The sequence below is a fragment of the Collimonas sp. GW821-FHT07E08 genome (assembly GCF_059418905.1).
In genome coordinates this window covers 114,598-229,940 of the sequence record NZ_JBWKQR010000006.1, presented here as the reverse complement: position 1 = coordinate 229,940, position 115,343 = coordinate 114,598, and the positions used below count along the sequence as shown (strand labels likewise).

The 115,343-nt window shown below is 58.7% G+C and carries 100 protein-coding genes and 1 pseudogene (2 of these 101 only partly in view); 36 read left to right on the top strand and 65 right to left on the bottom strand.

Translation table 11 applies throughout. The features are described from left to right. Positions 1 to 7 carry the 5' end (the start) of a zinc-binding metallopeptidase family protein gene (locus AC07RZ_RS10080; protein WP_494667853.1) on the bottom strand. Its footprint begins 1,580 nt before the window's first position, so only the first 7 of its 1,587 coding nucleotides appear in the window; it begins with the start codon at positions 5 to 7; the stop codon falls past the left edge of the window. Between the two features lie 113 nt (positions 8 to 120). Between AC07RZ_RS10080 and AC07RZ_RS10075 the strand changes: the two genes are divergently transcribed. Next, positions 121 to 1,011: a LysR family transcriptional regulator gene (locus tag AC07RZ_RS10075; protein ID WP_494667852.1), complete on the top strand. Its 891-nt coding sequence runs from the start codon at positions 121 to 123 to the stop codon at positions 1,009 to 1,011. Positions 1,012 to 1,057: 46 nt separating this feature from the next. On the opposite strand, the gene AC07RZ_RS10070 is transcribed toward AC07RZ_RS10075, so the two are convergent. Beyond that, the gene (locus tag AC07RZ_RS10070; RefSeq protein ID WP_494667851.1) at positions 1,058 to 1,912 is read right to left on the bottom strand and encodes a helix-turn-helix domain-containing protein; all 855 of its coding nucleotides are present in this window, start codon (positions 1,910 to 1,912) and stop codon (positions 1,058 to 1,060) included. Between the two features lie 138 nt (positions 1,913 to 2,050). Here AC07RZ_RS10070 and AC07RZ_RS10065 point away from each other — a divergent pair, with 138 nt between their 5' ends. Next, positions 2,051 to 3,007, top strand: coding sequence for a phytanoyl-CoA dioxygenase family protein (locus AC07RZ_RS10065; protein WP_494667850.1), 957 nt, complete (start codon positions 2,051 to 2,053; stop codon positions 3,005 to 3,007). Between the two features lie 15 nt (positions 3,008 to 3,022). Here AC07RZ_RS10065 and AC07RZ_RS10060 read toward each other — a convergent pair whose 3' ends face one another. The 7 genes from AC07RZ_RS10060 to gabT all read right to left on the bottom strand — a co-directional run bounded on the left by AC07RZ_RS10060 (position 3,023) and on the right by gabT (position 11,838). Further along, positions 3,023 to 4,192, bottom strand: a complete 1,170-nt coding sequence (locus tag AC07RZ_RS10060; RefSeq protein WP_144742553.1) for an MFS transporter — start codon at positions 4,190 to 4,192, stop codon at positions 3,023 to 3,025. 243 nt (positions 4,193 to 4,435) lie between these two features. Next, positions 4,436 to 5,890 (bottom strand): NADP-dependent succinate-semialdehyde dehydrogenase, encoded by a 1,455-nt coding sequence (gabD, locus tag AC07RZ_RS10055; protein ID WP_494667849.1) that lies wholly within the window; start codon positions 5,888 to 5,890, stop codon positions 4,436 to 4,438. Positions 5,891 to 5,968: 78 nt separating this feature from the next. Continuing rightward, positions 5,969 to 6,802, bottom strand: a complete 834-nt coding sequence (locus tag AC07RZ_RS10050; protein WP_494667848.1) for an ABC transporter permease — start codon at positions 6,800 to 6,802, stop codon at positions 5,969 to 5,971. Positions 6,803 to 6,806: 4 nt separating this feature from the next. Then, the gene (locus tag AC07RZ_RS10045; protein WP_494667847.1) at positions 6,807 to 8,096 is read right to left on the bottom strand and encodes an ABC transporter permease; all 1,290 of its coding nucleotides are present in this window, start codon (positions 8,094 to 8,096) and stop codon (positions 6,807 to 6,809) included. Between the two features lie 82 nt (positions 8,097 to 8,178). Beyond that, the gene (locus AC07RZ_RS10040; protein ID WP_092395787.1) at positions 8,179 to 9,219 is read right to left on the bottom strand and encodes an ABC transporter substrate-binding protein; all 1,041 of its coding nucleotides are present in this window, start codon (positions 9,217 to 9,219) and stop codon (positions 8,179 to 8,181) included. A gap of 52 nt (positions 9,220 to 9,271) precedes the next feature. Beyond that, positions 9,272 to 10,405 carry an ABC transporter ATP-binding protein gene (locus AC07RZ_RS10035; protein ID WP_494667874.1) on the bottom strand — a complete coding sequence of 378 codons (1,134 nt, stop codon included), beginning with the start codon at positions 10,403 to 10,405 and terminating at the stop codon, positions 9,272 to 9,274. A gap of 110 nt (positions 10,406 to 10,515) precedes the next feature. Continuing rightward, on the bottom strand, positions 10,516 to 11,838 hold the full coding sequence (gene gabT, locus AC07RZ_RS10030; protein WP_494667846.1) for a 4-aminobutyrate--2-oxoglutarate transaminase: 1,323 nt from the start codon (positions 11,836 to 11,838) through the stop codon (positions 10,516 to 10,518). A 107-nt stretch (positions 11,839 to 11,945) separates the two neighbouring features. Here gabT and pdxR point away from each other — a divergent pair, with 107 nt between their 5' ends. Together pdxR and AC07RZ_RS10020 are read left to right on the top strand one after the other, a co-directional pair. Beyond that, on the top strand, positions 11,946 to 13,454 hold the full coding sequence (gene pdxR / locus AC07RZ_RS10025; RefSeq protein ID WP_494667845.1) for a MocR-like pyridoxine biosynthesis transcription factor PdxR: 1,509 nt from the start codon (positions 11,946 to 11,948) through the stop codon (positions 13,452 to 13,454). A 20-nt stretch (positions 13,455 to 13,474) separates the two neighbouring features. Continuing rightward, positions 13,475 to 14,248, top strand: coding sequence for a transporter substrate-binding domain-containing protein (locus AC07RZ_RS10020; RefSeq protein ID WP_144742527.1), 774 nt, complete (start codon positions 13,475 to 13,477; stop codon positions 14,246 to 14,248). 21 nt (positions 14,249 to 14,269) lie between these two features. On the opposite strand, the gene AC07RZ_RS10015 is transcribed toward AC07RZ_RS10020, so the two are convergent. The 26 genes from AC07RZ_RS10015 to AC07RZ_RS09890 form a co-directional block, all read right to left on the bottom strand. Beyond that, positions 14,270 to 15,085, bottom strand: a complete 816-nt coding sequence (locus AC07RZ_RS10015) for an SGNH/GDSL hydrolase family protein (RefSeq protein ID WP_494667844.1) — start codon at positions 15,083 to 15,085, stop codon at positions 14,270 to 14,272. Positions 15,086 to 15,181: 96 nt separating this feature from the next. After that, positions 15,182 to 15,988 carry a PPK2 family polyphosphate kinase gene (locus tag AC07RZ_RS10010; RefSeq protein WP_494667843.1) on the bottom strand — a complete coding sequence of 269 codons (807 nt, stop codon included), beginning with the start codon at positions 15,986 to 15,988 and terminating at the stop codon, positions 15,182 to 15,184. Between the two features lie 45 nt (positions 15,989 to 16,033). Beyond that, complete coding sequence (locus AC07RZ_RS10005; RefSeq protein WP_494667842.1) at positions 16,034 to 16,474, bottom strand: CoA-binding protein; 441 nt, start codon at positions 16,472 to 16,474, stop codon at positions 16,034 to 16,036. Between the two features lie 131 nt (positions 16,475 to 16,605). Continuing rightward, complete coding sequence (locus tag AC07RZ_RS10000) at positions 16,606 to 17,376, bottom strand: basic amino acid ABC transporter substrate-binding protein (protein WP_494667841.1); 771 nt, start codon at positions 17,374 to 17,376, stop codon at positions 16,606 to 16,608. 181 nt (positions 17,377 to 17,557) lie between these two features. Then, entirely contained in the window at positions 17,558 to 17,983 is a 426-nt protein-coding gene (locus tag AC07RZ_RS09995) for a F0F1 ATP synthase subunit epsilon (protein WP_041743818.1), read from the bottom strand. An 80-nt stretch (positions 17,984 to 18,063) separates the two neighbouring features. Further along, positions 18,064 to 19,464, bottom strand: a complete 1,401-nt coding sequence (gene atpD / locus AC07RZ_RS09990) for a F0F1 ATP synthase subunit beta (RefSeq protein ID WP_092354792.1) — start codon at positions 19,462 to 19,464, stop codon at positions 18,064 to 18,066. Between the two features lie 49 nt (positions 19,465 to 19,513). Then, complete coding sequence (gene atpG / locus AC07RZ_RS09985; protein ID WP_092395801.1) at positions 19,514 to 20,386, bottom strand: F0F1 ATP synthase subunit gamma; 873 nt, start codon at positions 20,384 to 20,386, stop codon at positions 19,514 to 19,516. Between the two features lie 17 nt (positions 20,387 to 20,403). Beyond that, on the bottom strand, positions 20,404 to 21,945 hold the full coding sequence (atpA, locus tag AC07RZ_RS09980; RefSeq protein WP_144742531.1) for a F0F1 ATP synthase subunit alpha: 1,542 nt from the start codon (positions 21,943 to 21,945) through the stop codon (positions 20,404 to 20,406). A 52-nt stretch (positions 21,946 to 21,997) separates the two neighbouring features. Then, the gene (locus AC07RZ_RS09975; protein WP_494667840.1) at positions 21,998 to 22,537 is read right to left on the bottom strand and encodes a F0F1 ATP synthase subunit delta; all 540 of its coding nucleotides are present in this window, start codon (positions 22,535 to 22,537) and stop codon (positions 21,998 to 22,000) included. 2 nt (positions 22,538 to 22,539) lie between these two features. After that, complete coding sequence (locus tag AC07RZ_RS09970) at positions 22,540 to 23,010, bottom strand: F0F1 ATP synthase subunit B (protein ID WP_494667839.1); 471 nt, start codon at positions 23,008 to 23,010, stop codon at positions 22,540 to 22,542. A 66-nt stretch (positions 23,011 to 23,076) separates the two neighbouring features. After that, entirely contained in the window at positions 23,077 to 23,322 is a 246-nt protein-coding gene (atpE, locus tag AC07RZ_RS09965) for a F0F1 ATP synthase subunit C (protein WP_011872763.1), read from the bottom strand. A 91-nt stretch (positions 23,323 to 23,413) separates the two neighbouring features. Continuing rightward, positions 23,414 to 24,238, bottom strand: coding sequence for a F0F1 ATP synthase subunit A (atpB, locus tag AC07RZ_RS09960; protein WP_494667838.1), 825 nt, complete (start codon positions 24,236 to 24,238; stop codon positions 23,414 to 23,416). Beyond that, positions 24,235 to 24,579 carry an ATP synthase subunit I gene (locus tag AC07RZ_RS09955; RefSeq protein WP_092395811.1) on the bottom strand — a complete coding sequence of 115 codons (345 nt, stop codon included), beginning with the start codon at positions 24,577 to 24,579 and terminating at the stop codon, positions 24,235 to 24,237. Before AC07RZ_RS09955 ends, atpB begins: the two co-directional genes overlap by 4 nt. A 292-nt stretch (positions 24,580 to 24,871) precedes the next feature. Next, on the bottom strand, positions 24,872 to 25,768 hold the full coding sequence (locus AC07RZ_RS09950; protein WP_494667837.1) for a ParB/RepB/Spo0J family partition protein: 897 nt from the start codon (positions 25,766 to 25,768) through the stop codon (positions 24,872 to 24,874). A 123-nt stretch (positions 25,769 to 25,891) separates the two neighbouring features. After that, on the bottom strand, positions 25,892 to 26,662 hold the full coding sequence (locus tag AC07RZ_RS09945; RefSeq protein ID WP_092395815.1) for a ParA family protein: 771 nt from the start codon (positions 26,660 to 26,662) through the stop codon (positions 25,892 to 25,894). Positions 26,663 to 26,683: 21 nt separating this feature from the next. Next, the gene (leuE, locus tag AC07RZ_RS09940) at positions 26,684 to 27,319 is read right to left on the bottom strand and encodes a leucine efflux protein LeuE (protein ID WP_494667836.1); all 636 of its coding nucleotides are present in this window, start codon (positions 27,317 to 27,319) and stop codon (positions 26,684 to 26,686) included. A 19-nt stretch (positions 27,320 to 27,338) separates the two neighbouring features. Next, positions 27,339 to 28,010, bottom strand: a complete 672-nt coding sequence (gene rsmG / locus AC07RZ_RS09935) for a 16S rRNA (guanine(527)-N(7))-methyltransferase RsmG (RefSeq protein WP_494667835.1) — start codon at positions 28,008 to 28,010, stop codon at positions 27,339 to 27,341. 69 nt (positions 28,011 to 28,079) lie between these two features. After that, positions 28,080 to 30,005 carry a tRNA uridine-5-carboxymethylaminomethyl(34) synthesis enzyme MnmG gene (gene mnmG / locus AC07RZ_RS09930; RefSeq protein WP_342829845.1) on the bottom strand — a complete coding sequence of 642 codons (1,926 nt, stop codon included), beginning with the start codon at positions 30,003 to 30,005 and terminating at the stop codon, positions 28,080 to 28,082. A 200-nt stretch (positions 30,006 to 30,205) separates the two neighbouring features. Further along, the gene (locus tag AC07RZ_RS09925) at positions 30,206 to 30,979 is read right to left on the bottom strand and encodes a sulfite exporter TauE/SafE family protein (RefSeq protein ID WP_494667873.1); all 774 of its coding nucleotides are present in this window, start codon (positions 30,977 to 30,979) and stop codon (positions 30,206 to 30,208) included. A 258-nt stretch (positions 30,980 to 31,237) separates the two neighbouring features. Continuing rightward, positions 31,238 to 32,209, bottom strand: coding sequence for a branched-chain amino acid ABC transporter permease (locus tag AC07RZ_RS09920; RefSeq protein ID WP_494667834.1), 972 nt, complete (start codon positions 32,207 to 32,209; stop codon positions 31,238 to 31,240). Between the two features lie 17 nt (positions 32,210 to 32,226). Next, positions 32,227 to 33,111 carry an ABC transporter permease subunit gene (locus tag AC07RZ_RS09915; RefSeq protein ID WP_144742540.1) on the bottom strand — a complete coding sequence of 295 codons (885 nt, stop codon included), beginning with the start codon at positions 33,109 to 33,111 and terminating at the stop codon, positions 32,227 to 32,229. Between the two features lie 147 nt (positions 33,112 to 33,258). Then, positions 33,259 to 34,467: an ABC transporter substrate-binding protein gene (locus AC07RZ_RS09910; RefSeq protein ID WP_494667872.1), complete on the bottom strand. Its 1,209-nt coding sequence runs from the start codon at positions 34,465 to 34,467 to the stop codon at positions 33,259 to 33,261. 79 nt (positions 34,468 to 34,546) lie between these two features. Continuing rightward, positions 34,547 to 35,296: an ABC transporter ATP-binding protein gene (locus tag AC07RZ_RS09905; protein WP_494667833.1), complete on the bottom strand. Its 750-nt coding sequence runs from the start codon at positions 35,294 to 35,296 to the stop codon at positions 34,547 to 34,549. After that, positions 35,296 to 36,066 (bottom strand): ABC transporter ATP-binding protein, encoded by a 771-nt coding sequence (locus tag AC07RZ_RS09900; RefSeq protein WP_092395827.1) that lies wholly within the window; start codon positions 36,064 to 36,066, stop codon positions 35,296 to 35,298. Before AC07RZ_RS09900 ends, AC07RZ_RS09905 begins: the two co-directional genes overlap by 1 nt. A 201-nt stretch (positions 36,067 to 36,267) precedes the next feature. Continuing rightward, entirely contained in the window at positions 36,268 to 37,896 is a 1,629-nt protein-coding gene (locus AC07RZ_RS09895) for a GMC family oxidoreductase (protein WP_494667832.1), read from the bottom strand. A gap of 159 nt (positions 37,897 to 38,055) precedes the next feature. Further along, positions 38,056 to 39,594: a CoA-acylating methylmalonate-semialdehyde dehydrogenase gene (locus AC07RZ_RS09890; RefSeq protein WP_494667831.1), complete on the bottom strand. Its 1,539-nt coding sequence runs from the start codon at positions 39,592 to 39,594 to the stop codon at positions 38,056 to 38,058. 140 nt (positions 39,595 to 39,734) lie between these two features. On the opposite strand from AC07RZ_RS09890, the gene AC07RZ_RS09885 reads away from it, so the two are divergent. Both AC07RZ_RS09885 and AC07RZ_RS09880 read left to right on the top strand, forming a co-directional pair. Then, a complete protein-coding gene (locus tag AC07RZ_RS09885; protein ID WP_494667830.1) occupies positions 39,735 to 40,622 on the top strand; it encodes a LysR family transcriptional regulator in 888 nt (295 codons plus the stop codon). 823 nt (positions 40,623 to 41,445) lie between these two features. Further along, entirely contained in the window at positions 41,446 to 42,747 is a 1,302-nt protein-coding gene (locus AC07RZ_RS09880; RefSeq protein ID WP_494667829.1) for an aspartate carbamoyltransferase, read from the top strand. 110 nt (positions 42,748 to 42,857) lie between these two features. On the opposite strand, the gene AC07RZ_RS09875 is transcribed toward AC07RZ_RS09880, so the two are convergent. Then, entirely contained in the window at positions 42,858 to 44,897 is a 2,040-nt protein-coding gene (locus AC07RZ_RS09875) for an AsmA family protein (protein WP_494667828.1), read from the bottom strand. 247 nt (positions 44,898 to 45,144) lie between these two features. On the opposite strand from AC07RZ_RS09875, the gene AC07RZ_RS09870 reads away from it, so the two are divergent. Beyond that, positions 45,145 to 47,151, top strand: a complete 2,007-nt coding sequence (locus tag AC07RZ_RS09870; protein WP_494667827.1) for a DUF3300 domain-containing protein — start codon at positions 45,145 to 45,147, stop codon at positions 47,149 to 47,151. Positions 47,152 to 47,276: 125 nt separating this feature from the next. Here AC07RZ_RS09870 and putA read toward each other — a convergent pair whose 3' ends face one another. Then, positions 47,277 to 50,957 carry a trifunctional transcriptional regulator/proline dehydrogenase/L-glutamate gamma-semialdehyde dehydrogenase gene (gene putA, locus AC07RZ_RS09865; RefSeq protein ID WP_494667871.1) on the bottom strand — a complete coding sequence of 1,227 codons (3,681 nt, stop codon included), beginning with the start codon at positions 50,955 to 50,957 and terminating at the stop codon, positions 47,277 to 47,279. A 244-nt stretch (positions 50,958 to 51,201) separates the two neighbouring features. Between putA and AC07RZ_RS09860 the strand changes: the two genes are divergently transcribed. Together AC07RZ_RS09860 and AC07RZ_RS09855 are read left to right on the top strand one after the other, a co-directional pair. After that, positions 51,202 to 51,660: an Lrp/AsnC ligand binding domain-containing protein gene (locus tag AC07RZ_RS09860; RefSeq protein WP_014008389.1), complete on the top strand. Its 459-nt coding sequence runs from the start codon at positions 51,202 to 51,204 to the stop codon at positions 51,658 to 51,660. Between the two features lie 287 nt (positions 51,661 to 51,947). After that, a complete protein-coding gene (locus tag AC07RZ_RS09855; protein WP_494667826.1) occupies positions 51,948 to 53,669 on the top strand; it encodes an alkaline phosphatase family protein in 1,722 nt (573 codons plus the stop codon). A 19-nt stretch (positions 53,670 to 53,688) separates the two neighbouring features. Here AC07RZ_RS09855 and gntR read toward each other — a convergent pair whose 3' ends face one another. Further along, the gene (gene gntR, locus AC07RZ_RS09850) at positions 53,689 to 54,723 is read right to left on the bottom strand and encodes an HTH-type transcriptional regulator GntR (protein ID WP_092395845.1); all 1,035 of its coding nucleotides are present in this window, start codon (positions 54,721 to 54,723) and stop codon (positions 53,689 to 53,691) included. Between the two features lie 363 nt (positions 54,724 to 55,086). Between gntR and gntK the strand changes: the two genes are divergently transcribed. Next, positions 55,087 to 56,640, top strand: coding sequence for a gluconokinase (gene gntK, locus AC07RZ_RS09845; protein WP_494667825.1), 1,554 nt, complete (start codon positions 55,087 to 55,089; stop codon positions 56,638 to 56,640). Here the strand turns inward: gntK and AC07RZ_RS09840 are convergent, their stop codons facing one another. After that, on the bottom strand, positions 56,641 to 57,606 hold the full coding sequence (locus AC07RZ_RS09840; protein ID WP_092395849.1) for a LysR family transcriptional regulator: 966 nt from the start codon (positions 57,604 to 57,606) through the stop codon (positions 56,641 to 56,643). A 390-nt stretch (positions 57,607 to 57,996) separates the two neighbouring features. Here AC07RZ_RS09840 and AC07RZ_RS09835 point away from each other — a divergent pair, with 390 nt between their 5' ends. Then, the gene (locus tag AC07RZ_RS09835; RefSeq protein WP_494667824.1) at positions 57,997 to 58,314 is read left to right on the top strand and encodes a hypothetical protein; all 318 of its coding nucleotides are present in this window, start codon (positions 57,997 to 57,999) and stop codon (positions 58,312 to 58,314) included. Positions 58,315 to 58,615: 301 nt separating this feature from the next. Here the strand turns inward: AC07RZ_RS09835 and AC07RZ_RS09830 are convergent, their stop codons facing one another. Further along, the gene (locus tag AC07RZ_RS09830) at positions 58,616 to 60,475 is read right to left on the bottom strand and encodes a phosphoenolpyruvate carboxykinase (GTP) (RefSeq protein WP_494667823.1); all 1,860 of its coding nucleotides are present in this window, start codon (positions 60,473 to 60,475) and stop codon (positions 58,616 to 58,618) included. Here AC07RZ_RS09830 and AC07RZ_RS09825 point away from each other — a divergent pair. After that, positions 60,474 to 60,770: a hypothetical protein gene (locus AC07RZ_RS09825; protein ID WP_494667822.1), complete on the top strand. Its 297-nt coding sequence runs from the start codon at positions 60,474 to 60,476 to the stop codon at positions 60,768 to 60,770. The two genes, AC07RZ_RS09830 and AC07RZ_RS09825, sit on opposite strands and share 2 nt — an antisense overlap. A 124-nt stretch (positions 60,771 to 60,894) precedes the next feature. Next, positions 60,895 to 61,887, top strand: coding sequence for a D-2-hydroxyacid dehydrogenase family protein (locus tag AC07RZ_RS09820; protein ID WP_494667821.1), 993 nt, complete (start codon positions 60,895 to 60,897; stop codon positions 61,885 to 61,887). A 4-nt stretch (positions 61,888 to 61,891) separates the two neighbouring features. On the opposite strand, the gene AC07RZ_RS09815 is transcribed toward AC07RZ_RS09820, so the two are convergent. Beyond that, on the bottom strand, positions 61,892 to 62,647 hold the full coding sequence (locus AC07RZ_RS09815) for an L-asparaginase (protein ID WP_494667820.1): 756 nt from the start codon (positions 62,645 to 62,647) through the stop codon (positions 61,892 to 61,894). Positions 62,648 to 62,801: 154 nt separating this feature from the next. Between AC07RZ_RS09815 and AC07RZ_RS09810 the strand changes: the two genes are divergently transcribed. Genes AC07RZ_RS09810 through AC07RZ_RS09795 form a run of 4 tightly spaced genes read left to right on the top strand, consistent with a single transcriptional unit; the run spans position 62,802 to position 66,993 of the window. Continuing rightward, on the top strand, positions 62,802 to 63,416 hold the full coding sequence (locus tag AC07RZ_RS09810) for a sorbitol dehydrogenase family protein (protein ID WP_494667819.1): 615 nt from the start codon (positions 62,802 to 62,804) through the stop codon (positions 63,414 to 63,416). A gap of 2 nt (positions 63,417 to 63,418) precedes the next feature. Continuing rightward, the gene (locus AC07RZ_RS09805; RefSeq protein ID WP_092395859.1) at positions 63,419 to 65,020 is read left to right on the top strand and encodes a GMC family oxidoreductase; all 1,602 of its coding nucleotides are present in this window, start codon (positions 63,419 to 63,421) and stop codon (positions 65,018 to 65,020) included. Beyond that, positions 65,017 to 66,495 (top strand): c-type cytochrome, encoded by a 1,479-nt coding sequence (locus AC07RZ_RS09800; RefSeq protein WP_494667818.1) that lies wholly within the window; start codon positions 65,017 to 65,019, stop codon positions 66,493 to 66,495. The genes AC07RZ_RS09805 and AC07RZ_RS09800 overlap by 4 nt, the downstream gene beginning before the upstream one ends. Positions 66,496 to 66,507: 12 nt before the next feature. Next, a complete protein-coding gene (locus AC07RZ_RS09795; protein ID WP_092395861.1) occupies positions 66,508 to 66,993 on the top strand; it encodes an asparaginase domain-containing protein in 486 nt (161 codons plus the stop codon). Positions 66,994 to 67,059: 66 nt separating this feature from the next. Here AC07RZ_RS09795 and AC07RZ_RS09790 read toward each other — a convergent pair whose 3' ends face one another. From AC07RZ_RS09790 to AC07RZ_RS09765, 6 genes are all read right to left on the bottom strand, one after another. Continuing rightward, positions 67,060 to 69,264 carry a M3 family metallopeptidase gene (locus AC07RZ_RS09790; protein ID WP_494667817.1) on the bottom strand — a complete coding sequence of 735 codons (2,205 nt, stop codon included), beginning with the start codon at positions 69,262 to 69,264 and terminating at the stop codon, positions 67,060 to 67,062. Between the two features lie 199 nt (positions 69,265 to 69,463). Beyond that, the gene (locus AC07RZ_RS09785) at positions 69,464 to 70,540 is read right to left on the bottom strand and encodes a porin (RefSeq protein WP_342829823.1); all 1,077 of its coding nucleotides are present in this window, start codon (positions 70,538 to 70,540) and stop codon (positions 69,464 to 69,466) included. 119 nt (positions 70,541 to 70,659) lie between these two features. After that, the gene (locus AC07RZ_RS09780) at positions 70,660 to 71,751 is read right to left on the bottom strand and encodes an ABC transporter ATP-binding protein (RefSeq protein ID WP_342829822.1); all 1,092 of its coding nucleotides are present in this window, start codon (positions 71,749 to 71,751) and stop codon (positions 70,660 to 70,662) included. Between the two features lie 27 nt (positions 71,752 to 71,778). After that, complete coding sequence (locus AC07RZ_RS09775; RefSeq protein WP_494667816.1) at positions 71,779 to 73,584, bottom strand: ABC transporter permease; 1,806 nt, start codon at positions 73,582 to 73,584, stop codon at positions 71,779 to 71,781. A gap of 87 nt (positions 73,585 to 73,671) precedes the next feature. After that, on the bottom strand, positions 73,672 to 74,772 hold the full coding sequence (locus tag AC07RZ_RS09770; protein ID WP_144740707.1) for an ABC transporter substrate-binding protein: 1,101 nt from the start codon (positions 74,770 to 74,772) through the stop codon (positions 73,672 to 73,674). 133 nt (positions 74,773 to 74,905) lie between these two features. Beyond that, positions 74,906 to 75,874: a Bug family tripartite tricarboxylate transporter substrate binding protein gene (locus tag AC07RZ_RS09765; protein ID WP_494667815.1), complete on the bottom strand. Its 969-nt coding sequence runs from the start codon at positions 75,872 to 75,874 to the stop codon at positions 74,906 to 74,908. 198 nt (positions 75,875 to 76,072) lie between these two features. Between AC07RZ_RS09765 and AC07RZ_RS09760 the strand changes: the two genes are divergently transcribed. The 6 genes from AC07RZ_RS09760 to AC07RZ_RS09735 all read left to right on the top strand — a co-directional run bounded on the left by AC07RZ_RS09760 (position 76,073) and on the right by AC07RZ_RS09735 (position 81,639). Next, positions 76,073 to 76,756, top strand: a complete 684-nt coding sequence (locus AC07RZ_RS09760) for a response regulator (RefSeq protein WP_092395873.1) — start codon at positions 76,073 to 76,075, stop codon at positions 76,754 to 76,756. Then, on the top strand, positions 76,753 to 78,255 hold the full coding sequence (locus AC07RZ_RS09755; RefSeq protein WP_494667814.1) for a sensor histidine kinase: 1,503 nt from the start codon (positions 76,753 to 76,755) through the stop codon (positions 78,253 to 78,255). Before AC07RZ_RS09760 ends, AC07RZ_RS09755 begins: the two co-directional genes overlap by 4 nt. 78 nt (positions 78,256 to 78,333) lie before the next feature. Continuing rightward, a complete protein-coding gene (locus tag AC07RZ_RS09750; protein ID WP_144740716.1) occupies positions 78,334 to 78,645 on the top strand; it encodes a metal-sensing transcriptional repressor in 312 nt (103 codons plus the stop codon). Positions 78,646 to 78,744: 99 nt separating this feature from the next. Next, entirely contained in the window at positions 78,745 to 79,287 is a 543-nt protein-coding gene (gene pilV, locus AC07RZ_RS09745) for a type IV pilus modification protein PilV (protein WP_494667813.1), read from the top strand. After that, complete coding sequence (locus AC07RZ_RS09740) at positions 79,284 to 79,799, top strand: pilus assembly PilX family protein (protein WP_494667812.1); 516 nt, start codon at positions 79,284 to 79,286, stop codon at positions 79,797 to 79,799. Before pilV ends, AC07RZ_RS09740 begins: the two co-directional genes overlap by 4 nt. Positions 79,800 to 79,809: 10 nt before the next feature. Next, on the top strand, positions 79,810 to 81,639 hold the full coding sequence (locus tag AC07RZ_RS09735; protein ID WP_494667811.1) for a pilus assembly protein: 1,830 nt from the start codon (positions 79,810 to 79,812) through the stop codon (positions 81,637 to 81,639). A gap of 37 nt (positions 81,640 to 81,676) precedes the next feature. On the opposite strand, the gene AC07RZ_RS09730 is transcribed toward AC07RZ_RS09735, so the two are convergent. From AC07RZ_RS09730 to AC07RZ_RS09700, 7 genes are all read right to left on the bottom strand, one after another. Further along, positions 81,677 to 81,994, bottom strand: coding sequence for a hypothetical protein (locus AC07RZ_RS09730; RefSeq protein ID WP_144740728.1), 318 nt, complete (start codon positions 81,992 to 81,994; stop codon positions 81,677 to 81,679). Positions 81,995 to 82,212: 218 nt separating this feature from the next. After that, a complete protein-coding gene (locus tag AC07RZ_RS09725; RefSeq protein WP_494667810.1) occupies positions 82,213 to 83,235 on the bottom strand; it encodes a hypothetical protein in 1,023 nt (340 codons plus the stop codon). Positions 83,236 to 83,265: 30 nt separating this feature from the next. After that, positions 83,266 to 83,757, bottom strand: a complete 492-nt coding sequence (locus tag AC07RZ_RS09720) for a hypothetical protein (RefSeq protein ID WP_342829811.1) — start codon at positions 83,755 to 83,757, stop codon at positions 83,266 to 83,268. Positions 83,758 to 83,786: 29 nt separating this feature from the next. Next, a complete protein-coding gene (locus tag AC07RZ_RS09715; protein ID WP_494667809.1) occupies positions 83,787 to 84,449 on the bottom strand; it encodes a hypothetical protein in 663 nt (220 codons plus the stop codon). 2 nt (positions 84,450 to 84,451) lie between these two features. Then, on the bottom strand, positions 84,452 to 85,069 hold the full coding sequence (locus AC07RZ_RS09710; protein ID WP_494667808.1) for a DUF4150 domain-containing protein: 618 nt from the start codon (positions 85,067 to 85,069) through the stop codon (positions 84,452 to 84,454). Further along, positions 85,062 to 86,540, bottom strand: a complete 1,479-nt coding sequence (locus AC07RZ_RS09705; RefSeq protein WP_494667807.1) for a DUF2169 family type VI secretion system accessory protein — start codon at positions 86,538 to 86,540, stop codon at positions 85,062 to 85,064. The genes AC07RZ_RS09710 and AC07RZ_RS09705 overlap by 8 nt, the downstream gene beginning before the upstream one ends. A gap of 13 nt (positions 86,541 to 86,553) precedes the next feature. Then, positions 86,554 to 88,668, bottom strand: coding sequence for a type VI secretion system Vgr family protein (locus AC07RZ_RS09700; RefSeq protein WP_342829808.1), 2,115 nt, complete (start codon positions 88,666 to 88,668; stop codon positions 86,554 to 86,556). A gap of 236 nt (positions 88,669 to 88,904) precedes the next feature. Here AC07RZ_RS09700 and AC07RZ_RS09695 point away from each other — a divergent pair, with 236 nt between their 5' ends. The 3 genes from AC07RZ_RS09695 to AC07RZ_RS09685 all read left to right on the top strand — a co-directional run bounded on the left by AC07RZ_RS09695 (position 88,905) and on the right by AC07RZ_RS09685 (position 90,728). Then, positions 88,905 to 89,774, top strand: coding sequence for a hypothetical protein (locus tag AC07RZ_RS09695; RefSeq protein WP_494667806.1), 870 nt, complete (start codon positions 88,905 to 88,907; stop codon positions 89,772 to 89,774). A gap of 11 nt (positions 89,775 to 89,785) precedes the next feature. Beyond that, positions 89,786 to 90,166 carry a hypothetical protein gene (locus AC07RZ_RS09690; RefSeq protein WP_494667805.1) on the top strand — a complete coding sequence of 127 codons (381 nt, stop codon included), beginning with the start codon at positions 89,786 to 89,788 and terminating at the stop codon, positions 90,164 to 90,166. Positions 90,167 to 90,290: 124 nt separating this feature from the next. Continuing rightward, complete coding sequence (locus AC07RZ_RS09685) at positions 90,291 to 90,728, top strand: pilin (protein WP_494667804.1); 438 nt, start codon at positions 90,291 to 90,293, stop codon at positions 90,726 to 90,728. Between the two features lie 189 nt (positions 90,729 to 90,917). Here AC07RZ_RS09685 and AC07RZ_RS09680 read toward each other — a convergent pair whose 3' ends face one another. The 4 genes from AC07RZ_RS09680 to AC07RZ_RS09665 all read right to left on the bottom strand — a co-directional run bounded on the left by AC07RZ_RS09680 (position 90,918) and on the right by AC07RZ_RS09665 (position 92,600). Further along, positions 90,918 to 91,238, bottom strand: a complete 321-nt coding sequence (locus AC07RZ_RS09680; RefSeq protein WP_494667803.1) for a hypothetical protein — start codon at positions 91,236 to 91,238, stop codon at positions 90,918 to 90,920. Positions 91,239 to 91,306: 68 nt separating this feature from the next. After that, the gene (locus AC07RZ_RS09675) at positions 91,307 to 91,534 is read right to left on the bottom strand and encodes a hypothetical protein (protein WP_494667802.1); all 228 of its coding nucleotides are present in this window, start codon (positions 91,532 to 91,534) and stop codon (positions 91,307 to 91,309) included. A gap of 214 nt (positions 91,535 to 91,748) precedes the next feature. Beyond that, the gene (locus AC07RZ_RS09670) at positions 91,749 to 91,886 is read right to left on the bottom strand and encodes a hypothetical protein (protein ID WP_186450603.1); all 138 of its coding nucleotides are present in this window, start codon (positions 91,884 to 91,886) and stop codon (positions 91,749 to 91,751) included. Between the two features lie 45 nt (positions 91,887 to 91,931). Then, complete coding sequence (locus AC07RZ_RS09665; protein ID WP_494667801.1) at positions 91,932 to 92,600, bottom strand: DUF2076 domain-containing protein; 669 nt, start codon at positions 92,598 to 92,600, stop codon at positions 91,932 to 91,934. Positions 92,601 to 92,880: 280 nt separating this feature from the next. Here AC07RZ_RS09665 and AC07RZ_RS09660 point away from each other — a divergent pair, with 280 nt between their 5' ends. Beyond that, entirely contained in the window at positions 92,881 to 93,087 is a 207-nt protein-coding gene (locus AC07RZ_RS09660; protein WP_144740739.1) for a hypothetical protein, read from the top strand. Between the two features lie 134 nt (positions 93,088 to 93,221). Here AC07RZ_RS09660 and AC07RZ_RS09655 read toward each other — a convergent pair whose 3' ends face one another. Then, positions 93,222 to 93,419, bottom strand: coding sequence for a hypothetical protein (locus tag AC07RZ_RS09655; protein ID WP_144740742.1), 198 nt, complete (start codon positions 93,417 to 93,419; stop codon positions 93,222 to 93,224). A gap of 322 nt (positions 93,420 to 93,741) precedes the next feature. Here AC07RZ_RS09655 and AC07RZ_RS09650 point away from each other — a divergent pair, with 322 nt between their 5' ends. Beyond that, on the top strand, positions 93,742 to 95,100 hold the full coding sequence (locus tag AC07RZ_RS09650; protein ID WP_494667800.1) for a hypothetical protein: 1,359 nt from the start codon (positions 93,742 to 93,744) through the stop codon (positions 95,098 to 95,100). 402 nt (positions 95,101 to 95,502) lie between these two features. Here the strand turns inward: AC07RZ_RS09650 and mnmE are convergent, their stop codons facing one another. The 5 genes from mnmE to rpmH form a co-directional block, all read right to left on the bottom strand. Further along, positions 95,503 to 96,900, bottom strand: coding sequence for a tRNA uridine-5-carboxymethylaminomethyl(34) synthesis GTPase MnmE (gene mnmE / locus AC07RZ_RS09645; RefSeq protein ID WP_494667799.1), 1,398 nt, complete (start codon positions 96,898 to 96,900; stop codon positions 95,503 to 95,505). Positions 96,901 to 97,015: 115 nt separating this feature from the next. Next, entirely contained in the window at positions 97,016 to 98,695 is a 1,680-nt protein-coding gene (gene yidC / locus AC07RZ_RS09640) for a membrane protein insertase YidC (protein ID WP_494667798.1), read from the bottom strand. 19 nt (positions 98,696 to 98,714) lie between these two features. Further along, positions 98,715 to 98,999, bottom strand: coding sequence for a membrane protein insertion efficiency factor YidD (gene yidD, locus AC07RZ_RS09635; RefSeq protein WP_494667797.1), 285 nt, complete (start codon positions 98,997 to 98,999; stop codon positions 98,715 to 98,717). Between the two features lie 97 nt (positions 99,000 to 99,096). Further along, on the bottom strand, positions 99,097 to 99,498 hold the full coding sequence (locus AC07RZ_RS09630) for a ribonuclease P protein component (RefSeq protein WP_494667796.1): 402 nt from the start codon (positions 99,496 to 99,498) through the stop codon (positions 99,097 to 99,099). A 28-nt stretch (positions 99,499 to 99,526) separates the two neighbouring features. After that, positions 99,527 to 99,661 (bottom strand): 50S ribosomal protein L34, encoded by a 135-nt coding sequence (gene rpmH / locus AC07RZ_RS09625; RefSeq protein ID WP_061535510.1) that lies wholly within the window; start codon positions 99,659 to 99,661, stop codon positions 99,527 to 99,529. Positions 99,662 to 100,108: 447 nt separating this feature from the next. Here rpmH and dnaA point away from each other — a divergent pair, with 447 nt between their 5' ends. From dnaA to AC07RZ_RS09585, 8 genes are all read left to right on the top strand, one after another. Beyond that, a complete protein-coding gene (gene dnaA, locus AC07RZ_RS09620) occupies positions 100,109 to 101,548 on the top strand; it encodes a chromosomal replication initiator protein DnaA (RefSeq protein WP_342829793.1) in 1,440 nt (479 codons plus the stop codon). Between the two features lie 293 nt (positions 101,549 to 101,841). Continuing rightward, on the top strand, positions 101,842 to 102,948 hold the full coding sequence (dnaN, locus tag AC07RZ_RS09615; RefSeq protein WP_092395924.1) for a DNA polymerase III subunit beta: 1,107 nt from the start codon (positions 101,842 to 101,844) through the stop codon (positions 102,946 to 102,948). 113 nt (positions 102,949 to 103,061) lie between these two features. Continuing rightward, positions 103,062 to 105,545 carry a DNA topoisomerase (ATP-hydrolyzing) subunit B gene (gene gyrB, locus AC07RZ_RS09610; RefSeq protein ID WP_144740757.1) on the top strand — a complete coding sequence of 828 codons (2,484 nt, stop codon included), beginning with the start codon at positions 103,062 to 103,064 and terminating at the stop codon, positions 105,543 to 105,545. 396 nt (positions 105,546 to 105,941) lie between these two features. Beyond that, the gene (locus AC07RZ_RS09605) at positions 105,942 to 108,275 is read left to right on the top strand and encodes a type I restriction-modification system subunit M (protein ID WP_494667795.1); all 2,334 of its coding nucleotides are present in this window, start codon (positions 105,942 to 105,944) and stop codon (positions 108,273 to 108,275) included. Further along, entirely contained in the window at positions 108,272 to 109,306 is a 1,035-nt protein-coding gene (locus tag AC07RZ_RS09600; RefSeq protein WP_494667794.1) for a PDDEXK nuclease domain-containing protein, read from the top strand. The genes AC07RZ_RS09605 and AC07RZ_RS09600 overlap by 4 nt, the downstream gene beginning before the upstream one ends. Continuing rightward, complete coding sequence (locus AC07RZ_RS09595) at positions 109,293 to 110,696, top strand: restriction endonuclease subunit S (protein ID WP_494667793.1); 1,404 nt, start codon at positions 109,293 to 109,295, stop codon at positions 110,694 to 110,696. Before AC07RZ_RS09600 ends, AC07RZ_RS09595 begins: the two co-directional genes overlap by 14 nt. A gap of 58 nt (positions 110,697 to 110,754) precedes the next feature. Further along, positions 110,755 to 114,006, top strand: a complete 3,252-nt coding sequence (locus AC07RZ_RS09590; RefSeq protein WP_494667792.1) for a type I restriction endonuclease subunit R — start codon at positions 110,755 to 110,757, stop codon at positions 114,004 to 114,006. A 37-nt stretch (positions 114,007 to 114,043) separates the two neighbouring features. Continuing rightward, positions 114,044 to 114,964, top strand: a complete 921-nt coding sequence (locus AC07RZ_RS09585) for a DUF5655 domain-containing protein (protein WP_494667791.1) — start codon at positions 114,044 to 114,046, stop codon at positions 114,962 to 114,964. Positions 114,965 to 115,313: 349 nt separating this feature from the next. On the opposite strand, the pseudogene AC07RZ_RS09580 reads toward AC07RZ_RS09585, so the two are convergent. Further along, positions 115,314 to 115,343: pseudogene (locus tag AC07RZ_RS09580) on the bottom strand (helix-turn-helix domain-containing protein); its annotated part runs 99 nt beyond the window's last position; the annotation flags it as partial.

Here is a 115,343-nt window from a genome sequence, read left to right as displayed (position 1 = left end):
TAATCATGCCCGTCTCCTGAGTAGTTGCATGGCTGCCGATGCATACTAATCACGATGTGCCCCATGCCATAATTAACGGTCATCTGTTTTGTCGATAACGCCCTGCTTCGCGCCTTCCCTATGACCCTGGAAAACCTGCTGGTATTCGCCACCATCGCCGATTGCGGCAGCCTGTCGGCGGCCGCGCGCCGCCTGGGCAAGGCGCAGTCGACGGTCAGCACCGCGCTGTCCAATCTCGAAGTGGACATGGGCACGCGCCTGTTCGAGCGCGACCTGCACCACCTGGCCCTGACTGCGGACGGCGCGGTCCTGCTGGGTTTCGCCCGTTCGACGCTGACTGCGGCCGGCAACCTGGAACGCAAGGCGCACAGCCTGAGCGCCGGCCATGGCCACCGCTTGCGGCTGGGCATCGACCAGGCTTTGCCGCTGGCCCGCAGCCATGCCTTGTGCGCGGAGCTGGAACGGCGTTTCCCGCAGCTGCAGCTGGAATTGTTCCGCCCTACCAGCATCGACGCCACCGACTTGATGCGGCGCGGTTTGCTGGATATTGCCATTGCGGTCACGGTCGATCCCATGCCCAGCGACTTCAACGCCTGCTCGCTGGGCCAGCTGCAATTCGTGCCGGTGGCGGCGGCCGGCCATGCGCTGAGCCGCCTGCCGCAAGTGCATAACAGCGACCTGGCGCAGCACCGGCAATTGCTGGCTTCCAGCCGCGACGGCGGCGATGCATCCATCTTCGGCCGCTACAGCGAAATCATGTGGCGCATCGAAAGCCCGGAATTGCTGCTGGACCTGCTCAGGCGCGGCATGGGCTGGGCCTTCCTGCCGCAGCACGCAATGCAGGAAAATGGCGTGCGCGAGGGCTTGAAAATCCTGGCGCATGAATACCAGGAACCGGCGTTCCTGAAAAGCGTCGACCTGATCTGGAGCAAGCAGGACCAGCAAAGCGAAGCCGCACGCTGGCTCAGCAGCGATCTCGAATGGGCTCGCTCAGCGCTACCCGCCATCTAGATTCACCAACATGAAGTAAGTGCCTGCACTCCGCCATAGTTCGATGCTATCTGTATCTTTGCTTGAATTCGCGCGGGCTGACCCCCTTGGCCGCGCGGAACTGGCGGTTGAAATGGGCCAGGTTGCGGTAGCCCGCTTCCTGCGCAATCACCCCTATCGCCTTGTCGGTCTGGATCAGTTGCTGGCAGGCGCTGCCTATCCGCAGCTGGGCCAGGTAAGCGGTTACCGTCAGCTGCGTGTGGCGCTTGAAGAAGCGGTGGAAAGCCCCTACCGACAACGCCGCGCGCTCGGCCAGCAGCTCTGCCGGCAGCGCCGCCTGGAAATGGGCGTGCATATAGTCCAGCACCCGTCCCATGCGCTGGCGCTGCGTGTCCACCGCGATCGAGGTCGAAGCCACCGAAGCCAGCGGCTGCGCCTGTTCGTCTTGCGCCAGCAGCAACAGCAGTTCCAGCAATATCGGCAGGCGTTGCGCCGGCGCCAATTTTTCCATGCGCAGCATGAGCGGCCTGGCGCGAGCCGCGGTTGCGGCGGAAAACTGCAATCCCCTGTCGGCCCGCTTGCCGAGCTGTAGCAGGCCGGCGAGTTCCGGCAAGCTGGTTTGCAGCTGGACCAGCCAGTCGCGCGAAAACCAGACCACCACCGCCAGCATCTGCTGCGCGGGCGCGATCCGCTCGCTGGCCGACCAGGTGTGCGGCAGGTTCGGCCCCAGCAATATCAGGTCGCCATCGCCGAAATCGGCCAGATGGTCGCCTACGTAACGCTGGCCGCGCGCGTTCAAGGTCAGGGTCAGCTCGAACTCTGGATGGTAATGCCAGAGAAACGGCAACTCGGGCAATTCGCGCCACAGCAACTGCCAGGAATGGCCGGGAGACAAGGTGAGGTGCTCATATTGCGGTCGCATTCTGACCTTCCGATGGATGATTACATCAGGATAGTATCAATAAGCGGCAGTTGCAGCGAAATCGGCTGGCGCCCGGCGGCAGAGAATCGAGCTGCAATCAAACCAGGCCCTGCCGACAACACCAACCCGGAGACCTTCATGAACCAGCCTTACGCTGCCGCCAAGCAACCTCTCAGCAATCCATCCGTGCTCTACCCTGACCAGGAGCAGTTGCGCGACATACGGAAAACCCTGCCGCTGCGGGTATTGTCGGCCGCCGATTTCCAGCACTGGCAAACCTATGGCTACGTCATCGTCAAGCAGGCGGTCAGCACCGAACAGGTACAGCGCACGGCCGATTTTTTGTGGGAGTTCCAGGAGCTGGACCGCAACGCACCCGACACCTGGAACCGCGCGCAACTGCGCGACCATGAAATGAAAGAGCTGAACGGCTCCGGCATGGTCGAGGCTTATCACCACCAGACGTTCTGGGACAACCGCCAGACGCCGCGCATGGTCGACGCCTTCGTCGACATCTGGGACCGCGAAGACCTGTGGGTAACCATAGACCGCGCCAACCTGAACACGCCGAACCAGGGCGCGCGGCGTTTCGGCGGCTTCATCCACTGGGATGCCGACACCTCGCTGGAGCCGCTGCCGGTGAATGTGCAGGGAGTGCTGGCGTTATCGGATACGACGCCGGAAAGCGGCGGGTTCCAATGCATTCCTGAACTGTTCAAACATTTCGCCGAGTGGCGCAAGACTGCGCCCAAGGATCGCAACCCGTGGCGCCCGGATGTGGAATCGCTGCCTTGGCAAGTGCAGTTCGTACCGATGCAGGCGGGCGACCTGCTGATTTTCAACAGCCTGCTGGCGCACGGCATCCGCCCCAATACCTCGGCCGACCAGGTGCGGCTGGCGCAATACATCGCGTTTACGCCGGCGCGCGAGGAAGAAGCAGAATTGAGAAATTGGCGGATAGCAAGCTGGGCGCAGCGGACGCCGCCGGACAGCTACGCCTTTCCCGGCGACCCGCGCGAATGGGAGAAGACCCGCTATCCCTTGGCGCAGCTGAGCGAGCTGGGCGAGAAGATCCTGGGCAAGAAACCCTGGTAGGAACAGGACCGGCGCTTATTCGCTAGGGGTCATCGCCAGGCCGTTGCTGCGCTCGATCGAAGCCGACCACAAGGTCAAGCCCAGCGCCGCGACCACGACCACCACGCCGACGTAAGGCAAGGTGGTCAGCTGGAAGCCGGCGCTGATCGCCATGCCGCCAAACCAGGCGCCGCTCGCATTGCCGAGGTTGAAAGCGCCCTGGTTCAGGGTCGAAGCCAGGTTGGGCGCGGCGCTGGCGCGTTCCACCACCAGCATCTGCAGCGGCGGCACAATTGCAAACGCCAGCACGCCCCAGATGAAGATCGTGATCACCGCCGGCAGCGGCGTGCGCATGGTCAGGGTGAATACCGTCAAGACGATCGCCAGCGCCACCAGGAACCCGATCAGCGACTGCATCAGGCGCCAGTCGGCCAGCTTGCCGCCAAGCGCGCTGCCCACTGTCAGGCCCAGGCCGAACACCAGCAGCACCAGCGTCACGGCATGCGGCGTCAGTCCGGTGACGTCTTCCAGGATAGGCGTGATGTAGGTGAATACCGAAAACAGGCTGGCCGACGCCAGTGCGCTGATCGCCAGCACCATCAGTACCTGCTTGTCCTTGAGCACCGCGAATTCCTGCAGCAGGCTGGTCTTTTGCATCTCGATTTTCTTCGGCAGCCACAGCGCCAGCGCAATCGCCGCCAGCACCCCGATCACGGTCACCGCCCAGAACGTCGAGCGCCAGCCCAGCTGTTGCCCGAGGGCAGTGCCGAACGGCACGCCCAGCACATTGGCCAGGGTCAAGCCGGCAAACATCAGGGCGATCGCCTGCGCGCGCCGGTTCGGCGCCACCAGTCCGGCCGCCACCACCGAGCCGATGCCGAAAAATGCGCCGTGGCAAAACGCTGTCACCACCCGCGCCAGCATCAGCACCACATAATTCGGCGACAAGGCGCACAGCACATTGCCGATGATGAACAGGCCGATCAGGCTCAGCAGCGCCGTCCGGCGCGGCATGTTGGCGGTGGCGATGGCCACGATCGGCGCACCTATCGTCACGCCCAGCGCATAACCGGTCACCAGCATGCCCGCCGCCGGGATCGTCACCCCCAGGTCGCGCGCGACATCGGGCAGCAAGCCCATGATGACGAACTCCGTCGTACCGATGCCAAAAGCGGCAACAGCGAGGGCAAATAGGGGCAAAGACAGCATGATGATCGTCCGGAAATGGAACCGCCGAACAGCAGGAAAGCGCGGCGGTCAAAGGCGCGCACCGGGGCCATGGTGCGAAGCAACATTATATCAACGGCGATTTATTTGTGTTAGCGCTACCAGGTTTCGGCCTCAAAACGTGGTTGCCGGTTGGGAAAGTGTTGGATTTTTGCGAAACGCCGTGCCTGGGAGGCACGGCTTGCTGGGCGCAAATGCATGCAAGGCGGCGCGCCGGAAACGTCAGATCCCGCCCATGCACAGGTACTTGATTACCTGGTAATCTTCGATCCCGTATTTCGACCCCTCACGCCCCAGGCCCGATTGCTTGACGCCGCCGAACGGCGCCACCTCATTCGAGATCAAGCCGGTGTTGATGCCGACCATGCCGCTTTCCAGGCCCTCGGCGACACGCCAGATGCGGCCGATATCGCGCGAATAGAAATAGCTGGCAAGGCCGAATTCGGTGTCGTTGGCCAGCGCCAGCACTTCGTCGTCGGTCTTGAAGCGGAACAGCGGCGCCATCGGACCGAAAGTCTCTTCGCGCGCCACCATCATGTCGGAAGTCACATCGGCCAGCACGGTCGGTTCGAAGAAACTCTGGCCGAGCGCATGGCGCTTGCCGCCGGCCAGGATGCGCGCGCCTTTCGCCACCGCATCGGCGATATGCTGTTCGACCTTGGCGACCGCCTTCTGGTCGATCAGAGGACCTTGCGTGACGCCCTCTTGCTGGCCGTCGCCGACCTTCAGCTTAGCCACCGCGGCCACCAGTTTTTCGGCGAACGCATCGTAGATGCCATCCTGCACATACAAGCGGTTGGCGCAGACGCAGGTCTGGCCGGCGTTCCGGTATTTGGAGGCCATCGCGCCTTCGACGGCAGCATCCAGGTCGGCGTCGTCGAACACAATGAACGGCGCATTGCCGCCCAGCTCCAGCGACAGTTTCTTGATAGTGGCCGCGCATTGTTCCATCAGCAAACGGCCGACGCCGGTAGAACCGGTAAACGTGAGCTTGCGCACCACCGGGTTGCTGGTCATTTCGGCGCCGATCTCGCGGGCAGAGCCGGTCACCACGCTGAACACGCCGGCCGGGACGCCGGCGCGCTCGGCCAGCACCGCCAGCGCCAGCGCCGAGAACGGCGTCGATTCGGCCGGCTTGAGCACCATGGTGCAGCCGGCGGCCAGCGCCGGACCGGCTTTGCGCGTGATCATCGCGGCCGGGAAATTCCATGGCGTGATCGCCGCGCAAACGCCGATCGGCTCTTTCACCACCACGATCCGCGAACTCGGCGACGGCGATGGAATGGTGTCGCCGCCGGCGCGCTTGCCCTCTTCCGCAAACCATTCGATGAACGATGCGGCGTAGGCGATTTCACCTTTGGCTTCGGCCAGCGGCTTGCCTTGCTCGACCGTCATGATCAGCGCCAGGTCGTCCAGGTTGGCCAGCATCAGGTCGTTCCATTTGCGCAGCACGATGCTGCGTTCCTTGGCGGTCTTGCGCCGCCACAGGCGCCAGGCTTCGTTGGCTGCGGCGATCGCGCGTCTGGTTTCGGCGGCGCCCATCAGCGGCACGCTGCCTATGGTTTCGCCGGTGGCCGGATTGGTCACCGAATGAGCGGCGCCGCTGTCGGCGCCGCACCACTCGCCATTGACATAGGCTTGCTGACGGAACAATGAGGGATCTTTTAATTGCATCATGGGGTGACTCCTATGAACATTGAAGACACGCATACCAGGTTGCGATATGCGTGCCGAGAAGCAGTGCTCTGCAAGCGGCTAGAATTTGGCGAGCGCCTTGTTGCGTCCGCGTATCCACTCCAGCACCAGCAGCAGGCAGGTGGAAAACACGATCAGGATGGTGGCCAGCGCTGCGATGGTCGGGCTGATGTTTTCCTTGATGCCGGTAAACATCTGGCGTGGCAAGGTGGCTTGGCCGGGGCCGGCTACGAACAAGGTTACCACTACATCGTCGAACGAGGTGGCGAAGGCGAACAAGGCGCCGGAAATCAGGCCCGGTGCAATCACCGGCAAGGTAATCCGGAAAAACGTGGAGAGCGGATTGGCGCCCAGGCTGAGGCTGGCGCGCACCAGGTTCTGGTTGAAGCCTTGCAGCGTCGCCAGCACCGTGGTCACCACGAACGGCGCGCCGAGCGCCGCATGCGCCAGGATCAGGCCGGTGTAGCTGTCGGACAAGCCGATCTGCGCAAAGAACAGATAAACGCCGACGCCGACCACCACCACCGGCACCACCATCGGCGAGATCAGCACCGCCATCAGCAAACCCTTGCCGTGGAAATCCGCCTTGTTCAGGCCGACCGCCGCCAGGGTGCCGAGTATGGTCGCCAGCACGGTCGCCAACGGCGCCACGATGAAGCTGTTTTTAGCGGCGCTGACCCATTCTTCCGAATGCACCAGGTTCTGGTACCAGCGCATCGAAAAACCGTGGATCGGATACACCAGGAAAGTGCTGTCGCTGAACGACAGCGGAATGATCACCAGGATCGGCAGCAGCAGGAACAGCAGCACCAGCAGGTTGAAGCCGCGCGAAAAGAAAAACCAGACGCGTTCGGCCAACGAGACGTAAGGGGGGAATTGTGGAAACAGTTTCATTTTCTTATCCCATGGCCACGTCGTTTTTGGTGAAGCGGCGATACACGCCGTACAGCACCAGCGTCGCGGCAAACAGCAGGGCGCCCAGCGCGCAAGCCATGCCCCAGTTGATGGTGACATTGGTGAAATAAGCGATGTAATAGCTCACCATCTGCTCATTCGGCCCGCCCAGCAGCGCCGGCGTGATGTAGTAGCCGACCGACAGGATGAACACCAGCAAGGCGCCGGCGCCGATGCCAGGATAGGTTTGCGGCACATACACGCGCCAGAACGCGGCGAACGGATGGCTGCCGAGCGACACCGCGGCGCGCAGGTAGGTCGGCGGTATGGCCTTCATCACGCTATACAGCGGCAGGATCATGAACGGCAGCAGGATGTGGGTCATGGCGATATACACGCCGATGCGGTTGAACAGCAGTTCCAGCGGCGCCTGGGTCAGGCCGGCCGCCATCAGCGCCTTGTTGACCAGGCCTTCCGACTGCAGCAATACGATCCAGGCCGCGACCCGCACCAGGATCGAGGTCCAGAACGGGATCAGCACCAGGATCATGAACAGGTTGGCGCGCCGCTCCGACATGGTCGACAGCCAGTACGCCAGCGGATAACCGAGCACCAGGCAAGCCAGGGTGGCGACCAGTCCCATCCAGAACGTGCGGCCGAAAATCTTCTGGTATACCGATGCGCTTGGATCGGCTTTTTCGATATGGCCGAACGCGTCCTGCTTCAGGTCCAGCGCCGCCAGCAGGTAGTACGGCGAATACGGCGCGCCGTTCTTGGCGATCGCCTGCCAGTACGGCAGCTGGCTCCATTGCTCATCGATGTCGATCAGCGCCTGCTTGATTTGCGTCGGCGCCAGCAGTTTGCCGTCGGCATCCAGCAAAGGCAAGGCGCGCGCGGTTTTCATGATGATGGAACGGGCGCCCGAGATTTCCGAATTGAGGCGGCGCGCCAGCGAACCGGCTGAACTGTCTTCCCTGGCGCGCAGCAGGTCGCTGGCGAGGCCGGCGTAGGCGGCGTCCGGCGGCGCGCTCTTGCGGTCCCAGTTGCTCAGCGCGGCCACGGTATGCGGCAGCGTGGCGGCGATTTCCGGATTTTCCACAGCGCGCTTGAGCAGCATCGCGATCGGCACCAGGAAAGTCAGCAGCAGGAAAATCGCCAGCGGCGCGATCAGCGCCAGCGCGGCGGCGCGCTTGCGGAACTGGGCCTGGCGCAACTCACGCTTGAGCCGGGAATTCTGCGGTGATGCGGGCGGCGTCATGACCGGACTGACGCCGGCAGATGCAATAGAAGTCATGGTGTTCCGGGTACGCTAGAAGTGAATTGCAAAGAACCGCCGCAAGCCGTGGACAACACCGCTTGCGGCCATGCCGGTCCGCTTACTTGGCGGCCCAGGCCGTGAAGCGCTGCTCCAGTTCTTCACCATGGTCGGTCCAGAACGACAGGCTCAGTTGCAAGGCGTCCTTGGCATTGGTCGGCGAGGTCGGCAGGTTAGCCAGCGTTTTCGGATCAAGCAGCTTGAGCGCCTGGTTGTTCACCGGACCGTAGGAGATATTGCTGGCGTAAGCCTTTTGCGAATCCGGCTTGCTGGCGAAGGCAATGAATTTCTCGGCGTCGGCCTTGTTCGGCGTGCCCTTTGGAATCACCCAGAAATCAAGCGTGTAGATGCTGCCGATCCAGCTCACCTTCAGGTTCTTGCCTTCCCGTTGCGCGGCGTCGATACGGCCGTTGAATGCGGTCGACATCACGACATCGCCTGCCACCAGGAATTGCGGCGGCTGGGCGCCGGCTTCCCACCACTGGATATTCGGCTTGAGCTCATCCAGCTTCTTGAAGGCGCGGTCGACGCCGGCTTTGGTGCCGAGCAGCTTGTAGACGTCTTTCGGCGCCACGCCATCGGCCATCAGCGCAAATTCCAGCGTGTACTCGGCGCCCTTCTTCATGGCGCGCTTGCCGGGGAATTTCTTGGTGTCCCAGAAATCGGCCCAGGTTTTCGGCGCGGTCTTGAGCTTGTCGGCATCGTAGGCCAGCACGGTCGACCAGACGAAAGCGCCGACGCCGCATTCATGGATGGCGGCAGGGCTGAAATCGGCCTTGTTGCCGATCTTGCTGAAGTCGATCTTTTCCAGCAAGCCTTCTTCGCAGGCGCGGCCGATATCGCCGGCATCCACTTCGACCACGTCCCAGCTGACCTTCTTGGCTTCGACCATGGCTTTGACCTTGGCCAGCTCGCCGTTGAATTCGACGACCGTGATCTTGTCGCCGCTAGCCTTGGCGTAGGGATCGATATAGGCCACTTTTTGCGCCGCGCCGTTGGCGCCGCCGAAATTGACCACCGTCAGGGCTGCCGCCTGCGCCATGCCTACTGCAGCCAGCGCCAGTACAACGCTGCTAAAAACAGGTTTGAATATCGACTTCATCACGTCTCCTCGGGATTTAAAAAAAGCAAATGCGAACAAGTGCGGAAAATTTTCAAATGAAAATGCGCAGGTGCTTGGGATCTATGTCCAATGCAACCTCTGTGCCTTCGTACAATCCGGCCAGCGCCGGATCATTCAGGGAAAGCTTGACGAAACAGTCGTCCTGCTGCGGGATTGCGCAGCGCACTCGCACGTGATCGCCGAAATAGATCAGGCTGCTGACGCTGACGCGCAAAGCCTGTTCCGGCGCATCGGCCAGCGGCAGCAGGTGGATCCGTTCCGGCCGGATGCAGGCGACCACCTGCCGGCCGACGCTGGCGTCGTTGGCGTTGAGCCCGCTCAGCAAGCCGCCATGCGGCAAACGCACCGTGCCGTTGGCGCCTTCGCTGGCCGCCAGCACGCCGTTGAAACGGTTGTTGTCGCCGATGAAACCGGCCACGAACTGGTTTTCGGGATATTCGTAGAGACGGTCGACCACCGCCAGCTGCTGGATGATGCCCTGGTCGAACACGGCGACGCGGTCGGACATGGTCAGCGCTTCGCTCTGGTCATGGGTGACGTAGACAAAGGTCACGCCGAGCCGCTTGTGCAAGGCTTTCAGTTCGAGCTGCATGTGTTCGCGCAGCTGCTTGTCGAGCGCGCCCAGCGGCTCGTCCATCAGCACCAGCTTGGGATCGAACACCAGCGCCCGCGCCAGCGCGATGCGCTGCTGCTGGCCGCCGGACAGCTGGGCCGGATAACGGTCGCCGAACTTGCCCATCTGCACCATGTCCAGCGCTTTCTTGACCTTGCCGGCCCGTTCGCTGCCGCTGATGTTGCGCACCCGCAGCGGATAGGCGACGTTTTGCGCCACGGTCATGTGCGGGAACAGCGCATAGTTCTGGAACACCATGCCGATGTTGCGCTTATGCGGCGGCACCTTGTTGAGCAACTGGCCGTCAAGCCGGATTTCGCCGCCGGTGGGGAATTCGAAGCCGGCCAGCATCATCAGGCAAGTGGTCTTGCCGGAACCGGAAGGCCCGAGCAAGGTCAGGAACTCGCCGCGCTGGATATCCAGGTTGAGGTCCTTGACCACCAGGTTCTCGCCGTCGTAGGTTTTCTTGACGCCGGAAAACTGCACCAGGATATCCGGCGCGCCTGGCTTATCGGCAACTTCCTTGGACACCAAGGGCAAGTGGGTGGCGATATTTTCTTGCTTCAACTCATTCTCCCGACAAGTTTCAACCTAGAATTAAACGAAAGATAAACAGCGCTCATAGGGCTTTTCAGGCCCAAATGAGCGGTCAACTGCCGAATCTAGGTTTTAGCGGCTGCAACAGTGCGCATCGCTGCGCTCAGGATGGCCAGCGCCTCATCCATCAAGTTATCCTCTATGGTCAGCGGAAACAAGAAGCGGATCGCATTACTGTAGACCCCGCAGCTCAACAACAGCAAGCCGTTTTTGAGCGCCTCGGCCTGGACCTTCTTGGTGAACTCGGCATCCGGCAGGCGCGTGCCGGGCTGCAAGAATTCCACCGCCACCATCGCCCCCAGGCCGCGGATGTCGGCAATCTGCGGGATCTCGGCACGCAAGCCTTCCAGTACCTGTTTCAGCTTGGCGCCCAGCAAGTTGGCGCGCTCCACCAGTTTTTCTTCTTCGATCACGTCCAGCACGGCCAGCGCGGAAGCCACTGCCAGCGGATTGCCGGCGTAAGTGCCGCCCAGGCCGCCAGGCGCCGCCGCATCCATGATCTCGGCGCGGCCGCACACAGCCGACAGCGGCATGCCGCCGGCCAGGCTCTTGGCCATCGTCATCAGGTCCGGAATCACGCCGGAATGCTCTACCGCGAACAGCTTGCCGGTGCGGGCAAAACCGGTCTGCACTTCATCCACCACCAGCAGGATGCCGTGCTCGTCGCACAAGGCGCGCAGCGCCTGCATCAAGGCCGGCGGCGCAGCGTAGAAACCACCCTCGCCCTGCACCGGCTCGAGGATGATGGCGGCGACCCGCTTGGGATCGACGTCGGCCTTGAACAGCGCCTGCAGTGCGGCCAGCGAACTCTCGACGCTGACGCCATGCAATTCCATCGGGAACGGCACATGGTAGACCTCGGCCGGGAACGGGCCGAAACCGACCTTGTACGGCACCACTTTGCCGGTCAGCGCCATGCCCATCATGGTACGGCCGTGGAACGCGCCGGAAAACGCAATCACGGCGCTGCGGCCGGTGGCGGCGCGGGCGATCTTGACGGCGTTCTCTACTGCTTCGGCGCCGGTCGAGAAGAAGGTGGTTTTTTTGGCATGGCCGCCAGGCGTGATGGCGTTGATGCGCTCGGCCAGTTCGACATAGCTGGCGTAAGGCACGATCTGGTAGGCGGTATGGGTGAACTTGCCGAGCTGTTCCTGGATCGCCGCGACCAGTTTCGGATGGCGATGGCCGGTGTTGAGGACGGCGATGCCGGCCGCGAAATCGATGAAGCGGCGGTTTTCCACATCCCAGATTTCGGCATTCAAGGCATGCGAGGCGTAGAAATCGCACATGACGCCGACGCCGCGCGGCGTGGCGGCATTTTTCCGTTGATGCAGTGCAGCGTTGGTGGTTGCCGCTGCCGCGGCTGCGTGGTATCCGTCGTTTTTCATCTTGGCTCCTAGAATCGATATGCGTTTTTTGTACAAGCTTTGATGCATACTAAGGCCGAGCTGGATCTATAATATAGTGCCACTTTCAGTTTTCTAATGGAGCCACTTTGCGCATCGCCTCGCTCACCGATTTTTTGCTGATGCGCATGGAACGCGGCGCCGACGGCGCCAAGGCGGCCAAAGGGACAGGCGCGCCGCTCAACCGGCAGATCTACCAGGCCATCCGCGAAGCCATCCTGTCGCAGCTGCTGCCATCCGGCTGGCAACTGCCGTCTTCGCGCGACCTGGCGCGCGAACTGGCCATATCGCGCAATACCGTGACCTATGCCTACGAACAGCTGATCGCCGAGGGTTACCTGGAAACCCGCGCCGGCGCCGGCACCTTCATCGCCGACACCACGCCCGACCAGATTCCCGAAGTCCGCCTGAACACCCCGCCGCTGACCGACCCCAGCGGCCAGTCGGAACTGTCGGCCCATGGCGCGGCGCTGATCCAGCAAGCCGGCGTCAGCGATTTGCAGTGGGGCGCATTCATGCCGGGCGTGCCGGACGTCACCCTGTTCCCGAACAAGATCTGGAGCCGCCTGCAAAACAAGCACTGGCGCCGTTCGCGCGCCGAGCTGCTGACCTACGGCGACGCCGGCGGCTACCTGCCGCTGCGCGAAGCGGTCGCCGAATACCTGCGCATCGCGCGTTCGGTCAACTGCAATGCCAGCCAGGTGATCATCACCACCGGCATCCACCAGTCGCTGGACATCGTGGTCAAGCTGCTGGGCGAGCATGGCGACAGCGCCTGGGTCGAAGATCCGTGCTACTGGGGCACACGCAGCGTGCTCAACTCGCTTGGCATCAAGCCGGTGGCGATCCCGGTCGACGCCGAAGGCATGCGCATGCGCCTGGCCAACCTGCGCCAGCCGCCGCGTTTCATCTGCGCCACGCCGTCGCACCAGTATCCGCTGGGCATGGTGATGAGCTTGTCGCGGCGGCGCATGCTGCTGGAATATGCAGCGACCCGCAAGGTCTGGATCATCGAAGACGACTACGACAGCGAATTCCGCTACGGCAGCCGGCCGCTGGCGTCCTTGCAGGGCATGGATACCGACGACCGCGTGCTGTACATGGGCACCTTCAGCAAGACCATGTTTCCCAGCCTGCGCATCGGTTTCATGGTGGTGCCGGAATCGCTGGCGCCGGCGTTTGCGACCGGCGTCTCCGAGCTGTATCGCGGCAGCCAGGTTTTCATGCAGGCGATCATGGCCGATTTCATGACCGAAGGCCATTTTGCCTCGCACATCCGGCGCATGCGGCTCTTGTATGCGGAGCGCCTGCACCTGCTGCAGGCTGCGATCGAACGGCATTTCGGCGACCGCATCACGCTCACCGGCGGCGAAGCCGGCCTGCACCTGGCGCTGGGCTTGCCGCCGCAATGCGACGACCTGGCCATCAGCCGCGCCGCGCGCGCCGCGGGCATCGTGGCGCGGCCGCTGTCGCGCTATTTCATGAACGCCGGCGCCAGTCACCAGGGTTTGCTGCTGGGTTATGCCTGCGTGCCGAATGAACAGATCGCGCCGGCTTTCGACAAGCTGGCGGCGATCATAAAAACCCACTGGAAATGATTTTTAACCAAGGAGATTGCATGAAAAAGTTGATTTTCACGCTGGTGCTGGCGCTAGCCGCAACGGCCACCTCTGCCTTCGCCCAGACCGCGCCGTCGCGGCTCGACGAAGTCGTCAAATCCGGCAGCCTGCGGGTGTGCATGACCGGCGACTACAAGCCGTTCACGTTTTTCAAGAGCGACAACAGTTTCGAAGGCATCGATGTCGACCTGGCGCGCTCGCTGGCCAAGGCGCTCGGGGTCGAAGCGCGCTTCGTCAAGACCAGCTGGACCAACCTGACCAGCGACTTCCTGGAGAAATGCGATATCGCCATGGGCGGCGTATCGGTGACGCTTGAGCGGCAAAAGAAAGTCTCGTTTTCGGCCCCGCACATGGTGGATGGCAAAGCGGCGATCGCGCGTTGCGCCGACGCCGCAAAATTCCAGTCGCTGGCGGCGATCGACCAGCCGGCCACGCGCGCCATCGTTAACCCGGGCGGCACCAATGAACGGTTCGCCCGCGCCAACTACAAGCAGGCACAGCTGATCCTGCACCCGGACAATGTCACCATCTTCGACCAGATCGTGCAGGGCAAGGCCGACGTGATGGTGACCGACGCCAGCGAAACCCTGTGGCAGGCCAAGCTGCATCCGCAGCTATGCGCGATCCGTCCGGACCAGCCGCTGCAATTCTCGGAAAAGGCGTTCATGCTGCCGCGCGGCGATGTGCCGTTCAAGGAATTCGTCGACACCTGGATGCACCAGCTGAAAGCGACCGGCGACTACGACCGGGTGCTCAACCAGTGGCTCAAGTAATCCGCACAGGAAGCCGGCGGCTCAGCCCTGCTTGCTGGCCGCCTGCTGCGCGGCCAGCTTGCTCTTCTTGATCGATTTCAGATGGGCCGCGACAGCGGTCGCCAGCTGGCGCGCCCACAGGGAGACGCCGCTGGCGGATGGATGATAGCCGTCGGACGCCATCAGGGCGTGGTCGTTGATGTCGATCAGGATAGGCACCCGCGTTACCCGCAGCTGGCCGAGGTCTGCCGGCAGCTCGGCAATCAGCTGTTCCACCGTTTCATCCAGCGCCTTGGCTTTCAAGCCAAGCACGTAGCGCAGGGGTTCCGGCAACGACGGGAAGGCGTGGATGGGCGGAATCCCGGAAATCACGATCAGGCGCGGGTCCAGGTGCGCCTGCAAGTCGCGCATCAGCTGCAGCAGCTCGGCCCGGTAGCGGTTGCAGGAGCGGAATGCGGTAGTGTCGTTGACGCCGAACGCAATCAGCACGATATCCACCTTTTGCGAGGCCACCTGGGGCAGCATGGTCTTGACGGCGTCGCTCAGGGTGGCGCCGTTTTCGCCGACCGCCTGCCAGGTCACGGTACGCTGCAAGCGCATCGCCAGCGCAGCGGCAAACTGGCCGGTGATCGCTTCGTAATGGGTGGCGACGCCGACCCCTGCCACCGGCGACTCGCCGATCGTCAGCAAAGCCAGCGGCCGTTGCGGCGGCTCCGTACTGCCGGCGATCTGGGCCTGGCCGATGGTCGGTCCCATCGCTTCCGGCAGGCGTGGCGTGATGCGGCGCGTGCGACGGCCTTGTATGAGCAGCCATGGCAAGAGCGGTAATGCGATCAGTTCCGGCAACCAGCGGCGCACGTCATGTCTCCTTCATTTTTGCTAACGTCACGGATCAAACTGTTTATATGATTTTTTCTTAACAGCAAACAATTATAGTGGTTGCCGCCGTTAAATTCATTCTATCTTCAAGCCTTTTAACTCAGGTTTGGCAGGCGGCGGCTTCAGTTTCAGGTCCGTCAGGGTTTCCAGCAGGATGCTGGCGATCGCCAGGTTGCGGTGCGTCTTGGAATTGGCCGGGATCACATACCAGGGCGCGTGGTCGGCATCGGTCGCATCGATCGCCTTGCCAAACAATACCTGGTATTTGGCCCAGCTTTTGCGCTCTTCCAGGTCCTGCATGTCGAATTTCCAGTGCTTGGCCGGATCGTCGATGCGTTCCTGCAGGCGGTTGCGCTGCTCGTCTTTGGAAATGTGCAACAGGCACTTGATGATGGTGGTGCCGGTTTCCGCCAGCATTCTCTCGAAATCGCGGATCTGGGCGTAGCGGCGTTCGCATTCAGCCTCGTCGATCCAGTCGTGCACGCGGGTGATCAGCACGTCTTCATAATGGCTGCGGTTGAAGACCACGATCTCGCCCTGCTGCGGCACCTGCTGATGCACTCGCCACAGATAGTCGTGGGCGCGCTCGATGGCGCTGGGGGCCTTGAAGTTGGCAATCTGGATGCCTTGCGGATTGATCAGGTTGAACACCCCTTTTACGGTGCCGTCCTTGCCGCTGGTGTCGATGCCCTGCAGTACCACCAGCACCTTGTGCTCCTGCGCCGCGTACAGCATTTCCTGCAGCACGGCGATTTCCGCCGCCAGCGCCGCTACCTGGTCGCGGTCCTTGAGCTTGTCGCCGCTGGAGAGCGGTTTCTGCTCGGCGTCGGCATCCTTGATATTGGTCTGCTTGCCGGCGCGGAATTGCTTGCATGCTTTCATTGTGTTCTCCGATATCCCTGACCGGGACGATATGGCGGTTGCTGCTTACAGGATGCCATGCAGGTTTCCCAGCGCATGTTCGATCTTGATGCAGCTATCCATTTCCACCTGCAAGCCGTTGGCGCGCGCCTTGGCGGCTGCCGCTTCGTTGACGATGCCGAGTTGCATCCAGACACAGCGGGCGTCGATCATGATCGCTTCGCCGACGATAGGCGGAATATCTTCCGCCTTGCGGAAACAGTCGACGATGTCGATCTTCAGCTGGTCCGCGGCCAGTGCTTTCGCCGCGTCGTACAGGTTAGCGTAGCAAGGCTCGCCGAGGATGTGCGCGCCGGCATGCGTGGGATTGACCGGGATGATCCGGTAACCGCGCTCCTGCATGTAGCGGGCTACGCCATAGCTTGGCCGGTCCGGTTTGGAAGAAAGGCCGACGATGGCGATGATCGGGTTGGCAGGGTTGGACACAGGAGCGGATGTAGTTGGCATGGGTTCGGATATCTACTTGTCGGCGTAAGGGAAATCCTCGTAAGCTTGAGAATCTTTCTGTGATATTACCGCGAGAACCCGCTGTTCTGCCAGCGAGCGCAAGGCGGGCTGCACACCCGCCCTGCCCCAGGCTACTTGGAGAAATAGCTGGCGTAGATCTTGTCGTAGCTGCCGTTGCTGTGCAGGGCTTTCAGCGCGCTGTTGATCTTGGCCATCAGCGCGGTATCGGCCGGCCTTACCGCGATGCCATAGTATTCTTTTTCAAACTTGTCGCTTTCGATCAGCTTGAAGCCCTTGTCCTTGTTGAATTTCAGGTGGTTCTCTACCGCGCCGTTGTCGCCCACCGCGGCATCGACCCCGCCGTTATCCACTTCGTTCAGCAGCAGCGGCAGGCTTTCGAAGCGCACCAGGGCATTGTTGTTCTTGCCGAGCATTTTCTGCATGATGGTGTCGGCGCTGGTGCCGGCGGTGACGCCGACCCGGTTTGCCTGCTTCAGGTCGTCCGGGCTGCCGATCTGTTTGCCGGGCGCCACCAGGATTACCTGCTTGGCCTCGAAATACGGATCGGAAAACAGCATGCTTTGCTTGCGCTCGTCGGTAATCGTGACGCCGGAAGCGATGATGTCGATGTCGGCGTTGGCCAGGGTAGAGAAAATTCCTTCCCACGGCGTATTCACCCAGACGATCTTGATGCCCGCCTGGTCCGCTACCGCCTGCATGATGTCGGCGTCGAAGCCGACGATCTTGCCGCTGGTATCTATGGAGCCGAACGGGGCGAACGCGGCGTTCATGCCGACCCGGTAAACCTTGGGAGTGGGAGCCGTGTTGGCCGGCTTCTCGCAGGCGCACAGGCCGATTGCCAGCAGAGCGGCGGTCAGGAAATGCAGCAGCCGGATTTTCATTTGTCGTCTCCATTTATGCGCGCGACGGGGACCTGCGCTTTTCATCCATCTTAGTGGAAGATCAGCGGCGGCGTCATTAAAAACGCGATGACAAATGATAAAGATTGTTGCTGCAGGCAACAAAAAAGCAGCCGAAGCTGCTTTTTCTGGTTGCCATCCGAATTAACGGCGTTTTACCGGATCAACGTCCTTTTTGACGCAATTTCGCAATCGCTGCCAGTTGCGCAATCGCTGCCGACAACTCGGACTGTGCTTTTGCGTAATCGATCAGGGATTCTTTATTGGTCAACGCTTCTTCGGCACGGCGCTTGGCTTCGCTAGCCTTCGCTTCGTCCAGGTCGGCGCCGCGGATGGCCGTGTCAGCCAGAACGGTAACGTGATTCGGCTGCACTTCCAGCAAACCGCCGGCAACGAACACGAACTCGTCCTGCGCCTGGCCTGCCACCTTGATCCGTACCGCGCCCGGCTTGATGCGCGTGATCAGCGGGGTGTGACGAGGATAAATCCCCAGCTCGCCCGACTCGCCCGGCAACGCGACGAATTCAGCTTCGCCGGAGAAGATCATCTCTTCCGCGGAAACAACGTCTACGTGAATAGTGTTTGCCATCTTAAACCCTTTGTTGTCCATGAAGTCACTAACGGGAAGCGCCGCAGCCGCTCAGCTGCGGCAGCTCCGGCGCTTGCCGGTTAGCCGATCTTCTTGGCCTTTTCGATTGCTTCTTCGATCGTGCCGACCATGTAGAACGCTTGTTCCGGCAGGTGATCGAGTTCGCCGCTGGCGATCATCTTGAAGCCCTTGATCGTGTCCTTCAGCGAAACGTATTTACCTGGCGAACCGGTAAACACTTCAGCAACGTGGAAAGGCTGCGACAGGAAACGCTGCATCTTGCGTGCACGCGCCACCAGCAGCTTGTCTTCCGGAGCCAGTTCGTCCATGCCCAGGATCGCGATAATGTCGCGCAATTCCTTGTAGCGTTGCAAGATGCCTTGCACAGCGCGGGCAGTTTCGTAGTGCTCCTGGCCGACCACTTGCGGATCCAGCTGGCGCGAAGTCGAGTCGAGCGGATCAACCGCAGGGTAGATACCCAGCGAAGCGATGTCACGCGACAACACAACGGTGGAGTCCAAGTGAGCAAACGTGGTTGCAGGCGACGGGTCGGTCAAGTCATCCGCAGGAACGTAGACGGCCTGGATCGATGTGATCGAACCGGTTTTTGTCGATGTGATACGTTCTTGCAGCTGGCCCATTTCCGAAGCCAGCGTTGGCTGGTAACCCACGGCGGAAGGCATACGGCCCAGCAGCGCGGAAACTTCGGTACCGGCCAGTGTGTAGCGGTAGATGTTATCGACGAAGAACAGCACGTCCTTGCCTTCATCGCGGAAACCTTCAGCGATGGTCAGGCCGGTCAGCGCAACGCGCAGACGGTTGCCTGGCGGTTCATTCATCTGGCCGTACACCATGGCGACCTTGGATTTTTCCGGATGTTCCAGATCAACCACTTTAGCGTCAGCCATTTCGTGATAGAAGTCGTTACCCTCGCGAGTACGCTCACCGACGCCGGCAAACACGGACAAGCCGCTATGCGCCTTGGCGATGTTGTTGATCAGTTCCATCATGTTCACGGTCTTGCCCACGCCCGCGCCGCCGAACAGGCCGACTTTACCGCCCTTGGCGAACGGGCAAACCAGGTCGATAACCTTGATGCCGGTTTCCAGCAGTTCTTGCGACGGCGACAGTTCGTCGTACGCAGGAGCCTTGCGATGGATAGAGGCAGTGGTTTCGTGGCTTACCGGACCGCATTCGTCGATCGGGTTGCCCAGCACGTCCATGATGCGGCCCAGTGTTGCTTTACCGGTCGGCACCATGATTGGCTGGCCTGTGTTCTTGATTGTCATGCCGCGGCGCAAACCGTCGGATGTACCCAGCGCAATGGTGCGGACTACGCCGTCACCCAGCTGTTGTTGTACTTCCAGCGTCAGTTCCGAGCCATCCATCTTCAAGGCGTCGTAAATCTTAGGCATCGCGTCACGTGGGAATTCAACGTCCACCACAGCGCCGATACACTGAACGATTTTGCCATCAGCCATTTTCGTTCCTTCAATATATAAAATAAATTTCTGTTAAACGCAGTTTGCGTTACACCGCAGCAGCACCGGCGACGATCTCAGACAATTCCTTCGTGATCGCAGCTTGACGCGTCTTGTTGTATACCAATTTCAGTTCGCCAATCACGTTACCCGCGTTGTCGCTTGCCGACTTCATCGCCACCATCCGCGCCGACTGCTCGGACGCCATGTTTTCTGCGACAGCCTGATAAATCAGCGCTTCCACGTAACGCACCAGCAATTCATCGATGACGCTTTGCACATCCGGCTCGTAAATGTAGTCCCAGGAATGCGAACCTTTTTTATCAGCCTCAAGACGATCGCTCGACAGCGGCAGCAGTTGCTGCAGCATCGGCTCTTGCTTCATCGTGTTGATGAACTTGGTGTACACCAGATAAACCGCGTCCAGGCGACCTTCCTGGTAAGCATCGAGCAGTACCTTGACCGGCCCGATCAGCTTGTCCAGATGCGGCGTATCGCCCAGCTGCACGGCATGCGCAACGACCTTGGCGCCGATCCGGTTGAGGAAACCCAGACCCTTGTTGCCGATCGCTACCGCCTGAACCTTGTTGCCTTGTCCTTCCAGCTCACGCAGTTTCGAGGTCAGCAAACGCAAGGAGTTGGTGTTCATGCCGCCGCACAGACCTTTGTCTGTGGTGACGACGATGAAACCAACGTTCTTGGAGTTGTCCTGCTTCACCATGAACGGGTGCGTGTACTCTGGATTGGCTTGCGACAAGTTAGAAGCGATATTACGAATCTTGTCACTGTAGGGACGTGCCGCACGCATCCGGTCCTGCGCCTTGCGCATTTTGGATGCGGCGACCATTTCCATCGCCTTGGTGATCTTCTTCGTATTTTCTACGCTCTTGATCTTGCTGCGTATCTCTTTACCTGTAGCCATTCCGTGCTCCAGTTAAATTAAGCCACGAACGATTTTTTGAAATCAGCAACGGCGGTAGACAATGCAGCTTCACCATCTTTGTCGAGTTGCTTGGTTTCTTCGATCTTTTGCAGCAAAGGCGCGTGGCTGGTCTTCATGAAGTTGTGCAGGCCGCTTTCGAACGGCAGTACCTGCTTGACTTCGATGCTGTCCAGGAAACCCTTGTTGACCGCGAACAGGGTCACAGCCATCAGCGAGATCGACAACGGCGAGTATTGCGCTTGCTTCAACAGCTCGGTAACGCGTGCACCGCGGTCCAGTTGCTTGCGGGTCGCTTCGTCGAGGTCGGAAGCAAACTGCGCAAACGCTGCCAGTTCACGATACTGCGCCAAGTCGGTACGGATACCGCCGGACAGGTTCTTGATTACCTTGGTCTGGGCAGCGCCACCAACGCGCGACACCGAAATACCGGCGTTGATCGCAGGACGGATACCGGCGTTGAACAACGAAGTTTCCAGGAAGATCTGGCCGTCGGTAATCGAAATCACGTTGGTCGGAACGAAGGCGGAAACGTCGCCAGCCTGGGTTTCGATGATCGGCAAGGCAGTCAGCGAACCAGTCTTGCCCTTGACTTCACCCTTGGTGAAATCTTCGACGTACTTTTCGTTCACGCGTGCTGCGCGTTCCAGCAAACGGCTGTGGAGGTAGAACACGTCGCCAGGATAAGCTTCGCGGCCTGGCGGACGGCGCAGCAGCAGCGATACCTGACGGTATGCAACAGCTTGCTTGGACAGGTCGTCATACACGATCAGCGCGTCTTCACCGCGGTCACGGAAATATTCGCCCATTGCGCAGCCGGAGTAGGCCGACAGGTATTGCATCGCAGCCGACTCGGAAGCCGATGCAGTAACAACGATGGTGTATTCCATGGCGCCGTGTGCTTCCAGCGAGCGCACGATGTTCTTGATCGACGATGCCTTTTGACCGATAGCGACATAGATACATGTCACGTCCTGGCCCTTTTGATTGATGATCGCATCGATCGCAACAGCGGTCTTGCCGGTCTGGCGGTCACCGATGATCAGTTCGCGCTGGCCGCGGCCGATCGGCACCATCGAGTCGATCGACTTGATGCCGGTTTGCATTGGCTGCGAAACCGATTGACGGGCAATAACGCCAGGCGCGATTTTTTCAATCGGCGCTGTCAGCTTGGTGTTGACCGGACCCTTGCCGTCGATAGGCTGGCCCAGTGCATTCACTACACGGCCGCGCAGTTCCGGACCGATAGGCACTTCCAGGATACGGCCGGTACATTTGACTGTATCGCCTTCGGAAATGTGTTCGAAGTCGCCCAGGATAACGGCGCCGACGGAGTCGCGCTCGAGATTCAGCGCGAGGCCGAATGTGTTGCCTGGGAATTCCAGCATCTCACCTTGCATCACGTCAGACAGACCATGGATACGGCAGATACCGTCGGACACGGAAATAACCGTGCCTTGATTGCGAATTTCAGCAGTATCGCCAAGGCCTTGAATCCGGCTCTTGATCAGTTCGCTGATTTCAGACGCGTTGAGTTGCATGTTAACTCCTAAAATTTTTCTCGTTGCTCAGTTACGCAAATACGCAGGGGTCTCAGGCAGCCAAGGCAGCGTGCAGTTCCTGCAGCTTGGCGCGTACCGAGGTGTCGAACACTTCGTCGCCGACTACTACGCGTACGCCGCCGATCAGCGAGTTATCCACAGTGACAGATGGGTTCAGCTTGCGGCCGAATTTCTTTTCCAGCGTCGCGATCAGATCCTTCACTTGCGCTTCGGTCATTTCAAAAGCACTGGTGATCTCGGCATCGGCGGCGCCTTCTTGTGCATTCTTCAGCACTTGAAATTGCTCGGCGATTTCCGGCAAAGCGGCCAGGCGGCCGTTGTCAACCAGCGTCGCGACGAAGTTCTTGGCTTCGGCGTTGGCCGCCTGCGGCGATTTCAGCAGCGCCAGGAACGTATCCGCGATTTGCTGATGCGAGACGGCCGGATTGTGCGCCAGCGCCTTCACATCGGAATGGGCCGCTACCTGGCCCATTTCGGCAACCAGATTCGCCCACGCAGCCAGGTCTTGCGACTTGGCTACACGGAACAGCGCTTCTGCATAAGGACGAGCAATCGTTGCAAGTTCAGCCATGATTACAGCTCTGTTTTCAGTTGGTTCAGCAAGTCGGCATGCGCCGCGCTGTCGACTTCGCGCTTGAGGATCTGTTCGGCGCCTTTGACCGCGAGGGTCGCAACTTCGCCGCGCAGAACTTCGCGTGCCTTGGTCATTTGCTGTTCCGCTTCGGCTTTAGCGTTAGCGATGATGCGGGCAGCTTCTTCCGAAGCCGTTTTCTTGGCTTCGTCGACGATCAGCTGGCCGCGCTTTTCAGCTTCGCCAATGCGCTTTTGACCTTCGTCGCGCGCGGTCGCCAGTTCTGCCGAAGCGCGCTTTTCAGCGGCTGCCAGATCTGCCTTGCCGCGATCAGCGGCTGCCAGGCCGTCCGCAATCTTCTTGGCGCGCTCATCGAGCGCCTTGGTCAGTGGCGGCCACACGAATTTCATCGTGAACAGCGCCAGGACAAAGAAGACCACGAACTGAGCAAACAATGTTGCGTTTAAGTTCACGGTAATTTCCTTCTCAGAATAACGTGTGCTGAAGTGACTCAGCAGATTCGGTTACGCTTGATTAAATTACTTAGCGATGAACGGATTTGCGAATGCGAACAACATGGCGATACCAACACCGATCAGGAACGCAGCGTCGATCAGACCAGCCAGCAGGAACATCTTGGTTTGCAGAGTGTTCATCAGTTCTGGTTGACGTGCCGATGCTTCGAGGTACTTACCGCCCATGATTGCGATACCGATACAAGCACCGATAGCGCCCAAACCGATGATCAAACCACAAGCCAAAGCAACAAAAGACAGATCAGTCATGACAATTCCTTCAAAGTTAAGTGAATACAAAAATTAATACAAAAAAACAAAATCAAAACAAGAACAACTACTGATTCAAATCCGGCGCAGGTCAGTGCGCCTCATGCGCCTGGCCGATGTACACCAGCGTCAGCATCATGAAAATGAACGCTTGCAGCAACACGATCAGGATGTGGAAGATCGCCCAGATCGAGCCGGCCACGACATGTCCGACAAAACCAAACGCGGTGGCGGTCGAACCGAGCAGCGCGATCAGCAGGAACAACAGTTCGCCGGCATACATGTTGCCGAACAGCCGCATCGCCAGCGACACAGTCTTTGCAGCAAATTCGATCAGGTTCAGCAGCAGGTTGGCCGGAGCCAACCAGATGCCGAAAGGAGCCGCTACCAGTTCATGCAGGAAACCGCCTAAACCCTTGATCTTGAAACTGTAGTACAGCATCAGCACCAGCACGCCGAGGGCGATGCCCATGGTGCCGTTGAGGTCGGCGGTCGGCACTACGCGGTGGTGGGAAATCAGGCCGTCCAGGCCGACCAGCTTGAAGAAGCTGGAGAACAGGTCGACCGGCAGGAAGTCGAGCGAATTCATCAGGGCGACCCAGATGAACACGGTCAGCGCCAACGGCGCGATGAAGCTGCGGTCGCCGTGGACGATGCCCTTGGCCTGGTCGTCGACCATCTCGACCACCATTTCGACGAAAGCCTGGAAGCGGCCCGGTACGCCTGCAGTCGCTTTACGCGCGGCAAGGTACATCAACAGGCAGCCGACCACGCCGGCGAACACCGACCAGAAGATCGTGTCGATATTGATGATCGAAAAATCGACTATCTTGGATTGATGGCCAGTTGAAAAATGTCCAAGGTGATGGACAATATACTCTGAGGGGGTTAGTGCGTCGCTTGAAGCTACAGTCATGATCGATGTCTAAAAAGTAAGATTATGTAACTTTTGAGTACCACGATGAAGCTGACGATGAATGCCGGCCAATTCAAATCGTGGTACAACCATACGACCGCGCCAATCAGCGCAATCGTTGTAGCAATTTTGACAAACTCTCCGATGAAAAAAGACATCGGGTTGGCGCCACCTGGTTTGCGCGCGCTGATGTAAAGACGGAGAGCGAACAGTCCGTTGGGAACCGCGCAGCACACACCACCTAAAAGCGCGGAACAGAATCCGGATACGCCGGCCAGTAAACCTGCCACACTTGCCAGCACGACCGTAGTAACAAATTGCATAAGCACGATGCGCAGCATACTGACCCAATATTGTGCGAAGCCGCTCTTGCAACGCAGTTGACGAATGCGGCTGATACATCGCAGTAATGCGCGCAGTTAAACACGTAACTAAGGCAAGTCCACGGCTGATTTAGAAGCCCGAGGATTATAAAGGCTGGGCGCGGCTTTCGTCAAACTTTTGCTGCCGAATCATAAGCTTATGCAACAGATCCGCTTGCCTGCGGAAGCCCGTTTTACGGGCCGTGCAACCGTATCAACAATCATCCTGATTGTGATCCGTGCACCAATAATGTGAAGTGTCCCGATTTTTCTATTCAGCGCCTTTGAGCCGCGCGATCAAACCGTCCAGCGTGTCGAGGTCGGAAAAATCGATGATCAGCTGGCCGCGATTCTTGGCGGCGGTCTTGATCGTCACCTGGGTTGCCAGCAAATCCGACAATTCTTCTTCCAGGCGCGCGATATCGCGCGACTTTTCCTTGTTCTTGGCCGGCCGGCTGGCGCCGTCGGCTTCGGTAGTGGCGCGCACCACCAGTTTTTCGGTATCGCGCACCGACATCCGCTTGGCGACCACCTGGTTAGCCAGCGTGATCTGGGTTGCGGCATCGACCGCCAGCAGCGCCCGCGCATGCCCCATGTCGATATCGCCCGCCATCAGCATGGTCTGCACCGGCTTGGCCAAGTTCAGCAGGCGCAGCAGGTTCGAGACCGCGCTGCGCGAGCGCCCTACCGATACCGCCGCCTGCTCATGGGTGAAACTGAAATCGGTGATCAGGCGATGGATGCCCTGCGCTTCTTCCAGCGGATTCAGGTCCTCGCGCTGCATGTTTTCGATCAGCGCCATCGCCGCCGTGGTCTGGTCGTCGACATCCTTGACCAGCACCGGCACTTCGATCAGGCCGGCCAGCTGGGCCGCCCGGAAACGCCGCTCGCCGGCAATGATTTCATAGTGCTGGGCGCCGTTGTGCAACGCGATCGGCCGCACCAGGATGGGCTGCAGCAAGCCCTGCTCCTTGATCGACGCCGCCAGCTCGGCCAGCGCGCCTTCGTCCATGCGGGTACGCGGCTGGTATTTGCCGGCCTGCATGAGCGTCACGGCCAACACCGACGGCGCGCCGGCGATGGTCGGCACCGCCTCGGCGATATCGGTCGATCCGCCCAGCAGCGCTTCAAGGCCGCGGCCCAGTCCTTTTGATTTCTTGGTGACCATCTTATTCCTACCGTAGATTGCTGATTTACTGATAACGTTGTGACAAGCTGTGGATAACCCTGTGAATAAACCTATGGATAAGCCTGTGATTAAAGCTGTATAAGGCTGTACATAAGCTGTGCATTACATGGTCTTGATGCGCTCCACCATCTCTGCGCCAAAAGCGATATAAGCCTGCGCGCCCTTGGAAGCAGCGTCAAAACTGACGCCCGGCATGCCGTAGGAAGGCGCTTCGGCCAGCCGCACGTTGCGCGGGATCACGGTCTTGAACACCTTGTCGCCGAAATGCTTTTCCAGTTCGACCGACACCTGCTGCGACAGAGTCATGCGCGGATCGAACATCACCCGCAGCAGGCCGATGATCTTCAAGTCCGGGTTCAGGTTAGCGTGCACCTTCTTGATGGTGTTGACCAGGTCAGACAAGCCTTCCAGCGCATAATATTCGCACTGCATCGGTATGATCACGCCATGCGCCGCGCACAAGCCGTTCAGGGTCAGCATCGACAGCGCCGGCGGGCAATCGATCAGGATGAAATCGTATTCGTCGGCAACGGCGATGAACGCATCTTTCAAACGCTTTTCGCGATTCTCCAGCTCGACCATTTCCACTTCGGCGCCGGCCAGTTCGCGATTCGCCGGCAGCACATCGAAACCGCCGGTCTCGGAGGTCTTGCGCACCGACTTGATATCGGAGATGCCCAGCAATACTTCATAAATCGTGGCAGACAATGTGCCCTTGTTGATCCCCGCTCCCATGGTGGCATTGCCTTGCGGATCGAGGTCCGCCAGCAGCACGCGCTGGTTCAGTTGCGCAAGGCCGGCGGCCAGGTTCACGGCGGTAGTGGTTTTGCCGACCCCGCCCTTTTGATTGGCGACACAAAATATTTTTGCCATGTATTGGTGTAAAGGTCGTGATTAGTTAGTCGTTAATTTGATGCCAAAGCCGATCAGGAAAATGCCTGCGGCCTTGGAAGCGAATGCGGCGATACGGCGATTGTGTCCCAGGCGCTTGGCCGCGGTATTCCCGAGCAGTACCAGCAGACTACCGTAAAACAGCGCGCAACTGGAGATGATTGCAGCCATGGTGAGGAAGGTCAGGCTGCCGCGCTGCGTCGCCGGATCAATGAACAAAGGGAAGAACGCCATGTAGAACACGATCGCCTTGGGATTGATCAGCGTCACCAGGAAACCGCGGGTGAAATTGCTGACGCCGGCGAAACCCACGGCGGCGCTGGCCCCCTCGCTCTTCCTGGCGAACAGCAGTTTGCAGCCGAGGTAAGCCAGGTAGGCCGCACCCAGGTACTGCACACCCTTGAACACCAGCGGATTGGCGGCCAGCAGCGCAGCGACGCCTATCGCCGCCAGGAACATCAGCACCGCATCGCCCAGCATGATGCCGAACAGCGAGGCGTAACCGCCGCGCACGCCTTCCCTGCCGGCGCTGGTCAGGATGCAAAACGTACCGGCGCCCGGCAGCGCCAGGAACACCATGGTTGCAACGATCAGTTGCCAGACATCGGTAATGCCAAGGGCGTGGAAAAAAGCGGTCATGATGGATTTGCTCCTGCTGTTACTTGCGTTTGATAAAAATCAGGTGGCGTTCCGCATCCAGCCCCGGCACCGCCAGGGACCTGGTTTCGGTGACTTCCCAGCCGGCCGGCAAGCGCGCGATCTCCTGATCCGGCCGCACGCCTTTGAGCGCGATGAACTGGCCGTCATCGGTCAGCAAATGCGCCGACCAGTTGATAAAATCGGCCAATTCCGCAAATGCCCGCGAAGTGATCACGTCAAATTTCTGCGCTACCTGCAACTGCTCTACCCGGGCGGTGTAAACACTTACGTTGCCCAGGCCCAGCTCGGCTTTTACCTGGGTCAGGAATGCTGTTTTCTTGTGCACCGTGTCGATCATCGACACCCGCATCTGCGGCCTGGCCTTGCCGGCCCAGATCGCCAGGATCATCCCTGGCAGGCCGCCGCCGGCACCTACGTCGAGCACATTCTTTGCCTCGGTAAAAGCCGGCACTGCCGCCAGCGAATCCAGCAAATGGTGGGTCATCATCTGCGCCGGTTCGCGGATCGAAGTCAGGTTATAAACCTTGTTCCACTTTGCCAGCAGGTCCAGGTAAGCCAGCAGTTGCTGCTGCTGCTCCTGGTCCAGCGTGATTCCCAATGCTGACACACCTTGCCGCAGGCTCGCTTCCAGCGCTTGTTTTGCCGCCGGCGCGGTCTGCGTTGAACTCATGTTGCCACTCCTCGATTATCCCGGCAATTACCTTGATGGTAGTTGATTAGGTAGTTGATAACTAAGCAATCAGGCAGCCTGATCGTCTGCATTCAGCCGCTTCATGCCGCCCTTTTTCAGGTGCACCAGCAACAGCGACAAGGCAGCCGGCGTAACGCCGGAAATGCGCGAAGCCTGGCCGAAGGTTTCCGGCCGGTGCAGGTTCAGCTTCTGGCGCACCTCGATAGACAGCGCCTGCACATCCATGTAGTCCAGGTCGGCGGGCAGCTTCAGGTTTTCATTGTGCTCATGGCGCTCGACTTCCTTCGCCTGGCGGTCGATGTAACCAGCGTACTTGACCTGGATCTCGACCTGTTCCTTGACCGTGTCGTCCTGCACGCCCGGACCGCCCAGGTCCTGGCCATCGAGCCCCTTGAGCGTCATCAATTGATCGTAAGAAACATTTGGACGGCGCAGCAGGTCGACCAGGGAATATTCGCGTTCGATGGCCTTGCCTAGCAAGCGTTCTGCCTCGGCTTCGGCCACAATGCGCGGGTTGACCCAGGTTGAGCGCAGGCGCTCCATCTCGACCGCCACCGCTTCGCGCTTTTTCTCGAATTGCGCCCATTGGGCATCGCCGACGCAACCCAGCTGGCGGCCGATTTCCGTCAGGCGCAAGTCGGCGTTATCTTCGCGCAGGCTGAGGCGGTATTCGGCACGGCTGGTGAACATGCGATAAGGCTCCTGCACGCCTTGGGTAATCAGGTCGTCCACCAGCACGCCAAGGTAAGCTTCGTCGCGGCGCGGTGTCCAGGCATCGCGCTCCTGCGTCTGCAGCGCAGCGTTCAAGCCGGCCAGCATGCCTTGGGCGGCTGCCTCTTCATAACCGGTAGTGCCATTGATCTGGCCAGCAAAGTACAAGCCCTGGATCGACTTGGTTTCCAGCGAAGCCTTCAAGGCGCGCGGATCGAAATAATCGTATTCGATCGCATAGCCGGGACGCAGGATGTGGGCATTTTCCAGCCCGCGCATCGAATGCACCAAGGCCAGCTGCACATCGAACGGCAGGCTTGTCGAAATACCATTGGGATAGAACTCGTTGGTAGTCAGCCCTTCCGGCTCCAGGAATATCTGGTGCGAATCCTTGCCGGCAAAACGATGGATCTTGTCCTCTATCGATGGGCAGTAGCGCGGCCCCACTCCTTCGATCACGCCGGTGTACATCGGGCTGCGGTCGAGGCCGGCGCGGATGATGTCGTGCGTTTGCTGGTTGGTATGGGTAATCCAGCACGGCAGTTGGGCCGGATGCATGGCGGTATTGCCCATTACCGAGAATACCGGCACCGGATCGAGATCGCCCGGCTGTTCCTGCATCACGGAAAAATCGATGGTGCGGCCGTCGATGCGCGGCGGCGTGCCAGTCTTCAGGCGGCCTTGCGGCAGTTTCAATTCTTTCAGGCGCGCCGACAGGGAGATTGCAGGCGGATCGCCGGCGCGGCCGGCGGAGTAGTTGTTGAGGCCGACATGGATCTTCCCGTCCAGGAAAGTACCGGCGGTCAGCACCACTGCCCTGCTACGGAACTGGATACCGACTTGCGTAACGGCGCCGACCACCCGATCGCCCTCTACCAGCAGATCATCCACCGCTTGCTGGAACAGCCAGAGATTTTCCTGGTTTTCCAGGCGCGAACGGATAGCTTGCTTGTACAGGATGCGGTCAGCTTGCGCGCGGGTTGCCCGTACTGCCGGCCCCTTCGAGGAATTCAGGATACGAAACTGGATGCCCGCTTCATCGGTAGCGATAGCCATTGCACCGCCCATCGCATCAACCTCTTTTACCAGGTGGCCCTTGCCTATCCCGCCAATTGAAGGGTTGCACGACATCTGGCCCAAGGTCTCGATATTGTGTGTCAACAATAGAGTCTTCTGGCCCATGCGGGCAGACGCCAGCGCGGCTTCGGTGCCGGCATGACCGCCGCCGACGACGATTACATCAAAATGTGTAGGAAAAAGCATAGTGCGCCTCTTGGAGACGATGAAAAACAGTGGGCTGAGGCGTGATTATAAAGCATGCAGCTATCGCTTACACCCTCCCGCGCGCAGTGTCGTGATTGTTTCACGTGAAACATTGAACAAACCGGAGTTATCGCGCCCCAAAACAACAACGGCGATTGTTTCACGTGAAACAATCGCCGTTAGCGGTAAAGTCTGTGGAATTACTTAAGGAAGGCGTCGTAACCCGTTTTCAAGATCAATACCGACACCACCAGCAAAAACAGCTTCCGTACAAAACCGCTCCCATGCTTGATCGCCAACTTGGTACCGACCAGGGAACCGCCAACATTACAGATAGCCATTATCAATCCAAGCTGCCAGATGATATGCCCGCTATATCCAAACCACAGCAAGGCAGCCAGGTTGGTCGCCACATTGATAACCTTGGATACGGCGGAAGCAGCCAGGAAATCGAAGCCGAAAAACCGCACAAACAGGAAAATCAGGAAGCTACCTGTACCAGGGCCAAAAACACCGTCGTAAAACCCGATCCCACCACCGATCAACACCGCAAACAGCTTCTCCTTCGAACCGGTATGCAGAGGAGCATGGATACTGCCGAAATCTTTCTTCTTCACTGTGTATATTGCGACCGCCAGCAAAATGAACGGCAGCGATTTGCGAATCGCCTCAGTCGGTATATGGGTTACGGTATATGCGCCAAGGAAGGCAAACAGGAATGCCGCTCCTGCTGCGGGCAATGCCGCACTCCATGCCAGCTTGACACGTTTGGCGAAATTGACCGCAGCGGCGCCGGTGCCAAATATCCCGGCCAGCTTGTTGGTGCCGAAAACGGTAGCCGGCGCGGCATTGGGCAGCATCGAGAACAAGGCCGGTATCTGGATCAAGCCCCCTCCTCCAACCACGGCGTCGATCAGGCCGGCGACAAAACTGGCAAGGGCAAGGATAAGGAAGTCGGGAAATAACTCAGGCATGATGAACCAGGCAATATTAAAGACACGCAATTTTACGTGCCTGCGCCTGAGCGAGCATGCCAGGCAGCTATGTTATTTAGTCATAGCCATCCAAGTATTTCGATTAGCTGAATTGGATGGGAAAGTTCAAGCAAGCAACTTAATTAACACCGGAGAAGCTGCCTATTATTTAGGCAACGCGGATATTCTTGTCCCCAAACAAAAAACCCGTACCAGCCAAGCTGGGTACGGGCTTTTAGAGATACGGCCGGGACTACGTCATCTGGCGCCGGAGCGCTTGAGCAAGGCCGAGATTTCACCGACAATCCCGCGCCGGAACGCCAGCACACAGACAATGAAGATGAAGCCGGTGACGATAGTGACCGACTCGCCCAGTCCATTGAACCATTCGATATGCGTCACCGAGGCCAGCCAGTTGCCGATATCGCCCAGCTTGTTTTCCAGCACGATGATGATCAGCGCACCGACGATCGGTCCAATGATCGTGCCCAAGCCACCCACCAAGGTCATCAGCACCACCAGCCCCGACATGGTCCAGTGCACGTCGGTCAGCGTTTCAAAACCCAGCACCAGGGTCTTGGTAGAACCGGCCAGGCCTGACAGCGCGGCCGACAAGACAAAGGCCAGCAGCTTGTAGCGGCTGACGTCGTAGCCGAGTGAAATGGCGCGCGGCTCGTTTTCCTTGATCGCTTTCAGCACCTGGCCAAACGGCGAGTTCACGGTGCGCATGATCAGTGCGAAGCCAGCCACTGCAATCGCCAGCACCACATAGTACAAAGTCAGGTCGTTGCCGAGATCGATAAAGCCGAACAAATGCCCGCGCGGCACACCCTGCAAGCCATCCTCGCCGCCGGTGAACGGCATCTGCAGGCAAACGAAATACAGCATTTGCGCCAGCGCCAAGGTGATCATCGTGAAGTAAATACCCTGGCGGCGGATCGCCAGGCTGCCCATTACCAGGCCGATCAGGGCGCCCGCCGCAGTCCCTGCCAGCAAGCCCACTTCAGTCGGCAAGCCGAGCTTGGTCAAGACATAACCCGCGATATAGCCGGCGCCGCCGAAGAAAGCGGCATGTCCAAACGACAACAATCCGGTAAAGCCGATCAGCAGGTTGAACGCGCAGGCAAACAGCGCGAAGCAGATGATCTTCATCAGGAACACCGGATAGATGCCGAACGGCGCCGCCAGTGCCGCAGCCAACAGCAAGCCATAGCCTATTTTCTTGTTCATGTTCATAACCGCTCCGCTCATTTCTCTTTGCCGAACAGGCCTGCCGGCCGGATCATCAGCACAATCGCCATCACGATGAACACCACCGTGGCCGACGCTTCCGGATAAAACACGCGGGTCAATCCTTCGATCACGCCCAGCGCCAGGCCGGTAATGATGGATCCCATGATGGAACCCATGCCGCCGATCACCACAACCGCGAATACGACGATAATCAGGTTCGAACCCATCAGTGGCGAGACCTGGATCACCGGCGCCGCCAGCACCCCGGCAAAGGCCGCCAAAGCGACGCCGAAGCCGTAGGTCAAGGTCACCATCAGCGGCACGTTGACGCCGAATGCTTCGACCAGCTTCGGATTCTCGGTGCCAGCGCGCAAGTAAGCGCCCAGCTTGGTCTTCTCGATCACGAACCAGGTCGCAAAACACACCGTCAGCGAAGCCAGCACCACCCAGGCGCGATAGTTCGGCAGCACCATGAAGCCGAGGTCGGTGGCGCCGCTCAGCAGTTCCGGCACCGAGAACGGCTGGCCGGAGACGCCATAGAACGAACGGAAGATGCCTTCCACCATCAGGGTGATGCCGAAGGTCAGCAGCAAGCCGTACAAGTGGTCCAGCTTGTACAGCCAGCGCAGCATGGTCTTCTCGATGATGACGCCGAACAGTCCCACCAGCAGCGGCGCCAGGGCCAGCATCACCCAGTAGTTCAGGTTGAAATAGGTCAGCCCGATCCAGGCCAGGAAAGCGCCCATCATGTACAGCGCACCGTGGGCGAAATTAATCACGTTGAGCAAGCCGAAGATCACTGCCAGGCCGAGCGACAGCATGGCGTAGAACGAGCCGTTGACGAGCCCCAGCAGCAGCTGGCTCATCAAGGCTTGAAAGGGAATGCCGAATATTTCCATGGCAATGTCATCAAAAGGTCACTCGTGCGAGTGAAGGACTATCGAACAGCGCGCCACGCAGCGCAGGAACAAATCCTTGCACTGCGCGGCGCGCCAGGCATATCGTCAGCATCGGGCCGCATCCTCAGCAGAGGCGCGGCAGCCTGGTTACTTCCACAAGGCGCACTTGCTCTCGGCCTTGGTCGTGAAAGCCTGTTCGCCCGGGATGGTCTGGATCTTGGTCAGGTAGTCCCAAGGATATTTCGATTCAGCCGGTGTCTTGACCTGGTACAGCGTCATGTCGTGCACTACCCGGCCATCCGCGCGCAGATAAGCGTTCTTGGCGTACATGTCGTTGAACTTGGCCTTGCGCAGCTGCTCCATCACCTTGTCGCCATCGTCCGTGCCGGTGGCCTTGACTGCAGCCAGGTATTGCATCGCCGACGAGTAATCCGCGGCCTGCAGGCTGGACGGTTCCTTTTTCATCTTCTCGAAATAACGCTTCGCCCATTTGCGCGATTCGTCGTTCTGGTCCCAGTACCAGCTGTCGGTCAGGTACATGCCCTGGGTCTGCTTCAGGGTCAGCGAATGGATGTCGTTGATGAACACCAGCAGGCCGGCCAGCTTGGCATTCTTGGTGACGCCGAATTCATTGGCGGCCTTGACCGAGTTGATCAGGTCGCCGCCGGCATTCGCCAGGCCGATGATCTGCGCCTTGGACGACTGCGCCTGCAGCATGAAGGAAGAAAAATCAGAGGCGTTCAATGGATGCTTGACCGCGCCCAGCACGGTACCGCCAGACGCTTTCACTACCGCGGTCGTATCTTTTTCCAGCGACGCGCCGAAGGCATAATCGGCAGTCAGGAAATACCAGCTCTTGCCGCCCTGCTTCACTACCGCCGAACCGGTGCCATGCGCCAGGGCGTAGGTATCGTAAGCATAGTGCACGGTATAAGGCGTGCATTCTTCGTTGGTCAGGCGGGTGCTGCCGGCGCCGATTTCAAAGAACGGTTTCTTCTTTTCCGCTGCAATCTTCGCCATCGCCAGCGCGGTGCCGGAGTTGGTGCCGCCGATCAGCACGTCCAGGCCTTGCTGGTCAAACCACTCGCGCGCCTTGCTCGATGCGATGTCGGCCTTGTTCTGGTGATCCGCCACCACCAGCTCGATTTTCTTGCCGTTGATGGCGCCGCCCATGTCGGCGATCGCCATCTTGATTGCTTCCGCGCCGCCGGGGCCGTCGATATCGGAGTAAACGCTCGACATGTCCGTGATGAAGCCGATCTTGATGACGTCGCCGGAAATCTGCGCCGAAGCCGGCGCGGCAAAGCCGAGGGCGACAGTACTGCTCACTGCGGCTGCCAAAATCTTTAACTTGATATTCATTGTCTTCTCCATTTTTTAAACCACCCGTTATCCCGCGGCTGCATCCGCAGCAAGCGGAACTCCCCGTCCAGACCTACACACCCAACAAAGCATTCAACACCGGCATTTTCTGTTCCAGCTGCGACGACGCAAACGACTCCACGATCTGCCCGTGCTCCATCACGTAAAAACGGTCCGCCAGGGGCGCCGCAAAACGGAAGTTCTGCTCCACCATCACGATCGTGTATCCTTTGGCTTTCAAGGTGGTGATCATGCGCGCCAGCGTCTGCACGATCACCGGCGCCAGGCCTTCGGATATCTCGTCCAGCAACAGCAGCCGCGCGCCGGTGCGCAAGATGCGCGCAACCGCCAGCATCTGCTGCTCGCCGCCCGACAGGCGCGTGCCCTGGCTGTTCCTGCGTTCTTTCAGGTTGGGAAACATGTCATAGATTTCCTCGACGGACATGCCCTTTTCCGTAGTCGACAGCGACGGCGGCAACAGCAGGTTTTCCTCGGTCGACAAGGAAGAAAAAATGCCGCGTTCTTCGGGACAATAGCCGACGCCGTGATGCGCAATCTTGTAGGTCGGCAGCGCGATCGTCTCGACGCCGCCGATCTTGATCGAGCCTTTGCGGGCGCCGGTCAAGCCCATGATCGCACGCATGGTGGTAGTGCGGCCGGCGCCGTTGCGGCCCAGCAGCGTCACCACTTCGCCCTTGTTCACGCTGAGGTTGACGTTGTGCAGGATATGCGATTCGCCATACCAGGCTTGCAGGTTTTCGATGGCCAGCGCAGCCGTGCCTTGGGCTACGGCGCTGACGCTTGGAGATTGGACAGCGGACATCAATGCGCTCCTGCCAGTGCCTCGGTGCTGGTGCCCATGTAGGCTTCCATCACCAGCGGGTTCTTGGATACTTCTTCATAGCGGCCTTCGGCCAGCATGGCGCCGCGCTGCAGGACGCTGATCTTGTCGCAGATGCCTGACACCACGTTCATGTTGTGCTCCACCATCAGGATGGTGCGGCCAGCGGAAACTTTCTTGATCAGCGCCGTGACACGGTCGACGTCTTCATGCCCCATGCCCTGGGTCGGTTCATCCAGCAGCATCAGTTCCGGCTCCATGCCCAGGGTAGTCGCAATCTCCAGCGCCCGCTTGCGGCCGTAAGGCAGGTCGACGGTCAGGGTATCGGCGAACTCGGTGAGGTCGACTTCCGCCAGCAGTTCCATAGCGCGCTGGTTCAGCTGCGCCAGCGATTTGCCGCTTTTCCAGAAATGGTAGGAAGTGCCCAGTGTACGCTGCAAGCCTATGCGCACATTCTCCATCACGCTCAAATGCGGAAACACGGCGGAAATCTGGAAGGAACGGATAATGCCTTGGCGCGCGATCTGGGCCGGCGCATCGGTCGTGATATCACGGCCGTTGAACAGGATCTGGCCGGAAGTCGGCACCAGGAATTTGGTCAGCAGATTGAAGCAGGTTGTCTTCCCTGCCCCGTTGGGACCGATCAACGCGTGGATATGGCCGCGCTCGACCTGCAGGTTAACGCCATTGACGGCCGTGAACCCCCTGAACTCCTTGGTCAGGTTTTTTGTCTCCAAGATGATGTCAGTCATCCGGTCTCCTATTCATGTTGCCTTATCGGAACCGCTCACAGATGGTATTGCAAGCGCCTTATCAGCCTTATATTTTTTTACGGATACTAACCGTTGCCGCTCTGCCGGGGCAATACGTAGAAATACTATACAAAAACTTTGGATAAATTAGCCATGTCTTACAAAATATCCTGAACGGCGCCCAGGACCAAGCCCTTATTTTCATTTGCCGACGCCCTCTTTGATGAATTTTGCCGCCATTTCCGCAATCATCAGGGTCGGCGAATTGGTATTGCCGGAAGTAATGACCGGCATCACCGAAGCGTCAACCACGCGCAGCCCGCCCACGCCCTTCACCCGCAGCCGGCTGTCCACCACCGCCGTCGGATCGTCGCCACGGCCCATCTTGCAGGTCCCTACGGGATGAAAGATGGTGGTGCCGATTTCGCCGGCGGCTCTGATCAGTTCTTCCTCGGTCCGGTATTGCGGGCCAGGCTTGAATTCTTCCGGCGCATATTTCCGCAGCGCCGGGGCGGCGGCAATCCTGCGCGTCAGCAGCAGCGACGCTGCGGCAACCTTGCGGTCCTCCTCGGTATCCAGGTAATTCAGGGTAATTTTGGGCGCCTCCCCGGCTGCGCCGGAAGCGATCCGCACATGGCCGCGCGAGCTGGGCCGCAGGTTGCAGACGCTGGCGGTAAAAGCCGGGAAAGCATGCAGCGGATCGCCGAATTTTTCCAGCGACAGCGGTTGCACATGATATTCCAGGTTGGCCGTGGCCTGCCCCGGATCGGACTTGGCGAACGCCCCCAGCTGCGACGGCGCCATCGACATCGGGCCACTCTGCATCAGCAGGTATTCCAGGCCGATCCTGGCCTTGCCCAGCCAGCTGCTGCTCATGACGTTAAGGGTGTTGACGCCGCTGACCTTGAACGCCATCCTGATCTGCAAATGGTCTTGCAGATTCTCGCCGACACCCGGGGTATCCTGCATGACCGGGATCTGGTGCTGCTGCAGCAGCGCCGCCGGACCGATGCCGGACAACTGCAGGATTTGCGGAGAACCGACAGCGCCGGCGCTCAGCAGGGTTTCGCGGCTGGCCTCGGCGTACCATTCCTTGCCGCCGCCGGAAAACTCGACGCCTTTGCACACCAGCCCCTGCTCGCCACGCTCAAGCGCCAGGCGCTTTACCTGGCAGCCGGTCATGATTGTCAGGTTGCCGCGGCCGCTGGCAGAACGTAAAAAAGCCTTGGCTGCATTCCAGCGGATGCCGCGCTTCTGGTTCACGTCAAAATAACTGCATCCTTCATTGTCGCCGCGGTTAAAGTCGTCGACCTTGGGGATGCCGGTTTCGGCCGCAGCATCGCGGAAAGCATCCAGGATCTTCCAGGACAAGCGCTGCTTCTCAACCCGCCATTCGCCGCCGGCGCCGTGGAATTCACTGGCGCCGTTATAGTGGTCTTCGCTCTTCCTGAACAGCGGCAGCACCTGCTCCCAGCGCCATGCAGGATCGCCGGTGAGTTCTGCCCACCGGTCGTAATCCCGGGCCTGGCCGCGCATGTAGATCATGCCGTTGATCGATGAACTTCCGCCCAGCACCTTGCCGCGCGGATAAATCAGGCTGCGTCCATTCAAGCCGGCGTCAGGCTCGGTCCGGTACATCCAGTCGGTACGCGGATTGTTGATGCAATACAGGTAACCGACAGGGATATGGATCCAGATGTAATCGTCCTTGGCCCCTGCTTCTATCAGCAATACCTTAACCGAACCGTCCTGTGTCAAACGATTCGCCAGCACGCAGCCGGCGGTCCCCGCACCGATGATGATGTAGTCGTACTTGCCTGCTGATTCCATGCGTCTCTTTCTGTTTTTTTGTCTTGTGCAAACCTGCTTTGCCGCCCGATTTTCAAAATCCCATTCTGCGCTTATCAAAAAAAAGAAACATCACAGAACGAGATCTGTATAGAACATGAATATTATTTATACTATTTTTAAAATAATTATTTACACCATTTATTTAGCGACCGGCATGGTGAACTCCGCGCCTTTTGAAATGGTCTGCGGCCAGCGCTGCATGATCGATTTATAGCGCGTATAAAACCGCACTCCTTCTTCTCCATATGCATGCGTATCGCCAAACAGCGAGCGCTTCCATCCGCCGAAGGAGTGCCACGCCATCGGCACCGGAATCGGTACGTTGATGCCGACCATGCCGACCTCGATGCGCCGCGAAAACTCGCGCGCGGTATTGCCGTCCGAGGTAAACAGCGCTACGCCGTTGCCGAATTCGTGGGCATTGACCAGGTTCACGGCCGCAGCAAAATCAGGCACCCGGACGATGCAAAGAACCGGTCCGAAAATCTCTTCCTGGTAGATTTTCATTTCCGGCGTCACCTGGTCGAACAACGATCCGCCAAGGAAAAATCCCTGCTCCAGTCCCGCTACTTTCAGACCGCGGCCGTCGACCAGCAGCCTGGCGCCGGCAGCAACGCCGCCTTCGATATAAGTTTCGATCTTTTCCTTGTGCGCGGCGCTGACCACCGGCCCCATTTCCGCATCGGCTTCCATGCCGTTCTTGATCTTCAGCGCTTTCACGCGCGGAATCAGCGCTTCTATCAATTTGTCGGCGACATTGCCGACTGCCACCGCCACCGATATCGCCATGCAGCGTTCTCCGGCCGAGCCGTAAGCAGCCCCCATCAACGCATCCACCGCCTGGTCCAGGTCAGCGTCCGGCATTACCACCAGGTGATTCTTGGCGCCGCCCAGCGCCTGCACCCTGAGCGGATAGACGCCTTTGCGCTTGGCGCCCTCTTGATAAATATATTCCGCGATAGGCGTAGATCCGACGAACGATACCGCCTTCACATCGGGATGCTGCAACAAGGTATCCACTGCCAGCTTGTCGCCTTGCACCACATTGAATACGCCATCCGGCAAGCCGGCCTGGCGGAACAGGTCGGCCAGCATCAGCGACGGCGACGGATCGCGCTCGGAAGGCTTGAGGATAAATGTGTTGCCGGTCGCAATCGCCATCGGCGCCATCCACAACGGCACCATTACCGGAAAATTGAATGGCGTGACGCCGGCGGTGACGCCCAGCGGCTGGCGCAGGTTCCAGTTATCGATGCCGCCGCCGATATTGTCGGTAAATTGCGTCTTCAGCAGATGCGGGACGCCGCAAGCGAATTCGACGATTTCCAGGCCGCGCGTCACTTCGCCCTTGGCATCGGAAAACACCTTGCCGTGTTCCCGCGTAATCGCCGCCGCCAGCGCATCGTGATGCTGCTCCATCAATTCCTTGAACCTGAACATCACCCGCGCACGCTTCAGCGGTGCGGTATCGGCCCATGCCGGCGCGGCTGCGGATGCGGCGGCAACCGCGGCGTTGACTTCTTCCACGCTGCCCAGCACAACCCTGGCCGAAACCGCGCCGGTGGCCGGGTTGAACACGTCTTGCAGACGGCCGCTGGCGGATTCGGCCAGCTTGCCGTTGATGTAATGTTGAATGAGCGGAGTCGGGCTGGGCGTCGAATTGAATTCGGTAGTCATAAGGATTCCTTTTGGTAAAACCGGGTTCGGTTAGCGTTTTCCCAGAATATCGCTAGCTTTGCCAACAATCCAATGAGTTATGATCAATACCAATATAAGCAATGCTAATAATAAAACCATCCTGATTAAAGATTAAGCACATGGACATCACCCAACTTCGCGCCTTCCTCACCGTCGCCAGGGAGGGCAACTTGACACGTGCCGCCGAACTCCTGCACGTCACGCAACCTGCGGTCAGCCTGCAAATCAAGTCGCTGCAGGCCAGCTTGAACCTGCAACTGTTTACGCGCATCCCCAGCGGCATGGCTTTGACCGACGAAGGCATCAAGTTGCTGCCATTTGCCGAACGCGCAATCGCCGCCATGGCCGAAATGCGCCAGCAGGCCGAAAGCCTGCACTCGGACAGCGCGGAAATACTGAGCGGAAAACTGGCGATCGGCACGATTCTCGATCCTGAATTCATCCGGCTGGGCGCTTTCCTGCAGCGCCTGGTGGAAAGTTATCCCCAGCTTTCTACACAGTTGCAGCACAGCATGTCTGGCGATGTACTACAGCAAATCAAATCCGGCCATCTCGATGTCGGTTATTACCTCGGTACGCCCAACAAAAACTTTCACCGGCTCACACTGACACAATTTACTTACTGCGTGCTTGCACCATCCGGCTGGAAAAGCCGGGTTTCCGGAAAAGACTGGCCGGCTTTGGCCAAACTGCCCTGGATCTGGACGCCACCCGAGTCAGCCCATCATCGTTTACTCAGCAAAACTTTTGCTCAATACAAAGTCACGCCAAACAAAGTTGCCCTGGTCGACCAGGAACCTTCGATGCTTGACCTGGTGAAATCCGGAGTCGGCTTGTCCCTGGTGCGGGAGTCAATTGCATTGCGTGAAGCACATGCCCACGGCCTGGTGATTTCCGATACGGTCAATTTATCTACCGAACTTTCGTTTATCACCCTGGAAAAACGCAAGGACGAACCGGTCATCGCTGCAATTTTTGCAATATTGCAGTCAATCTGGAAGAACTGATGCTTTAAAAGCATTTTTTAGAGAAGGAAACGCGTTCTTTTTGCAAAACCGGCTTCTTCAGCTTTGTATTTAAAGATTTATATATATAAATAGTAGTAGTAGTTAACCACCTGCTTTTCTGTGGATAACTATAGATTTGACTATTCATTCAATCACTTACAGTTTGGATAAATGCTGAGTAAACCTTGTATCCGGAAAGAACATTTCTTGGATAAAAATGGCGGTCTAACGCTTGTCCTTGTTTATTCACATTGGATTCCACTAGTTATCCAAAGACTTATCCACAACCCTCGTTCTGGATCTCTTCTTTTCTACCGTTCAAATAGATGCATTTTTTGAATTGAGGAAAGAAGGTTTTTGAAAAAATGCCGTTTTTATTTCTTTTTATTAAATATTTTTTTAAAAGCAACTTCAAAAGAAAAGGCTTTTCGGTTTTGTATTTAAAGATTTATATATATAAATAGTAGTAGTAGTTAACTAACTGCTTTTCTGTGGATAACTACATATTTGACTATTCATTCAAGTACTTATGGATTGGATAAAGCCTGAGTAATCGGTGTATCGCAAAAGAATAGTTCTTGGATAAAAAGATGGCTGTGGAAAACTATCTCAGATATCCACAATTGAAAAACACGATATCCACAGCCTTATCCACAAAATCAGAAAATCGGGCTGTTTGCCTGGGTTTTTGAGCCTCCTGAACCTGTTTTCAAGAAAATTTTTCTCTTGCCTAAATAATGGGCAGCATGAAAGAAAGAAAAAAGCCTGGACAGGATAAATCCAAACCTTTAATGTACGCTTAGCGTATATAAAGGTGATGAGAATGAGTGATCAACAAACTTTCCTGCGCGATGCCATGCGTCGCCTGAACCTGACACGGGACAATTTTTCCGACCGCATCGGCATTCGCAAGCGTGCGCTGGATACATGGCTGCTTCCGGAAACATCCAGTGAATTCAGGGTCATGCCGGACATTGTCAGCAAATTTGTCGGCGAAATCCTGGCTGCCGAATTGCTTAAATCTGCTTCAACGCAGAGCGTATATATCAATAAGGCCGATACTCCGCTCCGAGAGCAGATTGCTTATAACGGCAGGCCCCAGCTGCTGTCGGTCGACCAGTTCTCACGTGATTCTCTAGAGCAGCTGTTCCGCGTGACAGACATCATGCAGCCCATTGCAAGGCGCCAGAAGGTCTCGCGCATCCTCGAGGGGGCGGTGCTGGCCAATCTGTTCTTTGAAGCCAGCACGCGCACGCGTATCAGCTTTGGCGCGGCTTTTTGCCGGCTGGGAGGTTCGGTGTGCGACACCACCGGCTTTACCTTCTCTTCGATGACCAAGGGCGAGTCGATCTATGACACCAGCCGCGTCATCAGCGGTTATGCCGATGCGCTGGTAGTCAGGCATCCGGAACAGGGCGCGGTCGACGAATTCGCCCGCGCCACGAATATCCCGGTGATCAACGGCGGCGACGGGCCGGGCGAGCACCCGAGCCAGGCGATCCTCGACCTGTACACCATACAGCGTGAATTCTCGCGCCTGGGGAAACTGGTCGACGGCGCACATATCGTCATGGTCGGCGACCTGAGGTACGGCCGCACCGTGCATTCGCTGATCAAGCTGCTGGCCCTGTATCGCGGCCTCAGGTTCACCCTGGTGGCGCCGCCGGCGCTGGAGATGCCGGCCCATATCCTGGAACGCATCGCCCGCGGCGGCCACACGGTGGAGCAATCGGCCTCGCTGGCGCAGGGATTGAAGGGGGCTGACATCGTATACGCAACCCGGATCCAGAAAGAACGCTTTGCCGACGAGGCAATAGAAGGCTACACCCCCGATTTCCAGATCAACCAGGCGCTGATCGACGCCACCTGCGGCGCCGGCGCCATCGTCATGCATCCCTTGCCGCGCGATGGCAGGCCGGGCGCCAACGACCTGAGCACGGATCTCAACCACGATCCGCGCCTGGCGATCTTTCGCCAGACCGACAACGGCATTCCGGTGAGGATGGCGATTTTCGCCACCCTGCTAGGCGTGGAAAACCAGGTACAGCATTCGATGCGCGACGTCAGCTGGCGCTCGCCGCAATATGTCGGGCCGGATGACGCGGTATTTGATGGGGTCGCCTAGACGGGGTCGCCTAGATGGGATCGCCTGGACGCGGTCGCCAGGATCGGTGATCGATTGAAATTTACGAGCCGGACCGGGCGGTCCGGCCGTATCCGGCAGGAAAATGAGGGTTAGCGGGTTTTCTTTGGACGCAGCATCTTGCCGGGCGGCGGCGCCACCGGCTTTTCCTTGGCCAGCGCCAGCAGGCCGGCGCAATCGCTCTGCTGGTCCGGGCTGATATTGATCAAGGGCAGCACTGCCGCCACCGGAGCCAGCACGCCGAGCGCAATCGCACCGCCGGCCTTCAAGGCCAGCACACCCTTGTCCACACCTACGTCCGGGTTCTTGAAGCTGCCTGTGACGTGCAGCGGCGACCTGAGCGAGAAGATGCGCAAGCCCTTGGTCTTCGGATTGATGGTCAGCGCCAGCGACTCCTGGGCCAGGTTGACCTGGCCTTCAACATTGACGATGGCGTCGTCGGTATCCATCACGAAGGTGCGGGCGTCCATCACGCCGTTGGTCACGGCAAAATCGCTGGCCAGGCAATTCAGCTTCACCTGCTTGTCGCCGAACAGCTTGGAAATCACCACATTGCCGATGTTCAAGCCAGCCGCCTCCAGCAAGAACTTGCTGATGGTGCCCTGGTTGATCAGGGTTTTCAGTTCGCCGTTCGAGCTGGCCAGCAAGCTGGCCACCGAATTGCCGACAGCGGACAGTGATGCGTCGCCGTTTATTTCACCCAGGCTGGCCTGGGCTGACGCCAGCGTCGGGAACAGCTGTTTGATTTTCAGGTGGCGCGCCGAGATTTTCATTTCCGCCTTGATCAGCTTGTTGCTGCCGTCGAGCTTGATGTTGGAAACCAGGTTGCCGCCGGCCACGCCGAAGTTCAGCGGCGTCAGCGACAGCACGCTGTCTTTCAAATGGACATCGGCGACCAGGTCTTGGATCGGTAGGTCCTTGTCGCGGATAATCTTGCGGCCGGTGAATTTGACATCGGCATCGATGCTGCCCCAGCGCGCGGTGTCGAACTGCTCCACCGGCAGCACCTTGTTGCTCGGCTGCGCCACGCCGTCGCCGCGATTGGCCTTGCTGGCGTTCGAGTCAGCGCCGATCAGCGGCGCCAGGTCCTGCAGCTTGAGCTGGTTGGACAGCAGCGAGCCTTTCAGCAAAGACCGTGGTTTCTGGGCGATGTATTCCAGCATGCCGGACAGGTCGCTGGAGCCGACGCGGCCGCTGAATTTATCATAGGTCCAGTCGCCTCCGGCGCGGTTGAGCTTGCCGATCAGCCGCCCTTCGGTGGCGAACGGCGGCGTCGCCGGCAGCACGATGCCGGTCAGCGGATACAGGTTCGACATGCTGGCGCCCGACAATTTCAAGCGCAAGTCCAGCGCCGCCAGGTCGCTCGGCTTGGTCAGCGTGCCCTGGATGGCAATCGCGGTCTTGCCGACATTGACGCTGGCCTGCAGCGGATAGGGCGTGGTGGAATTTTGCAGCGACAGCACAGCGCCGGCTTTGCCGCTGCCGCTGACGGCAGCCTTGTTGAACGTACCGCCGACCTTCCAGCCGATGCCGTAACCTTCGGCGCTGGTTGCCGGCAAGCTGTCGATGTCAGCCTTGATATTGAGCTTGCTGATGGGGTCCAGCAACCTCACCGTGCCTTTCACCAGGGCCAGCTTTTGCAGTTCCAGCTGCCAGGCAGACGGCCCGCTGGATTTGAACGTCCAGTTGTTGTCGCCGTCCGGCTTGCGCTCCAGCGCAATGCTTGGCGTATCGAGCTCCAGCGACGGTATCACGATGCGCTGCGCCAGCAAGGGCAAAGGACTCAATGAAAACGTCAGCTGGCCGATCTCCGCCATGTGCGGACCGGTCTTGGCCCAGTCGGGATTGTCCAGCACGATGTCCTTGGCGCTCAGGCGCGGCCAGGGCACCCAGCGGCGCCAGCTATCGAGGTCGGCCTGCGATTTTTGCCAGGTAAGCACCAGGTCGCCGCGAATCGCGAAATTGCGTCCGGTGGCCTCGCTGACCCGCTGGTTCAGCCACGGCTTGGCGCGGTTCCAGTCGAATGTGAGCAGCAGCGCCACGCAGAGGGCGATCAAGGCAATCAGCGCCGCAATCGACCATAACAGCCATCGAACCGGGAGCCGTAGCGAGGGAAATGTAGAGGCAGTCATAAGGTTGTGAGGTGAGTCGCGATGAAAAAGTTCAATTTGACAAGTGTCCGGATGGCCGTGCTTGCCGCTCTACCAATAATAAACTGATGAGAGTGTATGTCATCGAGACCCGGTGATGAGACGTTATCTAGAGACTGACTCCCTGCATTTGTGTGAGACATGCAAGCGTTTGTAACCCGATGTTGCATAGCCAAGTTGCCGTGCTAGCGTGTCACTACCGTCCATTCCTCGTAGTCTGGAGCAAAAAATGAGCAATAATAAAAATACTTCGATATCGCTGATGCTGAGCGTCTGCGTAGCGGTGCTGCCGCTGGCAGCCTGCGACAAAAAGCCGGACGCTGCGCCTGCCGCGGCCGCGCCTCAGGCGCCGCAAGCACAGGCGGCTCCGGCCTACGTGCCGCCAACCGCGGAGCAGCTGTACCAGCTGGTCGGCCCGATCGCCCTGTTTCCCGACAAGCTGGTGGCGCAAGTACTGGCGGCATCCAGCTATCCCGACCAGATCACCGCTGCCGACAACTGGCTGGCGCAAAACAAGAACCTGAAAGGCGCCCAGCTGCAGGATGCCGCCAACCAGCAACCCTGGGACGTCAGCGTAAAAGGCTTGACGCAGTTTCCCAGCGTGCTGGACCAGATGGCGCGCAACATTCCGTGGACTTCCGCCCTTGGCGACGCATACGTCAACGATCCGACCGATGTCATGAACGCAATCCAGGTAATGCGCCAGCGCGCCGCCAGCAGCGGCAACCTGAAAGACACCAGGCAGCAGCGGATCGCCGTACGGCCGCGCGTGCAGCCGGCGCCGCCCAGCGGCTATGCACCGCCGCCCGGCGAGCCGCTGGTCTACGCGGGACCGGAAATGATCCCGCCGCCGCCGGAAACCATCGTGATCGAACCGGCCGAACCTGACGTGGTGTACGTGCCGGCCTACAATCCCGGCGTGGTCTATGGCCAGCCGCTGCCGGTCTATCCCGGTTATTCCTACGAACCTCCCGCTCTCTATTACCCGCCTGGCGAGATAGTGACCGCCGGCGTGATTACCTTCGGCCTCGGCATTGCGGTCGGTGCGGTGATCAGCCATCACGACTGGGGCTGGAATTCCTGGGGCGTGCATTGGGGCGGCGAAGGCGGCGGCGGCAACTGGCGCGGCGATGGCGACCGCGACCACGGCTGGCACCGGCCTGCGGTTGTGTATAACAACAATACCTATGTGTCGCGCTCCACGACCATCGTCAACCGCGTGACCAACAACTACAACAACACCTACAACAACAGTACGGTGAACAACAACAATAACAACACGGTAACCAACACGCGCAATAATTTTGGCGGCCCTGGCAACAACAATCCTGCCATGGCCAACGGCGGGCGCCCCCCCGGCCAGCCGGGCGGCGGCGCGGCCAATTTCTTCAATGCGCAGCGGCCGAATCCGGCCGCGCAAGCGAATCCTGCGCAGCAGCAGCCACAGCAGCGTCCGAACCAGAATGCCGCGCCATTTGCCGGCAATCCGCGCCCGAATCATGGCCAGCCGGATTTCAGCCACATGAGCCGGCCCGACTTCGGCAAGGTCCCGCCGCAAGCCAACGGCGGCGCGCCTAATGCTAACCAACTGGCGCGCCCGGGATTCATCCGGCCCGCTCCAGGCCAGCCGCAGGCCGGCGAACCGGGACATCCGGCTGCCGGCCAGCCGGGACAGAACCCGGTGCCGAACCAGCTACAGCAAAACGCGCAGAGCCGGCATCCGGTCCAGCCGAGGAACCTGGAAGCAGAAAGTCCTGTGAACCTGCACAAGAATCCTTTCAACGGCAATGTGCCGCGACCCAACGCCAATCGCCCTGGCGCGCCGGAAGCCGCAAGACCGCAACCGACGCCGCAGCCGCAATTCCAACCCCAGCCTCAACCGCAAAACCTGCCCAACCGGCAGCCGGAACAGGCCCAGCACCCTGCCCAGCAGATACATCAGGAACCGAACCGGCCGGAATGGCGGCCGCAAGCACAGCAGCCACGGCCAGAGATACAGCAGCCAAGGCCGCAACCTCAGCCGCAGGCACAGCAGCCACGGCCAGAGGTACAGCAGCCACGGCCACAGCCACCACAACCACAGGTGCAGCAACCGCGACCGCAGCCTCAGCCGCAAATGCAGCAGCCACGGCCACAGCCGCCGCAACCGCAGGCCCAGCATCCGCCTCAGCAAAATCACGAGCAGCCTCATCCCAACAATGTCCATCCGCAAAAAAAGGATGACGAACATAAATGAGTGCATCGCAAAAATGCCGTTAGGGCGAGCCGCGGCAAGCGTCACGGCGCAATAAAAAAGGCTGGCTGAACACAGGGTTCAGCCAGCCTTTTCATTTACGGCGGACGCTGCCGGGTTTGCTGTGCCTAAGCTTGCAAGGTCATCAGGCTGGCGTTGCCGCCGGCGGCCGTGGTGTTGACGCAAACCGCACGTTCGGCCAGCAGGCGCCACAGGGGAATCGAAGCGTATTCCGACGTTTCCAGCAAAGGCACCAGTGCCCCGCCTTGTTCTCCGAGCGCAGTCAGCAAAGGACGCAGGCGCGCTGTGCCGGCGCCGTCGACCAGGGCCAGCTGCAAACGCGTGGCGTGGTCGTTGCCGGCAAGCTGGTCGACCACGCGGATCGCGGCGCGCACCGCGCGCGGTAAACCTTCCGGAATCATGGCGGACGCACTGGCTTCGACCACCGGCAGGTTGCCGGTAGCGAACACCGCCGCCAGCTGGTTCAGCATGGCGCCGACGTTATCCGCGCTGCACAGGATCGCGCCGCGCGGCGCAAACGACAGGCTGTTGCGTTCGCCGGTCGGACCCGGCAGCACCAGCGAAGTGCCGAGCCAGCTGGCGTGCATGTATTCCTCGCCCAGCGCCGCGATGCGCTGATGGCCATGCGTCCTGGCCCAGCTCAGCAAGGCTTGCAGCACCGGAGTGGCGTTCGCTGCTTCCGGATTCGGCGCATGGATCGTGTGCGCCCCCAGCGACACCGCGGGATTGCGCTGCAGGCGTTTCAGGTACAAAGGTCCGCCCGCTTTCGGCCCGGTGCCGGATTTTCCTTCGCCGCCAAACGGCTGCACGCCGACCACCGCGCCAACGATATTGCGATTGACATAGATATTGCCGACATGAGCGTGAGCGACGATGAAATCGATGGTTTCGTCGATGCGCGAGTGGATGCCCAGGGTCAGGCCGTAACCGCTGCCGTTGATGGCGTCGATCAGTTGCGGCAGCTCATTGCGCGCATAACGCAGCACGTGCAGCACCGGGCCGAATACCTCGCGTTTCAGTTCCGACATGGAACCGATTTCGATCAGCGTCGGCGCAACGAAGGTGCCGTTGCTTTGCTCGGCCGGCAGCGGCAGCTGGTAGAAATCTTTCGCCGTGGCGCGCATCTTTTCGATATGCGCCAGCAGCTGCCCTTGCGCATCGGCGTCGATCACCGGGCCGATGTCGGTAGCCAGGCGGTCCGGATTGCCGATCCGCAGTTCCTGCATCGCGCCCTTCAGCATATGCAAGGTGCGGTCGGCGATATCGTTTTGCAGGCACAGCACGCGCAAGGCGGAACAGCGCTGGCCGGCGCTGTCGAAGGCCGAGTTCAGCACGTCTTGCACCACTTGTTCCGGCAGCGCGCTGGAATCGACGATCAAGGCATTCTGGCCGCCGGTTTCAGCGATCAGCGGCAAGTCCACCGACTCTGCCAGCGAACGCTTGGCCAAGGTGCGGTTGATGATCTGCGCGACCTCGGTCGAACCGGTGAAGATCACGCCCTTGACGCGCGCATCGGCGGTCAGCGTGGCGCCGACGGTGTCGCCCTGGCCTGGCAGGAATTGCAATGCTGCCTGCGGCACGCCGGCCTCGTGCAGCAATTGCACCGCGCGCGCTGCGATCAGCGGCGTCTGCTCCGCCGGCTTCGCCAGCACCACATTGCCGGCAGCCAGCGCAGCGCTGACCTCGCCGATGAAAATCGCCAGCGGGAAATTCCACGGGCTGATGCATACCACCGGCCCCAGCGCCAAGGCATTTTGGACATGCCGCACCTGCGCTGCGTAGTAGCGCAGGAAATCGACCGCTTCGCGCACTTCGGCGATGGCGTTCGGCAAAGACTTCCCTGCTTCGCGGATCGCCAGTGCGATCAATTCCAGCTGATGGACTTCAAACAAGGCCGCTGCGCGTTCCAGCTTGTCGGCCCGTTCCGCCGGCGGCAGGGTCTGCCAGTCCATGGCGTAGACGCTGGCGGCATGCAAGGCTTTGTCGACGTCGGCCGCGCTGGCTTCGACGACACTGCCCACCACGTCGCGCTGGTCGGCCGGATTCAATACCGGACGCGCGGCCTGGCTGTAAGCTTGCGGTTCGGCCAGCATCGGCGCGGCGTGCCACTGCTGCTTGCCGAATACGCTGAAGGCGCTGTCGATCTCGCGCAGTACTTCCTCGTTGCTCAAGTCAAGGCCAGCCGAATTCTTGCGCTCCGCGCCGTACATGGCCGGCGGCAGGGCAATCTGCGGATGCGGCTCGCCGCCGAGCTGTTGCGCGGCTTGCAGCGGATCGGCGACGAGCGAATCGATGGTCACGCTCTCGTCGACGATCTGGTTCACGAACGAAGAATTGGCGCCGTTTTCCAGCAGGCGCCGCACCAGGTAAGCCAGCAGCGTCTGGTGCGAACCGACCGGCGCATAGATCCGGCAAGGCTTGTCAAGCATGTCCTTGCCGACCACCTGGTCGTACAGGGTTTCGCCCATGCCGTGCAGGCACTGGAATTCATAGTCGGTGATGTTTTTTTCTTGCGCCCAGCTATAGATGGTCGCCAGCGTATGCGCGTTATGCGTAGCGAACTGCGGATAGATGACATCGGTGGAGGCCAGCAGTTTCTGCGCGCAGGCCAGGTAGGAAACGTCGGTATACACCTTGCGCGTATAGACCGGGAAGCCCGGCAAGCCGTCGACTTGCGCGCGCTTGATTTCGGAATCCCAATACGCGCCTTTGACCAGCCGCACCATGAACTTGCGGCCGCTGCGGCGCGCCAGGTCGACCAGGTAGTCGATCACGAAAGGACAGCGTTTCTGGTAGCCCTGCACCACAAAACCGATGCCCTCGAAGCCGGCCAGGTCGGCGTCGAACGCCAGCGCTTCCATCAGGTCCAGCGACAGTTCCAGGCGGTCGGCTTCTTCGGCGTCGATGTTGAGGCCGATGTCGTATTGCTTGGCCAGCAGCAGCAGCTGTTTCAGGCGCGGCAGCAATTCTTCCATGGTGCGCTGGCGTTGCGCGCGCGAATAACGCGGGTGCAGCGCCGACAGCTTGACCGAGATGCCCGGCCCTTGCTTGATGCCGCGGCCGTTCGATGCCTTGCCGATGGCATGGATGGCGTCTTCATACGAACGGTAATAGGCGGCTGCATCTTCTTCGGTTAACGCCGCCTCGCCCAGCATGTCGTAGGAATAGCGATAGCCGCGCTTTTCATTGTCGCGGCTGTTGCTGAGCGCTTCGGCGATGGTCTGGCCGGTGACGAACTGGTTGCCCAGCATGCGCATGGCGACATCGACGCCCTTGCGGATCAGCGGCTCACCGCCGCGCCCGATCAGCTTGGTGAGCGCCGAACCCAGTCCGCGTTCGCTGTTGGTGGCGACCAGCTTGCCGGTGATCAGCAAACCCCAGGTGGCGGCGTTGACGAACAGCGACGGCGATTCGCCCAGGTGGCTGCCCCAGTCGCCCTTGCTGATCTTGTCGGCGATCAGGCGGTCGGCGGTCTGGTGATCCGGGATGCGCAACAGCGCCTCGGCCAGGCACATCAGCGCCACGCCTTCTTCCGACGACAGCGAAAATTCATGCATCAAGGCGTCGACGCCGGAGGCGCGCGTGCGTTTCTCGCGCACCGCCTGCACCAGCTTGCGCGCCAGCGCCTGGCTGGCGGCATGCGAGCCGGCGCTGGTCTGCACCTGCGCCAGCAGCCATTGCACAGCCAGGGTTTCATCGCGCCGGTATGCGGCGGTGATGGCGGCGCGCAACGGCGTCGGGCCGGTCATGACTTCCTGGTGGAATACGGTAAATGCGGGGTTGAACATGGCGGGAGAAGTAGTGTCGGGCTGGGATGACGGCGGTAGCGGCGGCATGGCGGTTGTCTCGATATTGGTTTTGTTAATTTCCGGAGGGCATTATTCACGACGACGTGTTTAATTGTTCAGGAAAGTGAAGTTGTTCGATTGTAGGCGGCATCGGCATGGATTAATTCTGGTAATAATGGCCGCTATCAAAATTTTGTTATTGGTGAGAAAATTTAACCGAATAAAATTTTTCGGAAGATAGTGCATGCTTGACAAGATTAGTAAGAAAATCCTGGCCGAACTGCAGAACGATGGTCGTATCAGCAATGTCGATCTGTCTGCCCGCGTCAACTTGTCACCCGCCGCTTGCCTGGAGCGCGTGCGCAAACTGCAGGAAGCCGGCTATATCCTGCATTACACCGCCCAGCTCAATCCGCAGCTGCTGGACGTCGCCCTGCTGGTGTTTATCGAAGTGGTGCTGGACCGCACCACGCCGGAAGTTTTCGAGGCGTTCAGCCAGAGCGTGCAGATCATTCCCGAGGTGCTGGAGTGCCACATGGTGGCCGGCGGTTTCGATTACCTGGTCAAGGCGCGCGTCAAGGACATGAACGCCTACCGCGAGTTTCTCGGCAAGTCGCTGCTGCAGCTCAAGGGCGTGCGCGAGACGCACACTTACGCGGTGATGGAAGAAGTCAAGCACACTACAAAGCTGCCGATTCGCTAAGAATCGGCCAAGTCGCCGGCGCTCGCCGTTGCGGAGCGCTGCATCTTTCCTGCCTGTTGGGACAAAAAGGGGCGGAGTCGAATTTTCCCAGGCGGATGTTTGACCCTGTCCTTTTTTTACTGCTCCCTTTTTATTCCAAAAACACATCTACAGCACGGCTGCATGCGTCTTTGACACGCATTCAAAAACATCGCCGTACGTAATTATCCAGTCATATATGCGGCTTATGCTTGACCTCGACTTTCTTCGTTCCGGTTTTTTCGCTATCTCACTATAGGAAAATAACTATGCAAACCTCGAAAAAAATCACCCTGGCGCTGATGCTTTCTTTCTTCGCAAGTGCGGCGACGTTGAGCCATGCCGAAGAAACGGATGCAAAAAAACAGCCAGCCAAGCATGTCCTGCTCATTTCAGTCGACGGCATGCACCAAGCCGATCTTGACTGGTTTGTCACCGCGTATCCGCAATCCACCCTCGCGCGCATGGTGCGTGAAGGCGTGAGCTATACCAACGCCAGGACTCCTTTCCCTTCGGATTCATTTCCAGGCATGGTCGGCCAGCTTACTGGCGGCAATCCAAAAACCACGGGCATCTATTACGATGACGCCTACAGCCGAGGGTTGCTGCCGGCGGGAACAACCAGCTGCGCGGGAGCGAAACCGGGGGCGGAAGTTTATTATGCGGAAGTCAGCGCAAAGGACATGAACCGCTTGGACAGCGGCCAGCAGATTCCCGGTTTGTATTCCGACTTCACAAAAATATCTCAGCTGACTGGCCATGCACAAGATTTGCTGGATCCGAAAACATTGCCGGTAGATCCTAAAACATGTTTGCCGGTGTATCCGCATCAGTATCTTCAAGTGAACACGATTTTTGAAGTAGCGAAGCAGCATCATTTGCGTACAGCATGGTCGGACAAGCACGCGGCATACGACATTCTCAATGGCCCGTCCGGCAAGGGAATCGACGACCTGTTTGCACCCGAAATCAACAGTTCAGTCACCGATCCATCGGCACCCGCCGGTCCCGGCGACGACTGGACCAAGGACAACACCAATACCCAAAAATACGATGCCTTCAAAGTTAAGGCCGTCGTGAATTGGGCCAAGGGCTTGGATCACGCCGGCAATAACTCGCTGGGCGTTCCCGCCATTTTCGGCATGAACTTCCAGGCTGTCTCCACCGCGCAGAAACTCAACAAGTCGAACTACTACATCGACCCGGAAAACCCCAGCACCATCATGACCAACGGCCTGGGTGGCTACACCTTGAATGGCGCGGTGCCAGGGCCGGTATTGCAAAGCGCATTGACTTTTGTGGACGGCCAGCTCAAGGCCATGGTCAGCGCGCTTGATCTCAGCAAAACGGTGGTGGTGCTCTCCGCAAAACATGGCCAGTCGCCACAAAACCGCGCGGCGCTGACGATCATCAATGACGGCGACATGATTGACGCATTGAACTGCGCTTGGGAAAACAATAGTGCAGGCTGCAAAGATCCCGCCCAAACCCATCTGGTTGCCCATGCAATCGATGACGACGGCATCCTGATGTGGCTCACCGACCGCTCGGTTAAAGCAACGCGCTTTGCGAAGAAATTCCTGCTTGCCTATTCGGGCAACGGCATCGGCTCGGACGCTTTTGGCAACAGCATCTCCAAGCCATTTACGCAAGCTGGCGTCACAAGAATCTATGCGGGAGAAGAGGCGGAAGATTTATTCGGCACCAGGCGTGGCGATGAACGTGTTCCCGATGTAGTCGGTATCGCGCAGCAAGGAGTCGTCTGGGCCGGCGGCAAGCTGTCCAAGATCGCCGAACACGGCGGCAACGCGCATCAGGATAGGCATGTGCCTATCGTGGTATGGGGGGCCGGCATCGCCCACCAATCGAATGACGATCATGTCGAGACTACGCAGATCGCCCCGACAATCCTGTCATTGCTGGCGCTGGATCCGAAGGAATTGCGGGCTGTGCAAATTGAGCGTACCAAGGCTTTGCCGGATTTGCATTGATCGGGAGCGTGTTTGCTGCTCAGGTGCTGCTGCGTATCGCCAGCTTGAAGCCGAGGTCGACGCTGGTTGTTTCCAGCGGTTCGTGCCTGAGCAGCTTGATCAGCAACTGGGCGGCGGTAAAGCCGATGTCGTAACGCGGCGTGACTATCGTGGTGATGCCCGGATTGGCGAACGCTGACCACGGCAAATCGTTGAACCCTGCGATCGCCATCTGGCCCGGCACCGACAGGCCGCGCCGCTGGCACTCGAACAAGACGCCCAGCGCCAAGTCGTCGTTGCAGCAAAACACGGCATCGCAAGCCGGCGCCTGCTGCAGGATCTGGCCCAGCATCTTGGTGCCGAGTTCTACCGTCGACGGCACCGGCGTCAATACTTCCACCTCAGGGTTCATGCCTGCTTCCGACAATGCCTTGCGAAAGCCGTGCCGGCGTTTCATCATGCGTGGATCGAGCTGGGCGCCGAGAAAGCCGGGCTGGCGGTAGCCGCGCGCGATCAGGTGGCGGGCGATGCTGTAACCCGCTTCTTCGTGCGAAAAGCCGACCGTGACCTCGCTGTTTCCGGGATTCAGGTCGAACATGCGTACGGCCGGCACATTGTGCGTGGCCAGCTGTTCGCGCAGCGCATCCTGCTGTTCTATGCCGCTCAGCAAAAAGCCGTCCGGCGCATGCGCCAGGTAAGTGCTGATCAGCTGGCTTTCCTTGTCCGGCGAATAGCTGCTTTCGCCGATCAGGAATTTGTAGCCGTGCTGGTTCAGGCTGTCGCGGATCCCGGTCAGCGTATCCACGAACACCGAGTTGCTGAGCGACGGCACGATCACGCCGATCACTTGCGATTTGGCCGAGGCCAGCGTGCTGGCGGCCTGGTTCGGCACATAACCGAGCTGCTTGATCGCCGCCGCAATCCGGTCGCGCGCTTCCAGCTGCACCAGCGCCGGGGTTTTCAGCGCGCGCGACACGGTCATCGGGCTGACCCGCGCCAGGCGCGCAACGTCGACGATGGTTACCCTGCCGCTGGCGCGGCTATGGCGTTGTGGCTTGAGTTCAGGGCTGGTCATGGTAACGGTGGCATTTTATGGGTTCTTTGCATTGAGCGCGCTGCTGCAGCCTGTTCATTATTCCGCCAGGTCCTGAAGATATGTGCCTGGCAATGGAATCTTGTTCATTTGGCTAGCGCGACCAATGTTACACGCAAGCCATGCCGCATTGTTATAGTTTCCTTGGAGTAAGGATACTAGCAGTCTGCAATCTCGCTTTCCATTGCGCCAAGAGATGTGATGTTAGCGCTAACATCTGGTGTATTATTGCAGCCACTCGCCGCCGCCGGCAAGTACTACAATGAAGCGGGCCCGGCGCACGGCTGTCCAGGCAGGATGGCTGCTCATTACCGGTCGCTTACTCATTTCATCACGAGGTAGTTCATGCAACACCAGCCAGAATACATGCTTGGCGTAGATATCGGCACCACCAGCACCAAGGCTGTGCTGTTCACCACCCAGGGACAAGTGGTGGCGCAGCACGCGGTGGAATATCCCTTGCTGTGCACCACGCCGGGCATGGCCGAGCAAGATCCGCTGCAGATTTACGAAGCCGTGCTGAGCGCTATCAGCAACGCCGTCGGCGACAGCCATGTCGAGTCCGCGCGGATTGCGCTGGTGTCCTTCAGCGCCGCCATGCATAGCGTGATTGCAGTCGGCCCGGACGGCGAATTGCTGAGCAACAGCATCACCTGGGGCGACAACCGCGCCGGCGCATGGGCCAACCGCATCCGCGACGAGCTGGGCGGCCATGAAATCTACCTGCGCACCGGCACCCCTATCCACCCGATGTCGCCGTTGTGCAAGATCATGTGGCTGCGCCACGACCAGCCGCAGCTGTTTGCGCGCACCGCGCGGTTTGTCGGCATGAAGGAATATGTGCTGTACCGCCTGTTCGGCGAATGGCTGGTCGACCATTCGATCGCCTCCGCCACCGGCATGTTCAACCTGCAGCAGCTGGACTGGGACCAGGGCGCGCTGGAACTGCTGGGCATCGGCCCGCAGCACTTGTCGAAACTGGTGCCGACCACCCATCACCTGAGCGGCCTGGCGCCGGCCATGGCGCAGCAGCTGGGCTTGTCGCCGGCGACGCCGTTCGTGATCGGCGCCAACGACGGCGTGCTGTCCAATCTCGGCGTCAACGCCATCGGCCCTGGCCAGGTGGCCGTCACGATCGGCACCTCGGGCGCGATGCGGACCGTGATCGACAAGCCGCTGACCGATCCCTCCGGCCGCACCTTCTGTTACGCCCTGACCGCCAAGCACTGGGTGGTCGGCGGCCCCACCAACAACGGCGGCAGCATTTTCCATTGGGTACGCAATGAGCTGGCCACCGCCGAATCGGCCGCCGCCAAGGCCGCCGGACTTGATCCTTACGATGCCTTGACCAAGATCGCCGAGGGCGTCAGCGCCGGCGCCGAAGGATTGCTGTTCCATCCCTACCTGGCGGGCGAACGGGCGCCGCTGTGGAACGCCGATGCGCGCGGTTCCTATTTCGGCCTGGCCACGCACCACGGCAAGGCGCACATGATCCGGGCCGCGCTGGAAGGCGTGATTTTCAGCCTGTACAGTATCTTGCCGGCGGTCGAGGGCTTGATCGGCCCGACCACCCACATGATGGCGACCGGCGGCTTTGCCCGTTCGGCGCTGTGGCGGCAAATGATGGCGGATATTTTCGAGCGTGAAGTGGTGGTGCCGGAAAGCGTCGAATCGTCCTGCCTCGGCGCCGCCGTGCTGGGCCTGTACGCGCTGGGCAAGGTCGATTCGCTGGATGTCATCGGCGCCATGGTCGGTTCCACCCACCGCCACGTGCCGATTGCGGAAAACGTCGCGCTATACCGCCGCCTGTGGCCGATCTATGCGGCTATTCCCAAACTGATGGAGCAGCAGTACCGGCAGCTGTCGCAGTTCCAGCGCGAGACTGCCGCCCGCGATTGATCAGTCTTCGTCTTCGGGATCGATCAGGCTGAATTTCTCGTGCGCGGTTTCGCTCAGGTGGCCGCGCAGCCATTTATGCGCCGGATTGCGCGCATCCCGTTCGTGCCACAGCATGTCGACGTGCACCGCCGGCGTCGGGAACGGCAGTTCGCGCGCCACCAGGACATCGGTCATGCCGGTCGCGCCGATCAAGTGGCGCGGCAAGACCGTCAGCAAATCGGAACTGGCGACCACCCGGCCGGCGGTGAAGAACTGGTTGACGGTCAGCAGGATGCGCCGCTCGCGCCCCATCGCCGCCAGGGTTTCATCGATCAAGCCATGCGCCCGGCCGGAAAAACTGACCAGCAGGTGATGCGAGGCGCAGTAATTGTCCAGGGTCAGCACCTGGCTGGCCAGCGGATGGTCCTTGTGCATCACGCACACGTATTCGCCGGTGTACAGCCGTTCGTGGTGGATCGGCGAGGCGCTGGTAGTCTGGCCGCCGGCCAGCTGCGCCGCGACGCCGGGGAAAAAGCCGACCGCCAGGTCGACGTCGCCGCGCAACAGCATCTGGCGCGGATCGCGGGTGGTCAGCGGCACCATGCGGATATTCATTTGCGGCGCATTGCGCTCGATGGTGCGCACCAGCGCCGGCAGCCACAGCGCCGCGGTGGCGTCGGCCATCGCCATCTGGAAAGTAGTGTGGGCGCGCGAGACATCGAAAGTTTCCGGCGTGATCGCGGTTTCCAGGTCGGTCAGCGCGCGCCTGACCACCGGCCACAATTCTTCGGCATGCTGGGTCGGCTTGACGCCATGCGCGGTACGGATCAGCAGCTCGTCGTTGAGGGTGTCGCGCAGGCGTTTCAAGGCATTCGACACCGCCGGCTGGGTCATTGCCAGCCGGCTGGCGGCGCGCGTCAGGTTCTGCTCGGTCATGACGGCGTCGAAGACACGCAGCAGGTTCAGGTCAAGTGTCAGGAAGCTCATGGTTGGATCTATCGTTAATTATTTTTAATGGAATATTGCGCCGGCAAATTTAGCTGAAAGCAACATTCACAGATTCTATAACTGTTATATGAAAGCGCAATGACAGATTTCAAGTGGCGTGAAAATATTGCGCCACAACATAAAACGTATATCAATCTGAATTATGTCTTAGATGCGCAACTATTGCCGAGTCGAAACTACGCCAGGCCGCCCGATGCCCGCCGTGCTTTATCTTACACATAATGCATTAACGACGACATGGAAGACATTCTTCAGCCACATCAGGACATTATTCGTCGAACACATAACTGATATCCAAAATCAGAATTGGATAGCACGCTAAGTAGTGAATATACTGCAATGCAACATCACCATGAAAGAGTCGTTGCAATGTCTTTATTCGCTTTTGCCCTGCCAGCTGAAATCGCCTTGTTCGACGCATCGGCCCTGCTTGCTGCCGCTGCCGCCGCACTGCGGCCATTGCTGGGCCTGGGAGCGCTGGCGACCTTGATGGTGTATTTCAAACCGCTTTGGATGGGGATCTTGCGCGCAGCATTGATGCTGATCAAGCCGCGCAAATCGCTGGAGCAGCGGATTGCCCGCAGCAAGTTCAAAGGGCAGCAACTGATACGCCGCATGGCTAACGACCATGCCTCCAGCCAGCCTAGCCTGGCGGCGGAGCTGCGCTTGCTGGCCGGCCGCGACTGATTACGCGCTTGACGACAATTAACCACGAGGAGTTTGCCATGCACCAATACATTTACCATGACGAAGACGGCTTCCCGACTTTCGCAGTGCTGCAATGGCTGCGTGCCGTGGCCACGCGTGTTCTGGCCTGGATGGGTTTGAACGGCCTGTAACTGCTGTAATCTGAATTTCTGACGTCTCCTCTTTCCTGCGATGGAAGGATTCACCCCGCCGGCCTAGCGCCGGCGGGGATTTTTTTTGCCCGCACATAAAAAAACGCCCGCAAGCAGCGGGCGTTCTGTTTTGCGATGCAAGCCGGGCCTTACTCGGCCAGCTGCTTCTCCAGCGCCAGCCTGACCTCGGCCAGCTGCTTCGGCAAACGATGTTTCAGCTTGTCGAACAGTTCCGTATGCAGCGCGGTTTCCGCTTTCCAGGCAGCCTTGTCGATCGCGGTGATGCGCTCGAACTGTTCTTCGCTGAACGCCAGCCCTTCCCAGTTCAGGTCGGCGTAACGCGGCGTCACGCCGAACAGGTGCTCGACACCGCCCTGCTTGCCGTCGAGCCGGTCCAGCATCCAGTTCAGCACGCGCATGTTGTCGCCAAAGCCCGGCCAGACGAACTTGCCGTCGGCGCCGGTGCGGAACCAGTTGACGCAGAAGATCTTCGGCAGTTCGGCAGCGCCTTGCTGCGCCAGCTTCTCGCCCAATGTCAGCCAGTGCTGGAAATAGTCGCTCATGTTGTAGCCGATGAACGGCAGCATGGCGAACGGATCGCGCCGCACCACGCCTTGCTGGCCGGCCGCGGCCGCAGTGGTTTCCGAACCCATGGTGGCTGCCATGTACACGCCTTCCACCCAGTTGCGGGCTTCGGTTACCAGCGGCACGGTGGTGGAACGGCGGCCGCCGAAAATGAAGGCAGAGATCGGCACGCCGGCCGGATCGTCCCAGGCGGCGTCGATGACCGGATTCTGGGTTGCAGCCACGGTGAAACGCGCATTCGGATGGGCTGCCTTGGCGCCGGTCTCCTTGGCGATGGCCGGCGTCCAGTCCTTGCCCTGCCAGTCGATCAGGTGCTCAGGCGCCGTGCTGCTCATGCCTTCCCACCAGACATCGCCGTCGTCGGTCAGGGCGACGTTGGTGAAGATGGTGTTTTCGCGCAGCGAAGCCATGCAGTTGTAGTTGGTCTTGTCGTTGGTGCCGGGAGCGACGCCGAAATAGCCGGCTTCCGGATTGATGGCGTACAGGCGGCCGTCGGCGCCCGGCTTGATCCAGGCGATGTCGTCGCCGATGGTGGTCACTTTCCAGCCCTCGAAACCTGCAGGCGGGATCAGCATGGCGAAATTGGTCTTGCCGCAAGCGGACGGGAAAGCCGCCGCAACATAGTGTTTCTTGCCTGCCGGCGATTCGACGCCGAGGATCAGCATGTGTTCCGCCAGCCAGCCCTGGTCGCGGCCCATGGTCGAGGCAATGCGCAGCGCGAAGCATTTCTTGCCGAGCAGTGCGTTGCCGCCGTAACCCGAACCGTAAGACCAGATTTCACGGGTTTCCGGATAGTGGACGATGTACTTGGTCGGATTGCAAGGCCAGGCCACGTCTTTCTGGCCGGCCGCCAGCGGTGCGCCGACGCTGTGCACGCAAGGCACGAACTCGCCGTCGCTGCCCAGCACGTCGTACACGGCCTTGCCCATGCGGGTCATGATGCGCATGTTGACGGCGACGTACGGCGAATCGGACAGTTCAACGCCGATGTGGGCGATCGGCGAACCCAGCGGACCCATCGAAAACGGCACCACATACATGGTGCGGCCTTGCATGCAGCCGTCGAACAGGTCGTGCAGCGTCTTGCGCATTTCGGCCGGATCGGTCCAGTTGTTGGTCGGGCCGGCGTCTTCTTCTTTTGCCGAGCAGATGAAAGTGCGGTCTTCGACGCGCGCCACATCCGACGGATCGGAGCAAGCCAGGTAGCTGTTCGGGCGTTTTTCCTGGTTCAGTTTTTTCATGGTGCCGGCCGCCACCATGCCGCTGCACAGGCGATCGTATTCGGCCTGCGAGCCGTCGCACCAGTAGATGCGGTCAGGCTTGGCCAGGGCGGCGACTTCAGCCACCCAGTTGATCAGTTTCTGCTGCTTGACATATGCCGGGGCGTTGATTGCAGCAATGCCGCCCATAAGGGGTTGATTCATGAAAACTACCTCCAATACCAATAAAGAAATCTTTTCTTGCCAGCGGCCTGTGCCTGGCTGGCGCACCGTGTCGGTCGGCGCAATTCTGGTGCGTTTGCTGCGGGCTCTTTGCGCATCGCCGCGGGCAGCAAAAAATGAAATAATGGGCCGGGATTTACTGTCAGCTACAAATCTACAGGCATCGTGCGGGTTTTACAGCGGCGTAGGCCGCACACCATGGTCGATACTGCTTGTCCGGTCCGGCAAACGGCATTTTTCCTGGAAAAAGTGGGCCGATTGTACACCCGATTTGTAGTGAAAATGACCAACTATTGTAGTAAGGTATTTCCCGTTTTCCGGATGCTGTTGCTTTATTACGTGACGGCGGTTTTCCTCCACTTTTTTGCACGCATTTACTTTCCGTAAAGCCAGAAACTCCTATGAAAATTGCCATACTCGATGATTATCAGGACAGCGTCCGCCATCTCGACAGCTTCAGCATGTTGGAGGGCCACGAGGTGAAAGTGTTCAACAATTCCGCGCGCGGCGTTGGCCAGATGGCAATTCGGCTAGCCGATTTTGAAGCGCTGGTATTGATACGCGAACGCAGCAGTTTTTCCAGGGCGCTGCTGCAAAAACTGCCCAAGCTGAAACTGATTTCGCAGACCGGCAAAGTGAGCGGCCATATCGACGTCGAAGCCGCTACCGACTGCGGCATCGCCATCGTCGAAGGTGTCGGCGACCCGACCGCGCCGGCCGAGCTGACCTGGGCCCTGGTCATGGCTGCCAGCCGCCGCATCCCGCGCTATGTCAGCAACTTGCAGCAAGGGCAATGGCAATCGGTGTCGGCGCTGCCGCAAAACGATGTCATCGGCACCGCGCTCAAGGGACGCACGCTGGGGATCTGGGGTTACGGCAAGATCGGCCGCATGGTTGCGGGATACGGCAAGGCGTTCGGCATGCGGGTGCTGGTGTGGGGACGCGAAGCCAGTCTGGCCGCGGCGCTGAAAGACGGTTATGAAGCCGCGGCATCGAAGCAGCAGTTCTTTGCCGAAGCCGACGTGCTGTCGCTGCACCTGCGCCTCAATGACGCCACCCGCGGCATCGTCGAGGCAGCCGACCTGGCCTTGATGAAATCCAGCGCCATCTTTGTCAACACCAGCCGCGCCGAACTGGTCGCCGACGGCGCCCTGCTGCCGGCCTTGCAGCAGGGCCGGCCTGGTTTTGCCGCGCTGGATGTATTCGAGACCGAGCCGCTGCCGCCGGATTCGCCGCTGTTGCGGATGGAGAATGTGCTGGCCACGCCGCACCTGGGTTATGTCGAGAAGGATGGTTACGAGCTGTATTTCCGCGCAGCGTTCCAGAATCTGCTGGATTTCGCCGGCGGCACGCCCAAGAATGTCTTGAATCCGGGCGCGCTGCCGCAGAAGTAAATCGTCAGTCGTCGTCGCCGGCGCCGCTGGGCAGGATCAGCTTGTTCAGGCGCGCTGCCGGCGCCGCCAGCGTGGTGTCGCGCCACATGCCTTGCCAGCCGGGCGGCCATGGCAGGGCTGGGCCGCTGTATTCGGGCACGTTCTTGCGCACCGGGATCACCGGCAGGCTGTCCGGCATCGGGCCTTCGCTCCAGCCCAGGCTGAAGGCGTAATCCGGCAGCAAGGCGTCGCATACCTTGGCAAACCATGCGCTGTGGTCTTCATCGCGTCCCAGCGCCTGCGCCAGGCCGTGCGGATCGAACTGCGCCAGCGCCCTGGCCAGCTCCGGGATTGACGCTCCCGGCTTGTCGCCCCAGCCCAGAATCGGATTGAAATTGTAGTCGGCGCCCGAACCGTACCAGCCTTCGCGCCGCGCCCTCTCCATCCAGCTGCGCCGGCCGCAGAACAGGTGCCAGCGCCAGTGCAGGCCGGACGGCTTGGGCCAGCTGTACAGGTACAACCGCTGGTAACCGGCGCGATGCAGCTCGCGCACCAGCGCCATCAGGCGCGCGTGCGGCATGCGGTCCGGCGGCGCGTGGCGGTACAGGATCGGCTCGCCATCGGCGTGCTGGACCTCGTCGGTCGACAGGTTCAGGTCAAGCGTCCGTTTCTCGCTGCCGAAACGCGCAGCGATCCAGCCGGTCAGCAGGTTGACGGACGTGATCACGCCATAACCGCGGAAGCGGTGGAAAATAACGGTGCCGGGGGCGATGGGTTTCATGAGTCGGGATTCTTGTCAAAGAGGTGCGCGCTGAAATCAAATGTTACCAGTGTAGTCGCTGCGCGCCGTTTTCATAGGGTCGGCAAAAGACGCAGCAGCTATCTGCCGGGCTTAGTATAATCAGGCAACCCACCAGGCAGAAAGGACTAGCCATATGCAGCAACGTCCATCAGTTACAGGCGAGCGATCAAGCGACCAGCCCATCACGGCAGCGCCCGGCCGCGAGGTGTTTTCCGCCAGCAGGCGCAACCTCATGTTGCTGGCCGGCGTCAGTTTCGCGATGATGAGCATTCCTCGCTGGCTGCAGCAAGCCTCAGCCCAGACCGTCACCCCCGCCGCACCTCCCCCCAGCAGCCAGCAGCAGGCAAATTTCATGGCATTGTCGGCCTTGCTGACCGGCGCGCCGAAACTCAATCCGCGCATAGGCGCAAGACTGTACAGCGCGCTCAGCACGCAAGCGATCGAGTTTGAAAAACAGGCCGCGGCGTTGTGGCAGTACAGCCTCGATCACAAAATCAAGGACGTCGATAACCTGGCGGCCGCGGTCGGCAGCGACAGCGCGCTGTCGCTGGTGCTGCACCGTATCGTCAGCGGCTGGTACCTGGGCGTGGTCGGCGACGGCGGCGTCACCGGCAACGCCAAGGTCATCGCCTTCGAGCAGGCGCTGATGTTCGACCAGGTGCGCGATGCGGTAGTCGTGCCGACTTATTGCCGTGCCGCCCCCGGTTATTGGGTTACCCAGCCGGCGGTGTTGAAAGCGAGGGCTTGAACATGGCTGATAACCTGTCCGCAGATGTCGTAATTGTCGGTTCCGGCGTCGCCGGCGCCCTGGTGGCGCACCAGCTGGCCCTGTCCGGCGCTTCGGTGCTGGTGCTGGAAGCCGGGCCGCGGCTGGAACGCTGGCGCATCGTCGAGAATTACCGGAATACGCCAAGCAAGGACGATTTCATGGTGCCCTACCCGTCCACCAAATATGCGCCGCATCCCGAATACACGCCGGAAAACAATTACCTGATACTCAAGGGCACGCATAAATACAATTCGCAATACATCCGCGCGGTAGGCGGCACTACCTGGCACTGGGCTGCCGCGGCCTGGCGTTTCCTGCCCAACGATTTCAAGATGAAAACGCTGTACGGCGTCGGCCGCGACTGGCCGATCAGCTACGACGAGCTGGAACCCTACTATTACCGCGCCGAAGTCGAACTGGGCGTGTCCGGCCCCAACGACGGCACCGACCTCGGTTCGCCGCGCAAGCAGCCGTATCCGATGGACCACTTGCCGCTGTCCTGGAACGACCAGCGCTTCAGCGCCGTGGTCAACGGCGCCGGCCACAAGGTGGTGTCGGAACCGGTGGCGCGCAACAGCCGCGCCTACGATGAACGGCCGAACTGTTGCGGCAACAACAACTGCATGCCGATCTGCCCTATCGCCGCCATGTATAGCGGCATCATCCATGTCGAGAAAGCCGAAAGGGCCGGCGCCAAGGTGCTGGCCGACGCCGTGGTGTACCGCATCGAGGTGGACGCCAAGGAGCGCATCAGCGCCGTGCATTACAAGGATCCGGAAGGCGTCACGCACCGGGTCACCGGCAAATATTTCGTGCTGGCCGCGAACGGCATCGAAATTCCGAAACTGATGCTGATGTCGACCGACGACAAGCACGGCAAGGGCGTAGGCAACAGCTCGGACCAGGTCGGCCGCAACCTGATGGACCATCCCGGCACCGGCGTCACCTTCCTTGCCAATGAAGATTTGTGGCCAGGGCGCGGCCCGATAGAAATGACCTCCATCGTCGACATGCGCGATGGCGCTTTCCGCGCCGAATACGCCGCCAAGAAGCTGCACCTGAATAACATGGCGCAAACCAACCACGCTGCGCAGACCGCCTTGAAAGACGGCCTGGTCGGCGTCAAGCTGAACCAGGAAATCCGCCGCCGCGCGGCGCGCACCGTGAATATCAACAGCTTCCACGACATCCTGCCGGATCCGGAAAACCGCATACGGCCGAGCACGGAAAAACGCGATGCGCTAGGCATCCCGCAGCCAGAGATCACCTATTCGATCAACGACTACGTGCAAAAGAGCGCAGTGCTGACGCACCAGGCCTATGCCAGCATCGCCGCCATGTTCGGCGGCACCGAAATCAAGTTCGACGACGATTTCGCGCCGAACAACCACATCATGGGCGCCACCATCATGGGCGGCGATCCGCGCGATTCGGTGGTCGACGCCCATTGCCGTTCGCACGACCACGAAAACCTGTTCATCGCCAGCGGTTCGGTGATGCCGGTGGCCGGCACGGTGAATTGCACCTTGACCATCGCGGCGCTGTCCTTGCGCATCGCTGACACCTTGAGGACAGTGCTATGACGGCCCGCACTCAACTCGTTTGCCGGTTTTCCCGCTGGATGGGCGGCATGGCCCTGGCCGCCGGGCTGGCGCACGGCGCCGCGTTTGCCGCCGATGCCGCGGCGGCCGTGGCTGCAGCTCCTGCGGCTGCGGCGCCGCCCAATGCCGACCAGATCACGCGCGGCGCCTACCTGGCCAAGGCGGCCGACTGCATCGCCTGCCACACGGTCGATCCGGCCAAGCCGTTCGCCGGCGGCTATCCGCTGGCCACGCCGTTCGGCACCATCTACGGTCCCAACATCACGCCGGACAAGGAAACCGGGATCGGCAGCTGGAGCGACGAAGATTTCATCCGCGCGCTGCATAACGGCATCGACGACGAAGGCAAGCATCTGTACCCGGCTTTCCCCTATACATCCTTCACCAAGCTGTCGCGCGACGACGTGCTGGCGATCAAGGCATACCTGTTCAGCCTGCCGCCGATCCAGCAAAAAAACCTGGAAAACAAATTGCCGTTCCCGCTCAACCAGCGCTGGATCCTGGCCGGCTGGAACCTGTTCAATTTCAAGCCGGGCGAATGGAAGGAAGATGGCGGCAAGAGCCCCGAATGGAATCGCGGCGCTTACCTGGTGGAAGGCTTGGCCCATTGCCAGGAATGCCACACGCCGCGTAACCTGACCATGGGCGTCGACCTCAAGCGTTCCTTCGGCGGCGCCCAGCTGGGCGGCTGGACAGCGTACAACATCACGCCCGATCCGGTCAGCGGCATCGGCGGCTGGAAGGACGAAGAAATCGTCCAGTACCTGAAAACCGGCCTGGTGCCGGGCAAGGCGTCCGCCGCCGGCGGCATGGCGGAAGCGATCGAGCATAGCTTGCAATACCTGAACGATGCCGACCTGAAGGCGATCGTCACTTATGTGCGCAGCGTTCCGGCCATCAGCGACGCCGCAGACAAGAAGCCGCGCTACGCCTGGGGCCAGGCCGCGGACGACGATGCCGAATTGCGCGGCGTGGCGGCGGTATCGGTCAGCAGCAATGCTTCCGGCGGCGCCGAACTGTTCAGCGGCAACTGCGCCAGCTGCCACTCGGCCAGCGGCAGCGGCGTGGTCGGCGGTTATTACCCGTCCCTGTTCAGCAACAGCGTGGTGGGCGCGCGCGACCCCGGCAACCTGCTGATGGTGATACTCAATGGCGTACAGCGCCGCGGCAAGGATGAGCAGACTTTCATGCCCGGGTTTGCCAATCACCTCAACGATAGCCAGATCGCCATGCTGGCCAACTACGTGGTGAAACAATACGGCCATGCCGATACGCCGCCGATCACGCCCGAGCAGGTCAAGGTCCAGCGCCAGGGCGGACCGGTTTCGCCGATGCTGGCTTTGTTGCCATGGGGACTAGGCGCGGCAGGGCTGATCGTGTTATTTATACTGTTTTCACTCATCATGCGTCGCGGCCGCAAGCCTGGTCCAGCCAAGGACGGCGCGGCTTCATCATAGGAACATTTACTCATGGCTCTACGCATCATCGCCACCGGCGGCACTTTCGATAAACATTACGATGAGATCGCCGGCAAGCTGACTTTCGCCGCCAGCCACTTACCGCAGGTGATCCAGCGCGCGCGCATCACCACCGAGATCGCGCTGGAAGAACTGCCGCTGCTGGATTCGCTCGACATGCAAGACATCGACCGCCGGCGCGTGCTGGCTTCCTGCACGCATGCGGCGGAACAGGCGATAGTGATCATCCACGGCACCGACACCATGCGCGAAACTGCGGCAGTGCTGGGCGCGGCAGCGCTGGAAAAAACGATTGTGGTAACCGGCGCGATGATTCCCTACGCGATAGCCAATTCCGACGCCCTGTTCAATTTCGGTTTTGCCTGCGGTGTCGCGCAAGCCTTGCCGCATGGCGTGTACGTGGCGATGAACGGCAAGATTTTTGCGTGGGACAAAGTAGAAAAGAACCGCGCCGCCGGCGTGTTTGAGCCTTTGTAATACCTTTTTTCCAGGCGAAAAAAAACGGGGCAGATTTTCTGCCCCGTTTTCACATCCAGCCCGCAATTACTTGGTGACGCCGCCCAGGCCGCGCGCTTCCAGCAGCGGCCCGACTTCCGGCCCGCGTCCGTAGAAATCCTTGAACAGCGCGCTAGGATCGGCGCTGAAGCCGCGCGACAGCACCTTGGCCCGCAGCAGGTCGCCGTTGGCGCGTTTCAGGCCGCCGTGGGTATTCATCCAGTGCTCGGTATCCTTGGCCAGCACGTCGCTCCAGATATAAGCGTAATACCCGGCTGAATAGCCGCTGGCGAAGATGTGCTGGAAGTATTGCGTATGGTAGCGCGGCGGCACCACATAACCGTCGCCGCTGCTGGCCGCCTGCAGCGCTTTCGCTTCAACCGCCATCACATCCTTGGCCGCCGGCGTCTGGCCTGCAGGCAGCTGGTGCCAGGCCTGGTCCAGCATGGCCGCCGACAGGTATTCCGAAGTCTCGAAACCGGCATTGAACTTGCGCGCCGCCAGCACCTTGCTGACCAGCGCTTGCGGCATCGGCTTGCCGGTCTTGTAGTGCTTGGCGTAGTGCGCCAGGACTTGTGGATTGCGCGACCACATTTCATTGAACTGCGACGGATATTCGACGAAATCCGGCGGCACCGAGGTGCCGGAGAACATCGGGTACTGTACGTTGGAGAACATGCCGTGCAAGGCATGGCCGAACTCGTGGAACATGGTGTTGACTTCGTCGAACGTGAGCAGCACCGGCTTGCCGGCAGGCGGCTTGACGATGTTGATATTGTTGGACACGACCGGCTTGGTCCCGAACAGACGCGATTGCGAGACGTAGCTGTTCATCCAGGCGCCGCCCTGCTTGGTGTCGCGCGCGAAAGGATCGAACAGGAACAGGGCCATCGGCGAACCGTCCTGGTCAAACACTTCAAACACCCGTACATCCTTCTGGTACACCGGCAGGTCGGTGCGTTCCTTGAAGCGGAGGCCGTACAGCTGCTGGGCAGCGTAGAACACGCCATTCTGCAGCACATTGTTCAGCTCGAAATAAGGCTTGATCTGGGATTCGTCGAAGTTGTAGCGCGACTTGCGCACCTGTTCTGCATAAAACGCCCAGTCCCACGGCTGCAGCTTGAATGGCTTGGCATGGCTGGCCTTGGCCTGGCGGTCTATCACCTGCTGCATGGCAGCGGCTTCCTTGCGGGCGTTGGCGGCGGCGGCCGGCGCCAGCTGTCCCAGCATGCGGTTGACAGCCTCCGGGGTGCCGGCGGTTTCGTCTTCCAGCACATAGGCGGCATGGCTTGGATAGCCCAGCAGCGCGGCACGCTGGGCGCGCAATTTGACGATCTCGGCGACGCCGGCGACGTTGTCGTCGCTGCCGCCGTTGGCGCGCGTGACGGAGGCGGTATAGAGGCGTTCGCGCAGCTGGCGATTCTTGAGCTGCGCCAGCAGCGGCTGGTCGGTGGTGTTTTGCAGGGCAATCAGCCATTTTCCGTCCAGCTTGCGGCTGCTTGCAGCCTGCGCCGCGGCGCTGATCTGTTCCGGCGTCAAACCGTCCAGGTCGGCTTGGCGGTCGACCACTAGCGCGCTGTCGTTATTGGCTTTCAGCAGGGTCTGCTGGAATTGCGTGGTGAGCGAAGAAATCTGCTGGTTCAGCTTGCGCAGCTGGTCCTTGTCGGCGGCCGACAGGCGGGCGCCAGCCCTGACGAAATCGGTGCGATAGCGCTCCAGCAAGCGCAGCGATTCAGGATCGAGGCCGAGGCTGGCCCGTTGCTGGTACAGCTGCTCGACGCGCGCAAACAATTGCGGATCGAGGTAGATGGCGTCCTTGTGGTCGGCCAGCTTGGGAGCCATGTCTTGCTGGGTCTGGTCCAGTTCCGGGCTGGTGTTGGCGCTCACCAGGTTGAAGAATACATCGCTGACGCGGGTCAGCATCTGGCCCGAGCGTTCCAGCGCGACGATGGTGTTGTCGAAACTCGGCGCCGCCGGGTTGCCGGCAATTGCGCGCGCTTCCTGGCGTTGCTGCGCCATGCCGGCTTCGAATGCCGGCTTATAGTCGGAATCCTTGATCCGGTCGAACGGCGGCATGTTGTAAGGCAAGCTGCTGACCTGGGCGAAGGGGGAGTTTGCAGCGAGCGCCGCGTTGGCGGCTGAGGCTTGCGATGCCTTGGTTGATCCATTGTCAGCTGTCGTGCAGCCTATCATGCCGGCAGCTGCCGTCAACATCAATCCGCACAGCGTGATACGTCGTGTAGAAGCTTGCATCAATTCTCCTTGGGTTGGTACGGGCTATTGTTTTTTTGACGAAACATTTTACGCCAGCATTCAAACTACAGGGAATCGTGCCCGTTTTGATATAAACCGGGTGTGCAAAAAAACACGGAAGACAACTGCGCGTGTAACCGCGCATGTCTTCCGTGGCAAAAGACGGCATGGCAAAACAGCCGCCGTGCCGTTACCGGTTTTAGAAGCGGTGCTGGATGCCTGCGATCACGCCGGTCTGGCTGCTGCCGTAGGCAAGGTCGTCACGCGACAAGCCGACCAGCTGCGAATTCTTCGCCTTGGCATACGCTGCGCTCAAGTACAGGTCGGTGCGTTTCGACAGGGCATATTTGCCGCGTACCGAATACATGATCGGATCGGCATCCTTGCCGCTGGCGACGTTCTTGATGTTCTGGTAATAGATGGCGCCGATCAGCGTTACCACCGGCGTCACCTTGTAGCTGGCGCCGCCCCAGAAGAAATCGCTGCGCAGGTCGGCTGCATTCGACGCCAGCGTCTTCTTGTAGTTGCGATAGCCCAGGCTCAGGATCAGGTCGCTGCCGAGCTGGTAGCTGCCCGCCAGGTGGATGCTGGTGGCTTTGTCGTAAGCGCTGTTGGTGGCGCTGATAGCTGCGCTGTTGACCCGGTCAAATGTAGCGGCGATGCGGAACGGGCCGCTTTCGTAACCCACGCCCAGGTCGTATTTCGCGCTGTCGCTGGTGCTGCCGGCCGTCTCGCCAAAGCCGTAGGTGGCGCCCAGCTTGAAGTCGCCGAACTTGCCCTGGTACTTGACGATGTTCTGCAGGTTGGTCGGCATGCCGTCCTTGCGCCCGCCGGTGGCGCCGGCTGACGTCACCCATGAATACTGGGCCGAATAACCCATGGGGTCGAACGGCAGGATGAAATCATACGTGGTGGTGAAAGAGCGGCCCAGGACCACCCGGCCGAAACTGCCTTCCAGGCCGACATTGGCTTGCCGGTTGAACAGCACCCCGGCGCTGTCGAACTCGCCGGTATCGGTCTTGAAGCCGTTTTCCAGCTGGAATACCGCCTTCAGGCCGCCGCCCAGGTCCTCGGTGCCGCGAAAGCCGATGCGCGATGTATTCATGGCGCCGGAGCTCTGGCGCAGCAGGCTGTCCTTGTTGGCGTTGGCATTGTTCACATACTCGATCCCGGTATCGACGATACCGTAGACGGTGACGCTGGTTTGAGCGTAAGCGCCGGATGCCAGCGTGCCGAGTGCGGCGAGCGTTGCCGCCGCCAGGTACTTTCTTTTCATTGGTGTTCCTCCGTTGTGTAATATTTTTTTGTTGGCTGTGCGGTTACGGCTAAGCTGCACAAAGGCTGTTGCGTGATGCGTAATAACTCCCCCCTTTTTTGTCGTCTCGGAATCTTTGCTCAGAAGGCCCACAGCGCTTCCTGCGGCAGCTGCAGCCAGTACTCTCCCGGCGCCAGCCTGTGCCGGGCGTAGGCGCGCAGCACGGTGCTGTCGGCGCCGCTGGCGGCGCTGTTGCGGAACACGCATTCCCAGCGGTCGCCCAGGTACATGCAGGTCGACAGCGGCAGCCGGATGGCGTTGTCCACCTGCGTATCGGAAATGTTGACCTGCTCGACGCGGATGATTGCGACTGCATCCTTGTCGCCGCTGCAGATGGTCGGCCCGCGCAGCGTTGCCTTGACGTCGCCGCCTTCTACCTGCAGCAGGGCCAGGCCGCCGTCGCGCTCCAGCACCTTGGCCGGCAGGCGGTTGTTGCTGCCCATGAATTCCGCGGTGAACAGGGTGTCCGGGGTTTCATACATGCTTTGCGGCGTGCCCTGCTGCTCGATCTTGCCGTTGTTGAGCAGCAGGATGCGATCGGAAATCGCCATCGCCTCGGCCTGGTCATGGGTCACCATCAGTGCCGACAGGCCGAGCCGCACGATCAGTTCGCGCAGGAAAGCGCGCGCTTCCTCGCGCAGCTTGGCGTCGAGGTTGGACAGCGGTTCGTCCAGCAGGATCACCGGCGGGTTGTACACCAGCGCGCGGGCAATCGCGACCCGCTGCTGCTGGCCGCCCGACAGCTGGTGCGGGAAACGGTCGCCCAGGTGGCCCAGCCCGAGCTGGCCCAGCACCGTCTTGACACGGGCGGCGATGTCGCTGCTGCTCATCTTGCGCAGCTTCAGGCCGTAGCCGACATTGTCGGAAACGGTCTTGTGCGGCCACAGCGCATAAGACTGGAACACCAGCCCCAGGTTGCGTTCTTCGGCCGGGATCTCCAGCTTGCGCTGGCCGTCGAACATGGCGCGCTCGCCGATCTGTATGCTGCCCGATTTCGGCGACTCCAGGCCGGCCACCGCGCGCAGCAAGGTTGTCTTGCCGCTGCCCGAAGGCCCCAGCAAGGCGACCACTTCGCCGCGCTGCAATTCCATCGACACGCCCTTGAGGATCGGATTGGCGCTGGCGCCGCTGCCGTAGTCGAGATGCAGGTTATTGACACTTAATTCGCTCATGATGATTTCCTGATTGTGTGGTGCAACTTAGTCGTGAAGCTTGACCCCGAAGCGCAGTGCAATGCCGAGGCCGATGGCCACCAGCGTGATGTTGATGAAGGAGAGAGTGGCGACCAGGTCGACCGAGCCGGAAGCCCACAGCGAGACGATCAGCGCGCCGATCACTTCAGTGCCGGGCGACAGCAGGTAGACGCCGGTCGAGTATTCGCGTTCGAAGATCAGGAACACCATCAGCCAGGCGCCCAGCACGCCGTAGCGCACCAGCGGCAGCGTGACGTCGCGCGTCACCTGCGCACGGCGGGCGCCAACCGCGCGCGCCGCCTCTTCCAGTTCCGGCCCGACCTGCAGCAGCGCCGTGGTGATCAGGCGCAAGCCATAAGCCAGCCACACCACCGAGTACGCCAGCCACACCGAGAAGATGGTGGAGCGCAGTTCGCGCAGTTGTGGAATCAGGTGTTCCACCAGCCATTGCGCGACTGCGTTGTCATAACCTTTCAGCATGCTGTCGAGGAACGACGGCACGAACAGGAACACCCACAGGAACGACAGGCCGGCCAGCAAGCCCGGCACGGCGCGCGGGATCAGCACGCTGTAGTCGAGGAAGCGGGTGATGCCGTCCGATTTGCGATGCATGGCCAGCGCGATGCAGCAGTAGCAGGCCACCGCGATCGCACCGCCGATGACGCCGATCAGGATGGTGTTGACGATGCCGCGCACCAGCGCCGGCTGGTCCCAGATATCGCGGAAGTGCTGCAAGGTGAAGGTGTCTATCAGCGATACGCCGTAACCCCAGTGCGAGACAAATGCGCGCAAGGCGATGCCGGACAGCGGGATCACGATGGTGAAAATCAGCCAGGCCGCGATCAGGCTGAACGCCAGCCATTTCCACTTGCCCAGCGGCAGCGCCTTCTGGCGCGCGCCCTTGCCCTTGATCGACACATACTTGTTGGCTGAACGCAGCAGCCAGCGCTGGATCATCACCAGCGGCAAGGTCACCGCCACCAGGCACACCGCTACCGCCGCCATCAAGTGGTACGACGGCGTGCCGAGCTTGTTGGTCAGCTTGTACAGGTAGGTCGGCAGCACCAGGTGGCCTTCCGGGTCGCCCAGCACCAGCACCAGGCCGAATACTTCGAAGCCGAGAAAAAACACCAGCACGCCGGCGTACGCCAGCGCCGGCATGATCATCGGCAGCGACACGTTCAGCGCCACCTGGAGCGGCGAAGCGCCGGCCACGCGGGCGGCTTCCTCGACATCGGCGCCGAGGCTCTTCAGCGCAGCCGAGGCGTACAGGTAAACGTGCGGCACATGGGTCAGGCCGGCGATGATGACGATGCTGGGGAAGGCGTACACATTCCACGGCGTCGCTTCAATCCCGACCAGGCGCAGCAGGTCCTGCATCCACACCGTATAGAAGCCGACCGGCCCCATCGCCACCACATAACCGAAGGCGATCACCATCGGCGAGACAAAAATCGGCACCAGCAGCATCGGCGCGATCCAGTTGCGGCCCGGCAGGTCGGTGCGCACCATCAGGAACGCCAGCATGCCGCCCAGCGGCACCGCGATCAGGGCCAGGCCGCTGGCCAGCAGCAAGCCGTTGACGAACGCCTGGCGGAAATCCGGATCGTCGAAAATGAAGCGGTACGGCTCCAGGCTCAGGGTCTTGACCGGCGCGAAAAACGGCGCCGACAGGAAACTTTGGTAAAAAATCAGCACCAGCGGCAGGAAAATCGCCACCGCCGCCAGCGTGACCACCAGTCCGCGCGGCCAATTAAGGCGCGCCAGCCGGGAACGGCTGGCCAGCGGATGGGGAGAAGAAATGGATGACATAGTTGTACCTTGCAGAAAAACCTGAATTTTCAAAATCCGGCTACGCGCCCCGGCCATCCCCGCGCAGGCGGGGATGGCATGCTTGCCTTATTTCTTTCCTGCGGCGGCTTTCCACTGCTTCAGGAACGCCAGGCGCTTGGTCTGGTCCAGGTATTGCAGCAGGGCCGGCGTGATCGCGATCGGCTTGAGGGCGCTGCCAAGCTGGGTGGTCAGGCTGCCCAGCGTGTTGTGGCCGCTGACATCCGAGCGCAAGGCGTACAGCTGGGATTCGTTGGAGATGATGGTCTGGCCGCGCTTGGACAGCAGGTAGTCGATCCACAGCTTGGCCGCGTTCATGTTCTTGGCCGATTTGTTGATGAACACCACGCGCGACAGCACCAGGTTGTAATCCTTGGTGAAGGAGACGCCGATCGACGGATCCTTGGCGGCGCGCGCTTGCGCGTAAGAGCCGATCACGTTGTAGCCGATCAGGTTCTCGCCGGAGGAAATCCGTTCCAGCATGGTGCCGGTCGAGGATTGCACCCGGATGCCGATATCGCCGAAGGTCTTGGCGAGATCCCAGAACTGCGGATTGATTTGCGCATCTTCGGTGATGAAGGAGAAGCCGACGCCCGATTTTTCGATGTCGTAGGTGGTGACCTTGTTGCGGAACTTGTCAGCCTTGGCGGTCAGCAGCTTGACCAGGTCGGCATGGTTGGCCGGCACTTCGTCGGCGCTCACCAGGCGCTTGTTGTAGACGATGGCCAGCGGTTCGAATGTGGTGCCGTAAGCGCTGTCCTTGTAGTTGGCCCAGGCAGGAATCGCAGCAGCTTCCTGCGATTTGTACACCGCGGCATAACCTTCGCTGGCCAGCTTGAACTGCAAGTCCATCGCCGACGACCACAGCACGTCGGCAGTAGCGCCGCCGGCGGCCGCTTCCGAAATGAAGCGGTTGTACACCTCGGTTGAATTCATGTCGTTGAACTCGACCTTGACGCCCGGATAGAGCGTGCTGAAATCCTTGATCAGAGGCTCCGCGGCTTTCGAGTCGGTGGCGCTGTAGATCACCAGCTTGCCTTCTTTCTTGGCGCCGTCGATAACCTTGGCGTAGTCGGCCGGATAACCTGCCGGCGCTTGCGCCGAGGCGTTCAGGGCCAGGCCCAGCGATACGGCGGCGATTGCGCTTGCCAGGGTTTTTTTGATAAGCATGGATGTCATCTCCTGAGTGTTGTGGGTGCAGCTACTTTTAAAAAGGCGCAGGCGAGCCGGTGCCAGCCGGGAATTCGGCTGCCATCTGGCATTGCTTGCGGGGTTTTTGCCGGGCCTGTCGCCGCGGCGGGATTTATCTGATCAAGCCAAGCTGGTCCGATTGTTTGCGATAGTCTTCAACGGTTTTTTTAATGTATGCAGTCAGCTTGTCGCCGCTCAGCGCAAACGGATACAGTCCGTTGCGGGCGCGCAGCTGGTCGAATTCGGGAGTCGCCATCATCTTGTCGAAAGTGCCGACCCAGCGTTTATAGTCGGCGTCGCTCACCTGCGGGCCCATGTAGACGCCGCGGATGATCGGCCAGCTGACGTCCATGCCTTGTTCGCGGGCGGTCGGCACATCGGCCAGCGCGCCCGGCAGGCGCTGTTCGGACAGCACCGCCAGCACGCGGATCTCGCCGTCCAGCGAATGCAGGGTGGCTTCCGAAGCGTCGCCGGAAACTACTTGCACATGGCCGGCGCGCAAGGCGGTAAAGGCTTCGCCGCCGCCTTCCAGCGCGACGAAGCGCAGGTTCTTGGGATCGATCTGCCTGAGCTTGGCCAGCCTGGAAATTTTCAGCCAGTCCTGGCTGCCTACGGTGCCGGCGGCGCCTATGGTGATTTTCGAGGGATTTTTCTTGAGGGCGTCGAGCAGTTCGGGCAAGGTCTTGTACGGCGAATCGCTGCGCACCGCGATCATGCCGTAGTCGACTCCGAGCGCGGCTACCCAGCGCACGTTGTCGACGTCTGCGTCGCCGTATTTTCCCTGGGCCAGGTTCATCAGCGAGCCGCCGGAAAACGCCACCAGCGTATCGGCTTCAGCGCGGCGCTGGGTGACAATCGAGTTCCAGGCCACGGCGCCGATGCCGCCCGGCAGGTAGCTGATCTTGACCGGACGCTCTTGCCCGGCTGGAGATTGCAGCTGCAGGCCCTTCTGCACCAGCTTGCAGGTCACGGCCATGCCGCCGCCTGGCTTGGCCGGCGCAATGCAATGCACCGGCGCCGCGTGGGCGCCAAGCGTGGCACATGCACTGAGTGCAGCAATCCAGTTGATGACGGAATTCATTGTCTCCTACCCATTCTGTTGTTGTTTCACCCGCAATGCAGATGCGAAACCCAGGGCTTTAATCGTTTTTTTACATCATAACGGCGGCAGTCTTTCATTTTCCTTTCACTAACGACCCCCCAAGATTTTGCCAAGCAAGGTTTTCTGTGTGAGTATTGACGGCCCGTTTTCGAATTCTAGCCACTAGTTGCCATAGCCATGCGGATTTTACTGATTGAAGACCATGTCGAGCTGTCGCGCTGGCTGACCAAGGCGCTGCAGGATGCGCACTGGTCGGTCGAGTGCGCCATGAACGGCGCCGACGCCGACAGCCTGCTGCACACGCAGCAATATGCCTTGGTGATCCTGGACCTGAGCTTGCCGAAAATGGACGGCCTGGAAGTCCTGAAGCGTCTGCGCGCCCGCGGCAGCAAGACCCCGGTATTGATCCTGACCGCGCGCGGCGGCCTGCAGGACCGGGTACAAGGCTTGAACCTGGGCGCCGACGACTACCTGGCCAAGCCGTTCGAGCTGGTCGAGCTGGAAGCGCGCGTCAAGGCCCTGCTGCGCCGCGCGCAAGGCGGCGAAGCGCCGGTCTACAGCTGCGGCGCCTTGCAGTTCGATACGGTGTCGCGCATGTTTAGCTATGGCAACACCGTGCTGGCGCTGACGCCGCGCGAACATGCGGTGCTGGAAGTGCTGATCAGCCGCGCCGGCCGCGTGGTGTCCAAGGAAAAACTGTTCGACGAAGTGTTTTCTCTGGTCGACGACGCCAATCCCGATGCGATTGAAATCTATATCCATCGCTTGCGCAAGAAACTGCAGCGTCCCGACGCCGAAGCGGTCGCCATCACGACCTTGCGCGGCCTGGGCTACCTGTTGGAAGTCGCCGCCGAAAAATGACAGCGCCGCCCACTGATCCGGCCGCTGCAGGAGCCAAACCTGCAAAGTCCCTGGGAAGCCTGCGCAGCCAGTTACTGAGCTGGCTCCTGGTGCCTTTGCTGCTGGTGGTGGCGCTGGATGCATTTTCGGTCTACCGCAATGCGCTCGATGTGGCCGACCTGGCTTATGACCGCGCCCTGCTGGCGTCGACCCGGGCGCTGGCGGAACGCGTGTCGGTAGTCGATGGCAAGGTGGTCGCCGATGTGCCGTATGTGGCGCTGGACAGTTTCGAGACCGATACCCTGGGCCGCATCTATTACAAGGTCACCGGCACGCGCGGCGAATTTGTTTCAGGCTACGAAGACCTGCCGGCCTTGCCGCCCGACGTGCCGCGCTCGGAAATCTATCCGGCGCTGGTGCGTTTTTACCACGCCAATTACCACAACCAGGCGGTGCGCATCGCCGCCCTGTACCAGCCTGTGTACGACGATTCGATGCGCGGCATCGCGCTGATCCAGGTCGGCGAAACCATGGATGCGCGCAGCGACCTGACCCGCAAGATCCTGTTCAGCACCTTGTGGCGCCAGGGTTTGCTGGTGACGGTGGCAGCCTTGCTGGTGTGGTTCGCGGTGCGTTTTGTGCTGCGTCCGCTGATGCAGCTGAAAGCCGCGGTGGAAGCGCGCGCCACCACCGACCTGGCCGATTTCGAGGTCAACCAGGTGCACAAGGAAGTACGGCCGCTGGTGGTCGCGATGAATGGCTACATGGGGCGCTTGCAGGCGCTGATCACCGGCCAGCGCCGTTTTATCGCCGATGCTTCGCATCAGCTGCGCACCCCGCTCACCGTGCTCAAGACGCAGGCTGAACTGGCTTTGCGCGAACTGGACCGCAGTCCCAACGATGCGCGCGCCTGGCACAGCCTGCGCGAAATCGTCGCCAGCATTGCCGGCACCACCGACGCCACGGTCCACCTGGCCAACCGGCTGCTGACGCTGGCGCGCGCCGAGCACGGCGCAGCCGAGAGCGGCAATGAACCGGTGTCGCTCACCGACGTTGCGCGCCAGGTGGGCCTGGAGCAGGCGCGCGCGGCGGTGAAGAAGCAGATCGACCTGTCGTTCGATGCGGCCGACCAGTTGATCGTCAGCGGCAATGCCTTGCTGCTGCACGAACTGGTCAGCAATTTGCTGGATAACGCGATTCACTACACGCCGGCCTGCGGCAGGGTTGTATTGCGCGTGCAGCGCGACAGCGCGGCGCAGCGCGCCCTGCTGGAAGTGGAAGACAGCGGCATGGGCATCGCCGAGGAAGACCGGGAGCGCGTGTTTTCCGCCTTTTACCGGGCGCCCTCCGCGCAGCAGCAAAATCCCAGCGGCGCCGGCCTCGGCCTGTCGATCGTGCGCGATATCGCCTCCTCGCATGGCGCGCAGGTTACGCTCTCTGCCGCGGACGACAGCAAGGGCCAGGCTCCCGGCCTGAAGGTGACGGTCAGCTTCCCCTTGGCGTTATCCCTTGATTCCTGATAGCGTTAGGCATCCCGGTAACTTGCGCCGGCCCGGCAAACGGCTGTGCGCGGTGTTTCAACTTCAAGGAGACAGGCTTTGAGCGATACGCCTATCAAGATAGTGCACGGCACGGCCCTGAGCGATGAACAGAAGAAAGACCTGCTGCACCGGCTGGCGCGAGTCGAAGGCCAGGTCCGCGGCGTGCAGAAACTGATCGCCAACGCCGCGGCGCCGGCCGATTGCGAGAGCGTCGCCCAGCAGCTGGCGGCGGCCCGCAAAGCGCTCGACCGGGCATTCATCACCTTGCTGACAGGCGCCATCGTGACCCACACTGCCGCTGCCGCCAATCCCGCGGAGGCGGAAGAAAACGCCAGGAACCTGGCAGCCTTGCTGGATAAATTTGCCTGAGTTTTGGCTGGGATTTTTTAAGCGCACCGGCTATTCCCTCGCCAATCTGCGATTCCTATAATTCTTTTCACACGATGTTGGAGCGAAAAGAGGAAGCGCATGATCTCAGCCGGCAGCCGCACCGCCACGCAAACCGGAATCGGCATGATAGAAGTGCTGGTGGCGATCGCCGTCAGCGCCTTCGCCCTGTTTGCCCTGATGGGCATGCAGACCGCCGCCTTGCGTTATCAGAAGACGGCCCACGTGCGCACCACGGCCAGCCAGTTCAGCGCCGACCTGGCCGATCGCGTGCGCGCCAACATCCGCGGCGCGCATGGCGGCGCTTACAACCTGCGGCGGCAGGCTTATCCCGACGTCGGCGAGTCCGCGCCGTCCTGCCTCGGTTCCGCAGGATGCACGCCGCAGGAATTGGCGGCAAAGGATATCCATGAATGGCGCACCGGACTCGGCCAGGCGATGGCCGGCGGCTGGGGCGAGATCGCCGGTTCGGTGACGGAGGGATTTACGGTCAAGGTGTATTTCCTGGATACGCTCAGCGCCGGCGATGCGCGTAATCAGCTTGCAAGACATTGCCAGCCAGGCGCCGCCGACCCGGTCCTGCACAAGGATGTGGTTTGTCTCGCCACTGTTTTTTTCCCATGAACCATTCTTTGCGCCAGCGGCGCCCGCAGTCGGGCCTGATCCTTCCCATGTTGCTGCTTTGCCTGCTGGTGATGCTGCTGCTTGGGTCGAGCGCTTTGCGCGCCGCGCTGCTTGAAGAAAAAATGGCGGCCAATGCCGGCAACCTGCAAGTGGCTTTCCAGTCCGCCGAGCACGCCCTGCGCTTTTGCGAAAACCAGCTGCAACTGTCGCCGATCGTCATCCCTCTGCTCGAGCAGAGGCCGGTTGCGGTGGGCGATGGCAGCAAACCCTACTGGGAAATCGCGGACAGCTGGCGCAACAGCGAAGTCTCGGTGGCTGTACCGCGCACGGCCGGCGAAGGCTTGCAGCCTGCCGCACCGGCGCGCTGCCTGGTTGAACGGCTGCAGTTCGATGCCGACCTGCAGTACCGGCATCATGTGCAGCCGCCGCGGCCGGCGTTCAAGATTACGGCAAGAGGCACAGGCGCCAGCAGCGCTTCGGTGGTGCTGCTGCAAAGTTATCTGCTCTTATGAGGTGCGAGCCATGAAAACTGTCTTGGCCTGTATCTGTGCGCTCATGCTGACTTCCGTGTCCGCCAGGGCGGCGGATACGCCGGACGAGCCGCCGTTCATCTATACGGCAAGCCATGAAGCGGCAACCTGGCAAGGCCATGTCAAAGCCTATCCGATCAGCGCCGCCGGCGTTTCCGAAACAGCACAGTGGGACGCCGCCGATCTTGTTCCGGCGTGGCAGCTGCGCCATATACTGGCCGCGGGCGATGGCGGCGCCGCTGTTCCATTCGAATGGCAACAGCTCGACGACCGGCAACGGGCCGCCTTGTCGTCCGAGGAGATACAGGAATACCTGAGAGGCAATGCGGCGCTGGAAATCCGGCACGGCGGCCGGCTGCGCGACCGCAAGGGCAAGCTGGGCGACATCATCAATTCCGTGCCGCTGTATGTCGGCTGGTCAGATTCCGCTTATCACCGGCTGCCGGCAGCCGACGGCGGCGACAGTTACCGGCGTTTCGTCAGCAGCAAGAAACAGCGCCGCGCCATGCTCTATGTCGGCGCCAACGACGGCATGCTGCATGGTTTCGATGCGATCGACGGTGTCGAAAAATCGGCTTTCATTCCACGCGCGATCTTTGACGGTTTGCCGGCATTGAGCGAAGCCGGTTATGTGCACCGGCTGTACGTCGACGGCCTGCTGACGGCTGGCGACGCCTATCTCGGGAATGGCGGAAGCGCCGGGTGGAAGACCATCCTGCTTGGCGCAACCGGCGCCGCCGCAAGGAGCCTGTTTGCATTGGACATCAGCGATCCCGGCGCCTGGCCCGGCAATCCTCTGCTGTGGCAGAAAAGCGCGGAAGACGATGGCCATGGCGCGCCGGATGACGACATGGGTTACCAGCTCGGCGAAGCTTTTGCAGTCCGCCTGCGCAACGGCAGCTGGGGCGCGATATACGGCAATGGTTATCAAAGCAAAAGGCAACGCGCCGTGCTGTATCTGGCTGAACTTGCCAGCGGCAGGCTGGTCAGGAAACTGGTTGCCGGCGCCGGCGGTCCGCAAGCGCCCAACGGCTTGTCGACGCCGGCCCTGGTCTTTGACAGGCAGCGCCAGGTAAACGCAGCCTACGCCGGCGACTTGCAGGGCAAACTCTGGAAATTCGACCTGAACGCCGGCGCGGCGCAGCAGTGGCAAGCTGCATTCGACGGCCAGCCGCTGTTTACGGCCGCCGATGGCGGACACAAGACGCAATCTCTGCTGCAGCAACCGCTGCTGGAACATCATCCCAGGGGTGGCGCGCTGGTCATGTTTGGCGCCGGCGGAATGGAAGACGGCGCCGTCACGGGCAAGCCGCAAACCGCAAGCCTGTACGGCATCGGGGAAAAACCCGGCGCCGCTCCCGTTGCCGGCAGGGGACAGTTGCAGCAACAGACGCTGATAGAAGACAAAGACGGGAAATGGCAATTGAGCGGCAATACCGTCAACTGGAGCAGGCAGCGCGGCTGGTACATCGACTTGCCGGAAAAGGTCGGCCTGGTGGTCGGAAAACTGCAGATCATCGATGGCGTACTGTGGGCGCTGACATACTCAGCCGCCAATGAAAAATCGTATCTGATCGCCATCGACTACGCCACGGGCGGCGCCACGCCTGGCGCCGGGTTTGCCGATTTTCCGAGAACCGTCTCCATGATCGAAGTAGCGCCGTCAACCGTCACGCCCGCTGCCATCACCCTGCCTGACGGTCGCCGCCAGCTGGTGATCAAGGACCGCGCCGGCAAGCCGCATGCCATCCGCCTGAATCCGCCGGAGCGGCGCCTGCTAAGGACCTGGCGCCAGTTGCCGGTGCCGGCGGATCGGGAATAGCCGAAAAAAAGCCCGCGGGTAGCGGGCTTGGCTGGAGTTAATCGTCGTCGTCGTGATGGTGGCGATGTTCGCGCCAGTTCCGGCGCCGCCATTCCTCACGGCGCCATTCGTCGTCGCGGCGTTCCCGCCATTCGCGGCGCTCGCGCCAGCCCGGGTCCACATAGACTTCCTGCGGCGGGTAATACACCGGCGCCGGGACATAGCGCGGTTCATATTGCACAACCGGGGGGTAATACGGCCGTACCGGCGGATCGACATAAATACCGACGCCGACATTCACGCCGCCGGCCACGGCGCTGCCGCAAGCACCCGCGGCAATGGCGCTGAACGCCAGACATGCTAAAAGTTTTTTCATTTCATTTCCTGTTTGCCAAGACTGTTGTGTGCGGCGATGTCGCCCGATGTCGTCATTCTGTGACTTCAGTGTAGAGGCAAGCGTCAATCTATGTTGGTCTGCGGGGCAACAAGTGTAACGCCAAGTAACAGATTGTGGCAAAAATTGGATGCCAGATGACATCCGGCCGGATTGGATGGGCTGTTTTTACCTGCGTGCAGCGGCATTTCCCGCCGAATTCAGGATGGGGTTTCCAAGAGCGGCGATTCGAGCAGCTCAACCGCATAATAGGGATGGGCGGCGACGCGGATCCGGTTGACGCGCTGCTCCATGACGCTGAACCCTACATGCAGCATGTATTCCGGCAGCTTCCATACGTAATAGCCGGTCAGCTCATCGGCCTTGCCTGTCACCGGATAACTGCCCACCTTCGCGACCACGGTTTCAGGCGTATCTGAAAAAAGCAGGCCTTTGGGCAAGGCGCCGTCAAAACCGGCCGACGAATAGAGGCCCTTGCGGATATAGCGGGCGCCCGACAGGATAAAAAACGCTTCGTCGTTCTTCTGCGAACGGCGAAAATACAGTTCGATGCCGCGCGTTTGCAGTTCATCCACTTCGTGCGAATTTTGATCATCAGGCGCGGCGCCGGCCAAAGCGGAAAAATCCGCGTCTTGCAGGCTGGGATGCTGCGCGACCTCATTCCAGCACAGTTCCAGCAAGGATTGCAGGGTGTGGATATCCGGCTGTTCGATTTTCGGCAGGACAGACGGCGCCGGCGGCCCAGGCTGGAGCCCGACCTCGATCATGCGCAAGGCGGACATGTCCTCGGTATAAGAAACCAGCAGCCAGTGGCCGGGGAAATCCCAGCGCTCCAGCTTGAATGGAGCGACGAATGGAAATGTCCATTTAGCGCTTCCCAGTTTCTGCTGCAAATCCTCGCGGCTGTCCGCAAAACTGAGCGCATGCGGCAGCGAAGATGCGTAGCGAGCGTGGTCATAATAATCGTCGCCGGAATACATCTGGACATTGGTAATGATCGCCGGCGCTCCGGTTTGCGCAGCATCCGCATGATAAAAATCCGGCGGGCAGAATGTGATCGAAAATCCCAGGCGCTTGAAAAAGATCCCGCCTATCGGAGAGTGCTCCGGGAGTTCGAAATCCGGTTTGTGCGCATACCGGAATACCGCCGCCTCTATGGATTCAACGGGTTTTCCCAGGTGCTGCAGGAAGAGATCAGCGGTCGGCGGCGTAGTTTGGTCCATTGGGCATCACTGCTCTGGCAGTCGTTTCTCTTAGCGAAATTTGATTTGTACCGGTTTGAAGGTAATGTAAGCGCAATGCTTTTCATCGGCCGTCAATACGATGCCGATTTGCAGCTCCTTGAAATTGTTCCACAACAGCGTCCTCTGGGATGTGCCAGGCTCATCTTCAAAACCGGGCTCTCCCAATGTCTTCTTGATGTCATCGGGACCTTGCTCAAAATGCAGCCCAAAAGGCAACTTGCCCAGGTAAGGCTGGAAATCGTCGGCATTTTGCGGGCCGTGCAAGCGGATGCCGCTGAAAATCATGTCCCCGGCGGCATCGGTCGCACCGTAGAGTCTCGTGTATCCGTGCTTGGCGCGGAACATCAGGATATAACCTTGCTCGGTTTTGCTTAACCACTCTTCAGGATTCTCGTCGAATTCCGGGCGCTCTTCTATGCCGAGAATGGTTAAGTAAGCATCAACGGATTTGTCTATCGGAGACAAGCCAAACAACTTCACCGCATCTTCAATAACTAACATGTGATTTCCTTGTGAAAATTAAAAATGCATCACTGTTTCGCAATGACATCTTTAATCAGCTTGGTAAGGTCCTTGATATATTCGGCATGCGTTTTCTTGCGAATCTGCTCTGCTGCTTTTTGATATTTCTTCAAGCATTCGTCATCCATTTCCTTTCCTTCGGCATCTTCAATCGTTTTCGTATCCTTTTTTGCCGCTTCCTGCAGCTCGTCGGAATCCGTATCGATCTTGTCCGGACTGTTGCGCCGGCCATAGGTATCGCTGTGCTGCTGATGGTCTTTTTTGGGAATCGCTATCGCCTGGCCTTGTTTAGCGATCAAGCCAGGATCGCTGCCCGATCCAAAAAGCGCCTTTCGCCCCGCATCGGTGAGCTTTTCGGCGAGCCCGGGCGTCTCGTCGATGATTTTCTGCGCAGCTTCCTTTAATGCCGCCTTCGATGGAACGTGATCGCGGTCAAATTTATTATCCCCGCTCTTTTTAAGCAGATCCTCATAGCTGCCATTGTCTCCGCAATCCAGCTTTCCCGTACCGACAATTGTAGTGGTTTCGGTCGTGGCCGGCGCTTTCTCCTGGGTGGCTTCATGCAGCACCACCGCACCGCCGGTGACGACAGTGGCGCCGAACAGGATATGCCAAATGGTAATCCCGCCCTCGATCACGACCTCGCCCACCGGGATAAGGATAGCGGCCATGCTTAGCCCTTCTTGCCGGGAATGAAAGCGACGCAAGGCGCCAGCACCACGCCGGCCTGGCCGGCAATGGCTGCCACCGCCAATACCTTGCCGGTATTGATGTTGGGGCCGAGCGCCGGCGCCAGGGCGTTGCCTTGCCGGGACAGGAAGGCGCTCTCCGCAGGCGTTTCCGGCAGCACCGGCGGGCTGCTCTGGGTCGGCGCGGCGGGAGGCGGCAGGCTGCCCGGCGGATGCGGCATCTGCGTGGTGATATAGATGCCCGGATTATTGCCGCCGTTCATGACATTGCTGTCGCCCTGGCGCACCACGTAGTGTCTTTCCGCCTTGAAGCGGCTGGCGGCCCCGGTCGGTTTCACATAGCCGTTGACGGTGCCGGACTTGACGCCGTTGGCGGTGCCCGGGTCGTCGCCGCTGCACTTCGGTTGTTGCGCCATGTTCAGCACATAGGCCGGCTTGCCGTTGAAGTGGACGCTATCGGCTACCGATGCACTGTTCGACAGGTCTTGCGTGGTCGGATAAGGCAAAGGCGGAGTGCTGCTGCCCACCGGCGTTTTATTGATGGACGGCGCGGTGGATACGGCTTTTAAGATATCGCTTTGGCGCGCGCCTATCTTACCCATGCTGCAGCTCCCGTTCAACGCTGCCGCCGGCGCGTCCGAATGACTTCTGCTTGCGTGCGCCTTCTGCTATCAACTGCATGAATCCGGCTTCGAATTCGCAGTGCTGGCGCAAATCGACAGCGCGGATGTCGGCATCCTTGGCGATGACGGCGCGCCATACCAGGCTGACGGCGCCCTGCTCCGGTTCGATCAGCAGGGAATCGATGTGCATCGGGTGCAAGAACATGGCGCCGTCCTCCATCCGCATCAGCAGGGTGCAGGCATGGCCGGGCAACGCCAGTTCCAGGCAGGTATTGCCTTGCCCATCGATGGTTGCCCCGGGCGCGTCCGGGGCGCACAGGTTGACCAGTTCGATCCTCTCGTCGCCGGCGAGATAGCCGATTTGCTGGTCCGGCGGCGCGCAGTTCCAGATCGCGAAGTCGAAATCCTGCGGCAGCCAGGCGTCGCTGCCGATAAATGCGTCATCGACGGTGCCCAGCAATGCCCGGCGCTGCGGATGCGCCTTGGCGCGCAGGCCAAGCCCGGCCGGTTCAAATGGGCGCGGCAGCGTGCCGGCGTCCGTGAACTTTCCTCTGAGCGACTGCCAGAACAACCTGGCGGATAGCGGCGCATCGTAGTGTTCGATGCGTGGCGCCGGAACAGATTTCGTGCCGCTGGCGCGCAAAAACCATGGCTCGGCAAAACCGCGGCCCACCAGGTTCTGTTCGCATGTGCGGTGGGCCACGGGCTGCAATGCCGGCGCTGCTTCGCGGTCCGGGTGGCCGGCCAGCCCAGCTGGCGTCAGGCGGTATTTTTTGCCGATGCGCCTGGCGCCGCGGTCGCCGGCGTTGACGCGGCATTCGCCGCCATACGCGTATTCATAACGCAACGGCATATCGGTAAAAGCCTGGGGAGAAGTAAGCCGCCAGGGATTGGCTTTGACCAGCCCCAGGGTGCCCCACCTGGCCAGCGTGGCGGCCAGCCGCAGCGGCCAGGCGCGCTGCCGGAACACGCGTTCTCCGGTGACCGCCAGTTTCTTTTCCAGCAGCACCGCGCCCGGCACCCTGGTGCGTTGCGCGTGCGCAGTAGCGATGCGCCAGGCTTCCATCTCGGCCTGCGATGGCGAAGTGAAGAGGTTCAATCCTTGCGCGGCGGCCGGCAACGCCATCTGCGTATCGGCGCGCTTGATCCGCACCAGCACCTCGAAGCGCTGGACCGGCTTATGCTGCGGCGCATGCGCGGTGGCGTTGACGATGACGTCGCATTTCGGCTTGTACTGGCACAGGTCGCTTTCCTGCCGCAGGCTGCTGCGGTTCATCTCGCCAAAGAAAGTATCGACCTCGCAAAGCGGCGCTTGCGCACCGGCATACTCCAGCCGGCCGGAAGAAAATGTCAGCGTCTGGCGCAGCACGGCCACATGGAAAGACTGGCCGTGCTGGTCTATGCCTTCAAAGGCCAGCGCCGGAAACGAAGTCAGGTTGCGGAATTCCATGGGGCGGCCGCGCTTAATTGATGTCCACGTCTTTGCCGTTGATCTTGACCGGTCCGCTGCCGGAAATTTCCAGTTTGGCGCCGTTGATCACGATGCTGCCGTTCGATTTCATCACCAGGCTCGACTTGCCGACATGGATGGCAAATTCGTTGCCCGCATTGATGGAGAATTTCTTGCCGACCATGACGCTCTTGTTAAGCCCCACTTCTTCAAACTGCGCCAGTCCCACTGCCGTATTCATCGCGCCGGCTACCGTCACCGCATAACCCGCCCCCACCGTCAGGGCCTTGGCCAGCCCCACGCTTTCGGTGGCGGTCAGCGCAATGACGACGTTTTCCATGCCGTTGATGGTTTCCGTATGGTTGCCGGTGATGTGTTCGGTGCGGTTGCCGCCGACATCGAGGGTTTCGTTGGCGCCGACTTTTTCCGTGCGGTTGACGCCGATGGTGATCGTTTCGTTGTTGTCGACCGTTTCGGTCCGGTCATGCTTTACGTGCGTGGTTTCATCGTGGTCGATGTTCTTGCTGCGGTCATTGCCCACCCAGTGCGATTCGTCGTGCTCGACCTCGATGCGCTGGTCCTTTTCGGCATGCAGCCAGACTTCCTCCGCGCCCTTCTTGTCCTCGAAGCGGAAGGCATTCGCATTGGCCGCCGTCGCGCCCTTGGAGGAGCGGGTCAGGATGCCGCTCTGGGTCTTGTTGGCCGGCAGGTCCCAGGGCGGCAGGTTCTCGCCGTTGTATACCCGGCCGACGATGATCGGCCGGTTGGGCGAGCCGTCCATGAACGCCACGATCACTTCGTCGCCTATGCGCGGGTGCTGGATGAAGCCGAAACCGCCGCTGGCCCAGAGTTGCGAAACGCGCACCCAGCAAGAACTCTTTTCGTTCGATTCGCCGTCGCGGAACCATTTGAACTGCACTTTCACCCGGCCCATGGCGTCGACATAGATTTCCTCGCCGGACGGCCCCACCACGACCGCGGTCTGCGGCCCCGGGATCATCGGCATCGAAGCGCTGTGCGGCGGTCGGTGCGGGATTTTCTTGCGGATGCAGGTGAAGCTGTTCCAGTACTCGCCGCCGCCTTCTTCGTTAGCGTAATTATTGCTGCCGGCATGCTTGATCGAGGTCACCAGGAATTGCCGGTCTTCCGCTGAACCGGCATCGTGGTCGTAATGGCCGACCAGTTCGAAACTGTTGGCCACCGCCAGCGCGCGGCAATTGCTCTTGCCGTTGAAGACCTTGCCCTGGGCTTCGATGCGCTCCAGGCGGCGCTTGGCGATCTGGTCGGCTTCGTCGGCGTTGGCGAAACCGTATTGCCCCAGGTAGTCGAAAATCTCGTAGCGCTCGACTTCGCCCTGCTGCGCCACGGTATCCATTTCCGTCATCATCGGCGCGCCCGGCGATTTATAGTTGCCGCTTTTCAGCGTGACCTTGCCGGATTGCAGTTCCCGGGTCGCGGCCCAGCTGACGATCGAATCCTTGCTTTGGATCGCCTGCGTATTGTGGAAGCGGATCTGCGGCTGCGCCTTCAGTTCCGGCAGCTGCGTGCTGTCGTCGGTGATGACCAGCTTGTGCGAATCCTTGGTGTATTCGAAATAGCGGGTCCAGCCCAGCTCGTCCCACATGCGCGACAGGAAATTGAGGTCCGATTCGCGGTATTGCACAAAATAGCTATACGGTTTGGGCGGGGCATGGCGCAGCCGGAATTCAAAATCGGGCAAGGTGCCGAACTTGGCAAACACCGCACGGGTGATGTCTTCCGGGCCCTTGTCCTGGAAAATGGTCGAATCGTAGCGTTTTCCCAGCACCCACAGCCAGGGCCGCAGCACTGCCCGGTACATGGCGTAGCCGCCGTCCGAGCCGGTATGGGCAAAAGCCGTCACCAGGCCGTTAAGGTAGCGCGGATCGCCGTCCGACATGGCGATTTCCAGCGCCACCTTCTTGCCGATCATCTGTTTCAGTTCAATGCCGGGGTCGTTGGAGAGCAAATCGCAATCGAACTCGAACAGCTGGGACAGCGTTTCGACCCCGCCAAAACTGCGCAGCAAGAGTTCTTGCGAGCCCTGGGTCGGGCCGTGCCATACGATAATGCGTTGATTCTGCAGATCAAGCAGGTTGGACTCTGACACGATGCACTCCTTGTCGCTCTCGGTTTAGCGGCGCTGGACTCGGTGGTTGCTGGTATTGACGTGCTGAAACATTATCCTAGCGTAAACTTTAGGGGCTTTTTTAAACGCCTGTAAGCTGTTGAAATAAAAGGGTTTTTTGCAAATAAAGTGCAATAATTCCTTGCCGGAAGACAAGTCAAACTTGGCGCAATCGCTGTTCAGCGGCTATGCTTATGCGGTCGATGGGAGCTGAAACAATGGGAAACAAAGCGTTCTATCCTTGCACAGCAGAAGACCCGCTCGGTCTCGGGCCGCAGCCGGGCCTGCTCGGCGCCGGCATGGCGCCCGATATCGGCCGCCGGCCGGCTCCTGGCCAAGGCATCGCCTACAGCCAGGCCGTCACCGCATCCGAGCTGGTCAATATCCCGGTCCCGGTCGGCGCCAACCTGGCTTGGGACAGTTATTGGCGCGCAGTCTACGACAAGGCCAACAAGCTGATCCAGCAGCAGGCCAACCAGCTTTTACAGCGCGGCAACGTGACCGCGGAAGAAGCCAGGGAACTGATCGAAGTACAACGCAACCGGCTGGTGATCGAAATGCGCAAGCCGCTGACGCCGTTCGGCCGCTTTTATTCCGAAGTGCTGAAGCCGGAAAAAGACCTTCCCACCCTGGAACAGCTGCTCAAGAAAAAAGGCAGCATCGAAGCGGTGCTCAACAGCGTCGGCAAGACCCGCGCGTTTACCAACCGGCTGGCGATCATCGGCCGCACTGCGGGGCCGGCCGGCATCGTGCTGGAAGTGGTGGTGGTCGGCGTCGTCATCGAAAAGGCTGACCCGCACGAGCGGGCGCGCGTCGCTACCGAAGAAATAGGCGGCGCTGCCGGCGGTTTCATGGGCGGCCGCTACGGCATGCTCGGCGGCGCAGCGGCCGGCGCAGCCTGGGCCGGCACCTGGGCTTCGCCGACCTTGCTGATTCCGGTGGTGGGTGAAATCACCGAAGGCGGCGCGGTGCTGGTCGGCGGCATCGTCGGCGGCCTGCTGGGCGCCTGGGTCGGCCACGATGTGAGCAAGGAGGCGGTGCACCAGGCGTGGATGTTATCGGAGTTCTACTGGAAAACGGATAAATAGGAATTTGCCTTATGCTGATCGAACGCCTCCAGGCCTGGCTGATCAACCGCCTGCCATCGCGCCGGCTTGCTCCCAGGCTTAGCCTGACAGAGCAAGGCTTGCTGGCTGAAACCGCCGATGTCAGGCAAGAAGTGCAATGGACGCAGATCGATGAAATCGTGGCGGTCCGCGCCGACCAGTTTGTCGGCGACAGTGTGCTGCTGCTGATTCGCTTTGACGGCGATCAAACCTTGAGCATTCCCGAGCAAAGCGAGATATGGGCGCAATTGACCGAGCAGATTCCCTTGCATCTGGACGCCGCCCTGCAGCACCAGGACTGGGCGTTGCGGCTGATAGGCGATGCCCAAGCCACGCCGGTGACGGTTTACCGGAAAGCAAGTCCGCTTGGCTGAGTCCGAAGTAGATTTCTGCGGATCGTTAGCTGTCTCAAGGAAACCCTATCTTGCATAAGCGGTAAGAACAAAATCAGGTTCCGGCGCTCTAACTGGAAGCTTCACTGAATCCGGGAGTGCCAAAATGAAAATATCACACCATCCGCATGCCAGGATCGGCCAGGGTTTTACGCTGATTGAGTTGATGCTGACCATAGCGATCTTTGGCATTCTGGCGGCGGTTGCCATACCCGCCTATCAAAACCACCTGAAGAAAGAAAAATTCGCTGAAGTGATTGCGGCAAGCGCCACGGCCAAATCCGCTGTCGAGGCTTGCATGCAACATTTGAACGCCGCGGCAGGCTGCGACGGCGGCAGCAATGGAATTCCTGCCGACCTGACCGCAAATGCCGGCAACCGCGTTGCCGCGGTCCGCACCAAGAACGGCGTCGTCACAGTTGTCCCGCAGGAAAAAGACGGCATTCTTGCCACCGATACCTACGTGCTGACACCGGTTCCCGGCAATCCGATCCAGTGGTCCAGCGCCGGCAGCGGCTGTCGCGCCACGGCGTTGTGCAAATGATGGAACCTGCCTTCCGATATGCCTGTCAAAATTTTTATCCCATTTAAATGCATGGATCATTTGTAATGAAAGCGGCAAGAACGGTCGCTTGAAACGATGGACTATGCGGCTGAATTCCAAGAGGCAAGCATGTATGGCGAGGTAAACTGGAGGCATGCGCCGAAAGGTGCACGATGGTGGGCAATGGACTCAAGCGGCCATGCCCATTGGTTCATGGAGCCAACACACAAAGTCAAGGCGCATTTCTGGTACGCGCAGGAAGTTCACGCGCCAACCTTCGCTTATTCTGGCGATTGGCGCGAGAGTTTGACCGAACGGCCAGACGAATTCAAGTGAACCAGTGAACGATAAGCAGGTTTCGGCATCGAAACAGGTATCGTCAATGACCTGGGGCCTGCCATGAAACATCTTGCTATCTTGTTGGGTTTGGCAGTGCTGCTCAGCGGTTGCGTAGTTGCGCCGTATGGCGCGCGAGATGGTGGTTACAGAGGAGACCGCGGCGACTGGCATGAGCACCACGACGACAGGGACGGCGACCGCCGCAGGGATGACAACCCTAACCGTTACTAGCAGCCGTATCAGGTCCTGGTTCGGCCATTCTTCTTCCTGTGGGCGAGCCAGCCTGCCACCAGCAGTACTTTCAGGATGAGCAGAGCGCCTATCCCCACCACGCCAAGCTTGAGAGTGGCGCCAATGATATAGGCAATCCCCACTGCCAGGCCCTTTACCAGGGCAAACAGTACGACTATGCATAGCAGGCCCGCATAGAGCGGATTGTAGCGATGAAGGGTTGAGAGCTGTTTCATACGTCCCTTTGTCGGGAAGGCTTTACTGGCAATGTACTCTTTTCATTTGCCGTTTCCCATCCCCCGGATAAAAAAAAGCCCGCCAGCCTTGCGGCAGCGGGCTAAATCCAAAACTTAGGGAGAGTTGGAGGAGACCAATTCAATATTGTGCTGCCCAACCGGTTTTCAATACCCTTTTTCATTATTTATTCCCGGCAAAAATCGCGAGGGAAAACTAAAAACTGGTGCCGGTGCGGCAGCTTGCGAACGAAGCGCCATTGGTTGCAGCGGCGCCGCAGCCGAACAGGCTGCATCCACCGACAAGGAAAACCACGGCGGCCAGGGTGGGGATCAGGATGAAACGACGTCGCATGAAGGCCCCTTGGATTTATTCCATTGTACCGGCGCCCGCGAAAACCTAGATGATCGAGGAATCGTCATCGCCGCTCATGTCGTCGGCAAGCGTGTCGTCCGTGCTTGTGCTGTCATCCTTTGCCGTATCGCCATCGTAATAATTGTTGACGGTGGTGTTCTCGGTCGATGTGGTTGACGGCGCCATGCCGGGCTGGTTCATGAATCCCGCGGCGCCGCTGCTGCTGCCGGGATGCATCAAGTGTTCGATACCCTGGAACAGGAACGCACCGCCTGCCACCCCGGCAGCTGTAGCCGCAACCGTGCCGAGCGCGCTCCCGACGCCACCGCTAAAAAAGCCCGGCGACGCCGCCGGCACCTGGCTTTGCATGGATGGGGCAGGCATTGCCGCCGGCATGCTCGCCATCATTGGAGGCGCTGCCGGGCGCGGCGCCGTAGCTGAAGTATTGCCCCATGCATTGGGATCGAAGAAGCTGCGCGACGGCGCGGCTTGGGTTGCCTGGACCTGGCTCTGCAGCGACGCAATCTGCGTTTTGGCGGCGGTAAGTGCTTGCTCCATCAACAAAGCGCGCTGGACCAGCAGGTAAGCAGCGTCCGGTTGCTGCGCAACGGCGCCGGCAATCAAGGCATCGGCTTGCGGATCCTTGGCTATGCCGCGCACCTGGATGAGTTGATTCAGAAAATCTTGCAGCGATTGGGTTTCTTGCGGGCTCATGAATATTGCTCCTATAGCAAGGTGAAAAAAATAATCTGGCAAAGGCCACGTATGTGGCCTGCATAAATCCGCCATTGGTTTAACACGGCATTACATGGGGCCAAGGGACGTAATTCCCCTGATTTTTTTGTATCCGTTTGAAAGCGAACGTAATTTTTTGGAAAGATGACATAAGAACGTTGCCCAGCCGATTCGAGTGAACATTCGGGAAAAAACGCCAGATTCGTAGCGAAACCGAAATATTTCCTTGCTACTATGGAATTTCCATGGGGAGGGCGATATGTCTACAGTTCATGAAAGCCGCAGCGTCAGCCTGTCGCAGAAGGACATCGAGGTCCTGGAATCGGTGCTGAATGAACGGATTGCATATCTGTCCCAGATACTGATGACCAGATCGCGCAGCGCCTATGGCGATCATCATGTCACTGCATTGAAAAACGCGATTGATGCGAAATCAGCGTTGAATCTGGGCCGAAGCACGCTATAAAACTGCCTCACCGGGTCAAGGAAGCTGCGGGCGTAAAAAAGCCCCGAACCGGCGAAGGTGCGAGGCTTTTAAGCGATGGCTCGGATTACTGGCTGTTCCAATACAGAAGCGAGACAGCGCTCAGCTATCCGCCATCAGGGTTTAGCGGGCGCGCTGGCAGCGTTGAGCGCCTCCATGGCGGCTTTTCTTGCCGCCTGAATATCCTTGCTATCGATGGTAGTTGCAGCAGCTGGGGCTCCCGCCTCGGGCGTAGCGACAACGGCTTTTGGCTCTTCTTCTTTTGAACAAGCCAAAACAGCTAAAAGAAGCACCAATGCAGCGACTGTTTTCATCTTTTCTCTCTCCTCGAATTAGACGGTACGGCAAATCATTATGTGCATTCTACAATGTTGCCGAAAAACATCGTGGCTTTTACTTTTGGCGATATGCGGAATGTCTGATGTAAGCAGAGCTGTCGTTAAAATACAGCCCCAAACTTGATTGCTCAAGGGACAGGCCAATATTACAGGGGGCATTGGCCATGGGTGTAATCAAAGAGCGCCTAGAGAAGTATGCGGACGTAAAAAAATCTACCGACGACAGTGGGTAGATGGTGTCAAAATCCGAGTTGAGTAAAATAGCCAGTTCCAAGAAGCGGATCTACATATAAAAATAATGTCCATACCAAAACTATCGATTGCCCTAATTTTGGTTTTCATATCAGGGATGGCGTCACATGCTCATATACCGATTTTCGAGCGGGACCTGATCAAATATAAAAACAAGGATGCAGACGAATCTAAGGTAATGAATGCTTTTATCAGCTATGGACAGTCTTGGCGGTCTCAGTCGCAACCAATTGCGGGCGATAATCTTATCGCAGACGATAAACAGCCACTTGCATTTGCACCTAAAGCCAAAAACACAACTACGTTGCTGCCGGCAATTAGCTCTCCGTGGGTTGCTGACCAATACGGTGACCTGGAAGCATTGAACTGGAAAAATACGGTTACCGGAAGCCCGAATAATGCTTCTGGAAACATCGGAAATATTTCTGCACGCTCACTTGTTAAACTGAGCAAGAGGGATGGTTACTCGCCTTTTCAAGTCGTCGATTTTGGCATGGCATATCCCGCATACACCTGGCAGCAACTCCGGCCAGGTACAGAACAATGGCAAGTGCTGCTAAATGCCATAAACAAAATCAAAGCGATCAATGAGTCAAATGGGAAAGCGACCCGTTGGCTAGGCGTTGGCTGGACGCACGGTGTTTTTTCTCCTGCCGACAATTTCGACTATTACGTTCAACTCAAGGAGATGGTTGCAGCGTTCGATAAATTGGCCTTGAACAGTGGCGATGGAGGAACGAACAAACCATTGCACTACTTTACCGACATGTTCGCCGGCGTTTCCGACATGGTCGTTCAGTCGCCAAATACATTACGGCAATTAGACTTTGCAATTGCCAACTCGTCTCGCGTCCATCTTGTCAATCCTCGTTATCCTTACCCAATTGCTGCTGGCGATAATGTGCATCACACCGGTATCGGTTATGCCCAATACGGTGAAGCCGAAGGATTGGCCAAGTTCCATACCTTGGTAGAAGGGAAAAATTGGGAGCCATTCAGAATCGTATCAGGTGCGGCCGAAGGCTCGAAAATTTCGCTGAAAGTATCGGCGCCAATGGCTGGCTTCGGAAAGCCAGAGATCGATATTTCGCAAATTGAGCAGGCATCACAATACGGATTTCATGTTAAAGCCGACGGCGTTGAAGTCCCGGTAAAAAGCGTGTCATTCCCCAATTCGACGACTATTACGCTGGATCTACCCTCGTTAACTTCAGCATCATCAAAGTTCGAAGTTTCGTACGCATGGTACGGCCCCGGCGCTTCCTTCGGAACACATGTTGGAGTTTGGGGAAACATTAAACGAAAAGGCCCGCCATCTGTCTTGTTCCAAGGGAAAACCATTGATTTATGGCTTTGTAACTATATCGGCGTTATTGAACGTGCTCCAAAATCAAGTTTGAGCTGAATTTGCCGCCTATTCCTGTTTTCAGGGTAAAGAACTGATGGGGAAAACGCGAAAAATAAGTCGTTGGTGGTCAGTCATTACTGCGGGAGCGATACCCGGAATAGCATCAATACTGATCTATGCAGGCAGCATGTTGCACCCCGCAGTCGCGCCAGTTTGCCAAGTATCGTCTTCTGGATATGCCAGTCCCACGCGAGTAGCAAGCGGATCGTTATTGAGGATAGGCGGCTCAGACATAGTGCGCAATGCTTGTCGAAAATCATGGGAGTACATATTCCTAAAGCTGATACGGGAAAATGGTGTGCCGTTTCTCCTCGCTTGTCGTCTAGTTTTACCGTCCTGATTCCGTATGACGCACACATTGGGGCGGTGTATTGCCCTCGAACGAGATCCATTGGTTGATTATTTACCAATACAGAACCTGGAAAAGATCACCCCCAGCAAATCATCCGGCGTAAACGCCCCCGTAATGCTGCTCAGCCTATCCTGCGCCAGCCGCAATTCCTCCGCAAACAGATCCAGCGACTGGTCGTTGGCCCGGTTGTCGAGCGAGGCATGCTGCTCGGCGATCTCCAGGTGGTCGCGCGCCGCCTTCAGTGCGATCAGGTGGCGCTCGCGCGCCAGGTAGCGCGATTCGCCGGTTTGCTGCCAGCCGGCGATGCGCAGCAGTTCGGCGCGCAGCAGGTCTATGCCGAGATGGTCGGTGGCCGACAGGTAGATATGGGTAGCGTCGTTCATCACATCGACCGCGGGTTTGTGGCCGGACTGGTCGATCTTGTTCCAGATGCGGATGATCGGCGCGCTGTTCGGAAAACGCGCGACGATTTTTTCATCGGCCAGTGACGGGCCGTGGTTGGCGTCCAGCATGTGCAGGATGACGTCGGCGTTCGCCACCGCGGCCCAGGTGCGTTCGATGCCGATCCGCTCTACTTCGTCGTTGGCGTCTTCCGCCTCGCGGATGCCGGCGGTGTCGATGATGTTGAGCGGGATGCCTTCCAGCTGGATCGTTTCGGTAACCTTATCGCGGGTGGTGCCGGCGATCGGCGTGACGATGGCGACATCGGACCCGGCCAGCACGTTCAGCAACGATGACTTGCCGACATTCGGCTGCCCCGCCAGCACGATGTTCAAGCCGTCGCGCAGCAAGGCGCCCTGCGCGGCCTGGCTGAACACGTTGTCCAGCGTGCCGCGGATGGCCGCCAGCTGGCCGCGCGCGTCGGATTTTTCCAGGAAGTCGATTTCCTCTTCCGGGAAATCCAGGGTAGCTTCAACCAGCATGCGCAGGTTCGTGACCTGCTCCACCAGCGCATGGATCACTTTGGAAAACGCGCCCGACAGCGATTCCGAAGCCGATTTGGCGGCCGCCTCGGTAGATGCCTCGATCAGGTCCGCCACCGCTTCCGCCTGCGCCAGGTCCAGCTTGTCGTTGATGAACGCGCGCTGCGTGAATTCACCCGGCTCCGCCATGCGCAGGCCGATATCCTGGCCGGCCGCCAGGCAGCGGCTCAGCAGCATCTGCAGCACCACCGGCCCGCCGTGTCCCTGCAACTCCAGCACGTCTTCGCCGGTATAGGAATGCGGGGCCTTGAAATAGATTGCCAGGCCCTGGTCGATGACGCTGCCGTCGGCATTCTTGAAGGGCAGGTAGGTAGCGTGGCGCGGCGCCAGCTTGTTTTCCGGGATGCCGCAAACGGCTTCGATCAGCGGGCCCAGCTGTTTGCCGGAAATGCGGACTACGCCGATGCCGCCGCGTCCTGGTGCGGTAGCGATCGCGGCGATGGGGGAAGAATCGAAAGACATGGAATTATTCTACGAGGGTTGTTTGATAATAGAAACATCGGCAAGCAGCCGGCCACAAAAAAGCCCGTGAATCGAACATTCACGGGCTTTTTTACGACACTCGCTCAACGGCGTATTAAGCCTTGGCCGGACCTGCGCCCATCTTGCGGGTGATCACCCATTGCTGCGCAATCGACAGCACGTTGTTGGTGACCCAGTACAGCACCAGGCCGGACGGGAAGAAGAAGAACATCACCGAGAAAATCAGCGGCATGAACATCATCACCTTGGCTTGCATCGGATCAGGCGGCGTCGGGTTCAGCTTGGTCTGGATGAACATCGAAATCGCCATCACCACCGGCAGGATGTAGAACGGATCCGGTGCGGCCAGGTCATGGATCCAGCCCAGCCACGGCGCATTGCGGATTTCCACGCTGGCCAGCAGCACCCAGTACAGCGAGATGAACACCGGGATCTGCACCACGATCGGCAGGCAGCCGCCGAGCGGGTTGATCTTCTCGGTCTTGTACAGCTCCATCATGGCCTGGTTCATCTTCTGCGGTTCGGATTTGAAGCGCTCGCGGATCGACGTCATCTTCGGCGTCACCAGCTTCATCTTGGCCATGCTGCGATAGCTCGCCGCCGACAGCGGGAAGAACGCCAGCTTGATCAGCACGGTCAGGGCGATGATGGTCCAGCCCCAGTTGCCGAGCACTTTGTGGATCTGCGTCATCAGCCAGAAAATCGGCTTGGCGATGATGGTCAGCCAGCCATAGTCCTTGACCAGTTCCAGGCCAGGCGTAATCGCTTCCAGATCGGCCTGCACTTCCGGGCCGGAATACAGGCGGGCATCCATGGTCACGCTGGCGCCGGGAGCAATCGTGCCCAGCGGCAGGATATTGCCGACCGCGTACAGGTTGGTGGCGATCTTCTTGGTGAAGATTTCGCGCGGCGCCTTGTCTTGCGGGATGAACGCCGAGACAAAGTAATGCTGGATCACTGCAAACCAGCCGTCATCCGCCTTGGTAGCGTGTTCAGCCTTGCCGCCTTCGATCTTGTCGAATGGGAATTTCTGGAACTTGCTGGCTTCGGTATAGACCGAAGCGCCGGTGAAGGTATGCACGAAACGCTGTTCGCCTTCAGGCGCATTGCCGTCGCGCACCAGCTGCAGGTACAGCGAAGGCGAGACTGGCGCGCCGCTGTCGTTGGTCACTGTGTGCTTGACGTCGATCGAATAGTCGCCGCGCTTGAAAGTGTAGGTCTTGGTCAGCTTGACGCCGCCTTCGGTCGATTCCAGCACCAGTTGCACCTGGTTGCCGTTGTCCAGCTTACGCACGCCAGGCAAGGCCGTGAACGGCGACTTATGGTTAGGGAACGGACCGCCGATCAGGCCGGTTTCAGCCAGGTAGGTGCGGGTAGCGCTGGAGTCGAACAGCACCAGGTTCTTGGTCGGGTCGACCGTGTCCTTGTGCTTCAGCAATTCCAGGCGCTTCAGTTCACCGCCGACGGTATCGATGTCAGCCTTGACCACATCGGTAGTGATGGTGATGACTTCGCCCTTGGCGTCGGCAGTCGTGGCAGGCACCGCACTGGCCGATGCGGCAGGCGCGCCGGCGATAGCCGAAGCTTGCGGCACGGCGGTGCTGGCGCTGGCTGATGCGGCAGCGCCGGCAGGACCGGTGGCAGCGGCGGGAACAGTCTGGTTGGCGCTTGGGAAGAACAGCGACGGCTGGCCGTTATGGCGCTGCCACTGGTCCCAGAGGAACAGCAGCGAGACCGAAAATACAACCCACAGGACGGTACGTTTGATATCCATAAGAGTATTTATCTATGATTCAGGAATGGCCGCAACCACACGATCGGTTAGCCGATGCGGGTTTGGTTGCAGATGGAGATGTGGATGACGGTTGCGGCGGCACCGGATCGAGTCCGCCTTCATGCCAGGGATGGCATTTGCACAGGCGGCGTCCGGCCAGCATGCTGCCCTTCAGGGCGCCATGCGTGCGGATCGCTTCGGCTGCGTAATCGGAGCAGCTGGGATAAAAACGGCAATTCTGTCCCAGAAACGGGCTGATGCCCAGTTTATAGAGGCGCAACAGGAACAGTAGAGGCATTTTCATGACAGCTTTTTTCCCTTCTTCTTCCGGCCTCGGCTATGTGTGGCCAGGCTGGAACAATACAAGCCGCGGATACAAATAAGCAGAAACTTACGCGTACTTACGACTTGTCAGCCCGTTGCGACGCGAACAGCTGCTTCAGTTCGCCATGCAGCTCTCGCTTCAGGCGCGCAGTCGTGGCCGGGCCCGCCTTGGTGTTTACCGGTTTCGATAAACGCACAACGCAGTCGATTGGCGGCAGTGGTGTCAGACGAAACAGCTCGCGCGTAACGCGTTTGACCGTGTTACGCGTAACAGCGCGCGGCGCCAGCCGTTTTGCCGCCACCACGCCCAGACGGGCATGCGGCAGCGCATTAAGGCGGGTATACAAGACGAAGTGCGCCGTTCTATACACAGGGCGCAAACGAAAAACGGATGAAAACTCATCCGTTTTAACGATGCGCCGGTCACGTGAAAAGTCCTGGACGCTGTTCTGGGAACGGTCGCCGAGTCGATCTGTCACGCAAGCAACGCTGCTGCGTCCGGCTGGATTAAGCTGCCAGACGCTTGCGGCCTTTGGCGCGACGTGCATTGAGCACAGCGCGGCCACCGCGGGTTGCCATACGGGCGCGGAAGCCGTGAGTACGCTTACGGCGCACGACGGAAGGTTGGTAAGTACGTTTCATGTTGGTCTCGCTAATCAGCAAAAATAAATCGGATCTTCACACTCAGAGCGCTGGGTTTCTACCCTTTCGCGATTCGATCTGGACCAGGCTGCCAAGGCGTCGGAGAACGAAACCGGGGCAAATACAAACAAGTACAAGGGACAGTCAACGCACAAACTGGCAATTCAGCGGACAGTGAACCTTGAATTAGAACGCATTTTCTGCTTGTTTGTCAATCACTTAGGGCGCTTTTCCACAAGGTCTTTTTGCGCCCGGCAACCGGAATAATTGGCTGTGCCTGTGGATAACTTGCGCCGGCAAGGGTAGAATAGCGGCTTATGTGTGGCACGCCTGCCAGTTATGCATTGCTCAGTAGTACGGAATCCATTACTGAACCCAGCGTGCAATAAAAACATCAAGCCAGGGCGTAAAGAACCTCACCCCGCACACCTTCACTTAGAACGATTCATGGAAAATTTCTGGCAGAGCTGCTCTACCCAGTTGGAGCAGGAATTGACGCCTCAACAATTTAGCGCGTGGATAAAACCGCTGACGCCACTCGATTACGAGGATGGACGATTGCGCATCGCTGCGCCGAATCGCTTTAAGCTGGACTGGGTAAAAACGCAGTTCGCCAGCCGCATCACGACCCTGGCGCACCAATATTGGGAGGCGCCGATCGAAGTGGTGTTCGTGCTCGATCCGCGCAAGTCGGCCCCGGCTCATGCCAGTTCCAGCATGCCGGTAGCGGTCAATAACAATGGCGGCAATAGCGAGCAGGCCGGCGCGCAGGCGTCCGCGGCCGGCGGCGGCAGTTATGGCAACAGCAACTTCGACCGCCTGCCGGAAGTGCAGACCGAGAACAGCGCCGTCAGCGCCAGGCGCGACCAGTCGCGCATCAATACTGCCCTCAGTTTCGACAGTTTCGTCACCGGTAAAGCCAACCAGCTGGCGCGCGCGGCAGCGATCCAGGTCGCCAATAATCCCGGCGTTTCCTACAACCCGCTGTTCCTGTACGGCGGCGTCGGCCTCGGCAAGACCCACCTGATCCACGCCATCGGCAACCAGCTGCTGGCCGACAATCCGAACTCGAAGATCCGCTACATCCACGCAGAACAGTACGTTCGCGACGTAGTGACTGCTTACCAACGCAAGGGTTTCGACGACTTCAAGCGCTACTACCATTCGCTCGACCTGCTGCTGATCGACGATATCCAGTTCTTCGGCGGCAAGAGCCGCACCCAGGAAGAATTCTTCTACGCCTTCGAAGCGTTGATTGCAGCAAAGAAACAAATCATCATCACCAGCGACACCTATCCAAAAGAAATCACCGGCATGGATGACCGCCTGATTTCGCGTTTCGACTCGGGTCTGACGGTCGCCATCGAGCCGCCGGAACTGGAAATGCGGGTAGCGATCCTGCTTAAAAAAGCGGCATCGGAAGGCGTCACCTTCTCCGACGACGTCGCGTTTTTTGTTGCCAAACATTTACGTTCCAACGTCCGCGAGCTGGAAGGCGCACTGCGCAAGATTCTTGCTTACTCCCGTTTCCATGGCAAAGACATCAGCATCGATGTGGTCAAGGATGCATTGAAGGACCTGCTGTCGGTACAGAACCGCCAGATCTCCGTCGAGAACATCCAGAAGACCGTGGCCGATTTTTTCAACATCAAAGTTGCCGACATGTACTCGAAAAAGCGGCCGGCCAATATCGCCCGTCCGCGCCAGATTGCGATGTACCTTGCCAAAGAGTTAACCCAGAAAAGCTTGCCGGAAATCGGCGAACTGTTCGGCGGCCGCGACCACACCACGGTGTTGCACGCAGTCCGCAAAATCGCCGGCGACCGCACCAAGAACCCGGAATGCAACCACGAATTGCATGTGCTGGAACAGACCCTGAAGGGCTGATGTGGATATGTCGGGCGATTGTGCACGTTGCCTGCGGCCCTGTGGATAAGTTTGGATAAGGCAAGTTTGGAATTGGGTAGTTACTGTGGTTTTTTTGTCGATCCGGCGAAACGCGGCAGCTTGCCGATTTATTAACTAACAATCGCAAAAAAGCCGGAAAGCGGCGCAGATTTAAGCTTCGGGTGGGTCCGTAGAGGGTCGATTTAAGTTACATTTACAGACTGCTTGGAAGTATTCAAACGCGCCATCGAGCTGGCAGCAATATTTGATTTTTAAATAACAAGGATATAGCTATGCAATTGGTCAAAACCAACCGAGATACCCTTCTCCGGCCACTGCAGATCGTGAGCGGTATTGTCGAGCGTCGGCACACATTGCCGATTCTGGCCAATATCCTCATTCGCAAAGAAGGCGAAAAGGTCTCTTTCCTGTCGACTGACATCGAAGTGCAAATCACCACCAACGCCAACGTCGGCAGCGGCGGCGAAACCGCGGCGACGACCGTTGCGGCACGCAAGCTGCTCGACATCCTGCGCGCCCTGCCCGACACCGGCGAAGTCTCGCTCACCCTCAGCAACAAGCGCATGACCGTGCAGTCCGGCAAATCGCGTTTCGCCCTGCAAACCCTGGCCGCCGAAGAGTTTCCGACGGTAGCCCAGGCAGACCATTACAACGCCACCGTCACCCTGCCGCAAAAGACGCTGAAGCACCTGTTCAACATGGTGCACTTCTCGATGGCGCAACAGGACATCCGCTATTACCTGAACGGCCTGCTGCTGGTCCTCGACGGCAAGAACGTGATCGCCGTGGCCACCGACGGCCACCGCCTGGCGTTTTGCCAGGTCGCCACCGAGCAAGAGTTCGCGCGCCAGGAAGTCATCATCCCGCGCAAGACCATCATCGAACTGCAGCGCCTGCTGGAAGAAACCGATGAACCGGTCCAGCTCGAAATCGCCAACAACCAGGTCAAGCTGTCGTTCGCCGATATCGAACTGATCTCCAAGCTGGTCGAAGGCAAGTTTCCCGACTACACCCGCGTGGTGCCGAAGGGCTACAAGAACGATTTCACCATCAGCCGCGACCAGCTGCTGCGCTCCCTGCAACGCGCCGCCATCATGACCAGCGACAAGTTCAAGGGCGTGCGCTGGGTAGTCACGCCAGGCAGCCTGAAAATCAGCTCCACCAACGCTGACCAGGAAGAAGCCATCGAAGAACTCGAAATCGATTACGGCGGCGACAGCGTCGACATCGGCTTCAACGTCACCTACCTGCTCGACGTCCTCAACAACCTCAAGGGCGACAACATCAACATCGCCCTCGGCGACGCCAATTCCTCGGCACTGATCACCGTGCCGGAAAACGCTGACTTCAAATACGTCGTCATGCCAATGCGGATCTAGTCTGCATAAAAAACAGGGCGGAAAGCATCGAGCTGTTCCGCCCTGTTTACTTGTAAAAATAGCACTCAGCCCCAATATAAGCAGTTCCGAAGTAAGTTTTTCAGAAGGTAGCCATGTCATCAGCCCCTCAAGACAACACCAATCAGCCGCAACCCAATGCATACGGAGCGTCCTCGATCCAAATTCTCGAAGGCCTGGAAGCGGTACGCAAACGCCCCGGGATGTACATCGGCGACACTTCTGACGGCACCGGCCTGCACCACCTGGTGTTCGAAGTGCTGGACAACTCCATCGACGAATCGCTGGCCGGCCACTGCACCGAAATCCACGTCACCATCCATTCCGACAACTCGATCTCGATCACCGACAACGGCCGCGGCGTGCCCACCGGCATCAAGTTCGACGACAAGCACGACCCGAAACGCAGCGCAGCCGAAATCGTCATGACCGAGCTGCACGCCGGCGGCAAGTTCGACCAGAACTCGTATAAAGTATCCGGCGGCCTGCACGGTGTGGGCGTGTCTTGCGTTAACGGCCTGTCCAAGCTGCTCAAGCTGACCATCCGCCGCGACGGCAAAGTGCATTACATGGAGTTCGTGCGCGGCGTGCCGCAAAACCGCGAAACCGAAATGCAGGAAGGCGTGCTGGTCTCGCCGATCAAGGTCATCGGCGACACCGACAAGCGCGGCACCGAAGTCCACTTCTGGGCCGACGAAGAAATCTTCACCCACGTCGAATTCCACTACGAAATCCTGGCCAAGCGCATCCGCGAACTGTCCTTCCTCAACAACGGCGTGCACATCAAGCTGACCGACCAGCGCACCGGCAAGGAAGAAAACTTCGCGTTCGAAGGCGGCACCCGCGGTTTCGTCGAATACATCAACAAAGCCAAGAGCGTCCTGCACCCGACGATTTTCCAGGCCACCGGCGAAAAAGACGGCGTCAGCGTCGACGTCTCCATGCAATGGAACGACGCCTACAACGAACAAGTGCTCTGCTTCACCAACAACATCCCGCAACGCGACGGCGGCACCCACCTCACCGGCCTGCGCGCGGCGATGACGCGCATCCTCAACAAGTACATCGAAGAACATGACTTCGCCAAGAAAGCCAAGGTAGAAACCAGCGGCGACGACATGCGCGAAGGCCTGACCTGCGTGCTGTCCGTGAAAGTGCCCGAGCCGAAATTCAGCTCGCAAACCAAAGACAAGCTGGTCTCCAGCGAAGTGCGCCTGCCGGTAGAAGAAATCGTCGCCAAGACACTGAACGACTACCTGCAAGAACGCCCGAACGACGCCAAGATCATCTGCGGCAAGATCGTCGAAGCCGCCCGCGCCCGCGACGCCGCCCGCAAGGCGCGCGAACTGACGCGCCGCAAAGGCGTGATGGACGGCCTCGGCCTCTCATCCAAATTGGCCGACTGCCAGGAAAAAGACCCGGCGCTGTGCGAACTCTACATCGTCGAGGGTGACTCCGCGGGCGGTTCCGCCAAGCAGGGCCGCGACCGTAAATTCCAGGCGATTTTGCCGTTGCGCGGTAAAGTGCTCAACGTCGAAAAAGCCCGTTTTGAAAAGATGCTGTCGTCGGAACAGATCACCACGCTGATCGCCACCCTCGGCACCAGCATCGGCGCCGACGAATTCAACGCCGACAAGCTGCGCTACCACCGCATCATCATCATGACCGATGCGGACGTCGACGGCGCCCACATCCGCACCCTGCTGCTGACCCTGTTCTACCGCCAGATGCCGCAACTGGTAGAGCGCGGCCACATCTACATCGCCCAGCCGCCGCTGTACAAGGTCAAGCACGGCAAGGACGAGCGCTACCTCAAGGACGACGCCGAAGAAGTCTCCTACATGATGCAGGTCGCCCTCAACGACGCCGCCCTGGTGCCAAGCGAAGGCGCGCAGCCCATTAGCGGCCCGGCCCTGGCCGAGCTGGTGCGCCAGTACAACATGGCCAACGCCATCATCACGCGCCTGACGCGCGCGGTAGACGGCGCCGCCCTCACCTCCATCATGACCGGCGTCACCCTCAAGCTGGACACCCTGGCCGACGCCCAAGCCTCGGCCCAGGCCCTGCAAGCGTCGATCAACGAGCCATCGGTGCAAGTCATCGTCAAATCGGACGAACTCTCCGACAAGCACGCCCTGCGCATCCAGCGCCGCTACCACGGCAACATCAAGGTCAGCGCCATCGACAGCGACTTCGTCGCCAGCCCGGACTACACGGTGCTGGTCAACGCCGCAGAAACCTTCAAGGGTTTGATCGGCCCTGGCGCAGTCATTCGCCGCGGCGCCGGCGAAAAAGTCAAAGAGTCAGCCATCATCGACTTCCACCAAGCCATGGCCTGGCTGCGCGACGAAGCCGAACGCGGCGTCAGCAAGCAGCGCTATAAAGGTCTGGGCGAGATGAATCCTTCGCAGCTGTGGGAAACCACGATGGATCCGACAGTGCGCCGGTTGTTGAAGGTGCAGATTGAGGATGCTATTGCTGCGGATCAGATCTTCATGACGCTGATGGGGGATGATGTTGAGCCTCGGCGGGCGTTTATTGAGTTGAATGCGCTGCAGGCGGGGAATATTGACGTCTGATTTGCCACGTTGTTTTCTCTCTCTAGGCCGCCCGCAATGAGCTGCATGGAAGCATATGCGAGTTAGTATCAAGAAGGGGGCAGAAGGTCGAATCTTCTCGCCCCGATCAATTGAACCAATGACTTAGGCCAATCTTCGGATTGGCCTTTTTCATTTTTGGAATTTGACCCCAACAAAACTTTTCAGGACGCTTTGGCCAATTTTTTGCGCATATTTGCTTTTGCCTCGAACATACTCACATAAACGGGCTATTTGTTATTTCATTCTTTATGTTTTTGTTGCCCATAGAGTAATATATTCCTCACCATAAAATGGCAGTAATGCAGGGCTTGGCAGTCATATTCAAACCCATTACCGCCTTGCTTTATCCACCCTATTTGTCTCAAACAACAATCCATGACTCAAACCACCAACAACCTGGCCTCAGATTCTTGGGCAATCGCTGATCTTCTGCGTGGTGACTTCAAGCAAAGCCAATATGGCCGCATCATTCTGCCGTTTTGCCTGTTACGCCGTCTGGAATGTGTGCTGGAACCCACCAAAGAAGCGGTACTCGCCGAGCAACAAAAAATACAGGCGATGAATCTGCCGGAAGAAGCGCAAGAGAAAATGATCTTGCGTGCTACGGGTGGCTTGTCGTTTTTCAATACGTCCAAGATGGATTTGTCGAAGTTGGGTGAAGCTGGCATCAAGGCCAATCTGGAAAGTTATATCCAAAGCTTTTCCAAAGATGCCCGTCAGATATTTGAATACTTTAACTTCGCCGAATTCATCGGCCAGTTGAACGACGCCAATTTGCTCTATAAGGTCGTGCAAAAAGTACGCACCATTGATCTCAGCCCCAAGGCAGTATCGAATCACGATATGGGTTTGGTGTTTGAAGAGCTCATCCGCCGCTTTGCTGAAGGCTCGAACGAGACTGCCGGCGAACACTTCACCCCACGCGACATCGTGCGCCTGACTACCTCACTGGTGTTCATGGAAGATGATGATGCGTTGACCAGGGCTGGCATTATCCGCACCATTTACGACCCGACGGCCGGTACCGGCGGCTTCTTGTCGTCAGGCATGGAATACGTACATGAACTCAACCCCGAAGCTGTCATGCGTGCCTATGGGCAAGAACTGAATCCAGAAAGCTATGCCATCTGTAAAGCCGACATGCTCATCAAAGGGCAGGATGTCAGTAATATCAAACTCGGAAATACCCTCTCAAATGACCAGTTGTATGCCGACAAGTTTGATTACATGCTGTCGAATCCGCCATTTGGTGTCGATTGGAAAAAGATCGAGCAAGAAATCAATGATGAACATAACCATAAAGGTTTTGACGGCCGCTTTGGCGCAGGTTTGCCACGGGTTTCGGACGGCTCGCTGCTGTTTCTGCTGCATCTGATCAGCAAGTTGCGTGATGCAGCCGATGGCGGAGCGCGCATCGGCATTATCCTCAATGGCTCGCCCTTGTTCACTGGCGGCGCCGGTTCGGGCGAGTCAGAAATCCGCCGCTATATTCTGGAAGCCGATTTACTCGAAGCCATCGTCGCGCTACCTACCGACATGTTCTACAACACGGGCATCTCCACCTATGTCTGGGTGCTATCGAATAAAAAAGCCAAGGCACGCAAAGGGCTGGTGCAATTGATCAATGGCGTGAACCTGTGCGGCAAGATGCGCAAATCGCTGGGCAGCAAGCGCAATGTCATGGATGACAGCGATATCGCCACCATCACCAAATGCTTCGGCGATTTTAAAGTAATCGATGCGCGTGAGCTGGATAAACCGGCCGAACAAAAGAGCAATCGCGGCCGCCAATCTGCCAATCCAAAAACTGAAGCAGCCAAAACCTTTGCTGCCAAAATCTTTAAGACGCACGAGTTTGGCTATCGTCGCATCACCATTGAACGCCCGCTGCGTATGTCTTACCAATTCAGCGATGAACGCATTGCCAGTTTGCGTTTTGAATCGGGTGGGCTCAACGCGGTGATGCAATGGACGTATGCAGAATACGGCGCGGCATGGATAGATACAGAACTCTCCGCAAACTATGGCGACCTCAGCAACCACCAAGACGCTATACGCCGTTACATCAAACTGCACTTTGCCGATCTCAAAGAAAAGCAAATCAAAGACCTTCTGGATCACCATACATGGCGCGATCAACTAGCCATCATGCTTAAAGCACGCAAATTGCAAGTGACCATCGGCAGCGCTCAGTTTGATGATATGAATGTCTTTGACGATGTACTCGCCAAGGCTGCGAAAAAACAAGGCATCAGCCTGGACGCCAAAGAGAAAAAAGCCATCGAAGCGGCCGTCAGCTGGAAAAACCCCGACGCGCAAAAAGTCATCAAGAAAATCCACAAAAGCAAAGCCGATCCGATTTACGGTTTGTTTGCAGGCGAAGGCGATTACATTGGTAAAACCGTCGAATACAAAGCCGACGGCGATCTACGCGATGCAGAAAACGTCGCGCTCGATCCGAGTAAAAGAGTCAACGCCATCAACGAAGCCTATTTCAAAAAAGAAGTGCAACCACATGTGCCAGATGCCTGGATAGACGCCAGCAAGAAGGACAGCAAAGACCAGCAAATCGGCATCGTCGGTTACGAGATTCCGTTCAATCGCCATTTTTACCAATATCAGCCACCGCGTGATCTGGCTGAAATTGATGCCGATCTCGATGCAGTCAGTGCCGAGATCATGAAGCTGCTGCAAGAGGTGCATTCATGACGAAAGTAAGCAAGATCAAGGAAGGTACGGAACGTCAAGATTTTGCTGAAGTTGTGCAACTCATTGAGGCGGCACGCCAGCATGCGTATCAGGCCGTCAATACCGCGCTCATCGAACTATATTGGCAAATAGGCGCGTATATCAGTCGTAAATTGCAAGCTGCAGAATGGGGTGATGGCGTTGTTGATGCGCTGGCCAATCATCTTGCTGCCACGCAACCAAATTTAACGGGATTCACCCGTCGCAATTTATTCCGCATGCGCCAGTTTTATGAAGCTTATCAACATGATCAAATTGTGTCAGCACTGCTGACACAATTGCCTTGGACGCACAATCTCATCATCCTCAGCCGTAGCAAACATCCTGAGGAGCGCGAGTTCTATATCAAGATGGCAATTAAGGAGAAGTGGTCTAGCCGTGAACTCGAGCGCCAGTTTAAGGCGGCATTATTTGAACGGATGGTACTTAGTCCGGCAAAAGTGTCAGCAGTGCTGACACAAACGCATCCTGAAGCACTGAGCGTATTTAAAGACAGTTATGTTGTCGATTTTTTAAACTTACAAGAACAGCATAGCGAAGCCGATTTGCATCACAGCCTGTTGGCCAAATTGAAGCATTTTTTGTTAGAACTCGGTCGTGACTTTTGTTTTGTCGGCAGTGAATTTCCCATTCAGGTCGGCACACAAGATTTTGCGCTAGATCTGCTGTTCTTTCATCGCGGCTTAAATGCCTTGGTAGCGATTGAGCTCAAAGTAGACCGGTTCGAACCAGAGCATTTAGGCAAACTCAATTTTTACCTGGAAGCGCTGGATCGTGATCACCGCAAATCGCATGAAAATCCCGCCATCGGCGTGCTGTTGTGTGCCAGTAAAGATGACGAGGTGGTTGAATACGCCCTAAGCCGTTCGTTATCGCCTGCCATGATTGCCGAGTACCAAACGCAATTGCCGGATAAGAAATTATTGCAGGCAAAATTGCATGAGTTTTATGTGTTGAATTTGGCGCAGGGGATGGGTTATGAGTCGGTATAAAGCTTATGCGGGATATATAAATTCAGAAGTTGATGGGCTTGGTTTAATACCAAATGGCTGGAAGGTAATGCAGTTGAAGCGCAGTGTCGATGGATGCACAAATGGGGTCTGGGGTAGCGAGCCAACGAATGATGGAAGCGATACGATAGTAATCCGAGTTGCTGATTTTGATCGTCCAAGGTTGTCAATAAATGAGGATGGATACACATATCGCAAAATCGAAGAAAAAGAAAAAACGGCACGAAAATTAAAACGTGGCGATCTATTACTAGAGAAATCTGGCGGTGGAGAAAAAATGTTCGTTGGTCAGGTAGTTTTGTTCGATAAAGATTTTGAGGCTGTTACGTCTAATTTTGTTGCCAAAATGACGCCGAATATTGGTTTTGACAGTCGATATTTGAATTATGTTTTTAGTCGTTTTTACAATGACAATATTAATTATTGTTCTATTAAACAAAATACCGGAATCCAAAACTTAGATTCTGCTTCATATTTGTCAGAGAAATTTGGTTTTCCGAGCTTGCAAGCTCAGATGCAAATCGCCAACTTCCTCGACCGCGAAACCGCTAAGATCGATACTTTGATAGTGAAGCAGCAAGAGCTGATCAAGCTGCTCAAAGAAAAGCGGCAGGCAGTGATTAGTCATGCCGTAACCAAAGGCCTCAACCCCAACGTCCCCATGCGCGACTCGGGTGTGGAATGGTTAGGTGAGGTACCTGCGCATTGGGATGTAATGCAAATCCGGCGAGTTTTACCCTTCATGGAGCAAGGTAAAAGTCCTGAATGTGAAAATCGACCAGCAGAAGATAATGAATGGGGTGTTTTAAAAACTAGCTGTGTTAATCAAGCCGAGTATCGAAGTGGTGAAAATAAGTTTTTACCAGATGCAATAGCGCCCTTTCCGCAATACGAAGTAAAGGTCGGCGATGTTCTTATGTCTCGTGCCAGTGGTTCTCTCGATTTAATTGGTTCAGTTGCATATGTATTTGAAACACGCTCTAAAATTTTATTATCAGACAAAATTTTTAGACTTGGACTTTCAAAAAAAGTGAACAGAATATTCTTTAAATATCTTATGCAGTCCTCGTATATGCGATCGAACATTCAAATCGCAATTAGTGGCGCAGAAGGAATGGCCAATAATATTACCAAGGGGTCAGTAATGAGTTTTCGCTTTGCTTTACCGAGTGTCGCTGAACAAAATGCCATCGTCGAATTTTTAGAGAAAAGAATAACTCTGCTCGCTGGTCTATTAAGTCAAACTGAAAACGCGATCAGATTAATGCAAGAACGTCGTATAGCACTAATTTCTGTCGCCGTTACGGGGAAAATAGATGTGCGCGACTGGCAACCTACACGGGTTCCTGAGCTGGACGACGTCGCTGCGTAAATCCTGCTGCCCATAATGTGATGGCCCGGATAAACCAAGAAAAGCAAAAAAAAAGTCTATGAATAAAGCAAACGAACTTACCTTTCAAGATGACATGGTCCGGCAATTGTTGGCCAATGGCTGGTTGCTCGGTAAAGCCGAACACTACGATCGTGAGCTGGCTTTGTATCCGGAAGATGTGCTCGGATTTGTCAAAGACACGCAAGATGAGCAATGGCAAAAGTTTTGTGCGCTTTACCCCATGGACCCTGAACAAAAATTTCTGGAACGGGTAGCCACGCAACTCAATAAAGCCGACCCGAATGCGGCGAATAAAGAAATGCGCACCTTTGGCACGCTGGGCGTACTACGCCACGAGCTGCGGGATCGCGGTACGCGTTTCTCCCTGTGTCAGTTTGCGCCTGAGCATGATTTGAACCCGGACACCTTGGCGCGCTATCAGCAAAACCGCCTGCGCGTGGTGCCTGAGCTGATATATAGCCCGTGGGCGACAGCGGCGCAATTGGCTGAGACGGGTACCAAAGCCAAGGCATGGCGCATTGATCTGGTGTTGTTTGTGAATGGCATCCCGGTCGCTACGCTGGAGCTGAAATCAGAATTCAAGCAAGCTGTGCATAGTGCAATGACGCAGTATCGCACTACACGCCTGCCGATCGACCCCATCGCCAAAAAGCCAGAACCTTTACTGAGCTTCAAGCGCGGCGCGCTGGTGCACTTTGCCGTGAGTCAGTACGAAGTGTATATGGCGACACGCCTGGAAGGTGACGATACTTATTTCTTGCCATTTAATAAGGGTACGGCTGAGGGCGGCGCAGGCAATGATGTGCCGGAAGTGCTGACGCAATACGCGACAGATTATCTGTGGAATGAAGTCCTATTACCCAAAAACCTGCTGACGATTCTGGCGCGTTATGTGCATTTGCAGATAGAAGAAAAAGAAGACTGGGAAGGCCTCAAATATAAGAAAGAAAGCCTGATTTTCCCGCGTTATCACCAGTGGGATGTGGTGAATAAGCTACTGGCGGCGGCGCGTGCCGAAGGGCCGGGGCAGAAATATCTGATACAGCACAGTGCAGGGTCGGGTAAATCGAATTCCATCGCCTGGGCCGCACATCAACTCTCATCCTTGTATGACGGCAATGGCAATAAGCAGTTTCATTCCGTGATTGTAGTGACGGACCGTACCGTGCTAGACGCGCAGTTACAAGACACCATCGCCCAGTTTGAGCATACCGATGGTGTGGTCGGGCGAATTAACAATCAGGAAGGTGATGGCTCAAAATCAGAAAAACTCGCCAAGGCTCTAGAAAACTCGCAGCCGATTATTATCGTCACGATACAAACCTTTCCATTTGTGCTGAAGGCGATAGAAAATAGCGTCAGCCTGAAAGAACGTAACTACGTTGTGATCGCCGACGAGGCGCATTCTTCACAAACTGGCTCTACAGCAAGGCAGCTTAAAGAAGTGCTGATGGTGGAAGGCGGTGGCGATGATGAAGCCGAGTTGACCACCGACGATATTCTGGATGCCGCAGTGGCTTCGCGCCGCGCCTCGAAAAACCTGAGTTATCTGGCCTTCACCGCCACGCCCAAGACCAAGACTTTAGAGTTGTTCGGCCGCTTGCCACGCCCGCAGGAAGCACCGTCCAAAACCAATAAACCCGCAGCCTTCCATGTGTACAGCATGCGCCAGGCGATTGAGGAGGGTTTTATTCTGGATGTGTTGAAGAACTACACCAATTACAAAGTCGCCTATAACCTGGCGATGAAGATGAAGGATGCCGATCAGGAGGTCGAGAGCAAGCGTGCCAAGGTCAAGCTGAACCAATGGGTGCGCCTGCACGACTACAATATCAGCCAAAAAGTGCAAGTCATCGTCGAGCATTTTAAAACCCATGTGATGGGTTTACTCAACGGCCAAGCCAAGGCGATGGTGGTGACCAGCTCACGCAAAGAGGCAGTGCGTTATAAGCGGGCTTTCGACAACTACATCACAACGCAGGGCTATCAAAAGATCCATGCGATGGTGGCGTTCTCGGGCGAGGTCGAATTTACCGATAAAGATCCAAATTCGGAAGCGATGCTGGGTAACAAGTACACCGAAATGAATATGAACTCGCGGTTAAAAGGGCGCGATATGCGCAAAGCCTTTGACACCGATGATTATCAAGTAATGATTGTGGCGAATAAATTTCAGACTGGCTTCGATCAACCCAAACTATGCGCCATGTATGTCGATAAAAAGCTGGCCGGGGTGGAATGTGTGCAAACCCTGTCACGCCTGAATCGCGTTTACCCAAGCAAGGCAGAGACTGGCACTTTCATACTGGATTTCTTTAACGAACCAGAAGACATCCTCTCCGCCTTCCAGCCTTACTTCCAGACGGCGGAGCTGGCCGATGTATCTGATCCGGATTTGATTTTTGATCTGAACGACAAGCTGCGTGCTTCCGGCATCTTTACCTGGACAGAGGTAGAGCAGTTTTGCGATGCCTTCTTCGTCAAGAGCAAGAGCAATGCAGCGATCGCGAATATCTGCAAACCTGCCGTCGAACGCTGGCAGAAGCGTTATAAGTCAGCAGTAGAGGCCTACAAACACGCTCGTGACATGTTTGAACGCACCAAGAAAACTGCCGATGCAGTTTTGATTGCCAACGCTGAGAACAGTTTAAAAGAGTGCAAGAAAGAAAAGGACGCGCTAGAAATTTTTAAAAAAGATCTAGGTACCTTCGTGCGCTTTTATGAGTTCATGTCGCAGATTGTCGATTACGACGACAAAGACCTGGAAAAACTAAGCCTCTACGCCCGCAACCTACGCCCCATGTTGCGCGAAACCATCGTGGATGAAGATGAGATTGATCTCAGCAGTATTGTGTTAAGCCACTACCGCGTATCGAAAATTCGGCAGCAACATTTGATCATGCAAGAGTCGGATGAGTACAAGCTGGAACCAGGCGATGCCGTAGGCACGGCCAAGGCCAAAGACAAGCAGGTCGAGTTTTTATCGCAAATCGTGTACCGCCTCAACGAGCTATTCGTCACAGATCAACTGACCGAAGCGGATATGGTGAATTACGCCAATACCATCAGCGACAAGGTGCGCGAGAACGAGCTGGTGATGCGCCAGTTACTCTCCAACAGTCCGGAGCAGGCGATGCTGGGCGATTTCCCTAAGGCAGTGGACGATGCCGTTATGGACAGCAGCGCCGCACATCAGAATCAGATGATGCAGCTCTTGTCTGATCCTAGTAAGGCGAAGATGTTTTCTAAGGTTATTTTTGATATTTTGACTCGGGGATCGGAGTATTAATTTTGAGTGCTGATAAAAAACATAAATTATTGCGCATATGAGCGACATTAAGCTATTTCGTCTACAAAATGGTAAAGCCAAAGAGTTCCAAGGGGACACTTCTGGCCTTGAAAAGCCATTGCAAATCCTGATAGAAAACAATCTGGAATCTTTGCTTGGCATTCGCTTTCTGGCAACCGAGTATTCGACCGGTAAAACCCACGCTGGGCGCATCGATACGCTTGGCCTGGATGAGAACCACTGTCCGGTAATTCTTGAATACAAAAGGTCAAGCTCAGAGAATGTGATCAACCAGGGCTTGTTTTACCTGGATTGGTTGATGGATCACCAAGCCGAGTTCAAGTTACTTGTCATGGATAAGCTCGGAAAGCAGGTAGCAGATCTTCTCGATTGGAGCGCTCCGCGCTTGATCTGCATTGCATCCGATTTCACAAAGTATGACGGGCATGCAGTGCAGCAGATTAATCGTCAGATCGAATTGGTGCGTTATCGTTTGTTTGGTTCGGAGCTTCTACTGCTTGAGTCCGCCAATACACCGGTCTCGACGCGTACGACGGCGGGCTCGGATCGACTGGTGACCGCAACCGCTGTTAGAGCACGCAGTTCTGATAAGCATGTAGCTGAGTCGCTACAGGAGCTATCTAGTGAAATGGCCGAGCTTTTGGCTTCGGTGGAAGATTACGTGCTGTCGCTTGGTGACGACGTCCAACGCAAAGAGCTTAAGCTTTATCTTGCGTTCACACGGTTGAAAAATTTTGCCACGATAGTGATTCAAAAGAACCGTTTTTTACTCTTTCTACATCTGGATCCTGATCAGTTGAGTGTCTTACCCGAAAACGCTCGGAACGTGCGTGAGACTGGACATTGGGGTACAGGAGACATCGAGTTGAGTATTGCCAATTCTCACGAGTTCGATCTGGCAAAGCCATTGATTCAAATGGCCTACGAAGGGCGATAGTCGTAATGACTCCAATAATTGATATGACGAGTGGCTTCTAACCACACGATCTTTAGAAAACCATTTATTGGAAGTTGTTGCAAGGCAAGTTCATAACTTACCAACTTGCCCTGAATCCGCAAACTGCGAAATTGGTCAAATACAAATCGGTATCATTTGTCTTGAAAAATAGAAATCCACTAATGCCTTTAAAGAACAAGCCGTCGGCAAGAATTGCGGCGTGCTCAAACGCAATGCCATGGTGAAAAATACATGGATGCAGGGGCAAGTTTTGCAATGACATACTATGTAGTTGACGCAATCATCGAATGCGTTATTGCAAGACTTGACCCCGACACTTTGCTGCCGTTTGATAGCGATAAAACGTGTCGCGGGAAAA

Coding starts and splice junctions, on each gene's coding strand:
- AC07RZ_RS09660 (WP_144740739.1), top strand. CDS start 92,881: ATGTCTACAGTTCATGAAAGCCGCAGCGTCAGCCTGTCGCAGAAGGAC.
- AC07RZ_RS09735 (WP_494667811.1), top strand. CDS start 79,810: ATGAAAACTGTCTTGGCCTGTATCTGTGCGCTCATGCTGACTTCCGTG.
- AC07RZ_RS09835 (WP_494667824.1), top strand. CDS start 57,997: ATGTCTTTATTCGCTTTTGCCCTGCCAGCTGAAATCGCCTTGTTCGAC.
- yidC (WP_494667798.1), bottom strand. CDS start 98,695: ATGGATATCAAACGTACCGTCCTGTGGGTTGTATTTTCGGTCTCGCTG.
- AC07RZ_RS10040 (WP_092395787.1), bottom strand. CDS start 9,219: ATGAAGTCGATATTCAAACCTGTTTTTAGCAGCGTTGTACTGGCGCTG.
- AC07RZ_RS09830 (WP_494667823.1), bottom strand. CDS start 60,475: ATGAATCAACCCCTTATGGGCGGCATTGCTGCAATCAACGCCCCGGCA.
- pilV (WP_494667813.1), top strand. CDS start 78,745: ATGATCTCAGCCGGCAGCCGCACCGCCACGCAAACCGGAATCGGCATG.
- atpA (WP_144742531.1), bottom strand. CDS start 21,945: ATGCAACTCAACGCGTCTGAAATCAGCGAACTGATCAAGAGCCGGATT.
- atpE (WP_011872763.1), bottom strand. CDS start 23,322: ATGACTGATCTGTCTTTTGTTGCTTTGGCTTGTGGTTTGATCATCGGT.
- AC07RZ_RS10050 (WP_494667848.1), bottom strand. CDS start 6,802: ATGAAACTGTTTCCACAATTCCCCCCTTACGTCTCGTTGGCCGAACGC.
- AC07RZ_RS09665 (WP_494667801.1), bottom strand. CDS start 92,600: ATGAGCCCGCAAGAAACCCAATCGCTGCAAGATTTTCTGAATCAACTC.
- AC07RZ_RS09870 (WP_494667827.1), top strand. CDS start 45,145: ATGAGCAATAATAAAAATACTTCGATATCGCTGATGCTGAGCGTCTGC.
- AC07RZ_RS09775 (WP_494667816.1), bottom strand. CDS start 73,584: ATGTCATCCATTTCTTCTCCCCATCCGCTGGCCAGCCGTTCCCGGCTG.
- AC07RZ_RS09995 (WP_041743818.1), bottom strand. CDS start 17,983: ATGGCAAACACTATTCACGTAGACGTTGTTTCCGCGGAAGAGATGATC.
- AC07RZ_RS09695 (WP_494667806.1), top strand. CDS start 88,905: ATGGGAAACAAAGCGTTCTATCCTTGCACAGCAGAAGACCCGCTCGGT.
- AC07RZ_RS09820 (WP_494667821.1), top strand. CDS start 60,895: ATGAAAATTGCCATACTCGATGATTATCAGGACAGCGTCCGCCATCTC.
- gyrB (WP_144740757.1), top strand. CDS start 103,062: ATGTCATCAGCCCCTCAAGACAACACCAATCAGCCGCAACCCAATGCA.
- mnmG (WP_342829845.1), bottom strand. CDS start 30,005: ATGCTTTTTCCTACACATTTTGATGTAATCGTCGTCGGCGGCGGTCAT.
- atpB (WP_494667838.1), bottom strand. CDS start 24,238: ATGACTGTAGCTTCAAGCGACGCACTAACCCCCTCAGAGTATATTGTC.
- AC07RZ_RS10045 (WP_494667847.1), bottom strand. CDS start 8,096: ATGACTTCTATTGCATCTGCCGGCGTCAGTCCGGTCATGACGCCGCCC.
- AC07RZ_RS09810 (WP_494667819.1), top strand. CDS start 62,802: ATGCAGCAACGTCCATCAGTTACAGGCGAGCGATCAAGCGACCAGCCC.
- AC07RZ_RS09955 (WP_092395811.1), bottom strand. CDS start 24,579: ATGCTGCGCATCGTGCTTATGCAATTTGTTACTACGGTCGTGCTGGCA.
- gntR (WP_092395845.1), bottom strand. CDS start 54,723: ATGACCAGCCCTGAACTCAAGCCACAACGCCATAGCCGCGCCAGCGGC.
- AC07RZ_RS09975 (WP_494667840.1), bottom strand. CDS start 22,537: ATGGCTGAACTTGCAACGATTGCTCGTCCTTATGCAGAAGCGCTGTTC.
- AC07RZ_RS09860 (WP_014008389.1), top strand. CDS start 51,202: ATGCTTGACAAGATTAGTAAGAAAATCCTGGCCGAACTGCAGAACGAT.
- AC07RZ_RS09790 (WP_494667817.1), bottom strand. CDS start 69,264: ATGCAAGCTTCTACACGACGTATCACGCTGTGCGGATTGATGTTGACG.
- AC07RZ_RS09920 (WP_494667834.1), bottom strand. CDS start 32,209: ATGAACAAGAAAATAGGCTATGGCTTGCTGTTGGCTGCGGCACTGGCG.
- AC07RZ_RS09840 (WP_092395849.1), bottom strand. CDS start 57,606: ATGAGCTTCCTGACACTTGACCTGAACCTGCTGCGTGTCTTCGACGCC.
- AC07RZ_RS09685 (WP_494667804.1), top strand. CDS start 90,291: ATGAAAATATCACACCATCCGCATGCCAGGATCGGCCAGGGTTTTACG.
- AC07RZ_RS09925 (WP_494667873.1), bottom strand. CDS start 30,979: ATGCCTGAGTTATTTCCCGACTTCCTTATCCTTGCCCTTGCCAGTTTT.
- AC07RZ_RS09705 (WP_494667807.1), bottom strand. CDS start 86,540: ATGGAATTCCGCAACCTGACTTCGTTTCCGGCGCTGGCCTTTGAAGGC.
- AC07RZ_RS09805 (WP_092395859.1), top strand. CDS start 63,419: ATGGCTGATAACCTGTCCGCAGATGTCGTAATTGTCGGTTCCGGCGTC.
- AC07RZ_RS09900 (WP_092395827.1), bottom strand. CDS start 36,066: ATGACTGACATCATCTTGGAGACAAAAAACCTGACCAAGGAGTTCAGG.
- AC07RZ_RS09710 (WP_494667808.1), bottom strand. CDS start 85,069: ATGGGTAAGATAGGCGCGCGCCAAAGCGATATCTTAAAAGCCGTATCC.
- AC07RZ_RS09720 (WP_342829811.1), bottom strand. CDS start 83,757: ATGTTAGTTATTGAAGATGCGGTGAAGTTGTTTGGCTTGTCTCCGATA.
- AC07RZ_RS09785 (WP_342829823.1), bottom strand. CDS start 70,540: ATGAAAAGAAAGTACCTGGCGGCGGCAACGCTCGCCGCACTCGGCACG.
- AC07RZ_RS09825 (WP_494667822.1), top strand. CDS start 60,474: ATGAAAACTACCTCCAATACCAATAAAGAAATCTTTTCTTGCCAGCGG.
- AC07RZ_RS09650 (WP_494667800.1), top strand. CDS start 93,742: ATGTCCATACCAAAACTATCGATTGCCCTAATTTTGGTTTTCATATCA.
- AC07RZ_RS09715 (WP_494667809.1), bottom strand. CDS start 84,449: ATGGCCGCTATCCTTATCCCGGTGGGCGAGGTCGTGATCGAGGGCGGG.
- rpmH (WP_061535510.1), bottom strand. CDS start 99,661: ATGAAACGTACTTACCAACCTTCCGTCGTGCGCCGTAAGCGTACTCAC.
- AC07RZ_RS09690 (WP_494667805.1), top strand. CDS start 89,786: ATGCTGATCGAACGCCTCCAGGCCTGGCTGATCAACCGCCTGCCATCG.
- AC07RZ_RS10020 (WP_144742527.1), top strand. CDS start 13,475: ATGAAAAAGTTGATTTTCACGCTGGTGCTGGCGCTAGCCGCAACGGCC.
- AC07RZ_RS09895 (WP_494667832.1), bottom strand. CDS start 37,896: ATGGAATCAGCAGGCAAGTACGACTACATCATCATCGGTGCGGGGACC.
- mnmE (WP_494667799.1), bottom strand. CDS start 96,900: ATGTCTTTCGATTCTTCCCCCATCGCCGCGATCGCTACCGCACCAGGA.
- AC07RZ_RS09595 (WP_494667793.1), top strand. CDS start 109,293: ATGAGTCGGTATAAAGCTTATGCGGGATATATAAATTCAGAAGTTGAT.
- AC07RZ_RS10070 (WP_494667851.1), bottom strand. CDS start 1,912: ATGCGACCGCAATATGAGCACCTCACCTTGTCTCCCGGCCATTCCTGG.
- AC07RZ_RS09585 (WP_494667791.1), top strand. CDS start 114,044: ATGAGCGACATTAAGCTATTTCGTCTACAAAATGGTAAAGCCAAAGAG.
- AC07RZ_RS09725 (WP_494667810.1), bottom strand. CDS start 83,235: ATGGACCAAACTACGCCGCCGACCGCTGATCTCTTCCTGCAGCACCTG.
- AC07RZ_RS09605 (WP_494667795.1), top strand. CDS start 105,942: ATGACTCAAACCACCAACAACCTGGCCTCAGATTCTTGGGCAATCGCT.
- AC07RZ_RS09755 (WP_494667814.1), top strand. CDS start 76,753: ATGACAGCGCCGCCCACTGATCCGGCCGCTGCAGGAGCCAAACCTGCA.
- dnaA (WP_342829793.1), top strand. CDS start 100,109: ATGGAAAATTTCTGGCAGAGCTGCTCTACCCAGTTGGAGCAGGAATTG.
- AC07RZ_RS09815 (WP_494667820.1), bottom strand. CDS start 62,647: ATGAAACCCATCGCCCCCGGCACCGTTATTTTCCACCGCTTCCGCGGT.
- AC07RZ_RS09855 (WP_494667826.1), top strand. CDS start 51,948: ATGCAAACCTCGAAAAAAATCACCCTGGCGCTGATGCTTTCTTTCTTC.
- AC07RZ_RS09795 (WP_092395861.1), top strand. CDS start 66,508: ATGGCTCTACGCATCATCGCCACCGGCGGCACTTTCGATAAACATTAC.
- AC07RZ_RS10000 (WP_494667841.1), bottom strand. CDS start 17,376: ATGAAAATCCGGCTGCTGCATTTCCTGACCGCCGCTCTGCTGGCAATC.
- AC07RZ_RS09760 (WP_092395873.1), top strand. CDS start 76,073: ATGCGGATTTTACTGATTGAAGACCATGTCGAGCTGTCGCGCTGGCTG.
- AC07RZ_RS09890 (WP_494667831.1), bottom strand. CDS start 39,594: ATGACTACCGAATTCAATTCGACGCCCAGCCCGACTCCGCTCATTCAA.
- AC07RZ_RS10005 (WP_494667842.1), bottom strand. CDS start 16,474: ATGCCAACTACATCCGCTCCTGTGTCCAACCCTGCCAACCCGATCATC.
- AC07RZ_RS09655 (WP_144740742.1), bottom strand. CDS start 93,419: ATGAAAACAGTCGCTGCATTGGTGCTTCTTTTAGCTGTTTTGGCTTGT.
- atpG (WP_092395801.1), bottom strand. CDS start 20,386: ATGGCTACAGGTAAAGAGATACGCAGCAAGATCAAGAGCGTAGAAAAT.
- leuE (WP_494667836.1), bottom strand. CDS start 27,319: ATGACCGCTTTTTTCCACGCCCTTGGCATTACCGATGTCTGGCAACTG.
- gabT (WP_494667846.1), bottom strand. CDS start 11,838: ATGAAAAACGACGGATACCACGCAGCCGCGGCAGCGGCAACCACCAAC.
- AC07RZ_RS10010 (WP_494667843.1), bottom strand. CDS start 15,988: ATGAAAGCATGCAAGCAATTCCGCGCCGGCAAGCAGACCAATATCAAG.
- AC07RZ_RS09885 (WP_494667830.1), top strand. CDS start 39,735: ATGGACATCACCCAACTTCGCGCCTTCCTCACCGTCGCCAGGGAGGGC.
- yidD (WP_494667797.1), bottom strand. CDS start 98,999: ATGAAAATGCCTCTACTGTTCCTGTTGCGCCTCTATAAACTGGGCATC.
- rsmG (WP_494667835.1), bottom strand. CDS start 28,010: ATGAGTTCAACGCAGACCGCGCCGGCGGCAAAACAAGCGCTGGAAGCG.
- AC07RZ_RS09765 (WP_494667815.1), bottom strand. CDS start 75,874: ATGAATTCCGTCATCAACTGGATTGCTGCACTCAGTGCATGTGCCACG.
- AC07RZ_RS09675 (WP_494667802.1), bottom strand. CDS start 91,534: ATGAAACAGCTCTCAACCCTTCATCGCTACAATCCGCTCTATGCGGGC.
- gabD (WP_494667849.1), bottom strand. CDS start 5,890: ATGATGCAATTAAAAGATCCCTCATTGTTCCGTCAGCAAGCCTATGTC.
- AC07RZ_RS09875 (WP_494667828.1), bottom strand. CDS start 44,897: ATGACTGCCTCTACATTTCCCTCGCTACGGCTCCCGGTTCGATGGCTG.
- gntK (WP_494667825.1), top strand. CDS start 55,087: ATGCAACACCAGCCAGAATACATGCTTGGCGTAGATATCGGCACCACC.
- AC07RZ_RS09915 (WP_144742540.1), bottom strand. CDS start 33,111: ATGGAAATATTCGGCATTCCCTTTCAAGCCTTGATGAGCCAGCTGCTG.
- AC07RZ_RS09770 (WP_144740707.1), bottom strand. CDS start 74,772: ATGCTTATCAAAAAAACCCTGGCAAGCGCAATCGCCGCCGTATCGCTG.
- atpD (WP_092354792.1), bottom strand. CDS start 19,464: ATGGCTGATGGCAAAATCGTTCAGTGTATCGGCGCTGTGGTGGACGTT.
- AC07RZ_RS09945 (WP_092395815.1), bottom strand. CDS start 26,662: ATGGCAAAAATATTTTGTGTCGCCAATCAAAAGGGCGGGGTCGGCAAA.
- dnaN (WP_092395924.1), top strand. CDS start 101,842: ATGCAATTGGTCAAAACCAACCGAGATACCCTTCTCCGGCCACTGCAG.
- AC07RZ_RS09680 (WP_494667803.1), bottom strand. CDS start 91,238: ATGCCAGTCGCCGCGGTCTCCTCTGTAACCACCATCTCGCGCGCCATA.
- putA (WP_494667871.1), bottom strand. CDS start 50,957: ATGTTCAACCCCGCATTTACCGTATTCCACCAGGAAGTCATGACCGGC.
- AC07RZ_RS10065 (WP_494667850.1), top strand. CDS start 2,051: ATGAACCAGCCTTACGCTGCCGCCAAGCAACCTCTCAGCAATCCATCC.
- AC07RZ_RS09590 (WP_494667792.1), top strand. CDS start 110,755: ATGAATAAAGCAAACGAACTTACCTTTCAAGATGACATGGTCCGGCAA.
- AC07RZ_RS09880 (WP_494667829.1), top strand. CDS start 41,446: ATGAGTGATCAACAAACTTTCCTGCGCGATGCCATGCGTCGCCTGAAC.
- AC07RZ_RS09800 (WP_494667818.1), top strand. CDS start 65,017: ATGACGGCCCGCACTCAACTCGTTTGCCGGTTTTCCCGCTGGATGGGC.
- AC07RZ_RS10075 (WP_494667852.1), top strand. CDS start 121: ATGACCCTGGAAAACCTGCTGGTATTCGCCACCATCGCCGATTGCGGC.
- AC07RZ_RS09905 (WP_494667833.1), bottom strand. CDS start 35,296: ATGTCCGCTGTCCAATCTCCAAGCGTCAGCGCCGTAGCCCAAGGCACG.
- AC07RZ_RS09730 (WP_144740728.1), bottom strand. CDS start 81,994: ATGAAAAAACTTTTAGCATGTCTGGCGTTCAGCGCCATTGCCGCGGGT.
- AC07RZ_RS09740 (WP_494667812.1), top strand. CDS start 79,284: ATGAACCATTCTTTGCGCCAGCGGCGCCCGCAGTCGGGCCTGATCCTT.
- AC07RZ_RS09950 (WP_494667837.1), bottom strand. CDS start 25,768: ATGGTCACCAAGAAATCAAAAGGACTGGGCCGCGGCCTTGAAGCGCTG.
- AC07RZ_RS09600 (WP_494667794.1), top strand. CDS start 108,272: ATGACGAAAGTAAGCAAGATCAAGGAAGGTACGGAACGTCAAGATTTT.
- AC07RZ_RS09670 (WP_186450603.1), bottom strand. CDS start 91,886: ATGCGACGTCGTTTCATCCTGATCCCCACCCTGGCCGCCGTGGTTTTC.
- AC07RZ_RS09780 (WP_342829822.1), bottom strand. CDS start 71,751: ATGAGCGAATTAAGTGTCAATAACCTGCATCTCGACTACGGCAGCGGC.